At 62.0% G+C, this 113,949-nt stretch carries 96 protein-coding genes, 7 tRNA genes and 1 pseudogene (2 of these 104 only partly in view); 67 read left to right on the forward strand and 37 right to left on the reverse strand.

From position 1 onward, the window contains the following. Positions 1-263, forward strand: partial view of a hypothetical protein gene (locus AC2T3R_RS06930; RefSeq protein WP_015269356.1) — the 3' end only. Its footprint begins 268 nt before the window's first position; only the last 263 of its 531 coding nucleotides appear in the window; its start codon lies off the left edge, out of view; the stop codon is at positions 261-263. A 123-nt stretch (positions 264-386) separates the two neighbouring features. On the opposite strand, the gene AC2T3R_RS06935 is transcribed toward AC2T3R_RS06930, so the two are convergent. Beyond that, positions 387-1,325, reverse strand: coding sequence for a ZIP family metal transporter (locus AC2T3R_RS06935; RefSeq protein ID WP_013971514.1), 939 nt, complete (start codon positions 1,323-1,325; stop codon positions 387-389). A 125-nt stretch (positions 1,326-1,450) separates the two neighbouring features. Here AC2T3R_RS06935 and AC2T3R_RS06940 point away from each other — a divergent pair, with 125 nt between their 5' ends. From AC2T3R_RS06940 to AC2T3R_RS06955, 4 genes are all read left to right on the forward strand, one after another. Further along, entirely contained in the window at positions 1,451-1,642 is a 192-nt protein-coding gene (locus AC2T3R_RS06940; RefSeq protein WP_012271091.1) for a PLDc N-terminal domain-containing protein, read from the forward strand. A 241-nt stretch (positions 1,643-1,883) separates the two neighbouring features. Continuing rightward, positions 1,884-3,959, forward strand: coding sequence for an LTA synthase family protein (locus tag AC2T3R_RS06945; RefSeq protein ID WP_410951959.1), 2,076 nt, complete (start codon positions 1,884-1,886; stop codon positions 3,957-3,959). A 207-nt stretch (positions 3,960-4,166) separates the two neighbouring features. Further along, the gene (locus AC2T3R_RS06950; protein ID WP_015269359.1) at positions 4,167-4,403 is read left to right on the forward strand and encodes a hypothetical protein; all 237 of its coding nucleotides are present in this window, start codon (positions 4,167-4,169) and stop codon (positions 4,401-4,403) included. A gap of 176 nt (positions 4,404-4,579) precedes the next feature. Beyond that, on the forward strand, positions 4,580-4,912 hold the full coding sequence (locus tag AC2T3R_RS06955; RefSeq protein WP_003260395.1) for a ribonuclease E inhibitor RraB: 333 nt from the start codon (positions 4,580-4,582) through the stop codon (positions 4,910-4,912). Between the two features lie 115 nt (positions 4,913-5,027). Here the strand turns inward: AC2T3R_RS06955 and AC2T3R_RS06960 are convergent, their stop codons facing one another. After that, complete coding sequence (locus tag AC2T3R_RS06960; RefSeq protein ID WP_410951958.1) at positions 5,028-5,828, reverse strand: c-type cytochrome; 801 nt, start codon at positions 5,826-5,828, stop codon at positions 5,028-5,030. 528 nt (positions 5,829-6,356) lie between these two features. Here AC2T3R_RS06960 and AC2T3R_RS06965 point away from each other — a divergent pair. Beyond that, positions 6,357-7,088: an amidotransferase gene (locus tag AC2T3R_RS06965; RefSeq protein WP_015269362.1), complete on the forward strand. Its 732-nt coding sequence runs from the start codon at positions 6,357-6,359 to the stop codon at positions 7,086-7,088. Between the two features lie 132 nt (positions 7,089-7,220). Here the strand turns inward: AC2T3R_RS06965 and AC2T3R_RS06970 are convergent, their stop codons facing one another. The 3 genes from AC2T3R_RS06970 to AC2T3R_RS06980 form a co-directional block, all read right to left on the reverse strand. Beyond that, positions 7,221-8,192, reverse strand: coding sequence for a magnesium and cobalt transport protein CorA (locus tag AC2T3R_RS06970; protein ID WP_015269363.1), 972 nt, complete (start codon positions 8,190-8,192; stop codon positions 7,221-7,223). A gap of 64 nt (positions 8,193-8,256) precedes the next feature. After that, positions 8,257-8,976 (reverse strand): lysophospholipid acyltransferase family protein, encoded by a 720-nt coding sequence (locus tag AC2T3R_RS06975; protein ID WP_003260398.1) that lies wholly within the window; start codon positions 8,974-8,976, stop codon positions 8,257-8,259. A gap of 179 nt (positions 8,977-9,155) precedes the next feature. Continuing rightward, positions 9,156-9,845 carry a crotonase/enoyl-CoA hydratase family protein gene (locus AC2T3R_RS06980; protein ID WP_410951957.1) on the reverse strand — a complete coding sequence of 230 codons (690 nt, stop codon included), beginning with the start codon at positions 9,843-9,845 and terminating at the stop codon, positions 9,156-9,158. A 198-nt stretch (positions 9,846-10,043) separates the two neighbouring features. On the opposite strand from AC2T3R_RS06980, the gene AC2T3R_RS06985 reads away from it, so the two are divergent. Next, positions 10,044-10,133, forward strand: a tRNA-Ser gene (locus AC2T3R_RS06985). Positions 10,134-10,317: 184 nt separating this feature from the next. On the opposite strand, the gene AC2T3R_RS06990 is transcribed toward AC2T3R_RS06985, so the two are convergent. From AC2T3R_RS06990 to AC2T3R_RS07005, 4 genes are all read right to left on the reverse strand, one after another. After that, positions 10,318-12,450: a TonB-dependent siderophore receptor gene (locus AC2T3R_RS06990; protein ID WP_486744828.1), complete on the reverse strand. Its 2,133-nt coding sequence runs from the start codon at positions 12,448-12,450 to the stop codon at positions 10,318-10,320. A gap of 203 nt (positions 12,451-12,653) precedes the next feature. Then, the gene (locus tag AC2T3R_RS06995; RefSeq protein WP_410951955.1) at positions 12,654-13,034 is read right to left on the reverse strand and encodes a hypothetical protein; all 381 of its coding nucleotides are present in this window, start codon (positions 13,032-13,034) and stop codon (positions 12,654-12,656) included. A gap of 120 nt (positions 13,035-13,154) precedes the next feature. Next, positions 13,155-14,342 carry an MFS transporter gene (locus tag AC2T3R_RS07000; RefSeq protein WP_486744829.1) on the reverse strand — a complete coding sequence of 396 codons (1,188 nt, stop codon included), beginning with the start codon at positions 14,340-14,342 and terminating at the stop codon, positions 13,155-13,157. A 182-nt stretch (positions 14,343-14,524) separates the two neighbouring features. Further along, positions 14,525-15,274 (reverse strand): 3-oxoacyl-ACP reductase family protein, encoded by a 750-nt coding sequence (locus AC2T3R_RS07005; RefSeq protein WP_410953658.1) that lies wholly within the window; start codon positions 15,272-15,274, stop codon positions 14,525-14,527. 118 nt (positions 15,275-15,392) lie between these two features. On the opposite strand from AC2T3R_RS07005, the gene AC2T3R_RS07010 reads away from it, so the two are divergent. Then, positions 15,393-16,331 carry a LysR family transcriptional regulator gene (locus AC2T3R_RS07010; RefSeq protein ID WP_486744830.1) on the forward strand — a complete coding sequence of 313 codons (939 nt, stop codon included), beginning with the start codon at positions 15,393-15,395 and terminating at the stop codon, positions 16,329-16,331. Between the two features lie 114 nt (positions 16,332-16,445). Here AC2T3R_RS07010 and AC2T3R_RS07015 read toward each other — a convergent pair whose 3' ends face one another. Together AC2T3R_RS07015 and AC2T3R_RS07020 are read right to left on the reverse strand one after the other, a co-directional pair. Beyond that, on the reverse strand, positions 16,446-16,916 hold the full coding sequence (locus AC2T3R_RS07015; protein WP_410953657.1) for a GreA/GreB family elongation factor: 471 nt from the start codon (positions 16,914-16,916) through the stop codon (positions 16,446-16,448). A 2-nt stretch (positions 16,917-16,918) separates the two neighbouring features. Continuing rightward, positions 16,919-17,317: a hypothetical protein gene (locus AC2T3R_RS07020; RefSeq protein WP_410953656.1), complete on the reverse strand. Its 399-nt coding sequence runs from the start codon at positions 17,315-17,317 to the stop codon at positions 16,919-16,921. 130 nt (positions 17,318-17,447) lie between these two features. Between AC2T3R_RS07020 and earP the strand changes: the two genes are divergently transcribed. Together earP and efp are read left to right on the forward strand one after the other, a co-directional pair. Next, the gene (earP, locus tag AC2T3R_RS07025) at positions 17,448-18,575 is read left to right on the forward strand and encodes an elongation factor P maturation arginine rhamnosyltransferase EarP (protein WP_486744831.1); all 1,128 of its coding nucleotides are present in this window, start codon (positions 17,448-17,450) and stop codon (positions 18,573-18,575) included. A gap of 48 nt (positions 18,576-18,623) precedes the next feature. After that, positions 18,624-19,193 (forward strand): elongation factor P, encoded by a 570-nt coding sequence (gene efp, locus AC2T3R_RS07030; protein ID WP_013971530.1) that lies wholly within the window; start codon positions 18,624-18,626, stop codon positions 19,191-19,193. A 102-nt stretch (positions 19,194-19,295) separates the two neighbouring features. On the opposite strand, the gene AC2T3R_RS07035 is transcribed toward efp, so the two are convergent. The 3 genes from AC2T3R_RS07035 to AC2T3R_RS07045 form a co-directional block, all read right to left on the reverse strand. Further along, positions 19,296-19,724, reverse strand: a complete 429-nt coding sequence (locus AC2T3R_RS07035) for an organic hydroperoxide resistance protein (protein ID WP_013971531.1) — start codon at positions 19,722-19,724, stop codon at positions 19,296-19,298. Positions 19,725-19,865: 141 nt separating this feature from the next. Beyond that, positions 19,866-20,321: a MarR family winged helix-turn-helix transcriptional regulator gene (locus AC2T3R_RS07040; protein ID WP_003260416.1), complete on the reverse strand. Its 456-nt coding sequence runs from the start codon at positions 20,319-20,321 to the stop codon at positions 19,866-19,868. A gap of 58 nt (positions 20,322-20,379) precedes the next feature. After that, positions 20,380-21,333, reverse strand: a complete 954-nt coding sequence (locus AC2T3R_RS07045) for a LysR family transcriptional regulator (RefSeq protein WP_486744832.1) — start codon at positions 21,331-21,333, stop codon at positions 20,380-20,382. A gap of 115 nt (positions 21,334-21,448) precedes the next feature. On the opposite strand from AC2T3R_RS07045, the gene AC2T3R_RS07050 reads away from it, so the two are divergent. Beyond that, complete coding sequence (locus tag AC2T3R_RS07050) at positions 21,449-22,198, forward strand: sulfite exporter TauE/SafE family protein (RefSeq protein ID WP_285690187.1); 750 nt, start codon at positions 21,449-21,451, stop codon at positions 22,196-22,198. A 111-nt stretch (positions 22,199-22,309) separates the two neighbouring features. Here AC2T3R_RS07050 and AC2T3R_RS07055 read toward each other — a convergent pair whose 3' ends face one another. Then, positions 22,310-23,161 (reverse strand): LysR substrate-binding domain-containing protein, encoded by an 852-nt coding sequence (locus AC2T3R_RS07055; RefSeq protein ID WP_015269374.1) that lies wholly within the window; start codon positions 23,159-23,161, stop codon positions 22,310-22,312. A 96-nt stretch (positions 23,162-23,257) separates the two neighbouring features. On the opposite strand from AC2T3R_RS07055, the gene AC2T3R_RS07060 reads away from it, so the two are divergent. Together AC2T3R_RS07060 and AC2T3R_RS07065 are read left to right on the forward strand one after the other, a co-directional pair. After that, on the forward strand, positions 23,258-23,476 hold the full coding sequence (locus AC2T3R_RS07060) for a DUF1127 domain-containing protein (protein ID WP_013971536.1): 219 nt from the start codon (positions 23,258-23,260) through the stop codon (positions 23,474-23,476). Between the two features lie 124 nt (positions 23,477-23,600). Beyond that, entirely contained in the window at positions 23,601-24,821 is a 1,221-nt protein-coding gene (locus tag AC2T3R_RS07065) for a winged helix-turn-helix domain-containing protein (RefSeq protein WP_410953654.1), read from the forward strand. Here the strand turns inward: AC2T3R_RS07065 and AC2T3R_RS07070 are convergent. Then, positions 24,802-26,148 carry a class II 3-deoxy-7-phosphoheptulonate synthase gene (locus AC2T3R_RS07070; protein ID WP_003247094.1) on the reverse strand — a complete coding sequence of 449 codons (1,347 nt, stop codon included), beginning with the start codon at positions 26,146-26,148 and terminating at the stop codon, positions 24,802-24,804. The genes AC2T3R_RS07065 and AC2T3R_RS07070 overlap by 20 nt on opposite strands. A 116-nt stretch (positions 26,149-26,264) precedes the next feature. Here AC2T3R_RS07070 and AC2T3R_RS07075 point away from each other — a divergent pair, with 116 nt between their 5' ends. Together AC2T3R_RS07075 and AC2T3R_RS07080 are read left to right on the forward strand one after the other, a co-directional pair. Then, on the forward strand, positions 26,265-27,020 hold the full coding sequence (locus AC2T3R_RS07075) for a spermidine synthase (RefSeq protein WP_015269377.1): 756 nt from the start codon (positions 26,265-26,267) through the stop codon (positions 27,018-27,020). A 440-nt stretch (positions 27,021-27,460) separates the two neighbouring features. Next, positions 27,461-29,140 carry a DEAD/DEAH box helicase gene (locus tag AC2T3R_RS07080; protein ID WP_025338184.1) on the forward strand — a complete coding sequence of 560 codons (1,680 nt, stop codon included), beginning with the start codon at positions 27,461-27,463 and terminating at the stop codon, positions 29,138-29,140. Between the two features lie 151 nt (positions 29,141-29,291). Here AC2T3R_RS07080 and AC2T3R_RS07085 read toward each other — a convergent pair whose 3' ends face one another. Further along, on the reverse strand, positions 29,292-30,059 hold the full coding sequence (locus tag AC2T3R_RS07085) for a DODA-type extradiol aromatic ring-opening family dioxygenase (protein ID WP_410953653.1): 768 nt from the start codon (positions 30,057-30,059) through the stop codon (positions 29,292-29,294). Between the two features lie 101 nt (positions 30,060-30,160). Between AC2T3R_RS07085 and AC2T3R_RS07090 the strand changes: the two genes are divergently transcribed. Continuing rightward, a complete protein-coding gene (locus AC2T3R_RS07090) occupies positions 30,161-30,811 on the forward strand; it encodes a thiopurine S-methyltransferase (RefSeq protein ID WP_410953652.1) in 651 nt (216 codons plus the stop codon). 171 nt (positions 30,812-30,982) lie between these two features. Here the strand turns inward: AC2T3R_RS07090 and htpX are convergent, their stop codons facing one another. Together htpX and AC2T3R_RS07100 are read right to left on the reverse strand one after the other, a co-directional pair. Continuing rightward, positions 30,983-31,870 carry a protease HtpX gene (gene htpX, locus AC2T3R_RS07095; protein WP_023661073.1) on the reverse strand — a complete coding sequence of 296 codons (888 nt, stop codon included), beginning with the start codon at positions 31,868-31,870 and terminating at the stop codon, positions 30,983-30,985. Positions 31,871-32,145: 275 nt separating this feature from the next. Continuing rightward, positions 32,146-33,357, reverse strand: coding sequence for a pyridoxal phosphate-dependent aminotransferase (locus tag AC2T3R_RS07100; protein ID WP_013971543.1), 1,212 nt, complete (start codon positions 33,355-33,357; stop codon positions 32,146-32,148). 167 nt (positions 33,358-33,524) lie between these two features. Between AC2T3R_RS07100 and msrB the strand changes: the two genes are divergently transcribed. After that, a complete protein-coding gene (gene msrB / locus AC2T3R_RS07105) occupies positions 33,525-33,920 on the forward strand; it encodes a peptide-methionine (R)-S-oxide reductase MsrB (protein WP_486744833.1) in 396 nt (131 codons plus the stop codon). Positions 33,921-33,933: 13 nt separating this feature from the next. Continuing rightward, positions 33,934-34,422, forward strand: coding sequence for a glutathione peroxidase (locus AC2T3R_RS07110; RefSeq protein ID WP_015269382.1), 489 nt, complete (start codon positions 33,934-33,936; stop codon positions 34,420-34,422). Here AC2T3R_RS07110 and AC2T3R_RS07115 read toward each other — a convergent pair. Continuing rightward, complete coding sequence (locus tag AC2T3R_RS07115) at positions 34,412-36,769, reverse strand: hybrid sensor histidine kinase/response regulator (protein ID WP_410953650.1); 2,358 nt, start codon at positions 36,767-36,769, stop codon at positions 34,412-34,414. The genes AC2T3R_RS07110 and AC2T3R_RS07115 overlap by 11 nt on opposite strands. Before the next feature lie 204 nt (positions 36,770-36,973). On the opposite strand from AC2T3R_RS07115, the gene AC2T3R_RS07120 reads away from it, so the two are divergent. Next, a complete protein-coding gene (locus AC2T3R_RS07120) occupies positions 36,974-37,861 on the forward strand; it encodes an ATP-binding protein (RefSeq protein WP_015269384.1) in 888 nt (295 codons plus the stop codon). Beyond that, on the forward strand, positions 37,862-38,344 hold the full coding sequence (locus AC2T3R_RS07125; protein ID WP_003260813.1) for a GAF domain-containing protein: 483 nt from the start codon (positions 37,862-37,864) through the stop codon (positions 38,342-38,344). Between the two features lie 127 nt (positions 38,345-38,471). Here AC2T3R_RS07125 and AC2T3R_RS07130 read toward each other — a convergent pair whose 3' ends face one another. Next, positions 38,472-39,239, reverse strand: a complete 768-nt coding sequence (locus AC2T3R_RS07130) for a hypothetical protein (protein ID WP_410953377.1) — start codon at positions 39,237-39,239, stop codon at positions 38,472-38,474. Between the two features lie 376 nt (positions 39,240-39,615). On the opposite strand from AC2T3R_RS07130, the gene AC2T3R_RS07135 reads away from it, so the two are divergent. From AC2T3R_RS07135 to AC2T3R_RS07155, 5 genes are all read left to right on the forward strand, one after another. After that, positions 39,616-39,691 (forward strand) — tRNA-Glu (locus AC2T3R_RS07135). Between the two features lie 4 nt (positions 39,692-39,695). Continuing rightward, positions 39,696-39,771: transfer RNA gene (locus AC2T3R_RS07140), tRNA-Gly, on the forward strand. A 91-nt stretch (positions 39,772-39,862) separates the two neighbouring features. After that, a tRNA-Glu gene (locus AC2T3R_RS07145) sits at positions 39,863-39,938 on the forward strand. A gap of 3 nt (positions 39,939-39,941) precedes the next feature. After that, positions 39,942-40,017, forward strand: a tRNA-Gly gene (locus AC2T3R_RS07150). 85 nt (positions 40,018-40,102) lie between these two features. Continuing rightward, positions 40,103-40,178, forward strand: a tRNA-Gly gene (locus AC2T3R_RS07155). 240 nt (positions 40,179-40,418) lie between these two features. Here AC2T3R_RS07155 and AC2T3R_RS07160 read toward each other — a convergent pair. The 4 genes from AC2T3R_RS07160 to AC2T3R_RS07175 form a co-directional block, all read right to left on the reverse strand. Beyond that, the gene (locus tag AC2T3R_RS07160; protein WP_486744834.1) at positions 40,419-41,507 is read right to left on the reverse strand and encodes a fimbrial protein; all 1,089 of its coding nucleotides are present in this window, start codon (positions 41,505-41,507) and stop codon (positions 40,419-40,421) included. A 4-nt stretch (positions 41,508-41,511) separates the two neighbouring features. Continuing rightward, a complete protein-coding gene (locus AC2T3R_RS07165) occupies positions 41,512-44,037 on the reverse strand; it encodes a fimbria/pilus outer membrane usher protein (RefSeq protein ID WP_486744835.1) in 2,526 nt (841 codons plus the stop codon). 229 nt (positions 44,038-44,266) lie between these two features. Next, positions 44,267-49,408 (reverse strand): RHS repeat domain-containing protein, encoded by a 5,142-nt coding sequence (locus tag AC2T3R_RS07170; protein ID WP_486744836.1) that lies wholly within the window; start codon positions 49,406-49,408, stop codon positions 44,267-44,269. 14 nt (positions 49,409-49,422) lie between these two features. After that, on the reverse strand, positions 49,423-50,478 hold the full coding sequence (locus AC2T3R_RS07175; protein WP_486744837.1) for a hypothetical protein: 1,056 nt from the start codon (positions 50,476-50,478) through the stop codon (positions 49,423-49,425). Between the two features lie 243 nt (positions 50,479-50,721). Between AC2T3R_RS07175 and AC2T3R_RS07180 the strand changes: the two genes are divergently transcribed. The 9 genes from AC2T3R_RS07180 to AC2T3R_RS07220 all read left to right on the forward strand — a co-directional run bounded on the left by AC2T3R_RS07180 (position 50,722) and on the right by AC2T3R_RS07220 (position 67,879). Then, positions 50,722-52,539, forward strand: a complete 1,818-nt coding sequence (locus AC2T3R_RS07180; RefSeq protein WP_486744839.1) for a hypothetical protein — start codon at positions 50,722-50,724, stop codon at positions 52,537-52,539. Between the two features lie 32 nt (positions 52,540-52,571). After that, positions 52,572-55,013, forward strand: coding sequence for a hypothetical protein (locus tag AC2T3R_RS07185; RefSeq protein ID WP_486744840.1), 2,442 nt, complete (start codon positions 52,572-52,574; stop codon positions 55,011-55,013). Further along, the gene (locus AC2T3R_RS07190; protein WP_486744841.1) at positions 55,010-56,242 is read left to right on the forward strand and encodes a hypothetical protein; all 1,233 of its coding nucleotides are present in this window, start codon (positions 55,010-55,012) and stop codon (positions 56,240-56,242) included. Before AC2T3R_RS07185 ends, AC2T3R_RS07190 begins: the two co-directional genes overlap by 4 nt. Further along, positions 56,188-57,894, forward strand: a complete 1,707-nt coding sequence (locus tag AC2T3R_RS07195; RefSeq protein WP_486744842.1) for a hypothetical protein — start codon at positions 56,188-56,190, stop codon at positions 57,892-57,894. Before AC2T3R_RS07190 ends, AC2T3R_RS07195 begins: the two co-directional genes overlap by 55 nt. Then, on the forward strand, positions 57,884-61,846 hold the full coding sequence (locus tag AC2T3R_RS07200) for an RHS repeat domain-containing protein (RefSeq protein WP_486744844.1): 3,963 nt from the start codon (positions 57,884-57,886) through the stop codon (positions 61,844-61,846). Before AC2T3R_RS07195 ends, AC2T3R_RS07200 begins: the two co-directional genes overlap by 11 nt. A 238-nt stretch (positions 61,847-62,084) precedes the next feature. Then, positions 62,085-64,067: a hypothetical protein gene (locus AC2T3R_RS07205; protein WP_486744845.1), complete on the forward strand. Its 1,983-nt coding sequence runs from the start codon at positions 62,085-62,087 to the stop codon at positions 64,065-64,067. A 114-nt stretch (positions 64,068-64,181) separates the two neighbouring features. Next, positions 64,182-66,362, forward strand: a complete 2,181-nt coding sequence (locus tag AC2T3R_RS07210) for an autotransporter outer membrane beta-barrel domain-containing protein (protein ID WP_486744846.1) — start codon at positions 64,182-64,184, stop codon at positions 66,360-66,362. 60 nt (positions 66,363-66,422) lie between these two features. Then, a complete protein-coding gene (locus tag AC2T3R_RS07215; protein WP_486744847.1) occupies positions 66,423-67,397 on the forward strand; it encodes a hypothetical protein in 975 nt (324 codons plus the stop codon). Positions 67,398-67,402: 5 nt separating this feature from the next. Continuing rightward, on the forward strand, positions 67,403-67,879 hold the full coding sequence (locus AC2T3R_RS07220) for a hypothetical protein (protein ID WP_486744848.1): 477 nt from the start codon (positions 67,403-67,405) through the stop codon (positions 67,877-67,879). On the opposite strand, the gene AC2T3R_RS07225 is transcribed toward AC2T3R_RS07220, so the two are convergent. From AC2T3R_RS07225 to AC2T3R_RS07240, 4 genes are all read right to left on the reverse strand, one after another. Continuing rightward, positions 67,863-68,606, reverse strand: coding sequence for a fimbrial biogenesis chaperone (locus AC2T3R_RS07225; protein ID WP_410953363.1), 744 nt, complete (start codon positions 68,604-68,606; stop codon positions 67,863-67,865). The two genes, AC2T3R_RS07220 and AC2T3R_RS07225, sit on opposite strands and share 17 nt — an antisense overlap. A 57-nt stretch (positions 68,607-68,663) precedes the next feature. Continuing rightward, on the reverse strand, positions 68,664-69,209 hold the full coding sequence (locus AC2T3R_RS07230) for a fimbrial protein (protein WP_486744849.1): 546 nt from the start codon (positions 69,207-69,209) through the stop codon (positions 68,664-68,666). Between the two features lie 180 nt (positions 69,210-69,389). After that, entirely contained in the window at positions 69,390-69,800 is a 411-nt protein-coding gene (locus AC2T3R_RS07235; RefSeq protein WP_013971557.1) for a PA2817 family protein, read from the reverse strand. A 78-nt stretch (positions 69,801-69,878) separates the two neighbouring features. Further along, on the reverse strand, positions 69,879-72,326 hold the full coding sequence (locus AC2T3R_RS07240) for an acyl-CoA dehydrogenase (protein ID WP_486744850.1): 2,448 nt from the start codon (positions 72,324-72,326) through the stop codon (positions 69,879-69,881). A gap of 281 nt (positions 72,327-72,607) precedes the next feature. On the opposite strand from AC2T3R_RS07240, the gene AC2T3R_RS07245 reads away from it, so the two are divergent. The 3 genes from AC2T3R_RS07245 to AC2T3R_RS07255 all read left to right on the forward strand — a co-directional run bounded on the left by AC2T3R_RS07245 (position 72,608) and on the right by AC2T3R_RS07255 (position 75,084). After that, on the forward strand, positions 72,608-73,231 hold the full coding sequence (locus AC2T3R_RS07245; protein ID WP_024086519.1) for a glutathione S-transferase: 624 nt from the start codon (positions 72,608-72,610) through the stop codon (positions 73,229-73,231). 144 nt (positions 73,232-73,375) lie between these two features. Beyond that, complete coding sequence (locus tag AC2T3R_RS07250) at positions 73,376-74,308, forward strand: ABC transporter ATP-binding protein (RefSeq protein WP_013971560.1); 933 nt, start codon at positions 73,376-73,378, stop codon at positions 74,306-74,308. Further along, positions 74,305-75,084, forward strand: a complete 780-nt coding sequence (locus tag AC2T3R_RS07255; RefSeq protein WP_003260104.1) for an ABC transporter permease — start codon at positions 74,305-74,307, stop codon at positions 75,082-75,084. Before AC2T3R_RS07250 ends, AC2T3R_RS07255 begins: the two co-directional genes overlap by 4 nt. Before the next feature lie 9 nt (positions 75,085-75,093). Here AC2T3R_RS07255 and AC2T3R_RS07260 read toward each other — a convergent pair. After that, positions 75,094-75,600 (reverse strand): annotated as a pseudogene (locus tag AC2T3R_RS07260) (DUF2062 domain-containing protein); the annotation flags it as partial. A 142-nt stretch (positions 75,601-75,742) separates the two neighbouring features. Here AC2T3R_RS07260 and AC2T3R_RS07265 point away from each other — a divergent pair. From AC2T3R_RS07265 to murB, 8 genes are all read left to right on the forward strand, one after another. Further along, positions 75,743-77,956, forward strand: a complete 2,214-nt coding sequence (locus tag AC2T3R_RS07265) for a DNA internalization-related competence protein ComEC/Rec2 (RefSeq protein WP_486744852.1) — start codon at positions 75,743-75,745, stop codon at positions 77,954-77,956. A 330-nt stretch (positions 77,957-78,286) separates the two neighbouring features. Then, the gene (locus AC2T3R_RS07270) at positions 78,287-78,922 is read left to right on the forward strand and encodes a MotA/TolQ/ExbB proton channel family protein (protein WP_003259970.1); all 636 of its coding nucleotides are present in this window, start codon (positions 78,287-78,289) and stop codon (positions 78,920-78,922) included. Then, entirely contained in the window at positions 78,919-79,353 is a 435-nt protein-coding gene (locus AC2T3R_RS07275; protein ID WP_013971564.1) for an ExbD/TolR family protein, read from the forward strand. Before AC2T3R_RS07270 ends, AC2T3R_RS07275 begins: the two co-directional genes overlap by 4 nt. Beyond that, positions 79,353-80,354: a tetraacyldisaccharide 4'-kinase gene (gene lpxK / locus AC2T3R_RS07280; RefSeq protein WP_410953358.1), complete on the forward strand. Its 1,002-nt coding sequence runs from the start codon at positions 79,353-79,355 to the stop codon at positions 80,352-80,354. Before AC2T3R_RS07275 ends, lpxK begins: the two co-directional genes overlap by 1 nt. Before the next feature lie 44 nt (positions 80,355-80,398). After that, positions 80,399-80,584 carry a Trm112 family protein gene (locus tag AC2T3R_RS07285; protein ID WP_011532874.1) on the forward strand — a complete coding sequence of 62 codons (186 nt, stop codon included), beginning with the start codon at positions 80,399-80,401 and terminating at the stop codon, positions 80,582-80,584. Beyond that, on the forward strand, positions 80,581-81,345 hold the full coding sequence (gene kdsB / locus AC2T3R_RS07290; RefSeq protein WP_169774973.1) for a 3-deoxy-manno-octulosonate cytidylyltransferase: 765 nt from the start codon (positions 80,581-80,583) through the stop codon (positions 81,343-81,345). The genes AC2T3R_RS07285 and kdsB overlap by 4 nt, the downstream gene beginning before the upstream one ends. After that, a complete protein-coding gene (locus AC2T3R_RS07295; protein ID WP_003259973.1) occupies positions 81,345-81,809 on the forward strand; it encodes a low molecular weight protein-tyrosine-phosphatase in 465 nt (154 codons plus the stop codon). The genes kdsB and AC2T3R_RS07295 overlap by 1 nt, the downstream gene beginning before the upstream one ends. Next, positions 81,806-82,825, forward strand: coding sequence for a UDP-N-acetylmuramate dehydrogenase (gene murB / locus AC2T3R_RS07300; protein ID WP_410953357.1), 1,020 nt, complete (start codon positions 81,806-81,808; stop codon positions 82,823-82,825). The genes AC2T3R_RS07295 and murB overlap by 4 nt, the downstream gene beginning before the upstream one ends. Before the next feature lie 260 nt (positions 82,826-83,085). Here murB and rne read toward each other — a convergent pair whose 3' ends face one another. Then, complete coding sequence (gene rne, locus AC2T3R_RS07305; RefSeq protein ID WP_486744853.1) at positions 83,086-86,319, reverse strand: ribonuclease E; 3,234 nt, start codon at positions 86,317-86,319, stop codon at positions 83,086-83,088. A gap of 799 nt (positions 86,320-87,118) precedes the next feature. Here rne and rluC point away from each other — a divergent pair. From rluC to sppA, 3 genes are read left to right on the forward strand one after another with little or no spacing between them, the layout of a single operon-like run. After that, complete coding sequence (gene rluC, locus AC2T3R_RS07310) at positions 87,119-88,075, forward strand: 23S rRNA pseudouridine(955/2504/2580) synthase RluC (protein WP_013971570.1); 957 nt, start codon at positions 87,119-87,121, stop codon at positions 88,073-88,075. Positions 88,076-88,078: 3 nt separating this feature from the next. Continuing rightward, a complete protein-coding gene (locus AC2T3R_RS07315; RefSeq protein ID WP_039614721.1) occupies positions 88,079-88,753 on the forward strand; it encodes an HAD family hydrolase in 675 nt (224 codons plus the stop codon). A gap of 6 nt (positions 88,754-88,759) precedes the next feature. Next, the gene (gene sppA, locus AC2T3R_RS07320) at positions 88,760-89,749 is read left to right on the forward strand and encodes a signal peptide peptidase SppA (protein WP_322491854.1); all 990 of its coding nucleotides are present in this window, start codon (positions 88,760-88,762) and stop codon (positions 89,747-89,749) included. Between the two features lie 121 nt (positions 89,750-89,870). Here the strand turns inward: sppA and AC2T3R_RS07325 are convergent, their stop codons facing one another. Next, positions 89,871-90,449, reverse strand: a complete 579-nt coding sequence (locus AC2T3R_RS07325; RefSeq protein ID WP_486744854.1) for a Maf family protein — start codon at positions 90,447-90,449, stop codon at positions 89,871-89,873. Between the two features lie 96 nt (positions 90,450-90,545). Between AC2T3R_RS07325 and AC2T3R_RS07330 the strand changes: the two genes are divergently transcribed. The 17 genes from AC2T3R_RS07330 to AC2T3R_RS07410 all read left to right on the forward strand — a co-directional run bounded on the left by AC2T3R_RS07330 (position 90,546) and on the right by AC2T3R_RS07410 (position 104,661). After that, positions 90,546-91,073 carry a YceD family protein gene (locus AC2T3R_RS07330; protein ID WP_012313431.1) on the forward strand — a complete coding sequence of 176 codons (528 nt, stop codon included), beginning with the start codon at positions 90,546-90,548 and terminating at the stop codon, positions 91,071-91,073. 13 nt (positions 91,074-91,086) lie between these two features. After that, positions 91,087-91,269, forward strand: coding sequence for a 50S ribosomal protein L32 (gene rpmF / locus AC2T3R_RS07335; RefSeq protein ID WP_003247154.1), 183 nt, complete (start codon positions 91,087-91,089; stop codon positions 91,267-91,269). 3 nt (positions 91,270-91,272) lie between these two features. Beyond that, positions 91,273-92,283 (forward strand): phosphate acyltransferase PlsX, encoded by a 1,011-nt coding sequence (plsX, locus tag AC2T3R_RS07340; RefSeq protein WP_075044133.1) that lies wholly within the window; start codon positions 91,273-91,275, stop codon positions 92,281-92,283. Positions 92,284-92,534: 251 nt separating this feature from the next. After that, a complete protein-coding gene (gene fabD / locus AC2T3R_RS07345) occupies positions 92,535-93,473 on the forward strand; it encodes an ACP S-malonyltransferase (protein ID WP_082810642.1) in 939 nt (312 codons plus the stop codon). A gap of 15 nt (positions 93,474-93,488) precedes the next feature. After that, positions 93,489-94,229, forward strand: coding sequence for a 3-oxoacyl-ACP reductase FabG (fabG, locus tag AC2T3R_RS07350; RefSeq protein WP_003247160.1), 741 nt, complete (start codon positions 93,489-93,491; stop codon positions 94,227-94,229). 202 nt (positions 94,230-94,431) lie between these two features. Continuing rightward, positions 94,432-94,668, forward strand: coding sequence for an acyl carrier protein (gene acpP / locus AC2T3R_RS07355; RefSeq protein ID WP_016715141.1), 237 nt, complete (start codon positions 94,432-94,434; stop codon positions 94,666-94,668). A 188-nt stretch (positions 94,669-94,856) separates the two neighbouring features. Beyond that, positions 94,857-96,101, forward strand: a complete 1,245-nt coding sequence (gene fabF, locus AC2T3R_RS07360; protein ID WP_015269411.1) for a beta-ketoacyl-ACP synthase II — start codon at positions 94,857-94,859, stop codon at positions 96,099-96,101. Beyond that, on the forward strand, positions 96,101-96,916 hold the full coding sequence (gene pabC, locus AC2T3R_RS07365; RefSeq protein WP_486744855.1) for an aminodeoxychorismate lyase: 816 nt from the start codon (positions 96,101-96,103) through the stop codon (positions 96,914-96,916). Before fabF ends, pabC begins: the two co-directional genes overlap by 1 nt. 4 nt (positions 96,917-96,920) lie before the next feature. Next, positions 96,921-98,123 (forward strand): endolytic transglycosylase MltG, encoded by a 1,203-nt coding sequence (gene mltG, locus AC2T3R_RS07370; protein ID WP_015269413.1) that lies wholly within the window; start codon positions 96,921-96,923, stop codon positions 98,121-98,123. 9 nt (positions 98,124-98,132) lie between these two features. After that, positions 98,133-98,765, forward strand: a complete 633-nt coding sequence (gene tmk, locus AC2T3R_RS07375; RefSeq protein WP_486744856.1) for a dTMP kinase — start codon at positions 98,133-98,135, stop codon at positions 98,763-98,765. Beyond that, the gene (locus tag AC2T3R_RS07380) at positions 98,758-99,744 is read left to right on the forward strand and encodes a DNA polymerase III subunit delta' (protein ID WP_015269415.1); all 987 of its coding nucleotides are present in this window, start codon (positions 98,758-98,760) and stop codon (positions 99,742-99,744) included. Before tmk ends, AC2T3R_RS07380 begins: the two co-directional genes overlap by 8 nt. Before the next feature lie 30 nt (positions 99,745-99,774). After that, a complete protein-coding gene (locus AC2T3R_RS07385; RefSeq protein ID WP_486744857.1) occupies positions 99,775-100,557 on the forward strand; it encodes a TatD family hydrolase in 783 nt (260 codons plus the stop codon). Positions 100,558-100,969: 412 nt separating this feature from the next. Then, positions 100,970-101,605 carry a TetR/AcrR family transcriptional regulator gene (locus AC2T3R_RS07390; RefSeq protein WP_003260720.1) on the forward strand — a complete coding sequence of 212 codons (636 nt, stop codon included), beginning with the start codon at positions 100,970-100,972 and terminating at the stop codon, positions 101,603-101,605. 209 nt (positions 101,606-101,814) lie between these two features. Further along, complete coding sequence (locus tag AC2T3R_RS07395) at positions 101,815-102,783, forward strand: GTP 3',8-cyclase MoaA (protein WP_015269416.1); 969 nt, start codon at positions 101,815-101,817, stop codon at positions 102,781-102,783. 66 nt (positions 102,784-102,849) lie between these two features. Continuing rightward, positions 102,850-103,455 (forward strand): DUF4823 domain-containing protein, encoded by a 606-nt coding sequence (locus AC2T3R_RS07400; RefSeq protein ID WP_013971585.1) that lies wholly within the window; start codon positions 102,850-102,852, stop codon positions 103,453-103,455. 10 nt (positions 103,456-103,465) lie between these two features. Next, entirely contained in the window at positions 103,466-104,026 is a 561-nt protein-coding gene (locus AC2T3R_RS07405) for a DUF1285 domain-containing protein (RefSeq protein WP_486744858.1), read from the forward strand. A gap of 218 nt (positions 104,027-104,244) precedes the next feature. Next, entirely contained in the window at positions 104,245-104,661 is a 417-nt protein-coding gene (locus AC2T3R_RS07410) for a cupin domain-containing protein (protein WP_039615452.1), read from the forward strand. Here the strand turns inward: AC2T3R_RS07410 and AC2T3R_RS07415 are convergent. The 3 genes from AC2T3R_RS07415 to AC2T3R_RS07425 form a co-directional block, all read right to left on the reverse strand. Then, positions 104,634-105,920 (reverse strand): cytidine/deoxycytidylate deaminase family protein, encoded by a 1,287-nt coding sequence (locus AC2T3R_RS07415; RefSeq protein ID WP_486744859.1) that lies wholly within the window; start codon positions 105,918-105,920, stop codon positions 104,634-104,636. The two genes, AC2T3R_RS07410 and AC2T3R_RS07415, sit on opposite strands and share 28 nt — an antisense overlap. Positions 105,921-106,034: 114 nt before the next feature. After that, positions 106,035-106,110 (reverse strand) — tRNA-Asn (locus AC2T3R_RS07420). Positions 106,111-106,172: 62 nt separating this feature from the next. Next, a complete protein-coding gene (locus AC2T3R_RS07425) occupies positions 106,173-107,369 on the reverse strand; it encodes an amino acid aminotransferase (RefSeq protein ID WP_075044142.1) in 1,197 nt (398 codons plus the stop codon). A 288-nt stretch (positions 107,370-107,657) separates the two neighbouring features. Between AC2T3R_RS07425 and uvrB the strand changes: the two genes are divergently transcribed. Continuing rightward, positions 107,658-109,673 carry an excinuclease ABC subunit UvrB gene (gene uvrB / locus AC2T3R_RS07430; RefSeq protein WP_039615454.1) on the forward strand — a complete coding sequence of 672 codons (2,016 nt, stop codon included), beginning with the start codon at positions 107,658-107,660 and terminating at the stop codon, positions 109,671-109,673. A 127-nt stretch (positions 109,674-109,800) separates the two neighbouring features. On the opposite strand, the gene AC2T3R_RS07435 is transcribed toward uvrB, so the two are convergent. Next, positions 109,801-111,351 carry an MDR family MFS transporter gene (locus tag AC2T3R_RS07435; RefSeq protein WP_486744861.1) on the reverse strand — a complete coding sequence of 517 codons (1,551 nt, stop codon included), beginning with the start codon at positions 111,349-111,351 and terminating at the stop codon, positions 109,801-109,803. Then, positions 111,341-112,396: an HlyD family secretion protein gene (locus AC2T3R_RS07440; protein ID WP_486744862.1), complete on the reverse strand. Its 1,056-nt coding sequence runs from the start codon at positions 112,394-112,396 to the stop codon at positions 111,341-111,343. The genes AC2T3R_RS07435 and AC2T3R_RS07440 overlap by 11 nt, the downstream gene beginning before the upstream one ends. Positions 112,397-112,539: 143 nt before the next feature. Here AC2T3R_RS07440 and gltX point away from each other — a divergent pair, with 143 nt between their 5' ends. Further along, positions 112,540-113,949 carry the 5' portion of a glutamate--tRNA ligase gene (gltX, locus tag AC2T3R_RS07445; protein WP_025338230.1) on the forward strand. The gene runs 72 nt beyond the window's last position, so only the first 1,410 of its 1,482 coding nucleotides appear in the window; it begins with the start codon at positions 112,540-112,542; its stop codon lies off the right edge, out of view.

The raw sequence follows: 113,949 nt of genomic DNA on the forward strand, positions 1-113,949 counted from the left end.
GCGTGCCGTTCACCCTCAAGCCCAAACAACTGGCCCGCACCGAGCCGCTGACCGCGCTCAATCGCATTCAGGTGCAGATGGGGGCGCTGAACAAAGAGGCGGGCGGGTATGTGCTGCTCAACTTCAGCCAGTTGCTGGATGACGAGCTGCAGATGGTGATGGTAGGGCAGAACGACCTGGCGCGGGTGCTGGAGCTGGGGGCTGAGGTGGGGATCAAGGTCGAGCCGGCCCTGGAGGCCCTGAAGGTCGCCGTGCACATCTGATTTCAGCGTTTGCTTCTTCGCGGGCATGCCCGCTCCCACAGGATAATCACTGGGCCCGAGGGCAGTGGAGTCCTGTGGGAGCGGGCAAGCCCGCGAAGAGGCCGGTTCAGGCAACCTGAATAATCAGCCCAATGCGGTATCGAGGAACATCATTACCGCAAACCCACCCATCAACCCCAGGGTCGCCGCCGTCTGGTGCCCATTGCGGTGGGTTTCGGGTATCACCTCGTGGCTCACCACGAAGATCATCGCCCCCGCCGCCAGCCCCATGCTGACCGGGTAGGCCAAGGCAAAGCCGGTCGAAATCCCCAGGCCGATCACCGCACCCAGCGGCTCCATCAGCCCAGACCCGATCGCCACCAGTGCAGCCTTCAGGTTCGACAACCCGGTAGCGCGCAATGCCAGCGCCACGGCCAGCCCCTCGGGGATGTCCTGGATGGCGATGGCGCTGGTCAGTGGCAGGCCGATGTTCATGTCGCCATTGGCAAAGCTCACGCCAATGGCCATGCCCTCAGGCAGGTTGTGCAGGGTAATCGCCAGCACGAACAACCACACCCGGCTGATGCGCTCGGCCTCCGGGCCGCAAGGGCCGGTGCTTTCGTGTTCATGCGGGGTGAAGCGGTCCAGGCCCAGCATCAGCAGCACGCCCAGGCCCATGCCCAGCACCACGGTAAAGGCCGCGGCCGGGCCGTTGCCGGTAATTTCGCGGGCGGCATCCAGGCCCGGCAGAATCAGCGAAAACGAACTGGCCGCCAGCATCATGCCGGCGGCAAAACCCAGCATCACATCCTGGGTGCGGGCCCTGACATCGCGCAGCACCACTGCCAGCACTGCGCCCAGCGCCGTGGCGCCAAAGCCGGACAACCCGCCCAGTGCGGCCAGGTGAAGGTTTTCGGCGTGGTCGCCGTTCACTGCGTTCCACAGGCTGGCGGCCAGCAGTAGCAACACCGCCAGCAGGCTCAACCCCAGGCCGGCGCTGAGCCACGGGGTGTTCACGGCCTGCTGGCGCCAGGCGTTCAGCAGCGAGGTCGGGGCGGCGCTTTGAGTGTGGGCGGGGGGCATGTGAACCTCGAATCAGTGAATAACGGCAGTCTACTCAGGGACCTGCGGCAATCGCCAAGGATTCCCTTCTATCGCCTTGATAGCTGACTATGCTGTGCAGCAAAGCCTTTGACAGGAGTTTTGGCATGGGGTCGACGTTCAACAGCCTGGTCGGGCTGATCATCCTGGCCCTGGATATCTGGGCCATCCTGAATGTGATCAAGAGTGGCAGCGAAGTGGGCATCAAGGTGTTGTGGATCCTGCTCATCGCCTTGCTGCCGGTGGTGGGGCTGGTGATCTGGGCGATCGCCGGGCCGCGGGGGAATGTGCGGATCTGAATGGCTGTGCTGGCCTCTTCGCGGGCACGCCCGCTCCCACAGGGATATCACCGGCCCCGAGGGCAGTGATCTTCCTGTGGGAGCGGGCGCGCCCGCGAAGAGGCCGTAACAGACAAAAGCGGCAACACCCCCGTGACAAAATTTTCACATTGGTTTAAACAGAATCCGCACCCGCACAATGCTGCGTTGGTATACACCTGCGCCATCTCCGCAAACCCGCAATCCTAGGACTTTCCCATTCATGGCTAACCCGGACGCCTTGAAGCAACGGGGCGCGCGAGCGTCGTTCTCGCCCACCCTGAAAACCCACCTGGCCTACACGCTGCTCAGCGGCCTGGTGATCATGCTGATGCTCAGCCTCGTGCGCCTGGCGCTGCTGGTCTACAACAGCGACATGATCGGCGATACCCCCAGCGCGACCGTCGCAGAAGGCTTTCTCAATGGCTTGCGCTTCGACCTGCGGGTAGTGGTGTACATCAGCATTCCGCTGCTGCTGGCCATCCTCAGCCCCTGGGCCATGGCCCGGCGTGGCCTGTTCCGTTTCTGGCTGACCATCACCTCGAGCGTGGTGATGTTCCTCGGCCTGATGGAAATGGACTTCTATCGCGAGTTCCACCAGCGCCTCAACGGTTTGGTGTTCCAGTACATCAAGGAAGACCCGAAGACCGTGCTGAGCATGCTCTGGTACGGCTTCCCGGTGGTGCGCTACCTGCTGGCCTGGCTGTTCGGCACCTGGCTGCTGAGCCTGCTGTTCAAGGGCATCGACCGCATGACCCGTGGCAACGGTGCCGGCGAGGTCACCCTGCAGCGCCGTGCAGCGCCGTGGTACAACCGCCTGGCGGTGTTCATGGTGATCCTGCTGGTGGCCGTGGTCGCCGCCCGTGGCACCCTGCGCCAGGGCCCGCCGATGCGCTGGGGTGATGCCTTCACCACCGATTCCAACTTCGTCAACCAGCTGGGCCTGAACGGCACCCTGACCCTGATCGATGCTGCCAAGAGCCGCTTCGGCGAAGACCGCGCCAACATCTGGAAGCCGGTGCTGGAGCAGGACGTGGCCACGCAGAGCGTGCGCGAGCAGCTGCTGACCGCCCACGACACCCTGGTCGATGCCGACGAGGCTGCCATCCGCCGCGACTTCGTGCCGCCGGCCGAGCGCACCCTGCCGATCAAGAACGTGGTGGTGATCCTGATGGAAAGCTTCGCCGGCCACTCGGTGGGCGCGCTGGGCAGCCCCAACAACATCACCCCGTACTTCGACAAGCTGGCCAAAGAGGGCCTGCTGTTCGACCGCTTCTTCTCCAACGGCACCCATACCCACCAGGGCATGTTCGCCACCATGGCCTGCTTCCCCAACCTGCCAGGCTTCGAGTACCTGATGCAGACCCCGGAAGGCGGCCACAAGCTCTCCGGCCTGCCAGCCTTGCTCAGCGCCCGCGATTATGACGACGTTTACGTCTACAACGGCGACTTTGCCTGGGACAACCAGTCCGGGTTCTTCGGCAACCAGGGCATGACCACCTTCATTGGCCGTAACGACTTCGTCAACCCGGTGTTCTCCGACCCGACCTGGGGCGTGTCCGATCAGGACATGTTCGACCGCGGCGCCGAAGAGCTGGCCAAGCACGATGGCAAGAAGCCGATCTACGCGCTGCTGCAGACCCTGTCCAACCACACCCCCTACGCGCTGCCCAAAGACCTGCCGGTAGAGCCGGTAACCGGCCAGGGCCGCCTGGACGAGCACCTCACTGCCATGCGCTATTCGGACTGGGCGCTGGGGCAGTTCTTCGAGAAGGCGCGCAAGGAGCCGTACTTCAAGGAAACCCTGTTCGTCATCGTTGGCGACCATGGCTTTGGCAACCACCAGCAGGTCACCGAGCTGGACCTGGGCCGCTTCAACGTGCCGCTGCTGCTGATTGCCCCAGGCATCCAGGAGAAGTTCGGTGCGGTCAACCACACCGTGGGCACCCAGGTCGACATCGTGCCGACCATCATGGGCCGCCTGGGTGGCCAGGCCCGTCACCAGTGCTGGGGCCGCGACCTGCTCAACCTGCCTGAGGGCGACCAGGGCGTGGGCATGATCAAGCCATCGGGTAGCGAGCAGATCGTCGGCCTGGTACAGGGCGACCGTATCCTGATCGAGTCCAAGGACATGACCCCGCGCATGTACCGCTACCAGCTGGGCAGCGAGTTCAAGGCCGAGCTGATCGAAAGCCCGGACCAGCCGGAAATGCTGAAGAAGCTGGAAGCGTATATCCAGACTGCGACCAAGAGCTTGCTGGATAACACTGCCGGTGTAGTGCACGGCACGCCGAAGTAGGTCGGGGCCGTTTCACGGCCCATTCGCGGGCACGCCCGCTCCCACAGGTACAGCACAGGTTTCGGACCTTGTGTTGGCCTGTGGGAGCGGGCGTGCCCGCGAATAGGCCCAACACAAATCCCTCCGACTGAACATTCTCCCCACCTCAAGGTCACTTGTTTCAGGCATCACACACCTTGGTGTTCGTTGACTGAGAGGGTTCGTTCAATGAAAGAGTGGGAAGTCATCTTTGCCGACCAGAAAGGCGTGCTCACCACCCTGACGCTGCGCGGCGACCAGTGCCCCAGCGAAGAGGACGCCGCGCGGGCCATCCGTTCGCACCTGTTCCCGGTGATGGACGAGCTGGACCTCAACGACTTCCAGGACCGCACCATTTCCCCCACCGCACGCTGGCTGAAGGAGCAGAGTGGCGTGACCATCACCAGCATCCACGAAACGCCCTGAACCACACGTTTGCGTGGTGCCCTGGCAGGCACTACGCTGCATGAAGGTGCCGGCCTATTCTGCGGGTCGGCACCGCATCCCTTCGCGTCTTGCATCAGCTCGAACTGCCCGGCCGCTGCCGGCAGGTGCGTAGTGCACGGAAAGTCTATCCATCGCATTATTCAGGAGGACGTTTCATGAGCAGCCAGAACGACGATATCAGCAGCAACGTCCTGCGCCAGATGAAGGCAGGCGGTTTCGACTTCACCCAGATCCACCCCATCGAGTTCTACGCCATATTCCCCGACGAAGCAGGGGCCCGCCGTGCGGCCGGGCAGTTTCGCGGTGAATCGCTGAATGCCCAGGTCAAGGAACTGGGCGACGGTGCATGGCATCTGGAACTGAGCAAGGTCATGTATGCCACCCATGGCGGGATTGGCGACTTTGAAGAGGCCTTCGAGCAGCTGGTGACACCTTATGGCGGTGAGGTGGAAGGGTGGGGGGTCAAGCAGGAGCGGCCCATAGCCTGAGAGTTTTGTGTTGCCTTCTTCGCGGGCTTGCCCGCTCCCACAGGTATCCCACGGCCTTCAAGCCTGTGGTGATCCTGTGGGAGCGGGCAAGCCCGCGAAGAAGCACACACGGCCCTCAAGGCCTGCGCCCAGCCATATGCCTCAAATACGCCAGCAAGTCTTCCAGCTCCGTTTCACTCAACACATTCTCTGCAAACCCTGGCATCTTTGCCTGCGGCCACTGCCGCAGGCTCTGTGGGTCACGAATCAGCTGGCGTAGATATTCCGGCCGAAAGTACTCGGTCGGGTTATGCGGCACATTCAGGTCCGGCCCCACCTGTGCATCTCCCGCGCCGTTCAGCCGGTGACACGCCAGGCAGTTCTGCTGGAACAAGGCAAAGCCCCGGCGCACCGGGCTGTCGGCCGGCAACTTCGGGTCGGGCAGCAGCGCCGGAAAACGCGCTTCGACGGAGGCCTGCTTGCGAATCGTGGAAATCTGGAACGGCCACTGCTCCGGGCGGATACCGCTGGCCTGCGGTGCAGTCCACACCAGGTAGAACGGTCCCGCACTCGGCTTGCCTTGGCCCAGTGGTGGCCATGGCCGGTCAGGTTCCTCCACCGCCAGCCAGGCCTGTGCCGGCCCCTGCTGCAACAGTGGCGCCGCGGGCATTTCGGCGGCAAAACCGTCCAGCGCAACTGCCTGCAGGTGGTCGCTGGCGCTCACGCCGTCCAGCAGCGCGGCCAGCGGCACAGCCCGATAACGCATGGGCTGCTTGTAGGAAACGTCCTGGTCGATGCTGATGTCCCGGGCCTGCGGGTGGTCGAGCAGTTCTTCACTGCTCCATTGGCGCGTCGTGGCGCCCAGTTCAAGGTGCAGTTGCGCCGCCGACAGCGGCAGGCTCAGGAGCAACACTAACAGTGCAAGGCAGTGGCGCATGGGTAATCTCCGACCATCAAGGCCAGCAGGTTACCTGTGCGTTGCCTGTTGGCGCCACAGCGGCAGTCAGCCGAACAAACGTGTAAGGTTCGGCAGGATCAGCAGCAAAGTCGTGGCGAAGAGAATGAGCCCAGCTTGGCGAATTTTCGATTGTCTGAACATGGCGGACCGCCTTCTTGTTGTTATTCCTGAATACCCGTTGGCTTCCCTGTCGCGCTTCGGGTCGATCGCAGTGGCGTTGCGTGACGCCTGAACTGCCTGCCTCTTGAAAGTGGATATACAACCAACAGTAGGGTGTGCGTCATCCATGTTTGAGAACCCTTTGTTCTAATGTTGTCGGTCATTAATTTCTTCGGGCTATGAGGCCAAGTGCCAGCCGGCTGGCATGCTCTCGCTAGACGGTGGCGCAAGTGCCAGCAGGGCACCGATGAAATGTGACCGTTCGTCAGTGCGGCCTACTTGCTTGTACGTGCCTTTCGCGTCAGTCTCTACAGCAGATTCCCACCCATGTCGTTCAGGACTATCCCTATGTCGTTACGCATCTGCATCCTTGAAACCGATGTCCTGCGACCGGAGTTGACCGCGCAGTACCAGGGCTACGGCAGGATGTTCGAGCAGCTCTTCTCGCGTCAGCCGATCGCCGCCGAATTTCGTGTGTACAACGTGATGAACGGCGATTACCCCGCCGACAACGAAGTGTTCGATGCCTATCTGGTGACGGGCAGCAAGGCCGACTCGTTTGGTACCGACCCGTGGATCCAGACCCTCAAGGCCTACCTGCTGAAGCTGTACGAGCGTGGCGAGAAGTTGCTGGGTGTATGTTTCGGCCACCAGTTGCTGGCGTTGACCCTGGGTGGCAAGGCCGAGCGTGCCGAGCAGGGCTGGGGCGTGGGTATCCACCGCTATTCGCTGGCGGCCCATGCGCCGTGGATGGACCCGGAGGTGTCGGAGCTGACCTTGCTGATCAGCCACCAGGACCAGGTGACCGAGCTGCCGGAAGGCGCCACGGTGATCGCCTCCAGCGATTTCTGCCCGAACGCTGCGTACCACATTCGTGACCAGGTGCTGTGCTTCCAGGGGCACCCCGAGTTCGTCCACGACTACTCTCGCGCGCTGCTCGATGCGCGCCAGGAGTATCTGGGTGATGAGGTGTACCACAAGGCCGTGGCCAGCCTGGCCACCGAGCACCAGGGCGACCTGGTGGGGGAGTGGATGTTGCGGTTTATCCAGCAGCCGGTGAGCAAAGATACCGCAGCGTGATGGCTGGGGGCTGCTGTGCAGCCCAATCGCCGGCAAGCCAGCTCCCACAGGGTCATCACAGGCCTGAGACTTGTGCGGCCCTTGTGGGAGCTGGCTTGCCGGCGAAAGGGCCGCACAGCGGCCCCGACAATCTCAGAGCCAGCCAGACTTCTTGAAGCTGGCATACAACGCGGTACAGCCCAACCCGATTACCCCCAGTACCCCGAAGTACCCATAGTGCCACCCCAACTCCGGCATGTTCTGGAAGTTCATCCCGTAAACCCCGGCAATTGCCGTGGGGAACGCCAGGATCGCCGCCCAGGCTGCAAACTTGCGCTGCACGATGCTCTGCCGTGACGACTCCAGCAGCATGCCGATCTCGATGGTCTGGCTGGCGATGTCACGGATACCGGCCAGGTCTTCCATCTGCCGCGTCACGTGGATTTGCACGTCACGGAAGTACGGGCGCATGTTCTTGTCGATGAACGGGAAGCTCAAGCGCTGCAGTTCCTCGCTCACTTCCACCATCGGTGCCACGTAGCGGCGCAGGCGCAGGATGTCGCGGCGCAGGCTGTGCAAGCGGCGGATATCGTCTTCTTGCAGCGAACCGCCAAGCACGCTCTGCTCCAGCTCTTCGATCTCGCCATGAATGGCCTCGCTGACCGGCTGGTAGTTCTCGGTGACGAAGTCGAGCAGGGCGTACAGCACGAAGTCTTCGCCGTGCTCCAGCAGCAACGGCCGCGCCTCGCAGCGTTGGCGCACCAGGGCATAGGATTTGGAGTGGCCGTTGCGGCAGGTGATGATGTAGCCGTTGCCGGCGAAGATGTGGGTTTCGATGAACTCCAGCTTGCCTTCGTGGCGCACCGGCGAATAGGTGACGATGAACAGGGCGTCGCCGAAAGTTTCCAGCTTGGGCCGGCTGTGCTTTTCCAGGGCGTCTTCGATGGCCAGTTCGTGCAAATTGAACTGGCATTGCAGGTTGGCCAGCTCCTCAGCGTTGGGCTCTTCCAGGCCAATCCACACAAAATGCCCTGGCTTGCGTGCCCATTCGCTGCCTTCGTCGATGCTGATGTTGGTGACCTTTCTGCCGGCGCTGTATACCGCCGATGCCACGACTCGACCCATGGTTGTTCGCTTATTCCGGTTGGACACGGGTTACAGCTTGGGCTGTAGTGGGCTCAAGAGCAACCTAGCTCTTGGCCAGTTCCCCTTCCATGCGGTCAATGCATTGCTGCATCTGCCCGCGGCACTGTTCGATCAGCGCCGGCAGGTCCTGCAGGGTCATGCCCGCCGTGGCGATCGGTGGCAGCGAGCGCACGATCACCGTGCGCTGGCGCCAGCTGTTCAGGCTGAGGCGCCCGGCATAGCGGCTGACGCATACCGGCACGATCGGCACTCCGGCCTCGATGGCCATGTGAAACGCGCCCTTCTTGAAGGCCAGCAGGTGCTCGCCGGGATTGCGCGTGCCTTCGGGGAAAATCCAGATCGAGGTGTCGTCCTGCAGTACCCGGGTGGTCTTCTGCATGGCCTTGCGTGCCTGGTAGGCATTCTTGCGGTCGACCAGCACGTTGCCACCCAGCCAGAACAGCTGGCCGAACAGCGGGATCCAGCCCAGGCTTTTCTTGCCGATGGCGACGGTGCGCTGCGGCACCACCTGGCCCAGCACGAACAGGTCGAAGTTGGACTGGTGGTTGGCGACGATCACGCAGCCTGGCGGCTGGTCCCACAGCGGGCCGACTTCGGCCTTGACCCTGATGCGCATCAGCCAGGTGGCCGGCAGGCTGTAGAGGCGGGCGAACACGCGGCTGTTGTCGGGGTTGAAGGGGCGGCACAGGCCAATGACCAGGCCCAGGGCCCCAACCACAAGGAAATGCAGCGCCAGCAGGAACATGCGCAATGAATAAAGCATGGTACGACTCACACCAGACAGTCGCCGGGCAGTGTACGGATGTGCACTGGTCGGGGCAAACCCTGGTGCAAGCCTGTTGCAGCCTCTTCGCGGGCTTGCCCGCACACAGGTACTGCGTTGCCCTCGGCTCTGGCGCTGTCCCTGTGGGAGCGGGCAAGCCCGCGAAGAGGCCGGCCCGGCTAGCCCATATGCTGCTGGTCCAGCTCGATCGCCCTGTCCAACGCTTCCAGCAGCCCTTTGCGCACCTTCAGCTTGGTGTTCTTGTGCGCCAGCATGTTCAGCTTCTTCAGCTCCCGCGCTTTCTCCAGTGCTGCATCCTGCAACTGCTCGGCCGGCACCACCTTGTCGAGGAAGCCGGCATCCACCGCGCCCTGCGGGTCAAACACCTCGGCATTGATCACCGAGCGGTGGAAGGCCGAGCGGCGCAGGCGGTCGCGGGCCAGTTCGATACCGGCATGGTGCATGGTCATGCCGATCTGCACTTCGTTCAGGCACACCTTGTACGGCCCTTCGACGCCAATGCGATAGTCCCCCGACAGCAGCAGGAAGGCGCCCTTGGCCACGGCGTTGCCCGGGCAGGCGACCACTACCGGGAACGGGTGCGACAGCAGGCGGCGGGCGAGGGTGGAGCCGGCGGTGACCAGGCTGATCGCCTCCTTGGGGCCGCTGGTCATCACCTTGAGGTCGTAGCCGCCAGACAGGATGCCGGGCTGCCCGGTGATGATCACAACCGCGCGCTCTTCGGTGGCGCGGTCGAGCGCGGCGTTGAAGGCGGCAATGACGTCTGGCGAGATGGCGTTGACCTTGCCGTTGTTCAGGGTCAGGGTGACGATGCCGTCTTCGGCGTGGTAGGTAATCAGCTCGCTCATGGCAGAGTCCTTTTGTTGGCGTGGCGACGACGTTACCCAGCGCCAGGGGCGAGGTAAAGCAGTAAGGCTGACTGGTCGGTCAGCGTTCGCCGGGGCTCAAGTGCAAATGCATGAAAAAATTGAAAAAAATGCTTGCCAAAGGGAAAGTCTTTCACTAAATTAGCGCACCTCGACAGGCTGCAAGGCTTGAAGAGAAACGGTGAAGTGTCCGAGTGGTCGAAGGAGCACGCCTGGAAAGTGTGTATACGAGAAATCGTATCAAGGGTTCAAATCCCTTCTTCACCGCCACATTCTGCGAAGAGCCCCCGAGCTGAAAAGCCGGGGGCTTTTTGTTTTCACGCCATTTGGGGCCGCTTTGCGGCCCAATCGCCGGCAAGCCAGCTCCCACAGGGGTTGCGCATGGCTTAAGGTCAATGCGGTCGAGGTGGGAGCTGGCTTGCCGGCGAAAGGGGTGCAAAGCACCCCCAAAATTCTAGAAGGTGACCGAAGCCGAAAGCCGAGCCGTCCGCGGCGCCCCCTGGAACAGGTAGTTATCCCCCAGGTAATCCCCCACATCACGCCAATAACGCTTGTCGAACACGTTATCCACAGTCAGCCGCAGCACCGTGTCATACCCCCCGATGCGCGTACGGTAGCGGCTACCCACATCGAACACCGTATACCCACCAACTTCCACATTCCCCGCCTGGCTCGCATATTTGCTGGCGCTGTAGCGCGCCCCGCCCAGCAGTGCCAACCCCGGTACCGGCAGGGTGTATTCCGCCTGCAACGCCGCCCGGAACCTGGGCACGTTGATCGCCTGGTGGCCCTCATAGGCATCGGTATCGCTGTTCTGCACCCGCGCCCGAATCGCCGCAGCGCTGGCCTGTACCTGCAGGTTCGAGGTCACCCAGCCGCTGGCGCCCAGTTCCAGGCCGGTGTTCTTCTGCTGGCCTTGTTGCACATAGGTAAAAGTGCCGGCTCCGTCCGGGCGCGCGTATTGGTATGCCTGGCGTATCTGGAACAGTGCGGCGCTGAAGCTCAGGCCTTGCCAGTCGTGCTTTAGGCCCAGTTCCAGCTGGTGCGAGGTCGTTGGCGCGAGGATTTCGAAGCTGTTCTCGGCGAACCAGGGTGCAGTACCGCCTGCCGACAGGCCTTTGGAATAGCTGGCATATACCGTGGTATCCGGCTGCGGCTTGTAGATGAGCGCGGCGTTGGGCAGCAGTTCGTACTGCCGGGTATGGCGGCCGGCAACGCCGTCCTCATTCCAGGTTTTCTCGTCCAGGCGTACTTCCCGGGCACCCAGTACGGTCTGCCATTGCTCGTTGAAGCTGATGCGATCGCTCACGAACAACCCGTACTGGCGGCTGTCCAGGCGACGTTCGCTAGACCTGATGGGCTTGTCGGATGGATCGAAGGCCGGTGCACCGGTGTGGATATTGCCTGTACCTACCCATTCCATATAGCTGGGGCGCTGATCCAGCGTGCGCCGCTGCGCACTCGTGCCCACGGTCAACTCATGCCCCACGCCCAGCGCATCGAAACGCCCGTTGAGCATGGCCTGCGCCTCATCGGTACGGCGGGTGTCGTCCGGGCTGCGGAAGTCGTAGATGTCGTAGTCGCCGTTGCTGCCGAAGAACGCGCCTTCGCTCGAGCCCCAGGCAAACGAGCTGTAGTCATCGATCACCACCTTGCTGCGCGAGGCGCTCAAAGTCCCGGTCCAGGCTTCGTTGAAACGGTACTCGAAGCGCCCGCCCAGGTTCAGCGAATCGTTCTGCACCGGCTTGGCCCAGTGCTGGTAGGCCAGGCGGTCGTCCGGGTCGATGCCATGGGGTACTTCGCTGCCACCGAGCAACTGGTAACCCGGCACCGAGCGTTGTTCACGGTGCTGGTATTCGGCATCCAGCTGCAGGGTGGCATCCGGGTTGATCTGCCAGTCGAAGGCCAGCGAGGCGAAGTCGCGCTTGCCGTCGGCGTGGTCGACGTAGGAGCGGATGTCTTCATGAGCCAGGTTGGCCCGCAGGCCGAACTGCCGCTCGCTGCCGAACCAGCCACCCAGGTCGGTGGCCAGGTAGCGCTCGCCTTGTTCGTTGGTCGACACCGTGACGCTGCGCACGTCTTCGGCGCGCTTGGTCACGTAGTTGATCAGGCCGCCCGGCTCCGATACGCCGCTCTGCAGCCCGGACAGGCCCTTGAGCAACTCCACCTGCTGCTTGTTTTCCAGGGCCACGTTCTGCTCACCGGCGATGGTCTGGCCATTGATTCGGTAGCTGCTGGCGGCATTCAGCTCGAAGCCGCGCACGTTGAAGTTTTCGTAGTAGCCGATGGGGGCGTAGCTTTCGCCCACCGAGGCGTCGCTTTGCAGCACTTCGCTGAGCTGGCGTACCTGGCGGTCTTCCAGCAGTTGCTGGCTGAACACGCTGATCGAGGCCGGGGTGTCGAGCAGGGGCGCGGGCTGGAAGCCGCCTACTGCTGCCTGGCGTGCCTGATAGCCGTCGTTGGTGTAGGTATCGGAGACCTGCAGCGGAGCCAGTAGCACGCTGTCTTCGGCAAGCACATGGGGGCAATGCAGGGCCAGGCCCAGGCTGAGCAGGCTCAGGGGCAGGCGGGGGTGACGCGGGGGCATGCGGTGGGGCTCCTGGATGCGCGACACCTGCGCCGGCCTCTTCGCGGGTGAACCCGCTCCCACAGGGACTGCACCACACTCAAGCGCAGCGCTGTTCCTGTGGGAGCGGGCGAGCCCGCGAAGAGGCCAGTACAGGCCATGAAAAAAGGCGGCATCTTACAGCCGCCTTCAACATAAAACGATCCGGACCCTGCGATATCCCGTCAGCCTTTGCTGGCCGGCCGCCTGTGCCGCTTCCAGTTGTCGTCGATCTTCGACCAGGTCTTGCCATCGGTAATGGCCATGAGCTTGCGCCCGTCCTTGAAAGTGGCCAGGAAGGTGGCTTCCTCTTCCTTGCCACCCAGCCACAGCCCGGCCAGCAACCCCACCGGCCCGGCCACCAGGGCCCCGGCCACGCCCCAGCCCAGGGCACTGCCCAGGCTGCGGCTGGATTCCAGGCTGGCCAGCCGCAGGTCGCTGATGCGTGCCAGGGAAATCCGCTCGCCCGGGGAAGGGCTGCGCGGGGTCTTGAGTGTGAGCGATCCATTGCGATACTCGCCTTCACCTTGCAAGAAATCGCCGGATTGCACCGTGAGTCTTGTCATAACGTCGTCCTGTCAGGGAAAGGGCATTGACCAGCGCCTACTGAGCGCTGCCCGGGCAGGCAAGTCAACGGCCATGCGACGGAGGGTCGTGCGGTGCATTGTCGCTCAGGTCAATGGGCTTCAGGCGATCTGCAAAGCGTTCTTGCGCTTGCGCTCGGCCAAACCCCACGCCAGCAACGCCAGCCCGCCAATCACCAACCCGGCCAGCACAATCCCCATCCAGCCCTGGCGTTGGAACAGCTGCGTGCCCAGCAGCGATCCCAAGGCCCCGCCAATGAAGTAGCAGGTGATATACCCGGCATTCAGCCGCGTGCGCGCCTCGGGTCGCAGGGCAATTACCGCATTCTGGTTGCTCACGTGCACCAGTTGCACTGCCAGGTCGAGCATCAGCACGCCCAGCAGCAAGGCCAGCAACGACTGCTCGGCGAAGCCCAGCGGCACCCACGACAGCAGCAATACCACCAGGCCCACGGTGGTGCCCAGCGAACCCTTGCCACGGTCGGCCAGGCGCCCCGCCCAATTGGCCGACAGTGCACCCGCTGCACCGGCCAGGCCGAACAGGCCTATCACCGCGTCCGAATAGTGATACGGGCCTTTCGCCAGCAGGAACGCCAGTGGCGTCCAGAACAGGGCGAACAGGCTGAATGCCAGCAGGCCGAGCAGAGAACGCAGGCGCAGCACCGGTTCTTCGAGGAACAGGCGGAACACCGAGCCGATCAGCGCTGGGTATTTCAGCCCGGCATGGCTGTGGTGTTGTGGCAGGCTGCGGTACAGCGCCACGGCGGTGATGGCCATCAGCACCGCGGCCAGCACGTAGATGCTGCGCCAGCCACCCAGTTCGGCCATGAACCCGGCGGCGGTGCGCGCCAGCAGGATGCCCAGCAGCAATCCGCTCATCAAGGTGCCGACCGCCCGCCCGCGCTGGTGTGGCTCGCTGAGGGTCGCGGCCATGGGCACGAGGATCTGCGCCACCACCGAGAACAGCCCGGTCAGCGCCGTGCCAAGGATCAGCCAGGGAAGGTTCGGTGCGCAGGCGCTGATGACCAGGCCAAGGGTGGAAATGGCAGTCATCACGGTGATCAGCCGGCGCTGCTCGAACAGGTCGCCCAGCGGCGCCAGCAGCAACAGGCCGGCGCCGTAGCTCAGTTGCGCGGCAATGACGATGCTGCCGGCACTGGCGGTGCTCAGGCCGAACTGCTGGGCGATGCTGTGCAGTAGCGGTTGCGCATAGTAGTTGCTGGCCACGGCCAGGCCGGTGGCGGTGGCCATCAGCAGAATCAGGGCACGGCTGAGAGTGGGGGCGTTCATGCAGTTCTCGTGGCGGGCAGGATCAAAGGGGGATTATCGGAAAGTGTCGGGCCTTACATCAATGCATTGTGCGGCAGAGCCTGTGCCGGCCTCTTCGCGGGCATGCCCGCTCCCACAGGCATCGCGCAGTACCTGTGGGAGCGGGCGCGCCCGCGAAGAGGCCGGCACAGGCAACCCTTCAATCAGGCAGCAAACCCGCCATCGACCGTCAGGCTGGCCCCAGTGACATACCCCGCCTCAGGCCCCGCCAGGTAAGCCACGAAGCTGGCAATCTCATCCGCTTCGCCATAGCGCCCGATCGCCATCAGTGGGATCAGGCTGTCAGCGAACTCGCCGCTGGCCGGGTTCATGTCGGTGTCCACCGGCCCTGGCTGCACGTTGTTCACGGTAATGCCTTTCGGCCCCAGGTCACGGGCCATGCCGCGGGTCAGGCCGACCAGCGCCGATTTGCTCATGGCATAGGGGGCGCCGCCGGCAAACGGCATGCGCTCGGCATTGGTGCTGCCAATGTTGATGATGCGCCCACCGTGGCCCATGTAGCGCGCAGCGGCCTGGCTGGCGACGAATACGCTGCGCACGTTCACCGCCAGCATGTGGTCGAAGTCGGCCAGGTCGAATTCGGTCACCGGTGCTACCGCCAGCACACCGGCGTTGTTGACCAGGATATCCAGCCGGCCGAAGGCCTTCACAGTGTCATCCACGGCCAGTTGCACGGCCGCCGCGTCGGCGCTGTCGGCCCGCAGGGCCAGGGCCTTGCCGCCGTTTTCGGTAATTTCCTCAGCCAGCGCCTGCGCCGGGCCGGCGGAGCTGACATAGGTGAAGGCCACCTGTGCGCCTTCGCGGGCCAGGCGTCGCACGATGGCTGCACCAATGCCGCGGGAACCGCCCTGTACCAGGGCTACTTTGCCTTCGAGGGTATGTTGCTTGGACATGCTGATCTCCTGCTGGAAGCCAGGCCGGAATGCCTTGGATGGGCGCAGTATCGGCGCTTGATTACCTGCTGATAAGATGGCAATCACTATCAGCAGAGTAAACCTTTGGTTGCCAATCATGGCCATGGAATCATTCAACGCGTTGGAATGCTTCATCCGCAGTGCCGAAGTCGGCAGCTTTGCCGAAGCCGCCCGGCGCCTCAGCATTACCCCGGCTGCCGTGGGCAAGCATGTTGCCCAGCTGGAAGCGCGCCTGGGGGTGCGGTTGTTCCAGCGTAGTACCCGCAAGCTGACCCTGACCGAGGCCAGGCAGCGATTTCTGGGGGAGGTCAGTGACAGCTTCCGCACCATCCAGTACGCCGTGGCCAACCTGGCCAGCAGCGAAGGCCAGCCGGCCGGTTTGTTGCGGGTGAGCATGGGTACGGTGTTCGGGCGCTTGTATGTGTTGCCATTGCTGGCCGAGTTCCTGCGTCGCTACCCGGCCATTACCCCGGACTGGCATTTCGACAACCGCCAGGTCGACCTGATCGGCCAGGGCTTCGATGCGGCGATTGGCGGAGGCTTCGATCTGCCGCCAGGGGTGGTGGCGCGCAAGCTGACCCCGGCGCACCGGGTGCTGGTGGCGGCGCCGGCTTACCTGGGCCGGCACGCGCCGATTGACGACCCGCAGGTATTGCAACGGCATGACGGTATCCTGATCCGCTCGCCGCAGACCGGGCGGGTGCGTTCATGGCCGTTGACCAGCCGTTGGCAGGTGCAGCAGCCATTGCAGTTGCGCCAGACGATGACCATGAGCGATTCGGATGCGGCTTGCGCGGTGGCCGAGCAGGGCTTGGGGATTGCCTTGGTGAGCCTGCCGTTTGCAGTGCCGTACCTGGAAGGCGGGCGGCTGCAGCGGGTGCTGCCGGACTGGTATGTGGACGATGGGCATATCAGCCTGTATTTCGCCGAGCACAAGCTGTTGCCGGGCAAGACCCGGGCGTTTATCGATTTTGTGGTGGAACAGTTCGAAGAGCAGGGGTTGGCGCGGCGGTTCGATGCCTTGCAAATCCTTTAGATGTGTATTGCCTGTAGCGGCCCTATCGCCGGCAAGCCAGCTCCCACAGGTACCCCGCAGTATTTGGGCTTGTGGTAATCCTGTGGGAGCTGGCTTGCCGGCGATAGGGCCGGTTCAGACAACATCAACAATGAACAATGCCTGTGCCCCCAGGTTTACCTCATCATCAACCTTCTTGCCGACCAGTTGTTGCCCCAGCGGCGAGCGCGGGGTAATCACCGTCACCAGCCCATCCCCCTCGCCAATCTTCAACCCCGCCGCCTCGGGCCCGAGGAACAGTCGGCGCTGCCCGCCATCTTCATCCTCCAGCGTCACCAGGTTGCTCACCTGCACCCCGCGTGCCGGATCGTAATCGCGCAGCAGCAGTTGCTGGTAGGTCAGCAGCGCCTTGCGGATCTCGGCGCTGCGGCGGGCCTGGCCGGTGGCCAGGTACGAGGCCTCCAGGCCCAGGGTGTCGTACTTGTTCTCGGCGATGTTCTCTTCGGCGGTGGCGGCTTCGTACGCGGTTTGCGCCGCGCGGGTCAGCACATCCTGGTCATGCTCGAGGGTGGCGACGATCTGTGCCAGCAGGCTGGGCTTGTCCATGGTCAGTAACAGAACTCCAGCACGTTGGCCTGGCTTTTGTCGGTGGGCGCGGTGCGGTTCTGCTGCAGCCAGAACTGGCACTTGGGGCTGTTGAGGTTGCGCGGGTTGCCCTGGGCGGCCTCGGCGGCCTGTTGCAGCTCCTGCTTGTGCAGGATGTCCTTGTAGCGTTCGAACATTTCCGCCTGGGCATCCGCCGCAGGGGCTGGCGCTGGCGGCGCGGCAGGCCGGTACGCGGCGGGGGCCACGGCTTGGGCCAGTGGCTGTACCTGCTGTGGCCACAGTTGCAGGGCCAGCCACAGGCTGGCGGCGATCGCCACGGCGCCCAGCCACAGGCCAAGGGCAACGCACACGATCAACGGCAGCGGCTTGAGGGTGATCTTCAGTTCACGGTGGCGCGGCATGGCAGCCTCCTGGCAGGGTGTTCGGGGTGCATTGTCGCATGCGCCTGGGCATTTTTCCGCGCAGGTGCTTTTGTCGGCGACAATTTATGCGCAGAATGCGCGGTTTTTCCGCTGGGCGAGGGCAGGGCACATGAAAGCCACCTGGGACATCTTCTGCAGCGTCGTCGACAACTACGGCGATATAGGCGTGACCTGGCGCCTGGCCCGGCAGCTGGTGGCCGAGCACGGCCTGGCAGTGCGGCTGTGGGTGGATGACCTCAATGCGTTCACGCCCATGTGCCCCGGGGCCGATGCCACCGCCCCGGAGCAGTGGCAACACGGTGTGGAAGTGCGCCAGTGGCCGGTGACCTGGTTGCCGGTGGCGCCGGCTGATGTGGTAATCGGTGCCTTCGCCTGCCAGTTGCCAGCAGCTTATGTAGAGGCAATGCGTGCTCGCGCCGCGCCGCCGCTGTGGTTGAACCTCGAATACCTCAGTGCCGAGGACTGGGTGGAGGGCTGCCATGGCTTGCCTTCGCCGCAGCCCAATGGCTTGCGCAAGGTATTTTTCTTTCCCGGCTTTACCGAAAAGACCGGTGGCTTGCTGCGCGAGGGCTCGCTGCTGGCGCGGCGTGATGCGTTCCAGCAAGGCGCACGTCAGGCCTTCTTGCAGGGGCTTGGCGTAAACCCTGAAGCGGGGGCGTTGCTGATTTCCCTGTTCGCCTACGAAAACCCGCAACTGGGCAACTGGCTTGATGCCTTGGCCTCAGGCGAGCAACCTTGCCACCTGCTGGTGCCGCAAGGGCGCGTTGTCGCGGGGCTCGGCCAGTGGCTTGGCGAGGCGACACTGCAAGTGGGCAGCGTGCGCAAGCGAGGGGCGCTGACCGTGCAGGTGCTACCTTTCGTCAGCCAGGACGACTACGACCGGTTGCTGTGGAGCTGTGATTTCAATGCCGTGCGCGGCGAAGACTCGTTCGTGCGCGCGCAGTGGGCCGGGCAGCCGATGCTGTGGCACATCTACGTGCAGGACGAGAGTGCCCATTGGGAAAAGCTCGAAGCGTTTCTCGCGCATTATCGACACGGGTTGTCAGACGATGCCGATGCCGCCCTGCTTGGCTTGTGGCGTGCCTGGAACATGGACCGCGACATGGGCCAGGCCTGGCAGGCGGCCCGCCAGCACTGGCCGGAACTGCAGCAGCATGCCCGGCTTTGGGCAGCGCGACAGGCCGCTCAGCCGGACCTTGCCACAGCGCTAGTACACTTTTACCGAAATTCGCTATGATACGCGGCCTCGATTTTTATAAATCCATCCAGATTCGGATACTTCGTAATGAAAACTGGTAAAGAACTGAAACCCGGTACCGTCCTGCGGATCGACAACGACCCGTGGCTGGTTCAAAAAGCTGAGTTCACCAAGTCGGGCCGTAACAGCGCGATCATGAAGACCAAGCTGAAGAACCTGCTGACCGGCTACAAGACCGAAACCGTCTACGGTGCAGACGACAAGCTGGACGACGTGATCCTGGATCGCAAAGAAGCGACCCTGTCGTTCATCAACGGTGACGAATACACCTTCATGGACACCACCGACTACACCATGTACGAACTGAACGCCGAGGACATCGAAGCCGTTCTGCCGTACATCGAAGAAGGCATGGAAGACGTCTGCGAAGCCGTGTTCTTCGAAGGCCGCCTGGTATCGGTTGAACTGCCGACCACCATCAGCCGCCAGGTTGTCTACACCGAGAACGCTGCACGTGGCGACACCTCGGGCAAGGTCATGAAGCCTGCCAAGCTGAAGAACGGTACCGAGATCTCGGTTGCCGACTTCATCCAGATCGACGAGTGGATCGATATCGACACTCGCGACAACAGCTTCAAAGGCCGTTCCAAGAAGTAATCCTTCTTGTGAAACGCAAAAAACCCGGCCTAGGCCGGGTTTTTTCTTGCCTGCAAACTTCCAGGCCGCGGCACGCTTCCCTTGTAGGAGCGGCTGCAAGCCTTATACGGTCACGTGCAGGCGCACATCCACATTGCCGCGGGTGGCGTTGGAGTACGGGCACACCTTGTGCGCCTTTTCCACCAGCCCTTCGGCATCGGCCTGGGCCAGGCCCGGCAGGTTGATGTGCAGGTCGATGTCCAGGCCGAAACCACCTGGAATCTGGCCAATGCCCACTTTCGCGGTGATCGAGGCGTCCGCCGGCAGGGCTTTTTTCTCCTGCCCGGCCACGAACTTCAGGGCACCGATGAAGCACGCCGAGTAACCGGCGGCGAACATCTGCTCGGGGTTGGTGCCGTCACCGCCTGCGCCGCCCAGTTCCTTGGGGGTGCTCAGGCTGACTACCAGCTTGCCGTCACTGGAGCGGGATTTGCCGTCGCGCCCACCGGTGGAGGTAGCTTCTGCGATGTACAGCGGAGTGACCTTTTGCATCTTGAGCCTCGCTAATGTGCTGTGCGCTCCCCGTCTGGAGGAGGGCGCGGGTTGGTGTGGGATTTAAATTAGCGCGCAATTAGTTAGTGCGCAAGATAAATCATCACCGTTCATCTGAACGGCCATCGCACAGCATAGCTGTCAGAGGGTTTTCTGCAGGTTCTCGCGCAGCGCCAGCAGGTCGGCCTGCAGTTGTTGCAGCTGTTCCAGGCTGCGCCCGCTGGCCTTGAGGATGCACTGCGGCACTTCTTTGGCCTGCTGCTGCAAGGCGCGGCCCTTGTCGGTCAGCTGCACCAGTACCACCCGTTCGTCCTCGCGGCTGCGGTTGCGCTGCAGCAGGCCTTCGCTCTCCAGACGCTTGAGCAGCGGTGTCAGCGAACCGGGGTCGGTGAGCAGGTGCTGGCTGATCTCGCCTACGGTCAGGCCATCGTGCTCCCAGAGCACGAGCATGGCCAGGTACTGCGGGTAGGTCAGGCCCAGGGCCTGCAGCAGCGGTTTGTAGACCTTGGTCATCAGCAACGAGGTGGAGTGCAGGGCGAAACAGACCTGGTTGTCCAGCAGCAGCTCGTCACAGGAGGCTTGGGTGTCGGCGTTCATGCAGGTCCTTGAAGGTAATCAATGGGAAAGTCTGGCACGCGGATCGTTAGTGCGCGCTTTATTCGCGCAGTTCACTGTGCAAGGCCAGGTCCCAGGGTGGAATCGGGCTGAAGCGGCTCTTGAGAAATTCGAGCAGCAAACGGCTGCGAGAGTTCGTTTCATGTTCCAGGCGAAGTGCGTAAATACCGCTGGTTTCCGCTTTGGGCAAGCCGCCGTCGCAAAACAACGGTATCAACTCGCCGCGCAGCAGGTATTCGCTGATCAGCCAAGTAGGCAGGTGGGCTATGCCTAAGCCTGCGAGCGCACCGAACAGCAGGGTTTCGGCGTTGTTGGCGGCCATGCGCATGCGTGAGGGGCGGTACAGGCGGGTTTGCCCGGCCACGTTGAAACGCCAGGCGAATGGTGGCGCAAGGCCGTCCCAGTCCAGGCCGTCGTGCCCTGGCAGCTCGCTGGGGCAGCTGGGCATGCCGCGGCTGGCCAGGTAGGCCGGGCTGGCGCAGGCGATGCGCACCATGTAGGCCAATGGCGTGGCGACCAGCCGGGTGTCGGCCAGGGGGCCGGCGCGCAGCACCAGGTCGACCTCGCCCAGGTGGCTGCCATGCAGGTCGACGAAGCTGTCGATCAGGCGCAGTTGCACATCCAGGCCCGGGTAGGCGACCAGGAAATCGGCGATGGCCGGGGCCAGGTGACGGCGGCCGAATGCGGCGGGGGCGTCGATGCGGATCAGGCCTTCGGGGGCATTGCTCAGCGACACCGCTTCAGCGCGGGCCAGGCGCAGTTCCTCGATGATGCGCCTGGCCCGTTCGGCAAAGGCGTTGCCGGCAGGCGTGGCACGCACGGCGTGGGTGCTGCGGGTGAACAGGCGGCTGCCCACGGCGCTTTCCAGGTTGTCGATGCGGCGGGCCACGGCGGAAGGCGTCAGCGGGTGGCGGCGGGCGGCGGCAGAAAAACTGCCGGTTTCCAGCACATCGAGGAACAGGCTTAGCTGGTCGGTCAGGGTATCGGGGCTCATGGCTGCCTTGCTTTTGCGAAATACGCATAGCCATTGTGCGCTGCTGTGCGTTTCCCCACCAGCCCGCAATCGATAGCATGCTCGCATTATGTGTACAGGCGGATGAGGCCCCCTGATGATCGAGTGGTTGTTGTATATCGTGTTGGGCGCAGCCCTGGGGACCATGGGTGGCCTGTTCGGCATTGGCGGCGGGCTGATCGCGATTCCGGCGCTGGGCGTGCTGTTCGGCCTGGACCAGCAGTTGGCGCAGGGCACTGCGCTGGTGATGGTAGTGCCCAATGTGCTGCTGGCGCTGTGGCGTTATCACCAGCGTAACCGCATCGAGTTGCGCCATGCGGTACCGCTGTCGCTGTGCAGCTTCGGGTTCGCCTGGCTGGGGTCGATCTGGGCGGTCGGGCTGGATGCGCATTCCATGCGCCTGGGCTTCGTCGGCTTCCTGGTGGCCCTGGCGGTGTGGAACGTTGCGCGGATGTTCATGAAGGTAACGCCGCCCAGCGCCGAGTTGCGCTATGCCTGGCCTTGGCTGGGTGTACTGGGCAGCTTTGCCGGGACCATGGGCGGCTTGTTCGGGGTGGGTGGGGCTGTGGTAGCCACGCCGATTCTGACCAGTGTGTTCGGTACCACCCAGGTGGTGGCGCAGGGGCTGTCGCTGGCGCTGGCGGCGCCGAGTACCTTGGTAACCCTGGTGACCTATGGGGTGCACCACAGTGTTGACTGGGGGGTGGGGGTTCCATTGGCGGTGGGCGGCCTGCTGAGTATCAGTTGGGGTGTGAAATTGGCCCATGCGTTGCCGGAGAAGGTGTTGCGGGCGATGTTCTGTGTGTTTTTGGTGGGGTGTGCGGTGATGCTCGGGTTCGAGCTTTGAGATTTTGGTGCCGCTTTGCGGCCCATCGCGACACAAGGCCGCTCCTACAGGGGATCGCGTGCCCTTGTAGGAGCGGCCTTGTGTCGCGATGGGCTGCGCAGCAGCCCCAAGTTACTTGAACCCTTCGACAATGTAGTCGGCCATGCAATCGGTAATCGGCGAAGGGTTCTGAGTACTGCGCACCAGCATCACATTGGCCACCGGTAACTGCGGCAACCCTTCGTTTTCGCCCAGAATGCGGATATTCCCGCCAATCAGGCTCTGCAACTGTGCGGTCACCGCCAACCCAGCGGTGACGATGGCAAAGATCGCTGCCAGGCTCGGGCTGGTATAGGCGATGCGGTAGTCGATGCCCTGGGCCTCCAGGGCATTGCAGGTCCAGGCCCGGCAGAAGCAGTCGGTGTTGAACAAGGCTACCGGCATGGGGCGTTGCTCCTGCGGGCAGAAGCCTTCCGCGGCGGCCCAGACCAGGCGTTCCTGGCGCAGCAGCTGGCCAATCTCGTTGCCCGGCTCACGCGTGACGATGGTCAGGTCCAGGTCCTGGCGCAGCATCAGTTGTTTGGAGGAGTCGCAATGCACCTCCACCTGCACCAGCGGGTAAGCCTGGGCAAAGCTCGACAGGATGGTCGGCAAAAAGCGCATGGCATAGTCGTCCGGCGTGCCGATGCGTACTACCCCGACCATGTGCGGCATGCGCAGGGTGTTGAACACTTCCCCATGCAACTTGAGGATGCGCCGCGCATAGCCGAGCAGCACCTGGCCCTCGGCGGTCAAGCGCACCTGGCGGCCATCGCGCTCGAACAGCTGGCGCTGGAGGATGTCCTCTTCCAGGCGTTTCATCTGCATGCTCACCGCCGACTGGGTGCGGTTGACCACCTCGCCGGCGCGGGTGAAGCCGCCCTGCTCGGCGATGGCCACGAACGTGCGCAGTACGTCCGCGTCGAGGCTCTGGTACTGGGACATTGCATCAATCTCCGAGATGCATGGCATCAGAAACATTCGTTGGATTGATCTTATGCCTGGCAGGAGACTGGAGCCATCAACACGGAGGGCTTCACGATGAAAGGTCATGTCAGCAGCATCCAGCAACCTGCCTTTTCCCTGAACCACCTGTGGCATGCCGCCCTGCAGCGCCCTGCGCGATGGCTGCAGCTGTACCGCCAGCGCCAGGAACTGGCCAGCCTGAGTGATGCGACCCTGCACGACCTGGGGTTGAGCCGGGCGGATATCCAGCAGGAGGCCGAGCGGCATTTCTGGGATGATCCGTTGCGGAAATAGGCTAAGTTTGTCGGTGGGATTACCGGCCTATTCGCGGGCAAGCCCGCTCCTACAGGTGCTGCACAATTGCGGGAGCGGGCTTGCCCGCGAAAGGGCCGGGTCAAACACTACAAGGAGTTCAGGCTTGTCCCTCAAGCTGTCCATCAACCAGGCCCGCCGCCTGGCCCTTTCTGCCCAAGGTTTCGGCAAACAGCCGGAAACGGCGCCGACCCTGCCGGCACTCAAACGCATGCTGCAACGCCTGGGCGTGTTGCAGATCGATTCGGTCAACGCCCTGGTCCGCTCCCACTACCTGCCGCTGTTCTCCCGCCTGGGCAGCTACTCGCCTGCCGCCCTCGACCAGCTCGCCTGGGGCCGTGGCCGCCAACGTCTGTTGTTCGAGTACTGGGGGCACGAAGCCTCGCTGCTGCCGCTGAGCCTGTACCCACTGCTGCGCTGGCGCATGGCCCAGGCCGCCGATGGTCGTGGCATCTATCGCCAGCTCGCGCAGTTTGGCCGTGAACGCCAGGACGTTATCGCTCGGGTACTGGCAGCGGTCCGCGAACAGGGCGCCCTTGGCGCGGGCAGCCTGTCCACCCGCGAAGAGCGGGCTGGCCCTTGGTGGGACTGGAGCGAGGAAAAGCACGCGCTGGAATGGCTGTTCGCCGCAGGGGAGGTGACGGTCGCTGGGCGGCGCGGCTTCGAGCGGCTCTACGATGTACCGGAAAAGGTCCTGCCGAGGTCGATCCTCGACCAGCCACTGCCCAGCGAGACCGAGGCGCATCAGGGCTTGATGCTACACGCCGCCACCGCCCTGGGCGTAGCCACCGAGCGCGACCTGCGCGACTACTTCCGCCTGGACCCGGGGCAGGGCAAAGCGGCACTGGCCGAACTGGTGGCTGATGGCCGCCTGCAAGCGGTCGAGGTGCAGGGTTGGAAGCAGCTTGCCTACTGCGCCGGCGCGCCGCGCATCCCCCGGCGCATCGAGGCCAGCGCGCTGTTGTCGCCGTTCGATTCACTGGTCTGGGAACGCAGCCGTACCGAGCGCTTGTTCGACTTCCGCTACCGCCTGGAAATCTACACCCCGGCGCACAAGCGGGTGTACGGTTACTACGTGCTGCCGTTCCTGTACCGCGAACGCATCGGCGCGCGCGTGGACCTGCGCGCCGAGCGCGCCCAGGGGCAACTGGCAGTGCACGCCGTGCATGTCGAGGCAGCGGGCCTGGACAAAGAGGGTTACCAGGCCTTGGCTGGCAACCTGCTGCGCCTGGCCAGCTGGCTGGGGCTGGAGAAGGTGCATCTTAACTGCCCGCGTACCGAGGGCAGTCAGTTGCGCCAGGCGTTGCTCAGCGCCGCACCTGCTTGAGGGTTTCGGCAATCAGGAACGCCAACTCCAGCGACTGGTCGGCATTCATCCGCGGGTCGCAGTGGGTGTGGTACCGGTCGGACAGCGCATCCTCGGTGATCGGCCGGGCGCCGCCGATGCATTCGGTGACGTTCTGCCCGGTCATCTCGATGTGGATGCCGCCGGCGTGGCTGCCCTCGGCCTGGTGCACCTGGAAGAACTGCTTCACCTCATCCAGGATCTGTGCAAAATCGCGGGTCTTGTAGCCGCTGCTGGCCTTGATGGTGTTGCCATGCATCGGGTCGGAGCTCCACAGCACCTTGCGCCCTTCGCGTTCGACCGTGCGAATCAGCCCCGGGAGGTGGTCGCCGACCTTGCCGGCACCCATGCGCACGATCAGGTTCAGGCGCCCGGGGTCGTTGGCCGGGTTCAGCGTGTCGATCAGGCGGATCAGTTCTTCGGGGTTCATGCTGGGGCCAACCTTGACCCCGATCGGGTTGTGCACGCCGCGCAGGAACTCCACATGGGCACCGTCCAGCTGGCGGGTGCGGTCGCCGATCCACAGCATGTGCGCCGAGCAGTCGTAGTAGTCGCCGGTCAGGCTGTCCTGGCGCACGAAGGCTTCTTCATAGTTCAGCAGCAGTGCTTCGTGGGCGGTGAAGAAGCTGGTTTCGCGCAGCTGCGGCGCGCTGTCCAGGCCGCAGGCGCGCATGAATGCCAGGGTTTCGTCGATGCGGTTGGCCAGCTGGTGGTACTTGTCGGCCAGCGCCGAGTTGGCGATGAAGTCCAGGTTCCACTTGTGCACCTGGTGCAGGTCGGCGAACCCGCCTTGGGCGAAGGCGCGCAGCAGGTTGAGGCTGGCGGTGGCCTGGTGGTAGGCCTGCAGCAGGCGTTCCGGGTCGGGGATGCGGCTTTTCGCGTCGAAGCCGATGCCGTTGACGATGTCGCCACGGTAGGCGGGCAGGGTGATGTCGCCGATGGTTTCATCGCCCGATGAGCGCGGCTTGGCGAATTGCCCGGCCATGCGCCCGACCTTGACCACCGGGCAGCCGGCGGCGAAGGTCATGACAATGGCCATCTGCAGCAGCACCTTGAAGGTGTCGCGGATTTTCGCCGCCGAGAACTCGGCGAAGCTCTCGGCGCAGTCGCCACCCTGCAGCAGGAAGGCGCGGCCTTCGGTGACCTCGGCGAACTGCCGGCGCAGCTCGCGCGCCTCGCCCGCGAACACCAGCGGCGGGTAGCTGGCCAGGGTCTGTTCGACCTTCAGCAGGTGCGCGGCATCGGGGTAGGTCGGTTGCTGCTGGATCGGCAGGGCGCGCCAGCTGTCGGGGCTCCACGGTTGGTTCATCTCGGGCTCGGTCTTGTCGGTTGTAGGCTATGGGCCATGGTAACAGTTGGCGCTGCGCTTGTTGCATCGAGGGTGTTGGCGGACAATGCGCGTTTTTGTGCGGGTAGGTGGTGAGCATGGCGGCGGAACGGGAAGAGCGGCTACTGGCACGGGTGCAGGACGCCTTTGGCGTCATCAGCGTGTATGAAGTCGACGACTACCGCTTTCTGGAATTCGGCGATGCGATCGAGCAGAGCTGCGTGTTCACGGCCGACCCCAGCTGGCTTGAGTACGACTATACCCGCGCCATGCTGGTGGGGGCGCTGTGCCACGAGCAGCCGGAGAGCGCGCTGTTTCTCGGCCTGGGTGCCGGCACGCTGACCCAGGCCTGCATGAAGTTCCTGCCGCTGGACGACATCGAGGCCATCGAACTGCGCCCGGACGTACCGCGCCTGGCCATGGAGTACCTGGGCCTTGACGACGACCCGCGGCTGTATGTACGCATCGGCGATGCGCTGGAGCTGTTGCCCACGGCGGAGAAGGCCGACCTGCTGTTCGTCGACCTGTACACCGACCATGGGCCGGGGGTGGGCCACCTGGCGTGGAACTTCCTGGAGAACTGCCAGCAGCAACTGAACCCGGGTGGTTGGCTGGTGATCAACCAGTGGGCCACCGACGACGGCAAGCCGCTGGGCGCGGCGTTGCTGCGCGGGTTGTACCACCGGCATTACTGGGAGCTGCCGGTGAAGGAGGGCAATGTGATCCTGCTGGTGCCGGCGGACCTGGAGCAGACGCTGGACCTGGATGGGCTGAAAGCCCGGGCCCAGGCGCTGGCGCCGCGCCTGGGGTACAGCCTCGAGGGGCTGATCCGCGAGATTCGGCCGGCTACCTGATGAATCTGTGGCGAGGCTGCTGGCCCTATCGCCGGCAAGCCAGCTCCCACACCGACCGCGTTGGCCTCGAGCCATGCGCTGTCCCTGTGGGAGCTGGCTTGCCGGCGATGAGGCCGGTACAGGCAATAAAGAATTATCGATTCAGCTCCAGGTGATTGATGGCCCGACACTGGCCAGGCACCCTGAAAATATTCCTCACGTCTGCGCACGATTTCGGGTATAGTACGCGCCGGTCTTTTAGCGGACCGCAAAATCAGGTGGTGCAAACCCTCCGAGTCCAGCTTCGGCTGCACGTCCGCTAGGCGGACTTTCCCACGTTTTCTTTTTCAATCGTTTTCGCAAATCCCCGCCGCCAAAGCTGCCTGGGTGACCTGTCGGTCTTTCATGGCTTGTGCAGCTTTGGAGCATGGGTCTTTGCGGATGCACCTAGAGGCAGACCCATGACCCAGGAAACCGGCGGCTTCGCCGCTCTCGATCTCAATCCGAATATTGTTGCTGCCGTTCTGGCGACCGGCTACGAAGAGCCGTCCGCCATTCAGCAACAATCGATCCCGATCATCCTCGCCGGTCACGACATGATCGGCCAGGCGCAGACTGGCACCGGCAAGACCGCTGCCTTCGCCCTGCCGATCCTCAACAAGATCGATGTGAGCAAGCGCGAACCGCAAGCCCTGATCCTGGCGCCAACCCGTGAGTTGGCGCTGCAAGTTGCTACCGCTTTCGAAACCTACGCCAAGCAGATGCCGGGCGTGAACGTGGTCGCCGTCTACGGTGGTGCCCCGATGGGCCCACAGTTGCGTGCGATCCGCAACGGCGCGCAAATCGTCGTGGCCACCCCTGGCCGTCTGTGCGACCACCTGCGTCGTGACGAAAAAGTCCTGTCGACCGTGCAGTACCTGGTACTGGACGAGGCCGACGAGATGCTCAAGCTGGGCTTCATGGACGACCTCGAAGTGATCTTCGATGCCATCCCGGCCAGCCGCCAGACCGTGCTGTTCTCCGCCACCCTGCCGTCGTCGATCCGTTCGATCGCCGAACGCCACCTGCGCGAGCCCAAGCACGTCAAGATCCAGAGCAAGACCCAGACCGTTACCGCGATCGAGCAGGCTCACCTGATGGTCCACGCCGACCAGAAGATCCCGGCTGTGCTGCGTCTGCTGGAAGTGGAAGAGTTCGACGCGCTGATCGCCTTCGTGCGTACCAAGCAAGCCACCCTGGACCTGGCCTCCGCGCTGGAAGCCAAGGGTTACAAGGCTGCCGCGCTGAACGGCGACATCGCCCAGAACCAGCGTGAGCGCGTGATCGACTCGCTCAAGGATGGCCGCCTGGACATCGTTGTCGCTACCGACGTCGCTGCCCGTGGCCTGGACGTACCGCGCATCACTCACGTGTTCAACGTCGACATGCCGTACGACCCGGAGTCCTACGTACACCGTATCGGCCGTACCGGCCGTGCCGGTCGCGATGGCCGTGCACTGCTGCTGGTCACCCCGCGTGAGCGCCGCATGCTGCAGGTGATCGAGCGTGTAACCGGGCAAAAAGTTGCCGAAGCCCGCCTGCCGAATGCCCAGGCCGTGCTGGATGCCCGCATCAAGAAGCTGACCTCGAGCCTGGCGCCACTGGTTGCCGAAGCAGAAGCCACCCACGGCGAGCTGTTCGACCGCCTGACCGCCGACCTGGGTTGCAGCGCGCGTGCCCTGGCTGCTGCCCTGCTGCGCAAGGCCACCAATGGCCAGGCGCTGGACCTGGCTGCGGTAGAGCGTGAGCAGCCGCTGGTGCCGAGCTTCGCCCCGCGTGGTGAGCGTACCGAACGTGGTGAGCGTGGCGAGCGTCCGGAGCGTGGTGACCGCGAGCGCCGTGCGCCGATGCCGCTGGCCGAAGGCCGTGTGCGTTGCCGTACTGCCCTGGGTGCCCGTGACGGCATCGCTGCCAAGAACCTGCTGGGCGCGATCCTCAACGAAGGTGGCCTGGCTCGTGACGCCATCGGCCGCATCCAGGTGCGCGACAGCTTCAGCCTGGTCGAGCTGCCGGAAGATGGCCTGGAGAAGCTGCTGTCCAAGCTCAAGGACACCCGCGTGGCCGGCAAGCAGCTGAAGCTGCGTCGCTACCGCGAGGATTGATCCTGGCGCAATAAAAAATCCCCGGCTTTGGCTGGGGATTTTTTTTGCCTGTGCCGGCCTCTTCGCGGGCTTGCCCGCTCCCCCAGGTGCATCACAGCTCTCAAGGCCTGTGGAGGACCTGTGGGAGCGGGCAAGCCCGCGAAGAGGCCCTTCAGTCGAACCGATAAATGTCCATCCCCAACGCCCCCAGGGTAAACCCTTGGTGCACCATACCGAACTTGCCGCCAGCCCCCAGGGCAAAGAACAGCGGCAGGAAATGCTCATCACTGGGATGGTTACGCACCGCAAACGGCGCCTGTTGCCGATAACCCAGCAACGCTTCCTGGTCATTCGCCCGAAGCTTTTCCACCACCCAATCCCTGAACGCCAGTGCCCATGGCTCGATCACATCCGGCCCGGCATGCCAGTCCAGTTCGCCCAGGTTGTGGGTAATGCTGCCCGAACCGATCAACAGCACGCCCTGATCGCGCAAACCCGCCAGCGTCTGGCCTACCTTGACCTGCAGCGCCGGCCCCATATGGCTGGGCAGTGAAACCTGCACCACCGGAACACCCGCATCCGGGTACATCAGCGACAGCGGCACCCAGGCACCATGGTCGAACGGCCGCTGCGCGTCCAGCCGGGCTGTCAGCCCGGCAGCCTGCAGCAATTCGCTGACCTGGCCGGCAAGGGTGGGGTTACCCGGTGCCGGGTACTGCACCGCATACAGCGCCGGTGGGAAGCCGTAGAAGTCATGCCAGGTCTCTGGTTGTGCGCTGCCGGTAACCAGCAGTTCGCGGCTTTCCCAGTGCGCCGACACCACCACGATCGCTTTCGGCCGGGGCAGGGCGTTGGCAAGCCCTGCCAGCGCAGGCCCGCTGGCGCCGGGTTGCAGGGCAAGCATGGGAGAACCATGGGAAATGAACAGGCTGGGCAGCATGGCGGGGTCCTGACGGTTAAGATGCAATCATCTTCGATCAACTACAGATCGAAATCCAAACCAACTTTTACCGACAAACCATCTAAAAATCAGGAGTGATCATGGAGCCAGCGTTCTGGCAGCAGCGGTGGGCCGACAACCAGATCGGCTTTCACCAGGCACAGGTGAATCCCTATCTGCAGAGGTACTGGCCAACGCTTGGCCTGGCGCCGGGCAGCCGCGTGCTGGTGCCGTTGTGCGGCAAGAGCCTGGATCTGGCCTGGTTGGCCGGGCAGGGGTATCGCGTGTTGGGCGTAGAGTTGTCGCGGCAAGCGGTGGAGGCATTCTTCCGTGAGCATGGGCTTGAAGCCGAGGTGCAACAGCGCGGGGTTTTCGAAGTTTGGCGCAGTGGTAACGTGGAGCTCTGGTGTGGGGATTTCTTTGCGTTGGAGGCAGAGGATATCGGCGACTGCGCGGGGCTGTATGACCGGGCGGCGCTGATTGCCTTGCCGCCGCAGATGCGTGTGGCTTACATGCAGTTGTTGTCGGGCTTGCTGCCGGCGGGTTGCCAGGGGGTGGTGGTGACTCTGGATTATGACCAGGCTTTGCTGGGCGGGCCGCCGTTTTCGGTCGGGGATGAAGAGCTGCGGCAGGGGTTTACCGGGTGGCAGGTGGATGAGCTGGAGGCTGTGGAGGTGATTGAGGAAAGCCCGAAGTTCCTGCAGGCCGGAGCTTCCAGTTTGTTGGAGCGGGTGTACCGGGTTAGCCGATGACAGGTGTGTAGCCTGTTCCGGCCCTTTCGCGGGCTTGCCCGCTCCCACAGCTACCCCACAGTTTTCAAGGCCTGTGGAGGACCTGTGGGAGCGGGCAAGCCCGCGAAGGGGCCGGTGCAGGCAAGCACAAAAAAGGGCGACCGAAGTCGCCCTTTGTTTTTACCGGTTGGATCAACCGCGACGGCGCAGGGCCTCGATACGGTCTTCCAGCGGCGGGTGGCTCATCAGCAGCCCGGCCAGGCCGTGCTTCAGGCCACCATTGATGCCGAAGGCCTTCAGGGTGTCGGGCATGTGCACCGGCAGGCCTTGCTCCACGCGCAGGCGCTGCAGGGCGCCGATCATTGCTGCGGTACCGGCCAGCTGTGCACCGGCTTCGTCGGCGCGGTATTCGCGGCGGCGCGAGAACCACATCACGATCATGCTGGCCAGAATGCCCAGGATCAGCTCGGCAACGATGGTCGCCACGTAGTAGGCAATGCCCTGGCCTTCTTCGTTCTTGAAGATCACCTTGTCGACGAAGTTGCCGATGATGCGCGCGAAGAACATCACGAAGGTGTTCACCACGCCTTGCACCAGCGCCAGGGTGACCATGTCGCCGTTGGCCACGTGGCCGATCTCGTGGGCCAGCACTGCGCGCACTTCATCGGGCGAGAAACGCTCCAGCAGGCCCTGGGACACGGCTACCAGTGCGTCGTTGCGGTTCCAGCCAGTGGCGAAGGCGTTGGCCTCGTACGCCGGGAAGATACCCACCTCGGGCATCTTGATGCCCGCTTCACGGGACAGCTCTTCGACCGTTTGCAGCAGCCACTGCTCGTGGCGGGTGCGCGGCTGGCTGATGATCTGGGTACCGGTGGTCATCTTCGCCATCCACTTGGAGATGAACAGCGAAACGAGGGAGCCGGCAAAGCCGAACACGGCGCAGAACACCAGCAGGCTGCTGAGGTTCAGGTCGACCCCGTTGGCGGCCATGAACCCGTTGAAACCGAACAGGCTCAGGGTAATGCTTGCAACCAGCACCACCGCGAGGTTGGTGGCTACAAACAACAGAATGCGCATCATGGTTGTTACGTTCTCCTGACGGATGAGTTGTCGCTTACTGCGGGGTATATAAGGGGCCGGCCGTGCCGATTCAATCGGGCGACTATTTCAAACTGTGTACGGCGGAGTATGGCAGAGGATGGCGCGGGGGCTGTGGGATAGAGCGTTGCAGGATGTAAGAAACATCCTGTGGGGTTTTGGGGGCTTCTTTGCAGCCCATTCGCAGCACAAGGCTGCTCCTACAGGGGCATGCGTTCTCCTGTAGGAGCAGCCTTGCGCTGCGAAGAGGCCATCACTTACTGCGAATAACCCTTCAGGAAATTCCCGATCCGGCCAATCGCCGCCTCCAGGTCATCCACCCGCGGCAAGGTGACCACGCGGAAGTGGTCCGGCCACGGCCAGTTGAACGCCGTACCTTGAACGATCAGCAGCTTCTCCGACAGCAGCAGGTCGAGCACGAACTTCTCGTCGTTGTGGATCGGGCAAACCTTCGGGTCGATCTTCGGGAATGCATACAGCGCACCCATCGGTTTCACGCAGCTAACGCCCGGGATGTCGTTCAGCAACTCGTAGGTGCGGTTGCGCTGCTCCAGCAGGCGGCCGGGTGGCAGCACCAGGTCGTTGATGCTCTGGTAGCCGCCCAGCGCGGTCTGGATGGCATGCTGGGCCGGCACGTTGGCGCACAGGCGCATGTTGGCCAGCATGTCGATGCCTTCGATGTAGCTTTGCGCGTGGTGCTTGGGCCCGGAGATGATCAGCCAGCCGGAACGGAAGCCCGCCACCCGGTACGACTTGGACAGGCCGTTGAAGGTCAGGCACAGCAGGTCGGGGGCCAGCGAGGCGGTGCTGATGTGCACGGCTTCGTCGTACAGGATCTTGTCGTAGATCTCGTCGGAGAACACCACCAGGTTGTGCTGGCGGGCCAGTTCCAGCATGCCCAGCAGCAGCTCTTTGGAGTACACCGCGCCGGTCGGGTTGTTCGGGTTGATGATCACCAGGGCCTTGGTGTTCGGGGTGATCTTGGCCTTGATGTCCTCAAGGTCGGGGAACCAGTCGGCCTGCTCGTCGCACAGATAGTGCACCGGCTTGCCGCCGGCCAGGCTCACGGCGGCGGTCCACAGCGGGTAGTCGGGGGCAGGGATCAGCACTTCGTCGCCGTTGTTGAGCAGCGCCTGCATCGACATCACAATCAGCTCGGACACACCATTACCCAGGTAAATGTCCTCGATGCCGACGCCTTCGATCTGCTTCTGCTGGCAGTACTGCATCACCGCCTTGCGGGCGCTGAACAGGCCCTTGGAGTCGCTGTAGCCCTGCGCGGTGGGCAGGTTGCGGATCACATCCTGGAGGATTTCGTCAGGCGCCTCGAAGCCAAACGGCGCCGGGTTGCCGATGTTCAGCTTGAGGATGCGGTGGCCTTCCTCTTCCAGGCGCTTGGCGTGCTTGAGCACTGGGCCGCGAATGTCGTAGCAGACATTGGCGAGCTTGTTCGATTTGCTGAACTGCATGATGGGATCCCGATTGAGAAAACGCGCTACGCCCCGCCGAAAGGTTTGAAAGGGCAGGAAGCGGGTGCCAGACTGAACGCCTGGCACACGAAGCCAACTAATATACGTGCCACCCGCGCCCCGGAAAAGACGGTGCGCAGTGAAATTCAGCCTGCCGAGGTCCCTACATGCAAAAGATCGTGAAAACCCTGGAACAATGGCAGTCGATGCTCGACCCCGAGCAGTATCAGGTATGCCGCCTCAAGGGTACCGAGCGGCCGTTCAGCGGCAAGTACAACAGCGAGCGCCGCGACGGCATCTACCATTGCATCTGCTGCGGCCTGGCACTGTTCGATGCGCAGACCAAGTTCGATTCCGGCTGCGGCTGGCCGAGCTTCTACGCCCCCATCGAGGAGAGCGCGATGATCGAGATCCGCGACACCTCCCACGGCATGATCCGCACCGAAGTCACCTGTGCCCGCTGCGATGCGCACCTGGGCCACGTGTTCCCCGATGGCCCGCCACCGACCGGCCTGCGCTACTGCATCAACTCGGTGTGCATCGACCTGCGCCCGCGCGACTGACCGGAGCCCGACCATGGCTGGATCGATACTGGACATCCCCTGCGTGACCCTGGGCGGCGAGCACAAGAAGCTCGGCGACTTCCCCGGCAAGGCGCTGCTGGTGGTCAATACCGCCAGCCAGTGCGGCTTTACCCCGCAGTACAAGGGCCTGGAGCAACTGTGGCAGGCCTATCGCGCGCGCGGGCTGGTGGTGCTGGGCTTCCCCTGCAACCAGTTCGGCAAGCAGGAGCCGGGCGATGCACGGGAAATTGCCCAGTTCTGCGAGCGCAATTTCGGTGTGAGCTTCCCGCTGTTCCGCAAGGTCGAGGTCAACGGCCCCGGCAGCCACCCGCTGTTCGTCGAACTCAAGCAGCGCGCCCCGGGCATTCTGGGCAGCCAGAAGATCAAGTGGAACTTCACCAAGTTCCTGGTCGACCCGGCCTCTGGCCAGGTAACGCGCTACGCCCCCACCACCAAGCCGCAGGCCCTGGAAGCGGACATCGAGCGCCTGCTCAGCCGTTAACCGGCACCCAGTGGTCGACCAGCGCCAGCAGCTCTTCACGGCGGAACGGCTTGGCCAGGTAGTCGTTCATGCCGGCTGCCCGGCAGCGCTCGCGCTCTTCGGGCATGGCGTTGGCGGTGAGGGCGACGATTGGCAGGTCGGGCCAGCGACCGCTTTGGCGGATACGCCGGCTGGCCTCGTAGCCGTCCATCACCGGCATGTTGCAGTCCATCAGGACCAGATCGAATTCGTCCTGTTCCAGTAGCTCCAGGGCCTCGGCGCCTTGGGTGGCCAGCTGTACCTGGCAGCCGAGCTTGGCCAGCATGCCCTTGGCCACCAGCTGGTTCACCGGGTTGTCCTCCACCAGCAGGATGCGCGCGCGGCCTTGTTCCAGGATGATGGCCGGGGTCGCCAGCGGGTGTTCGGGCTCATGGCCCTGCAAGGTGCGGCGCAAGGTCTGGTACAGGGCGTTGCGCGCCAGCGGCCGGGCCAGTTGGTGCAGGGGGGCGAGGGCGACCGACTGTTCGCTGGGCAGGAAGTTGCCGTAGGCGGTCACCAGCAAGATCGGTGTTTTCAATGCCGGGCGCAGTTCGAACAGGTGGTCCAGGCTGTCGGTGATCAGCAGGTCGATGGCCGTGGCGTCGAGCCCCGCGCAGCTGTCATGGTGCTGGTAGGCAAGGCCCCAGGCAGGCAGCAGGTCCTGCAATAGTTCATCGAGCCCGCTGCCGGCCGTGCTCAGCGCCGCCACGCGCCCGTGCAACGGTGCTGGCGCAATGGCCTCGGTGTGTACGGCCAGTGGCAGTTCGGCGGTGAAGCGGCTGCCGAAGCCAGGGTCGGACTTGATGTGCAGGTGGCCCTGCATGGCCTTGCACAGGTTGCGTGTCAGCGCCAGGCCCAGGCCGGTGCCACCGTACTGGCGTGTGATGCCGGCGCCGGCCTGGGTGAATGGCTGGAAGATCCGTGCCTGGGCTTCTTCGGGGATGCCGATGCCGGTGTCGCGCACTTCCAGGCGCACACCGCCGACGATGGTCGACAGGCGCACATCCACGCGGCCGAAGCGGGTGAACTTGAGGGCGTTGGACAGCAGGTTGCTGACGATCTGCCGTACCCGCGTGGGGTCGCCAAGCACGCTGCTGGGGAAGTCGCGGGCGATCAGGCAGGTCAGCTCCACGCTTTGCGCGGTGTTCTGCGACAGCAGGTTGGCAGTGTCCTCGACCATCGAGCCCATGTCGAACGGAATGCGCTCCAGCTCCAGCTGGCCGGCATCGAACTTGGACAGGTCGAGAATATCGTTGAGCAACTCCACCAGCACCTTGCCCGAGTCATGGGCTATCGCCAGCTGCTGGCGTTGCTCGCTGGGCAGCGGGCTGTCCAGGGCAAGGGCGATCATGCCGAGCATGCCGTTGAGCGGGGTACGGATTTCGTGGCTCATGTTGGCGAGGAAGGCGGCGCGCGCCTGGGCCATGTCCAGCGCCCGGCGGCGGGCTTCTTCCAACTCCTGGTTGGACAGGCTCAGGCTGCTGTTGCTGGCCTTCAGCTCGTTGGTGCGTGCCGAGACGATATCCTCCAGCTCGTTGAGGTACTGGGTCAGGCGGTTTTCTGCGGTGCGCCGCTGATCGATCTCGGTGGCCATGCTGACGAACTGCTGGTTGGCGACCCTTACCAGTACGCCGATTTCGTCATGTTCATGTCCGGGTGGGCATTGCAGGCGGGTTTGCGTGGGTTTGCGCGGGTCGCTGCCGCTGAGCGCACCAATTACCGTCACCAGCGGCTTGGTCAGCATCATGTAGAACAGCGCCAGGAGGATGCCGGTCAGCACCAGGCTACGGGCGAAGCCGTTGAGCAGGGTGATCCCGGCACGGTCGAGAAAGCGGCTGCCGAAGGCGTAGGTGTCCACCTCCAGGTAGAGGGTGCCGAGGTTTTCCTCGGGCATGTGGGTCAGATACAGCCGTTCCTTGAACTGGCGCTGATCGCCGAACAGGAAGTCGCTGAGTGGCCGGTAGCGGTCCTCCAGGCGCGGCCGTTCGACGTCGGCCAGTACCGTTTCGTTGTTGTCGATCAGCCGCGCACGGATGATGGCCGGCGACTCCAGCAGGCCGCGAGTCAGCTCCAGCGCCAGCTCCGAGTCGATGTTGTAGGCAATGCGCGAGGCCGGGTTGTGGCTGATTTGCAGCAGGGCGCGCACTTCACGGTTGATGGACGCGTCTTCGCTGGCATAATCGATGCCGATCTGGATGAGACTGAGCAATGTTCCCAGGATGAAGCCGACCAGGACTGTCAACCGGGCTTGCTTGTATGACAGGCGATTGGTGAACTTGATATCCATGTGTCCCGAGCCGGTTTCACGTCCCTTGCGCTGCGCAAGCATAGCCGAATAGCCCCGGCTGCTGGTGGGTCTGTCTGTTCATTTCAGTTGATTGCCAAGCGGGGGCCGCTTTGCGTCCCTTCGCGGGCTTGCCCGCTCCCACAGGTATATCACTGCCCTCGAGATTTGCAGTGTACCTGTGGGAGCGGGCAAGCCCGCGAAGGGGCGCGCAGCGGCCCCAAAAAACTGAAATTCGTAGGAGTCGTCATGGACGCTCGCTTGATTGCTTTCCTGGACCGCGCCGAATCGGTACTGGCCCGCCTCGAACCCCTGTTGCCGGCCCAGCGCCCGAACATCGACTGGGCCACCACCCTGGCCGCGCGCTGGCAGCGCGATGGCCGCAGCGGCTACCTGCTGCCGCTGGAGGTCAGCCTGGACATTCGCCTCAGCGACCTGATCGGCGTCGACCTGCAGCGTGACCAGCTGGGCCGCAACACCCATCAGTTCATCAACGGCATGCCAGCCAACCATGCACTGCTGTGGGGCTCGCGCGGCACCGGCAAGTCGTCGCTGGTACGTGCCTTGCTGGCCGAGCATGCCGGTGCCGGCCTGCGCCTGATCGAAATCGAACGTGATCACCTGGCCGACCTGCCGCGTGTAGTCGAGCAGCTGCAGAAGCTGCCGCAACGCTTCATCCTGTTCTGCGACGACCTGTCGTTCGAAGCCGGGGAGGGCGACTACCGGGTGCTCAAGAGCGTGCTCGACGGCTCGCTCGAGCAGGCCCCCGACAATGTGCTGCTGTACGCCACCTCCAACCGCCGCCACCTGGTGCCGGAAAAGGAGAGCGACAACGAGAACTGGAAGCGCGTGGACGGCGAGCTGCACCCCAGTGAAGCGGTGGAAGACAAGATTGCCCTGTCCGACCGTTTTGGCCTGTGGCTGTCGTTCTACCCCTTCACCCAGGAACACTTCCTGAACGTGGTCGAGCACTGGATCGGCCAGCTCGCGCAAACTGCCGGCCTGGCCTGGCAGCGCAGCGAAGAACTCGACATCCTCGCCGTGCGCTGGGCCACCGGCCGCGGTAACCGTAATGGCCGTTGTGCCTATCAGTTCGCCCGCTACTGGGTCGGGCTGCAATTGCTGGAGCAAAAGTAAATGATCGACCTCAATGCCAGTGGCGCCGGCCTCGACGGCTACAACCTGCTGGCGGCGCAAGTGCAGGCGCTGTTTGCCGACGAGCGTGACTTCATCGCCAATGCCGCGCAGTTTTCGGCGTTCCTCTATAACCAGGTGGACGACCTGAACTGGGCGGGGTTCTACCTCAACCGCAACGAAGAACTGGTGCTGGGCCCGTTCCAGGGCCAGGTGGCGTGCGTGCGCATCCCATTCAGCAAAGGCGTGTGCGGGGCGGCAGCGGCCACCCGGCAGACCCAGCGGGTAGAGGATGTGCATGCGTTCCCGGGGCACATTGCCTGTGACAGCGCGTCCAACAGCGAGCTGGTGATCCCGCTGGTGAAGGAGGGCAGGTTGATTGGTGTGCTGGACCTGGACAGCCCGAAGCTTGGGCGCTTCAGTGAGGCGGATCAGGTGGGGCTGGAGCGGTTGGCGGCGATTTTTCTGGAGTTGACCGACTGCTGATATTTGTTGCCTGTACCGGCCTCTTCGCGGCTAAAGCCGCTCCTACAAGGATCGCACCAAGCCTGAGGGCGATGCGGTCCCTGTGGGAGCGGCTTTAGCCGCGAAGAGGCCGGTACAGGTTGAAGCATCAGTCGTACATCACCTTCTTCTTCCAGGTCTCTTCCTCATCGGTCTTGAGCCCCTGGGTCAGTTCATTCTGCTCGTCCTCCGCCGGGGCCATGCGGTCCAGCACTTGGGCATTGGCCCGAGCCAGCAGCTTCTCCAGGTACGTCAGCTGCTCTTCATACACCTTCGGTTCCGGCTGCTTGCGCAGGTACTGCACGCCGCGCTCGAAGGCCAGGCGCGCCTGGCCCGGCTGGTTCTGCTGCAGGGCTTGCTGGCCGAGGTTGTTGAAGAACTCGATATGCAGCAGCACCAGGATATGGCGGATTTCCTTGATCCATTGCTTGGCCTCGGGCGTGGGCAGGAAGCCCTCCTGGGCGGCGCGGGTCACCTGGTTGTGCAACGCCTCCAGCAGGAAGCGCACATCCTTGGCCTTGATCTCGGTCTGGATCGGGTTGGGCGGGTTGTTCACCGGGATCTGCGCACCCTGGGCAATCAGGTTTTCCAGTTCGGCGATGCGCGCCTTGATCTCGGCATTGTGCTTGTCCATCGCCAATTGACGCTGGTTGAGGTTGAGCTCCAGGCGGGTCAGCAGCAACTTCAGCGCGGGGGTCATGAACTGGCCGGGGAAGGTCTCGGTGATTTCGCCACAGCGGCGCAGGCGGTCGGCCAGCTCGATCTTCATCCGGGCGCGTTCGAGCTTGCCGTTCTCGACCACATTGTTTAGGTAGCCGATCACGATCAGCAGCGCGATACCCGCCACGATGAGCAGGGTGATCAGAAGTGGTGTCACCGTTAATGCCTCATTGAAGAAGAATTACAGCTTGAGTGTAGTGAGTTCGGTGTGGGACGAACAGCTGCTAAATCCCTGTGCCGGCCCTTTCGCGGGCTTGCCCGCTCCCACAGGTGCAACACAGGCCTGAGGGTTGGCGACAACCCTGTGGGAGCGGGCAAGCCCGCGAAAGGGCCGGCACAGGATTGCTTCTCTCTATATCGGCATCCCATCCCGCATCTGCACCCCAACTCACCCGGAAGTCATTGATTTAAATAAATTTCTACAAAGGGGTTGACGCCTGTCCGAACCATCCATAGAATGCGCGCCACTTGCAGCGTAAAGCACACAGCGAAACGCGGCAGGGAGTGAAAGCAGGCAGTAATGCCAGCAGCGTGTCCCCTTCGTCTAGTGGCCTAGGACACCGCCCTTTCACGGCGGTAACAGGGGTTCGAGTCCCCTAGGGGACGCCAAATTGCGGGAATAGCTCAGTTGGTAGAGCACGACCTTGCCAAGGTCGGGGTCGCGAGTTCGAGTCTCGTTTCCCGCTCCAGTTTCTCCGGCAACGCTTAACTGCGGGGCAGGAAAAGAAAATCCAGGCTGAATCGTGAGGTTCAAACCTGGTGCACTGAAAAGTGTCGTGTGTCCCCTTCGTCTAGTGGCCTAGGACACCGCCCTTTCACGGCGGTAACAGGGGTTCGAGTCCCCTAGGGGACGCCATTTGCGGGAATAGCTCAGTTGGTAGAGCACGACCTTGCCAAGGTCGGGGTCGCGAGTTCGAGTCTCGTTTCCCGCTCCAGTTTAAATACTGTGGCGTCTATGCGGTGCAGTGGTGGTGAAGGTCTTCAAGGCGCTTCACGCCGATAGTGGTAAAGCTTCAAAATGCGGGAATAGCTCAGTTGGTAGAGCACGACCTTGCCAAGGTCGGGGTCGCGAGTTCGAGTCTCGTTTCCCGCTCCAAACATGTAACCAGACGCCCCGACTTGTTCGGGGCGTTTGCTTTTGTACTGAAAAAAGCTCTCCAGCCTCTCATGGCTTCATTTTCCTGGCTCACAGGACACGGATTGCCCGCTTGGGCTGTACGTGGTGGGCGCACCCTATAACGAGAAATGCTCCCCATCTTTCGATGCGGAGCATTTTTGCGTTTTTGCTTTTCCCAAACCAACAACCTGGCAAGCAAGTTGCCAGGCCGGGTGCAAATCAGCGATAAGTGACGGTGAAATTGAGTGCCCCATTGGCCTCGCCCGGGGTTACGGTGGGCGCGGTCTGGTAATAGCGGGCCTGGAAATTCAGGGTGAGGTCGCCGGGGCTCAGCGGCATCACGGCAACTTCTTCTTCCAGCCGAAAGGGGCTGCCGTCTGCGTGCAGCACCTGGATACCGATGCCAGTAGCCCCCGAACCGCTGGACAGGCTGAATACACCCTTGTCGACGTCTATCGGTTTCGACCCATTGGCTCCGTCGAGCCGTATATAGGCCTGGGTGCCGCCTGATGCGTCGCTTTCGCAGTCGTTGAGTGTGATCCTGAAGGGGACTGCTTTCGTGAAGTCATCAGGTTTGCCGAAGTCCTTCACGTCGTGGGTGCCCAGATCTACCGGGGCCGGGCTGACGGCGTTGGCCTTCAGCGTGCATTGCGCGGTGGTCACTGTGCCATGCAAGTGCGCACGCATCACGGTGCCGACATCGCTGTAGGTGCCACTGAACAGTTGAATACCGTTGAACGACTGGGGGCCGGGGGCAATCGGGCCGGTCTTGATCAGCGTGATGTATGCACGCAGGTTGTTCAGTTGGATGCCGGTGGGGCCAGGGTCGTGATCGGCGTAGCCTTGCCAGGGGACCGACGTCCAGTTGATGTAAGTCCAGGCATTGCTGGGGCTGCCACCTTTGCCGTGATATGGTGCGGCCAGGCGCACATGAATGCCGATACCATCCACGCCGGTCTGGATCACGCGGCCGGTGAGGTCTTCGCCGTTGATCGGCGGCAGCGAACCAGTGAACAGTGGCTGGGTGTTGTTCACGTTGGCCGTAAGGGTTGGGCCTTCGGCCATGAAATTGCTACAGATTACCTGGAGGCCAGCTTCGTTGGGCCGGTTGTAGTAAGTTTCGGCCTGGCCAATGACCGACCCGATTGGCGCATCGCGGCCTACCCATTGGTGTTTGAGATCGATGTTGTGCTCCAGTTCGCCGCTGATGCCGCCGCTCCAGTCGCAGGCCGATCGTGCAAAGACCTCGCCGCTGGCCAGCAGTGCCAGGCACAGGGAAGTCAACGAGACGCGGGTGGATGGTTTCATGGGTTCAGGTCCGGGGGCTGTCTGTCGAGGATTGCGGGCATTGCAGGGTCTGAAGGCGGTAGCCTTGTTCCTCGCGCATGCTTCGAGGGGCGATGGCCAGCTGGCAGGTCTGGCCGCCCCACTGCACGTGCAATGACTGTGGTTTGTCGTCGGTGGCCACTAGCGCCTGGCCGGCCTGGCCGACCACCGCCAATACCTGGCCATGCTCATCACTGACCTGGGCGCCAAAGGGCAGCGGCTTGCCGTTGGCCTGTAGCAAGGTCAGGATCAAGCGGCTGACATTGCGTGCGGCAAAGGTTGCTTTGACGATTGCGCCGCGGCGAGGGACAACCTGGGTGCTGCCGTTGTCTATCTGTACCTGTGGCGCCAGGTCGGCGGTGTCCAGGTGCAGCGGGTTGCTGCGATAGGGGCGCAGGTGTGGTGCGATCAGGTAGCCGGCGCTGTCGGTCCTTCCGCCAGGGGTGCTCTGCACACCGAGGCCTGGTGTGCCAGGGACCTCGACAAGGGCGTTGGTTTCGCCGAGTTGGCTGCCCATGGTCAGGCCGCCCGCGTGCAGCACCATGGCGCCACTGGCGTTGGCCGAGAATGACTGATAGTCGTTACCCTGGGTGTAGCCGGCACCGACGTTGGCCCAGGCCCCTTGATAGCCGACCGACAATGCGCCGGATGTCTGTTGCTGAATATCGCGGGTGGTCGAGGCGGTATACCTTAAACGATTGTCCAGCGCGCCGCCGCTGAGGCTGGCGCGCTGGCTCTGGCGCCCGTTGCTGGCCTGGGTGCCGATCGTGGCACTGGCACCGTTGAACCAGTCCAGGGGCAAGGTAATGTTCAGGCCGATCAGGCGGTCCTGGTGGTTGTTGCGGGTCAGCGATTGCGAGGCGAACAGGTTGAAGTTGATGTTGCGGTACTGGGTGTTGTACTGCAGCTGGTACTGTCTGCGTTGCAGGTTGTTGCGCCAGTAGTCGTCCTGGGACAGCGTCAGGCTCAGCGAGCCGTAATTGCCCAGGCTCTGGTATACCGACGCTTCGAGGCGGCTGCGGCGGTTGCCGAGGTAGCCGCTGTAGGCATTGCGTTCGCGTACGGCCTCGTCATAGTCGCGGTAACCTTCGCTGGAGTAGCGGTAGCCGGCGAATCGCAGATTGGTACCGGTGGTGAACGCCTTGCCGTAGCGGGCGGAATAACTCTGGCCCTGCACTTGGCCGAGGCGCTGGCCCAGGTCGGCGCTGGCCTGGGTGACATCCAGCGACACCGCGCCCAGGTGCCCCAGGTCGCGAGCCATGCCGAGCAGTGCGGCGCGGTAGTAATCGCCGCCCTGCACGCCGCCATACAAGGTGCTCCAGCTGCCGCCGCGGGCCAGGGTCGCCTGCCACAGCAATGGATTGTCGAGGTGTTCGGCGCCATTGTAGCGGCCCAGGGTGGCGCTGTAGCGCCATACGCCCTGGCGCAGCAGGTTGGTCAGGCTGGAATACGGCTGGAGGAAGCGCCGTACCTGGCCGTCGGCCTCGGTCAGCACCACTTCCAGCTCACCGCTGCCGCCGCCCACACCAAGGTCATCGATCACATAGGGCCCAGGGGCGACGAAGGTGGTGTAGATCGGGTAGCCGTTGAGCAGCACCTCCAGTTTCGCCCGGGTCTGGGCGACGCCACGGATGACCGGTGCATAGCTTTGCATCACATCAGGCAGCATGCCCATGTCAGAGGCCACCTGCATGCCCTTGAACGGCAGGCTGCGGAAGACTTCGCCGTGGCTGAAGGTTTCGCCGAGGGTGAAGTTGCCGCGGTTGTCGGGCAGGTCGCGTTGCACATAGGTATTGCTGCGGGTCCAGCTGCGTTCCCCTTGGCCATCGTCGCGTAGCGCCTGGCTGCTGCGCAGGCGCCAGCCGCCCAGGTTGACGCCGCTGTTGAGCAGCAGGTCGTGGCTGGCTTGGCTGCCGTCCCGGCGGTTGAGGGCCTGGGTGGCGACCTGGTAGTTGAGGAAGGCGGCGTTGATGCCGGCGTCCCAGCGCTCGGCCGGTACCGCACCGGCAATGTCGCGGCGCAAGGCGAATTGCGGGATCGACACGGCCAGTTGCAGCTTGCCGGGGTCCAGTTCGGCACGGGCGTCAGGCAGCAGTTTGACCAGGTCCTGACAGGGCATGCTGTCATCCAGCGGCTGCTCCAGGGCCTCTTCGCGCAGCCCGAATTCGCGCAGCAGGTCTGCCGAGAGGCAGGCTTGCAGGCCTTGTTGGTCCAGGCTGGGCAGGAAATCCAGCTCGTGCTCGCCGAGCAGAGCCAGGTTCAGGGTAATGCTCACACGGTAACGGCCGGGTGCCAAGGCTGCACTGGCAGCGAGTGATTGTAGTGCCAGTTGTGCGGCGTCGGCCGACTCGCCGGGCGCCTGACGCATGAAGCTGGCGTTGAACACCGGTGATGGCGGGCTGGCCTGTACCGGCCGGTAGGCACACAGCAGCAGGCTGGTGCCACCCAGCGCCAGCAACGGCGCAAGGCGCAGGCGGGATGGCATGCGTGAGCGTTGGGGGAGGGGGGGCATGGGCGGTTACCTATCGGGGGCGACGGGCCTGGCCTTTGTGCAGGTTGGCCGTGGCAGCGAGAACGAAGGACCGCACGATAGGAATTAATGGAGATTCAGGATGTAGGTGATTTCTGTTTGAGGAGGGGAATAGTTTGCAGTGGGATGGAGTGAAAAATCAGGGCCCCGAAGGGCCCTGAAGAAGAGAGGTATCTTGCATTGGTAATGAATGTAGGTGTGAACTAATTAATTAGTCCGTAAGAATAGGGAATGCACCGCGGAACTCTCTCCTATCGATGTTCGAGTGTCGTACTGTCTGTATGTCGACATGGTTTTTGAACTTATATTTACGCATTTGATTCATAAGTTTTGAGAGGTCGTCAGTAGAAGCAGCCCGTTGTATAGGAGGGGCAGGCGGTTGGCTTCCACTAGTTTCAGAACCTGCTAGGGACGTTTGTTGGACTGGTTCCTGGGTAGTTGCAGTTTCGATTATCTCTGGTGCGCTATGTCTGCGTAGGCTGCCGGTTTGGGTACTCTGAGTGACTTGAGGAATGCCTTGAGAAGTTACTAGGGAAGTGTCATCGCGGTCACCAGTTGTAGCACCCGCTGCCGAGATCGAGTTACTCCTGCTCCCGCCACCTGTTGCTGGTACGTTTGTTTTCGGTGGTTTAAAAAATCGGCTAATTCTCGTACCAACTGCAGCCACGGACATCAAAGCGCCACCGCCAAACGTCATTACGTTGCCAATCATGTTCGCCACATCGTTTTTCTCCGCTATACCGTACGCCATTACACCCACGCCAGCAACCGCAATCGCAACACCGGCCACGGCTAATACAATGCCGAAGCCTGCAGGCGGGAAGGCAAATAGTAAGGCCACGCTGGTAGCAGCGCTCACTATGGCGAATCCCACTGACAGCCACTTCTCCAGGAAACTTTTCTTCGGTTCCTTGATGGGGTCGTTGAAGGGCGGTAGCGGATCGTTGTTGCCCTCGGCGTAATGCCCGGTGGGGTCGCGCCACTTGACAGGATTACCCAGCGCGTACAGGTAAGGGTTGATCCCGGATTGCTCCGGTGCGAACGAGTCCGGGCTGTTGAAGCACATCAGCCCTGGGCTGTAGGCGCGGTAGCCGCGGCCCATCAAATACCAGCCAAAGACGGGTTCGCGTACCTCGCCTCTGAACGCCGCCAGGCTTGCCAGGTACTTCTCTTCCTCGTCGTTCTTGTCCAGCGGGCGCTCTCCGTAAACACTGTAGCGGGTGTCGTGCAGGCCACTTTCGGCATACTCCCCGATCACGCTGTAGGCCGCATCGGTAAGTAGCAGGCGGTTATCGTGCGGCTGCCCGTCCACTTGCATGGCCAGTGCTGCTTCACCGTCGTACAGATAGCGGGTCAGCACGCCTTGGTCGAGGGTGGCACTGAGGCGATAGCCCTGGTAGCGGCGTTGCACCTCGGCGGCTTCGCCGTACTTGGCTCCGACCAAGTGATCATGGCCGTCGTAACGGTACCTGGCCAACACTTCTATATCGTTGCTGGCGCGAACTTCGGTGAGCCGGCTGCGGTCATCGTAGTGCAGCTTCCGACCCCATTCATCGTTGCGCATGTTGCCGTCCTTGTCGTACTCGAAGACCTGGTCGGCGGGGTAGTCGGGCTGCAGGGTGTGGGTCACGCGTTGAAGCTGGCAACTGCCATCGGTTTTGTAGGTAAAGCGGGCGCTGTCCGTTTCGCCATCTGCGAAGCTGGTAGAGCAGCGGGTCAGTTGGTCCCTTTCATTGAAGCGCATTACCTGAGAGGTCATGGCACGCCCGGCCGTGTTGCGGGGCAGTTGCGAGCCGTTGTACTCGACACTTTCCAGGCGGTCCAGATCGTCATAGGCGAAGATTTCCTCGAGCAGCAGCACGCCGGACTGATGGCGGGTCCGGATGTGCAGCTGGTCATCGTCACGCCATTTCTGCTCCAGCACCTCTACCGTTCCGTTGTCCAGGGTCAGAGTGCGTTGCACCTCGCGACCGAAGCAGTCGTACTGCTGTTCGCAGGTGACCTTGCGTTTGCTGTACTGGTCCACGGTTTCGGTTTTTTTCACTCGGCCATCTTCGTCGTATTCAAAGCTGGCTTCCAGCGTACCCTGCAGGATTTTTACCAGGCGCCCCTGCGGGTCATAGCGGTAAATGGTGTTCTCGGTGTTGTCGCTACTGCGCTCCAAGGAGCGGCCTTGCAGCGAGTGGCGGTAACGGATGGTATGGTCGTCGTTGATACGGTTGTTCGCCGTTTCGCCTGTCCAGCTTTCCTGTAGCAGGTATCCCTGGTCCGTGTAGCGGTAGGTGCGTTTGCCCTCGGGGTTGCTGGCCGAGGTAATGGAGGCATCCGGGCGCTCGAATTCAAAGCTTGGGTTGTCGAGGCTTGTCGTCAGCTGCCCTTGCTCCCCGGTGACGGTGGTGCTGATCCGGGTGGGCAAGGTCGTTACTTCTGGTTGATAGCTGTAGGTATGGGTGCGCTTGCTGGTGCGGTGATGCTGGTGTACCAGCGTGCGTCCTTCCTGGTAGTCATAGCGTTCGATCCGTGGCCCGACGGTCAGCGTGCTCATGCGGCCGAGGCCATCGAAGGTGCGTGTGCAGATTGGGGTTGCATCGCCTTCGAGTTCCAGGCTGGTGGTGAGGGTGTCGCTGGAGAAATCGATGAAGCGGCGTATCAGCGCGCTCTGGTCGGGGCGTTCGTTGCGCATCATGCGGCCCCAGACATCGTAGCTGAACTTCCAGGCATGGCGCAGGGCCGGTTTCGGGGCCGCAGGCGTGCTCAACGGGTCGCGCTGGGTGCGAGTCTCCTTTACGCAGCGGCCGAGGCCTTCGTAGAGGTAGTCGCGCCTGCCTACCTCTTGCCCGTCCAGGTCGATGCGCTGTTCATATACGGGTTTGCCAAAGCGGTTGAGCTCGACCTTTTGCAACTGGCGTCTCAATGGCTGCTTCAGGGCCGCTTCATCGGCTCGTTCCTGCCAGGTTTCGATGATGTCTCCGTCTTTGCCAAACGGCGAGCGTTGCTGGCAATGGATGACGCCATTGGGGCCGATGGTCTTGCTCAGGTTGCCCCAGTCGTCGTACTCGAACCGGCTGGTCAGTGCGAGGCTTTCGTTGTTGTCGAGATAGTCATGGACGGTTTCGGCGCATTGGCGCCCAAGACTGTCGTATTGCTTCGTGGCCACGGTGAAGGTCTTGCGTACCGGATTGTCCGGGTCATTGGCCGTATCGATTTCGCGCTTCTCGCCTACGCTGCGGTTAAGTCCATCGAGTAACAGGGTGCTCACGACTTTTTGCACATTGGTTGTCACCTGGGTTGGCTGGGAAGCTTCCACGCTAAGGTGATAGTCGTAGGTGCACGACGCCGCGAAGCTGGTGCCGGGTGCGACGGTTTCGCGAACCTTGCGGCGCACTGCATCGTAGTAGAAGTGTGTGTACACACCATTGGTGTCCTGCTGGCGCATTATCTGGCCGGTGTAGCGTGATACGGCACTGTGCAGGGTGCGTTGCCTGAGGTCGTGGCCCTGTACGGTGTGGCGGATCTGGAGCAAGCTCTGCTTGCCGTCATCGCCGTTGATCAGGCTGTAGAACGATGTGCTGGTGGTGGTCCTGTCCTTGATCGGGTCGTCGCCATGCTTCATGGTCTGGCGCACGACATCCGGGCGCATGTGCAGCAGGGGGGTATCCGGTTTTTCCAGGTAGGTGAGTTCGGTGTGCTGCAGCAAGGTCGCGGCTGCGTTCGCATCGGTGCTGGCCAGTTGCAAGGTGCGCTGCTCCTTGATCACTGTCTCACCGAAGGTCTTGCGTGCGCCGTCGAGCGGGGCGATTGCCTTGTAGCGATAATGGCTGCGCAGGATTGCCGACTGACCATCATCGGGGGTGGGGTAGGTGGTCTTGTACTTGATCCGGCGCTTGAAGTGCTGCGGGTCGGCTGGGCAGGCAACCTGTTCCTTGCCATCGACGATTTCTGTTTCGCCCGTGATGGGGTAGTAGGTGTATACCGTGCGGATGCCGGAGTACTCGACCTCTTCGAGCATGTTGCAATGTTCGTCGAAGGTCGTCGTCTTGAATTCCTCGCGCGGCCAGATGTTTTCGTTCTCGAGCCTCCAGCGTTGGGTCACTTTATACGGAAGCTGGAAGTAAGCCGGTTGGTCCTTGAATGCCACCCCCTCTTGCTCGTGGTATTCGGTGTAGATTTCCTGCACGCAACCGTTCTGTACTTCGGTTTCGCGGGTCATCAGGTGGAAGCGGTTATAGCGACTGGTAACGGTACGTATTACCTTGCCGTCACCCGGTGAATCGTCATCGGCTGCCTTGAGCCAATGACTGGCGGTCGAGCCATATTCGAAGTCACTGCCAGTGAACTGATACAAATTGTCCAAGCCATCATCACGCCAGGTGATGCCACCTGCACCTCGGCCAAGATAGTTGTTATCGGTGTATTCGTAGGTGGTGACCATCTCCGGCTGACCGAAGCGTGGGTCGACTGCGTGGCGCTTGACCCGGGGAAGAGGCGGGCGGGCGTCGTTCGGGAACCGATGCCCGTTCTCTTTGGTCCAGTATTCGAGTGTTTCAACCGCACCGAAAGGTGTGGTGATCTCCTTCAGCAGTGCCATGTACTGTTGCAGGTCCTCGTCATACTCGATGTGGTAGTAATCAAAGGTCCAGCCAGCGCCTTTGCCGCTTGGTAGCAGCACCTGGGTAGGTACCCTTTGCGTCGGGGATCCGCGGTTTTCGAGTTTGATTTCATATCGGGCCGAGGGCTGGGTATCGCTGTCGACGTCGGGATACAGGTCGAACTTCACGCTACCGCTGTCATAGTGAACCTTCAGCAATGTCACGCCGTTGCCGTCAACGATGCTCGTCAGGCAAGGTGTCTCATTGAAGTCCTCGTAGTCCAGAGTGATCCAATGCCCGGATGCTGCTTCGATGCGGACCGGCAAAGCGATGCGTCGGTCGCTGGGGCCTTTGAGTTGCAGAAATTCTACCAGGCCGGTCTTGTATTCCAGGCGCCAGTTCTCTGCATCTTCCTGGTGCAGGTGGAAACTCTCCATTTTGCGCTCATCGAATACCAGCCCGGTACCATCCTCCATGTCGCTGCCGGTAACTTTCAGCGTCTCGCCGGTTTGCATGGTCAACATGTTGGTGGCGGGCACATATTGGCTGGAGTTCAGTCCCCAGCCGGTGCCGAAGCCCGCATCCAACTGGTTCATCGGATTGAAACCAAGGCGCGGAGTCAACGCCGGGCCCATCTGATCGTTACCCACCAGCTCTGGCAGTACGATAGCCAAGGTGTACTGCCCGGTGCGCGGGTCTACGCTGTTCTGCACAAAACTGCTGAAGTTGTAGGCATTGGATTGTGCTGTCGAGATGGCGGACATATCCGTGTGCTCCTCTATTGTGCGGCCGGACGGAGAGTTGCGCAGAAGAAGCGGGTTTCACCGTTCTCATCGTTCTTGTGGGCGCGACCGATCATGACTTCGTGCGCTGGGCATGTTTCTTGGGTGCTGCTGTCTTCGGCATGCTCTGGTGACCACTTGGTTGGCTCGACCAGAACCTTTCGGCCATCAATGCTGCTGACGAGTTCGCCACATTGATATTTGGTATCCCCGTTCTCATCACCCTTGTGATAACGGCCGGTCATGACGGTGTTGATCGGGCAGGTGAAATAGATATAACGTTTATTGTTTGCGAACTGGCTTGCGCTTGTGTCTTCCGGGTCCAGCCCGGACTCCCGAAAGGCTATAGACCATTTTCGGTTTTTGATTTCATAACCTACAGCAAGGCGGCAATCATAACGGGTCGGTTCCTCTTCGTCGCCCGAATGATCTCGTTGAAAGATCATCGACGATCCGGGGCAAATGCGCTCTCCGCTTTCGTGCTCATTAACGGGGGGGAGTTGGTCGCCGTCTATCAATGTCAGTGCATCCAGGGGTTTAGGTGTGTCGATATCGGGGGATGCAATGAATTTCACGCAACTGGTCGCATCGCGCATTGTCTCGCCATTCACCGTTTTTTTGTCCACGAGTTTCAGGCCGCGAAAGATGGTTTGGCCTTTTGAGTAGGACTGAAGTTCTTCAAAAGAATAAATATTTGGCGAGCCGGTGTTGGTAGCGATGGTTTTGAATTTTAACCAGTACTCATTGTCCTCCGCAGCTTCAGTATTACAGTCGGGTCGCGAAGAGAAGATGATTTCCATGGCTGAAGGAAGCCTGTCAAAACGAACGCTTCGAGTGGTCTCGGGGTAACATTCGTAACTGGGGCTGTTGGTCGCATAATTAATTGTCAGCCCCGAACCTTCGGCGGGTGGAGAAAATCCGCAAGGCGCATTGTTCTTGCTGATTAATGTAACACCGCCGAGTGGTTCGTTAGCGAGCGCCTGTAGGTTCATCGTCGCACTAAGCAGGAAGATAGTTGCGGGTAGCAGGATGTTACGTCTTGAAATTTCCATGGTTAATCCCTGGTCTGGACCGCGGATGGCTGGTGCGGAGTTGTGGAGTCGCGCCATTAGCCTAAAAGCTTGCGTAGCTGGAGGCACCTGGCAGAAATGATAGGAAAGCACCTGTCAGAATTGTCAGGTGCGTCTCTGTTAACGGTGTGATAGGCCAACGGCAACCTAGTATTTTTGCCAGTTGGTGCGCGTGCCGATTGGACTTATAACTCATCGCCAGTCCATCTGATTAAGGCGATTCTCATGCGACATCCCCCTGCAACCAGGCGCGAAGCACTGCTGCCTGCGCCCATCATTGAAGTCCGTAATGCGTACGATGAAATCGACCTGCAGGAATTGGGCGATGAAGACTTGGTGACTTACATCCACTACGAAGACATTGCCGAGGGCGACAGGCTCAGGATTCTCTGGCGGGGTGCCACGGCGCTGGGAGAAGAGCTGGACTCGGTGGATGTCGAGATAGAGGTTGAATCACCGAATTTTGACCCAGTCACAAAACGGATGCGTGTAGATATCGCTAATCGCTTTTTGAAGAGTGGCGATCAAGGCTATGCCTTTTATTCCTATGAGCGTTTGACCGGTACAACTGGCGAGTCGCTGCGCACGTTCAGCTTCGTCGGGGTACGGCCTCATCGCATGGAGCACATGCCAGTGGCGCAGGCCATCGAGTCCCATGCCCTGCATATCGACCCCAACGCTTTGGGTAGTGGCGGCGTTAACTTTGTGGCGCCGCCTTATGCGGCGATGCGCAAGGGCGACACTGTGAAATTGATTTTTCGCGGATATGAAGAAAACGGAGATTTTGACCAGGAGAAAACGTATTCAGTTGTAGTTGGAGATGACCAGGTTGGCCGCAGCCTGACCTGGCGGGTGCCCAAAGGTGAGTTCGGGTTTATCCGGAAGGGGCGTGCGGAAGTTCATTACCAGATTGATTTTGTCGATCACGAAGATCCGCTTGATGGGCCAGTCCAAACCTACCGGATTGATTCGATACCTGCAGACCCGGCGCTTCTGCCTCCTTTGGAAATCGTGAATTACACCGGGGGGCCGCTCGATCCGGAAAAGTTTCTCGATGGCCTGATGGTACATGTGCCCCACTACCCGGAGTTGCATACCGCCGACTGGACATTGCTGCATGTCAACGATGAGCCGGGAGTTACTGCGTTGCGTGCCGACCTGAGTACGCTGGCCAGTGGGGTGCAGGGTATACATCTGGACGCACAGGTGCTCGAGGGCGTTGAGCGGTTGAAGCTCGGTTATCACGTTGCGCGCGAAGGGGTGGGCCTTGCCGGGAAGTTGCTGGACATTGAAGTGTTGAAGCGGCGCAACTTCCTGCAAGTGGAGATAGAGGATGGGGTCACTGAGAATCCCATGCCGAATATGCGGCTGGACGCTCAAGTGGCAATACCCGGGGCTCTTGTCAAGGTACCCGACCCTGGCCTGCGTCCGGGCGAACGCTTGCAGTTGCTATGGCAAGGCCGTTCTACGGCCGGGAAATACGAAGAGACACTGGTGGAAGGAAGTGCGCCACCGTACCACTTCACTATTCCGCCTACCGTCGTTGCCGCCAACATGGAGGCGACTGCATCTGCAGCGGAGAAGCGCTTCCCTGTTTTTTATCGCTTGTTGCGCGAGGACTTACCCACGCTGGAATCACCGCCAGTGCAATTACGGGTCCTGCCGTTAACGCGGGAGAGATATCCGATTATTCAATGTGAAGGAACGTCTGGCACGGACTTGCCGCTTGAAAGCGTACCTGAGACAGGAGCCAAGTTGACCCTGGGACAATGGGCTTTCATGGGGGTGGGGCAGCAGCTCAACGTCGTCTATGACGGTGTGAAAAAAGATGGTAGTGGCCTTGTGCACGTATTACGCAGCAGACCTGTCAGCGAGCAGGAAGTACGTGATCGCGAGGTCGTGGTGATACTCGATAAACGCATTCTGAATGAACAGAAGATTGGCCAAACGTTTGATTTGAAAGTGAGCATTAACTTCGAGAATGAGGGGGCGGACGATACCTGGTTCGATTTTCCGCTATTGACTTTGAAGTTGATTTCTTGAAATTTAAAAAAACGTTCTAGTGAGAATTTATCATGAAGAAGAATACTGAAGCTGTGCCTGGCGAGCGTTTGTCGAAGGAGGCATATCTTGAGCTCATGGCGAGCGAACTCGAAGATTTTAACTGGGATGCAATTCTCGTTTATGACAGGGCCAAGACGAACGTAATTTTCAGGCAGGAGTATATCAAACGGTTCAGCGGGAAGTCGTGGCTTCCACCTGTGACTTTCGACGGTGACTCTACGGCTACCACGATTGAGCGTGTCATCGACTATCGGCTTGACAAGCCACGCGTGTCGTTTGAAAAGGCAGACCTCGAATCATCGCGGCTCGACTTGCACATGAGAGTTGTCGGCGGTAAGCAGTTGACGATCGAAAATCCTAATAACAAAAAGCTGAGGCAGGTGACCCGGTTAAAGATGGCGGATGCTTTGAATGGTCCAAGCTTGCATGCGCGCGTCAGTCTTGATGAAGTCAATGTAGATTTGAGTTATGGGCGAATTGGTATCGATCTGAGTAAAGGGACACAATACTACCTGACGTATGCTGACACCCCCGCAGAAGACGCGATCGGGGGTGAGAAAATGAAATGGATATTTGAAAGTTGGTTGGGTGAACAGAAAATCTTTGAACTCAGCCGGATGCCGCGCACGGACAATATAATGAAGCCCGAGTCCATAGCGATGCGGACACAGGCTGCCGCAGACAGCAACGTGTTGGGTACGGCCAGCGAGGGTGATGGTGCTGTATTGGTTTTTGTCAAGATGGAGGGCAATGAATCAAAACAGAAGTTCCCCGCGAACAATTACAGCTACTTTCTGCCGGGCAGCCAGGATGAGTTCTCGGCCGTCATGCTTTTTGCGAAAAACAAGTTATTTGACAGGGTGGAACCCATCCTCATGGAAATCATGAAGAAGGAGGGGATCAGTTTTGATGCAAAGTACGAGAACGGTGTGATCACTGCCACGAACGGGGGGCGACTGCAAAATCCGGGGAATCGGCAAATTCCCGGCGGGAGCGTCGGGGCAGGAGCGATAGGTGCGGTTTATTCGGATCAGCGTTCGACTAATAATCATTTTGGAGATTTGACTTTACGGTTGGTTAATGGAGATGTTCAACTTAGGTGGAATGGTGGTGGCTATACGGGAGCAGATATTCGCGATAATGATTCAAAGATATTGGATAGAGGTAAATACGTAAATAAGTTTAGCTATGGGTGTAATTATAGCTTGTTGCCCGATGAAAATGGAGTTATCAGTTTCAGGGCTGAAAACAAGCACTACAGCTCCGAGATGTGGGCGGAAGATTGGGCCGACAACCAGTTTGCGCAAACAGTGCTTGAGTCTGTGGGCTATAAAAAGGAACTGGACGAAATCCGCATGCCGGAGTTGGTGAAAGGCTTTGGTGATCTGGACCCGCAAATCAACCTTTTCCTTCTGCACAACCTGCTGTTTGAAGGCGACCAGGTGTTTCGCACGGATAGCATTGAAGTGCCCGGCCCGGTGGCCATCCTCGGACAATTGAGCCCGGAACTGACGTCCTTCCAGGTCGACCCTGTCGAAACCATAGTGAAAGAAAACGGCAAGTGTTTCTTCAAGATTACCGGTGCAGATGTTCCGGTTACCTGGTCGGTCGCCAATCTTCCAAATGAAACTGGTAATCCCGGTACAATCATCGCAACCACAGGGGAGTATACCGCTCCCCCTCGAGCAGAGCTTCCCGACAACCATAAGCGGGTGATCGTCACTGCGACTGCAAAATCGGGTAGTGCAGTGAGTCGGGCATTGGTTGGCATCGTAAGCCGGACAATTGGCCTGGATCCGATCGTAATGTCGGCCAAATATGGTTCATATAAATACAAGGTCCGTGCCTCACCTTTGGATCCCGACGAAAAGATTACCATCCGTATGTCAGACGGCGCACTGGGCCATCTTGAGGAGGACCCGGAAGCAGACCCAGACGCACTGTATTCCAAACTTTACGTAACTCCTGCTGCACGAGCGGGCATTGCTCCGGGGCCGGAACCCGTTCCGGCGCAATGGTTGGAATATCGCAAGTCCGCAGCATGGACACCTGAAGAAGAGCTATCCCAATACCTGCATATCGAACAGGTGATTGCAGAAGGCTCCAATGGGAGCAAGCAGGAAGTCGAAGTGCTATTGCTCAAGAAGAACGTCACCAACTGGTTCGAGTTCAAGCAGTCAGGCGACGGCATCCAGTTGGAGCATTGGAAGGAACATAAATCCCTGGGTGATCAAATCGTGCCCCCTGAAAAGACGCACTGGTTCAAGGTCAAGGGCGCTGGAACGCTGGTTGATGGCTTGTACACGCCAGATCCCTCCGCTGACGAAACCTACGCGGTCATCGTGGCAATCGAGGAACACGATTCTGACTACAAATGGGTCCTGACGATACTGCCAATCCCGTTCGTTGGTGTTGAACGCTACCTCGATATGCTGAATGAGGATCTGAAATGAGCATTTATTCCAAAGACGCACTGCTCGAACGCTTGCGCCAAGGTGATGTGATGCATGATTGGGGCGCGATCGTGGCGATCAATGGTGCGCAAATCAATCACATGCTGGAGCAACAGTTTCTCGCCACGTTCGACGACCAACGTTTCATCATGCCCTTTGACGATACCTTCGCACTGGATGAAACCCAGACCGAATTCCTCACACTTTCCAATGTGGTGCTTGGGCCACCGCGTCTGTCGTTTGAAAACTCCTACATGAGCAATGCCAAGGCAACGGTCACGCTGCCCATCCTAACCGGTAGCGTCGTTTCCAAGCTGCATTTCACTGGTCGGCCGCCGCGTCTGAACTACAGCATGAACCTGCATGAGTACATGGGGTATGAGCTGAAGATGACAACCATGTTGCAAGTCAAGGCGACCGGGGTGAGCAACCAGGGCCGTTTGACGCTTGACCTGGCGACGGGCGATAGGCCGAGCTGCAACCTTGGGTTGACCGAACAGGCAGCTCAGATCATTGGTGATCGCATGACCAGGCAAATCATGGCGCATCCCTCGTATCGACAGACCACGGTTGCCGTGACACTGGACTTCAGTGATTTCGGGCCGATGTCTCCTATGGACTTCACCGTGCGCACCCAGCCCCATCCGGAAGGCCTGCTGAAAGATTCGCCACATGCTGGAGAGGGGGCGCTGGTGCTGTTTTGCCGGCTCACGGTCGGGGCGCGGAACGGCACACTTCCGGCGGACCCGGCCACCTTCCCCTACCTGATTCCGGATGATGCCGGCGTCGATGGGGCGCCAAAGTTCAATACCACCGTGTTGTTGAACCAGGACCTCAAAGGCCTGTTCAAGAACTATCAGGCAGGCATGCTGGATCAATTGCGTATGCCCAACGCACAGGCAGTGGGCGTTCTGGAGCAGCATGACCCTTTGGACCGCGTGCTGTTCGGCAGCATCGGCCCCACCCCCGATACCTACAATGTCGAGCCGCTGCGCTCGCAGATGCAGGTTGGTCAGCAGCGTCAGTTCAGCTTGAGCGGGGGGGCGGCGATCAAAGCCGACCAGCAGCTGTGGGGGGCCGAGCTCATGCAATTTCCACAGGCGCCGCGGATATTACCCAAGCCGGGAATTACTCTTCAAAACCCGAAACCTTCAGGCAGGCGCAGCAGGTGGTGGTGGTTTCCAACCACTTCCAGGCACAACAGGGCACACAAGTGCGCAATGCCCTGATCGTCGAGTCGGTCAAGGCCCTGGAAGTTTCACCGCGGGTGGTCACCTGGTCGGAGGGCGAGCGGGCTATCACGCTTTTCAGCTCGGATAAATCGGCAACCTTCACGATAGCGGAGGGTGAGGACAAGCTTGGTGAACTGAACAACCTGGGGGGTGGGTTGGCAACGTTCCAGCCATTCCCGCCTGAACAGAATATCCCGGAAGTGCTGATGCAACGCATTCAGGCAACTGCCAGCAACGGGGAAAAAGCCGAAGCGCTGGTGGTCATCTATGCCTTCACCGGGACGCTTACACTGAAGCCAGATTATGTGCCCCAGATCGATGCCGCAAAACCCATCCAGTTCGACCTGGCCAAACAGCAGGTAACCTTGGAAAGTGGCCAGTCCTTGAGCTTGCCTGACCCGACTGTGGCTACTCGCTGGGTAGTGTTCGGGGAGGGTGACATCACCCCGGACGGGCTCTACACCCCGCCGTCCAAGCGTTCATCGATTGCAGCTGTGGTAATGGCAGAAGTTGGCGGAGACCCCAGCGGTTATGCAGTTGTCGAACTGGCCGAGCTGTCGACGGCACCGCCGGTCTGGCGCAGCTTGCTTCGTTTCTCGCTGGACGTTCGAGGCTCGCGAGAATGTCTGGCCAACGGCATGCAACAGATAGAAGTGCTGGTCACTATCGAGACCGATAAAGTGGGCGAACTGGAAATCCCGTTGAGCCCGACCGAGATGTCGACGCTGAGGTTCTATGACAACATAGGCAACGCGCAACTGCCGTTCGTGGATGCCGATGCCGATGGGGTTCTTCCTGGGCCAGGCGTTGCGCCCTGGTATGTCAACCTGGCTGAAAACCCGTTCAAGTCCCGCGGAGCCCCGACCGAGCGCGCTGAAGTTCGCGGAGAGGGCGCGACCAGGCGCAAGCAGTTCTACTTCCAAAGCACCCAGGCCGGCCACCCGGAGTTCTACGCCAAGTTCACCAAGGACGGCGGCGGTGAATGGGACTCCCGCGACAAGAACGGCACCTGCAAGTTGGATAGCCTCGCTGCCCCCACCTTTCCGCAATCGGACTACACCTTCGAGCGTCGCCGAGTGTTCAACCATCCCGCCCCTCCGGCTGGTAGCTCGGATGAATTCAGCTTCAGCGACGAAACCATCGACTACTGGACTTTGTCGTGTCACCACCTGGGTGTCCCGGTGCCTTTCCTGAAATGCAAGCTGAATGCGGCATCCGCTGTTCGTTGGGAAAGCGAGCAAGTCAAGGAAACCTACTTCAGCTATCTGTCTTATGCCTTCCATCCATTGCGAGGACCCGCACCGACGCAACTGACGATCGACGGTCGCCTCGAGGCAATGGCTGAGGAGTTGAAGTACGAAGGACTGAGAACCGACTTTGTGGACAATCAGGTACCCAACAGAGGTGTTCTCATGGTCTGCCTGCATCGCGTGCCTGACATGCCGTACTGGCACGACAAGATGGCCGACGGCAGCATCCAGAAGATGTACCGTTCCGCCTTGGACAAGCCGCTCCAGGCACAACTGTTCGATGAAGAAGGCAACCTTCATGAAGTGCGAATCGACTTCCTGAGCCGTACGTTGTTGGACAACCGCAACCTTCTGGCAATAAACATTGGCACAAAGGGGGACAGTGGCTATGACCAGTAAAAACTGGCTGCATTCCAATGCGTTCAATTTCATGAGTTTCATGCAGAACAGTGTCGACCCGCGTACCGCGCAGTACGCCCTGTTCATCGCCTTGCCGGAGTTGATAGGCAATTATCTCATGGGGCCATCGCTGCCACTGCGCCTGGGGTTCAACCCGATGAGCAGCCAGGATGCAGGCTTTGGTCATGGCTGGAGTTTGAACCTTACGCAGTACACGCCTGCCAGCAACATGCTGGAATTACACACCGGGGAACGTTACAAGATCACAGGCTCCGACATTGGCGATGGGACCGGGCTTGGGATTGACGAGCGCACGGTGGAAACCTTCCACATGCATCAAGACACGCAGGGGACCCATTGGCGGGTGGTACACAAGTCGGGCTTGGTGGAGTTTCTTGAGCTCAAGGGCAGCCAAAATAAGGTTGCACTACCAGTACGCGTCGAAGGCCCCTTGGGGCACTGGATCACCCTGGCGTACAACGACAGTTACAATGGCATTCCCTGCCTGACCAGCATTGAAGATGGCACCGGGCTCAAGTTGCTGGGGCTGACCTACAGCAGCGGGGAAGTAATCATCGATCTGCATCCAGAGTCCGGCAGCCAAGGCCGCGCATTGGCAACCTATACCATTAACCTGAGTACCGAAGGTTCACCGGCACTGCGCTTGCCCCAGTCGGTGCAATTACCCTTTGATCATGATGATCCCTTTGCGAACAGGGGCAGTTGGCGCCTGAAATACCGACATTTCAAATACGAAAGCGACCGCAACCTGGCTGTTTTGAGCAAGGTGGAAAACCCGGTGGGCGGCAGTGAAACCATCGATTACGAGTTCGGTGACAAAATCGGTCATCGCTTCCCGGGTGATGCGCATCCGGCGTTGCCGAGGGTGACGCGCCATCTCATCGAACCTGGTGCCGGGCAGCCAGCCATGCTGACCACCTACGCGTACTCGGACAACAACTTCCTGGGATGGGGGGCTTCCGGCGTCAGTTGGGTTGACAACGGCCTTGACAACCTCTACCAGTTCACGGGTTCGGACTTCGAGTATTCCACGGAGATCACTCACTATCTACACGCTGACAAGCCGAAGGACGCACCCGATCAGGTCTTGAAAACGGTTACTCAATACTACAACCGTTTCCACCTCATGACCCGCCAGGTCAACGCGCAGAACGAGCACGTGCACGAAGTGGTCACGCAGTACCACGAGCAACCTGGCTTGTCCTTCAAGCATCAGCCGAAGTTCTTCCAGATGCCCCATGTCGTGACGCGCCGCTGGAAAGAAGGCAGCGGCTGGGCACGGGAGGAGTGTGACACGACCCTATACGATGATTACGGCAACCTGCTCGACGAACTGCTGGCCAACGGTGTGCGCACCCGCTACGCGTATTACCCCAAGGAGGGGGCGGGTACCGACTGCCCACCGGATCCTCATGACTTTGTGCGCAACGTGCGCGACACGGTCGTGATACCTGGCGCCGGCGCGCCGGGGCAACCGGTGGCGCCTATCCGCTGCACTCGCCTTACCTATGAGCGCGTGGCTGCCAAGGTGGGCGCCCATGATCGGGCGGGTGCGCTACTGGTCAAGAATGAGACCCTGCTGAAACTTGCCAGTGAAAGCGACCAGATCGGCCAACCCTACAGTTCGACGGATTATACGTACTACCGGATGCACCGCGTCGGGCTGGAATATGGCCGTATCCGATCCCAGGTCACCACACTCGACAATAAAGCCACGAAGAATGCCTACACGTACGAGATGTCGGAGGCAATCGGCGCCAATGTGCTGCAGACGGTGCAGACCCATACCGGTTTCGACCATGGTTCGGAGCAGGCGTACGGTAGCCCCCATCATGCTCAGAAGCGCACTACCCTGCGTCAGGATGTGTTGACCAACCTGCCAGTGCTCAACCGTGACGACAATGATGTAGAGATTGCGTATGTATACGATTCGTTGCGGCGGGTGATCGAGGAGATTGTCACACCCAACCACCCCGAATTCAGGGCTTCGCGTCGTTACAGTTACAGCTTGGTTACCTTGACCGGTCAGCAGGCCGAGGAGACCAGTGAGAATGTCAAGGGAGTGGTCACCCGCACCTGGGTCGATGGCCTGAACCGCGCGGTGGCGCAGGAACGTCAGGATGCGGACAACCCCGATACCTTGCGTGCCGAGGCATTGCGTGCCAGTTACAAGATGACCTACGACGGCTTCGGCAACCTTGCCGAGGAAACCGAATACGATTGGCTGGACTATGAACCTGAAAAGGTCGATGCCCGGGCCGCGCAACAGGTTGACAAGCCGGTTGTGGCGACCGCGGCGGAAACCGCCTATATGACGCGCTACCTCTACGATGATTGGGGCCAGCAGTATTGCCAGATTGGCCCCGACAACGTCAGGCATTTCGAGCAGACCGACCCGCAGGGCAGCGACCAGTGGAAGGATGGCCCGGTACAGACCAGCTGGCGCGAATCGGAGGATGGCGAACTGCGTGATGCCAGCACGGGTGAACTGCTGCTTCCCGATGGCGCCGGTCGAACCGGCAAGACCGTCAGTTGGCTCAACCGGTTCGAAACGCCTGTGCGGGTGGAGCGCTTTACCATCGACAGGCCGGGCATGCCCGCCAAGTCCTACAGTGTGCAGCAGAACCACTACGATGGCCTCGGGCGCCTGACGCAAGAGATAGATGCTCGCAGGGCCGACAAACGTTTTGTCTACGATGTGTTTGATCGGCTGGTGGACGAAACCTTGGCAGACGGTAGCGTGGTGCACCGCGACTATGCTACGCACAGCGGTGAAGATTTGCCGGTGCTTATCAGGGTCGGTGACAAGGTGCTCGGTGAACAAGTGTTCGATGGCCTGGATCGCATGGTCGTGTCGATTACCGGTGGGCGCAGGCGACAGATGTTCTACCTGCCCGGCCAGCGCAATCCAGACAGGGTGATCACGCCAGCGGGTGAGAGCATTTACTACGAGTACAACCCTCAATTGAATGAGGAGCCTATCAGCCGCAAGGTCGTCGACCCGACAACCAAGGTGGCTGCACAGAACTTCGAAGCCACGTATGAATACGATCCGAAGGACGCGCACCTGACCACTGCCGTGGAGCAAGGTGAACTGCTCAAACGCACCTACTTCAGCACCGGGGCGGTCAAGTCTGAAGTGCGTAACGATTACACCATGTATTACCAGATGAGCCTGCGTGAACGTGCATTGACTTACACCGATGTGCTCGGTGCGATTCAGCGCTATGACTACAACGCCGCAGGCCAGTTGGAACTGACAACGTTAGGGGGCGTAGAGGCACGCTTTACCTATGACACGCTTGGCCGACAGATCAAGATTGCTACCCGAGAAGGGGGGCAGTTCCTGATCACGACGTTGAGCTACGATGAGTTCGATCGAGAAGTATTGCGCACGTTCACCATGAACAACGCGGTGCAAAGCCTGGCGCAGGATTACGATGTACGTGATGCCTTGACCTTGCGAACGCTGCACGAGGGTGAGCACTTACTGCGCAAGGAGACTTATGACTACGATGATCGCGCGCGGTTGGAGCGTTATACCAGTGAAGGTGAACTTTCACCAGTTGATCCATTTGGCAAGGTCATCCGTGAGCAGAAGTTCCGCCTGGACGAAATCGACAATATCATCCTGGTTGAAACGGTGTTTCCTGGTGGCAGCAACAAGGCATCCTACCGATTCGAGAATCCACAGGATCCGGCACAGTTGACCAGTATCAGTAATAATCACCCTGATTACTCGAGTGGTAATGTAACGCTTGAGTATGACCATAATGGGTGCATGACCAAGGATGATGCCGGGCGTAATCTGACCTATGACGGTTTGAACCGTCTGATCGAAGTGATCGTGCCTGCAAACGGCGATGTTCCCGAGCAAACAAGTCATTATGGCTATGACCCAGTGGATCGTTTGGCCAGTCAGGATAGCTAGAGTCGAGTGATTCGATCGTGAATGAACAGGCCCGTGCTTGCATGGGCCTTTTTTTTGCCTGTCAAGGACGGATGGGTTTCAGGTACCTGATAAAAATGCCAGTTGTGATGCGGGGTGATTGAGTACAGGCTTCAGTCAGGAAGGAGCTGAAGTTGTATTCGAAGTTTCGGGCTGCTGACACTGGTCAAGTGTCTGGGTAGCTGAAACATACCTGCGCCGATTAACGGGAGATCTCGGAATGAGTCAGTCAGTTGGTAAGCGGTTTTTAGTGGAAAAGGGGCAGCCGACACTACACCCGATTCGCATTCGTCATGCTCAGCCTCAAGCGTTGAGCGCCCCGGGAATAGCTCCGGATCTTATTGCAGATCCCAAGGACAATACGGTCAAGGTTGAGTACTTGGAAGATGACGGCAAAGTGCTCCAGATTACTATTCCTAATTGGCCAGTAATGGCGCCGGTTGGCAGGTATGACCTTCTGACAGTTACACATGACCAAACTGGCAAGACGCTTCTGGAAGAGCAGTTTGATATTGATGATGCCGGCCGTTTCCCGCTTCCGATCCCGTTTGATCGTTTGCAGTTGGCGCAGTGGGCGGATGGCGATCACAGTTTTAGTTACGAGGTAAAACAGTACACAGGTTCCACAACGGGATCGGATAAACTGACATTAAGATTTGACCGGAAACCCCCGTACGATAAAGCGACGCCCGATGCATTTCCGGTGATTGCCGATATTACTGATGCGACTATTACAACAGTAAAACTTTCATTGCCCGCTTATCCGGATCGGGCCGACGGCGACAAAGTGTTCTGGTTCTGGCTCAACAAAGTACCGGGTGAAGGTGAAGTAGTCGACCCCGATGGGGCCGTCGACGTGGGTGCATTGCCGCAGGATATCGCCGTGCCTGCCGAAACCATCCGAGAGTTGGGAGATGGCGGTGTATACGCGCTGTACGTGCTGAAGGACAAGGCGGGTAATCTCAGCCGGCTTTCGGCTCCTCGAGCTGTGGGGGTGGCCATCGGCCCCCCGCCTGGCAGTTTCCAAGCCCCCCTCGTGGCGGCTGCCGATGATGGCGTGATCGACCAACAGGATGTCTTCGACGGTATCGTCGTGCAAGTGCTGGCCTTCGCTAACGCCAAGCCTACCGACGAGGTGCGGGTGATTTGGGGTAGCGATACGTCCGAGTGGCGCGAAGTGGGTAGCCTCAACGCCTTTCCGATGGATTTTCGGATAACACCAACCGTCGTTTGGGGCAGCTACGGCGCCGGCAGCACGGGCGCGGTTGCGGTGAAGGTGGCGTACGAAGTGCGCAGGGGCACCGTGCCGCAAGGTGGTCGGGACATCGATGTCATGGTCAATCTCGAGCGGGTTGGCCCAGTCGGCCCTGATCCAGATCCGGAGTGGCCGAAGCCGGTGAACCCGCGGTTGCCGCTTCCTGCTGTTTACGGCAAGAGCTCCAACACCGAGAACGCATTGCGTCCTGATGATGAGTTCGAGGATGCACAGTTATTTCTGCAAATTGATGCTTCGTTGCAGGAGGGCGACGTACTCACGTTCTACTGGGACGACACCCATCTCGACACATTGGACTATCCATTGGCAAAAGAGGATATCGGTGAAGAGCTGGAATTCGCGGTGCCATGGGCGGCCATTGCTGCGAGGGGCAACGATATCGTTCCAGTCCACTACAAGGTCAGGCGACCGGGCAACCCGAACGTTGTATGGTCCGATACCGTCGATGTAGACGTGACTGCCATCGGCATCCATCCGGAGCAACCAAAGTTCCTGGGCGGCAATACCAGTGACCCTATCGGCTGGCTGACCTGCGATGCGCTTTACGATGACGATGATCCAGGTCACCCGCTTGACCCTGCGATCCGTGTCCAGGTACCGGATCTGGCGCAGTATGGGCTCCAAGTGGGTGACAAGGTGACGCTGAAATGGACTGCCGTTCAAGGATTTGTAGGCGAAACACCAGTACCTGGTGTAGATTTGGACGAAACAATCGACCTCACAGCGACCAACATCAATGGTTTCGTCTGGCGTGTCCAGCCTTATGCAAAACATATTCTGCCCATCTTCAATCCTCCTACCAACAATGATGGGCGAGGACGGGTCCACTACGAGTTTGAGTTGGCAGGGCGTACCTATGAATCGGACATCGAAGAGCAGGTTGTTGCCGTGCACGACGCTGCGGGCTCCTGCCCATTGAGACCCTGAGGATGTGAGGAAAGGCCGTCCATTCGGCATTTGTCGGCTTTTCCTACATATCGTGGCGGTTTTTCTTTGTAGCTTTGTAAGTCTTCGACGCATTTCTTACAGGCGAGCTTTCTTATGAAGTCTATTAAGTGTTTCGGTTTGAATGTGGTAACCCGCAGCCTCAGAGCATCCTTGCTGCTGCTTTGGGCGGCTCCGGTTTGGGCGCAAACCATTGTCGATGGCAAGTTGAACATCGATGCTTCGACCGCACCCGACAGTTACCTGGTCAGAGCCGGGGGGCAATTGAATGCCACTGGCGCCACCACCCAGCGCATCAGGGCAAACGCAGGCAGTGAGTTGAACTTGCAAGGCACCACGGTTGATGGGGGAACATTGGAAGGCGTGACGCTCATTTCGGCAAACGGGACTATCAGCGGTAACAGTTCCATACGCGCCGACCTGTTCGGGTTGAGCCTTGCTCGTCAAGGGGTGGTGGGCTCAACGGTGACAGTCAGTGACAGCCATATTGAAGGGGGACAGGGGGGGGCGTCACTGAGTGCCGGCTCTGCACTGGTGCTGGAAAACAGCTCGCTGGTCAGCAATGGCAACTCGGGGGCGGCGCAATTGTTCGGTAACGCCAGCCTGATTGCCAGCGGCAGCACCATCAGTGGGGCACGCATCGGTCTGGATATTCTGGGCGACCCAGATTTTGCCGATGCGGCCAATGTAAGCCTGGTCGGGTCTCATGTCGAAGGGCTGGACGGTTCTGCCATCGTCGTAGGCGATGCCTTCCTGGGGCCAGCGAGTGCCAATATCCTGGTCGGAGCGGGTTCGACCCTCAAGGGCAGCAATGGCACCCTGCTGGAGGTGGTGGGCAACTCCACTGCGAACCTGAGCGTCGACAACGCTCAACTGGTAGGGGATGTACGTTCCGAAGAAGGCTCGACCGCGAATGTGAGCCTGGATAACCATGCCAGTCTGACCGGCCGCCTGGAAAATGTGGCAAGCCTGACGCTGGCCAATCAGGGGCGTTGGACCATGGTCGAGGACAGTCAGGTCGACAACCTGCAGATGAACGGCGGGGAGGTACGCTTCGGTGAAGCCAATCAGTACCAGCGTTTGACCCTGGGTAGTTTGTCGGGGAGCGGCACGCTCATCATGGACGCCAATTTCGCCAACGGGCAGACCGACTTCCTGGAAGTGACCGGGAATGCCAGCGGTAATCATAGCTTGCTGGTCGGTAGCAGCGGCGCCGAGCCGACCGCGCCGAATTCATTGCACCTGGTTCACATCGGGAGTGGCGATGCTTCGTTTTCGTTGCTCAACGGTCCGGTGGACCTGGGTGCGTTTTCCTATGCCTTGGCGCAGCGTGGCAACGATTGGTTCCTTGATGGCTCGAGCAAGGTCATCAGCCCTGGCACTGCATCGGTGCTGGCGTTGTTCAATACTGCGCCGACGGTCTGGTACGGTGAGTTGACCAGCTTGCGTGGGCGCATGGGTGAATTGCGACTGGACGAGCGCAAGGCAGGGGCCTGGGCCAGAGCTTATGGCAACCAGTACAACGTCGGCGAGCAGGCAGGTTACAAGCAGACGCAACAAGGGTTTTCCCTGGGGGCGGACACGCCGTTGCCTTGGGGCGACGGGCAGTGGTTGGCGGGTGTCATGGCCGGGCACAGTTCGTCCGATCTCAACCTGACCCGTGGCGGTTCTGCCGAAGTCAAAAGCTACTACTTCGGCCTGTATGCCACTTGGCTCGATGCAGGTAGCGGCTATTACTTCGATGGCGTGGTCAAACTCAACCGCTTCGACAACGATTCAAAGGTGACTCTGAGCGATGGCGAACGTGCCAAGGGCAGCTATGACAATCTGGGCGTCGGTGGGTCTGTAGAGTTCGGCCGTCATATCGCCTTGGGCGACGGTTACTTCGTCGAGCCATATACACAGTGGTCGGCAGTGAGCATCGCGGGCAAGGACTACAGCCTGGACAATGGTCTCAAGGCACAAGGTGACGACACCCGATCGCTGCTGGGCAAGGCCGGTGCCACCCTGGGGCGCACGTTCGTCCTGGGTGAGGGGCGTTTCGCCCAGCCCTATGTTCGCGTCGCGTATGCCCATGAGTTCGTGAGCGATAATCAGGTGAAGGTCAATGACCATCGTTTCGACAATGACCTGGCCGGTTCGCGTGGTGAACTGGGGGTCGGAATAGCGGTGGCGCTGGACGAGCGCCTGCAAATGCATGCCGATTTCGATTACAGCAATGGTGAGCGGATCGAGCAACCGTGGGGTGCGAATATCGGCGTGAGCTATCGCTGGTAACGTTGGCCAAGGGCGAGCGAGTGCTCGCCCTTGGCGTTTTGGGTTTTGGAGGAAGGCATCATGCCTATGGATTCGTCACGCGGCGTTAATTTACTCGAACCTCCTTCGACACCAACGGCGCTGGAGGACATCCCGGATGGCGCGCCTGGGTTGTTGCCGGTTGCAACACTGGGCCTTCCCTTGCGGATCGAGGTTCCAATGTGGCCGATTTCCAATCCTGGGCCGGGTGGTAACCGGGAAACTCTCTCTCTTTTCTGGAATGGCGATTTTATTGGTGACAAGACCTGGTACGCCGAGATCGATCCTGCCGAGTTGTTCATCGATGTACCGGCCGACTACTTGCTCAAGGAAGGTGAGTTTCTGGTTACCTATCGCGTTCGGGGCTATAACGGATACAACACTGAATCCAGGGCTTTGACCTTGACCATCGATCGCACTGCACCGATTCTGGGAGGAGACAGAGGACGGCTTGAATTCCCTGACCTGGGCTCACAGCCGGTAACTGACAAGTTTCTCAAGGACCATGGCGAAGTGTTGCGGGCGAGCGTGCCGGACTATCAGGGATTCATGCCGGGCGACACGATCGTCTACTACTGGGATGACGAGCCGCTGGACAACACCCAGGTAGGCGAACGCACCTTGACCGCTGCGGATGCCGGCCAGCCGGTGCTCATTGAATATGACGGCAAGATGATCCGGGAGCGCGGTGATGGTGGCCGCTATGCGCAGTATCTGCTGCGTGATCGTGCGGGAAACACCAGCATGACGTCTGTGCCCAAGGCCGTCACCGTCGATGCCAAACCTGTACCTCGTGTATTGCCCTGGCCTGAAGTGCCGCTGGCGGCTGGCAGTCAGGAGCAGGTGGTCCTGCAATTGAGCGACATGTATGGGCCACTGGAAATACGGATACCCGATTCGGCTGTCATTCATCCGGGCGAGCCGTTCTCGGTGGAATGGGCTCCTGGATTTTTCGGTGAGCAGTTGCTGCCGGGTGTGGAGGGGGGCGTCGCTACTGCGTTGGCGAGCGTCATGTAGTCGCCATGAGCGGCAAGACAGTACCGCTGCGTTACACGGTAGACGCAAGCGACGGCTCCTGGGTATCGGCGGTCAGGCAAGTCATGGTAAAGCCGTTTCCACGCAACATGATGACTATCCCACAGCTATCGGGTACCAAAGGTAATATTTTCTCATTGAAGGAGCAGACGCAGAATCCTGCGATTACCCTGGCGCCCTGGAAACTGATCGGTCTGGACCAGAGGGTTCGCATCGATGTCATTGGGGTATCCGCTGAGGGAGCCGCTAGCGCTCTGCCAGTCATGCACGATCATGCGATCACCGACGCGGAGGTGACCTCAGGGATCGGTGCAAATGGTGATGTAACGGTGCCGCTCACCTTCTTGGGCAGTTTGCAGCTGGGGCAGCAATTCTCGGTGGAGGTGAGGGTCAGTTTCGACGCCGGCCAAACCTGGCCGGACTTGCCGAATTTCGAGCCGCTACATATCACCTTGCAGCCTTGAGAGTCAGTGGCTGCTGGATGACGGCAGTAGAGGCCCCATAGTCGTTGAGGGTATTGAAAGTTACCTGTAGCCCTTGCAGCCTGCGGATTTTCGTCAGGCGGTAGGACTGTTGGGCGAAAGGAAGTGCCATGGCCATGGCGCTGGGTTTTTCCGATTGCCCGGCACCACTGACTTCCAGTTGGTCGAAAGTGAAGTGAAATGGTGTCGGGTTGTCGACCACCAGATACAGGGCGTCATCGCGTTGCTGCAGAAACCAGTTCAGTTGCTTGACGTTATCCTGCGGCAAGCCCTTGAGTTGGGTGGGGCGATAGAACAGCTTGATGCGGGTACGCATGGCGACGTTCAACTGGTTCTGGCCAGACGTTTCCTGCTGCGGAATTTCCTGGACATTGAAGAAGAACAGCGACTCACGGTCTTGCGGAAGGTCGTTGGGCAGACGGTTGATCTGCACCAGCTGGTCTTTGCCAGGGTCCAGGCGGAACAGCACCGGGGTTGGCACCAACGGTACGGCGGTGAGTGTATCGTCCGCCTGGGTATTGACCCACGTCTGCACGGCGAAAGGCCTGTTGGTCGGGTTGGCGACCACGACCGAAGAGCTGCGAGCGTCGCTGGCGTGAATCACCCGGGTGGCGTTGATGGTCAGCGCGGCTTCGGCGGCTGGCAGTGAAAGGGCCAGGCACAGAGGGAGCAGGGCGCGTCGAAGGCGTTGGTATCCAGTGTTAGACATTATTTGCACAGAGCGTTGTGAAGTAGGGGCCGCGCCGCGCTCGGCGCGGCCAGGGGGCTATTTCAGGTCGAACACGAAAGGAATCGTGGCGTTGACTGGCCCGGCGGTGACAACGGCTGCGGTCGAGCGCAGGTTGGCGTAGAACAGCATGGTGCTTTCGCCGGTGGCGTTCAGGTCATATTCCTTGGATTCGGCTCCCCAGGGGATGATTGTGCGGGTGTTGTCCTTGATTGCCAGAGCTACGCCAGCGGCGCTGCCAGGGTGCAGTGCATGCAGAGCGTCGCCCGTGCCTGCTGGGCCGTCTTTGCCAGCGAAGGATACGACACCTTTCTTGCTGGTCGGGTCGCAACCGGTTCCGGCAGTGATGCTAATGCCAAAGCCCACAGGAGTAGACTCTTTGTCAATGGCGCCCGAGAGCTTGGAAGCTTCAGCCTCAGGCAACACGATTGGGTTCAGTGTCGCACCGTTATAAGGGTCGACAATCTCGATGGAGCAGGTGTTGCCGTTGACTTTGCCGGTGAAGAGGATGGTGTCGGTGTCTGGCACGGCATGGGCCGTACTGGCGGCCACGGCCAAGCCGAGGGCGGTCAAGGTCTTTTTCATTGGAAATACCCGTTGGTCAGTTTTTGAGTCCTGGTCAGCGCTGGTCAGCAATTGCAGGGCCGCATGCAGGTTAAGCAGGCCGGCACCGAGCGTCTGTAAGGCGAATCAACATGAGCGCGGGGGATTGCGGTTGGCTACAGCGTCAAGTCGCGCCTCGATCAGGCGCGACTGTTTAGATGGTCAGTGGCTGGCAGAGTCGCCTGGTAACGAGAGCAGTTGCTTTTCCTGGTGCCAGTCGAACGGCTCGTCGTTCTGCTCCGCTTCGTAGCGGCGCTCTTCAAGGCGCTGGTACAGGTCCAGCTCCTCGTCAGGCATGTAGTGCAGGCAGTCTCCACCGAAGAACCACAGCAGGTCGCGTGGTACCAGGTGCGCGATTTGCGGGTAGCGCTGGATCACCTGGCAGATCAGGTCCTGGCCCAGATATTGGCTTTCCAGCGGATTCTGCGGCAGCAGGCTCAGCAGTTCGTCGAAGCGCTCGAGGAACAGGGCGTGGCTTTCCTCCGGTACCTGCTCGGCGTCACCCAGGGCCACCAGGATGGTACGCAGGTGGTTAAGCAGTTGCAGGTGGTATTCCAGGTGGGGATTGGCCATGGGGCGGTCCTCGGGTAGGTTGAAACGGGGGCGGAGTATACGCGGGTTACAGAAGGGGCCGCAAAACGGCCCCCTGGCTCAGCGTACCTTGCCTGGTTCGGGTAGCAACTGTGTCTTGTCGAAGGCATCCACATCGATCACCGCCCGGCGGGCGTGCTCTGCCTCCTGCAGTCGTTGCCCCTCACCAGGCTGTAGCGCACCGCTTTCCACTGCCGCATCGATTATCGACTGCCCCGTTGCAGGCTGAATCTTGCCTTCCTTGATAGCCTGGTGCAGTGCCTTGTGCAGTGGGGCCACCCCATCCAGCAAGTCGGCGGCCCGCTGTAGTGCAGCTACCGGGTCGCCATCGGCCTGCGGGCGGAAGCAACCTGCAAGCAGTTCCTCCAGGGCTGGGTCGCCCTTGCTGCGACCGATCAACGCCGCTACTTCGGCATCCAGTTCATCGCTTGGGCCGGTGTGGCGGCGGCCGAAGGGGAACACCAGCACGCGCAACGCACAGCCGACAAAGCGGTTGGGGAAGTTGTCGAGCAACCGATCCAGGGCTGTTTCTGCCTGGCCCAGGCTTTCTTCCATCGCCCAGCGCAGCAAGGGTTGCATGTGTTCCGGTGAGCCCAGGTCGTGATAACGCTTGAGCGCAGCGCTGGCCAGGTACAGGTAACTCAGCACATCCCCCAGCCTTGCGCTCAGCCGTTCGCGGCGTTTCAGCGCACCGCCCAGCAGCATCATCGACAGGTCAGCCAGCAGGGCGAAGGCCGCTGCCTGGCGGTTGAGTGCACGGAAGTAGCTTTGGCTCAGGGTATCGCCGGGCACGGTTTCCAGTCGCCCCAGCCCCAGGCTGAGTATCAGTGTGCTGGCCGCATTGCCGGCGGCGAACATGATGTGTTTCATCAGCAGGTCATCGAATTCCCTCAACGCCTGGTCACGGTCCTCGCGCCCGGCCAAAGCCATTTCCTTGAGCACGAACGGATGGCAGCGGATGGCGCCCTGGCCGAAGATCATCAGGTTGCGCGAAAGAATGTTGGCGCCTTCGACGGTGATGAAGATCGGCGCGCCTTGCCAGTTGCGCCCCAGGTAGTTGTTCGGGCCCATGATGATGCCCTTGCCGCCATGCACATCCATGGCGTGCTGGATGCACTCGCGGCCACGCTCGGTGAGGTGGTACTTGAGGATCGCCGACAGCACCGAAGGTTTTTCGCCCAGGTCCACGGCCTTGGCGGTCAGCAGCCGCGCGCTGTCCATCAGCCAGGCATTGCCGCCGATGCGTGCCAGCGACTCCTGGATGCCTTCAAAGGCGGCCAAAGGAACATTGAACTGTTCGCGGATATTGGCATATTGGCCGGTGACCAGGCTGGTGTATTTGGCAGCGCCAGTGCCTACGGCCGGCAGGGAGATGGAGCGGCCTACCGACAGGCAGTTCATCAGCATCATCCAGCCCTTGCCGAGCATGGCCTGGCCACCGATGAGGAAATCCAGCGGCACGAATACGTCCTTGCCGCTGTTGGGGCCGTTCATGAACGCGGCGCCCAGTGGCAGGTGGCGTTTGCCGATTTCGACGCCGGGCGTGTCGGTAGGGATCAGCGCCAGGCTGATACCCAGATCTTCCTGCTCGCCGAGCAGGTGGTCCGGGTCGTAGGCCTTGAACGCCAGGCCCAGCAGGGTGGCGACGGGCCCGAGGGTGATATAGCGCTTTTCCCAGTTCAGGCGCAGGCCGATGACCTCTTCGCCGTTCCATTGCCCCTTGCAGACCACGCCGGTGTCAGGCATGGCGCCTGCGTCGGAGCCGGCCAGCGGGCCGGTGAGGGCGAAGCAGGGGATTTCATCGCCACGCGCCAGGCGTGGCAGGTAATGGTTGCGTTGTTCGTCGGTGCCGTAATGCAGCAGCAGCTCGGCCGGGCCGAGCGAGTTGGGCACCATCACGGTAGAAGCCAGGTCGCCGCTGCGGGTGGCCAGTTTCATCGCCACCTGGGAGTGGGCGTAGGCTGAAAAGCCCTTGCCGCCATATTCCTTGGGGATGATCAGGGCGAAGAAGCCATTCTGCTTGATATGTGCCCAGGCTTCGGCCGGCAGGTCCATGTCCTGGCCGATCTGCCAGTCGCTGACCATGGCGCACAGTTGTTCCGTCGGGCCGTCGATGAAGGCCTGTTCTTCTTCGGTCAGCTGCGGAGCCGGGTAGGCGAGCAGGGTGCGCCAATCGGGACGGCCGCTGAACAGTTCGCCGTCCCACCATACGGTGCCTGCGTCGATCGCCTCGCGCTCGGTCTGCGACATAGGAGGCAGGGTGCGCTGGAACCAGTTGAACACGGGGCCTGTGAATACCTTGCGGCGCCATTCCGGCAGCGCCACCAGGGCGACTTTCAGGGCCAGGACTATCCAGATCAGGGTCAGCAGCCAGCCGGGAGCACTGCTGAAAATGCCCATCAGCAGTACATAAGCCGCCATGATGCCAAGAATCTGCAAGGGCGCCAGGCGCCGGTGCGTGAGGTACGCCGCGCCGATCACCAGCACTACCAACCACAACAGCAACATAATCGGTCCTCCTTGGAACCAGGGGGGTAAGCCGTCCCAGACAGCTTAGACGCAACGCTGAGAATGGCCGGGTCAGAACAGTGACAGGGTATGGCGGCGGGAGTTTCAGTCCGGTGTTTGCCTGTACCGGCCTCTTCGCGGGTGAACCCGCTCCCACAGGTACTGCATCACTCTCAGGTCTGGCGCAGAACCCTGTAGCGGGTTTACCCGCGAAGAGGCCGGTACAGGCGACGAAAGTCTGGAGTAGACTGCACCACCTCCGCATTCATAAGGACGTTGCCATGCTGAAGATCTGGGGCCGCAAGAATTCGAGCAATGTGCGCAAGGCGCTATGGATCGCCCACGAACTGGGCCTGGATTTCGAGTCGATCGACGCCGGCGGCGCCTTCGGCGTGGTCAACGAGCCGCACTACCGTGCCCGCAACCCCAACGGCCTGGTGCCGATGCTGGAAGACGGCGACCTGACCCTGTGGGAGTCCAATACCATCGTCCGCTACCTGTGCGCCGAGTACGGTGCGGAGCAGGGCTGGTACCTGGACGACCCGCGTCAGCGCGCCCTGGCGGACAAGTGGATGGACTGGACCACCTCGTCCTTCGCCACGCCGTTCCGCCCACTGTTCTGGGGCCTGTTGCGCACCCCGGAAGACCAGCGCGACTGGGTGGCGATCAACGCTGCGCACAAGCAATGCGCCCAGCTGCTGGCCATTGCCGACGAGGCCCTTGCCAAACAGCCGTACCTTTCCGGTGACCAGATCGGCATGGGCGACATCCCACTGGGCAGCTTCATCTATGCCTGGTTCGAAATGCCCATCGAGCGCCCGGCCATGCGTCACCTGGAGGCCTGGTACGAGCGCCTCAAGGCCCGCCCTGCGTACCAGGCAGCGGTAATGACTGCGCTGACCTGATCGAACACCACGGCTACTTCGATAGTCATTATCAATACACATGACTGTACTTGTGCGGCCAGGCCAAGCACCATTGGCCGCACTCACTGCGCCAGTGCCTTTACCTGGCGTGTCCTGCACCTTTTTCTCGGTAAGTGACCCGCTATGAGTTCCGCCCTGTCCATCCGACAGCTGACCAAGACCTACGGCAACGGCTTCCAGGCCCTCAAGGGCATCGATCTGGATGTTGCCGAAGGCGACTTCTTCGCCTTGCTCGGCCCCAACGGCGCGGGCAAGTCCACCACCATCGGCATCCTCTCCACCCTGGTCAACAAGACCAGCGGCACGGTCAACGTGTTCGGCCACGACCTGGACCGCGAGCCGTCGGCGCTCAAACGCTGCCTGGGCGTGGTGCCGCAGGAGTTCAACTTCAACCAGTTCGAGAAAACCTTCGACATCGTCGTGACCCAGGCCGGTTACTACGGCATCCCGCCCAAGGTTGCCAAGGAGCGTGCCGAACAGTACCTGACCCAGCTCGGCCTGTGGGACAAGCGTGACGTACAGTCGCGTTCGCTGTCGGGGGGCATGAAGCGCCGCCTGATGATTGCCCGTGCGCTGATCCACGAGCCGCGCCTGCTGATTCTCGACGAGCCCACCGCCGGTGTGGACATCGAACTGCGCCGTTCGATGTGGAGCTTCCTCACCGAGCTGAACCAGAAGGGCATCACCATCATCCTCACCACCCACTACCTGGAAGAGGCCGAGCAGCTGTGCCGTAACATCGGCATCATCGACCACGGCACCATCGTCGAGAACACCAGCATGCGCCAGTTGCTGGGCAAGCTGCATGTCGAAACCTTCGTCCTCGACCTCAGGCAGGACCTGGCCACTGCACCGGTGCTGCAGGGCTACCCGTGCCGGCTGCTGACCCCGCACACCCTGGAAGTGCAGGTGGACAAGGACATCGGCATCACTGCGCTGTTCGGCCAGCTGGCGCTGCAGAACATCGAGGTACAGAGCCTGCGCAACAAGACCAACCGACTCGAGGAGCTGTTCGTGTCCCTGGTGGAAAAAAACCTGTCGAAGGTGGCCGTATGAGTGTGGAACTGCGCACCAACTGGGTCGCCCTGAACACCATCGTCTACCGCGAAGTGCGGCGCTTCCTGCGTATCTGGCCGCAGACCCTGCTGCCGCCAGCGATCACCATGGTCCTGTACTTCGTCATCTTCGGTAACCTGATCGGCCGGCAGATCGGCGACATGGGTGGCTTCACCTACATGGAGTACATCGTGCCGGGGCTGATCATGATGTCGGTGATCACCAACTCCTACGGCAACGTGGTGTCGAGCTTCTTCGGCAGCAAGTTCCAGCGCTCCATCGAAGAGTTGATGGTGTCGCCGGTTTCGCCACACACGATCCTCGTCGGTTACGTGCTGGGTGGCGTGCTGCGCGGCCTGGCGGTGGGCGTGATCGTGACCTTCCTGTCGCTGTTCTTCACCCACCTGCAGGTGCACCACCTGGGTGTGACTGTGGTCGTGGTGCTGCTGACCGCCACCATCTTCTCGCTGCTGGGCTTCGTCAACGCGGTGTTCGCGCGCAATTTCGACGACATCTCGATCATCCCGACCTTCGTGCTGACGCCGCTGACCTACCTGGGCGGGGTGTTCTACTCGATCAACCTGTTGCCGCCGTTCTGGCAGACCGTGTCGTTGGCCAACCCGGTGCTGCACATGGTCAACTCGTTCCGCTACGGCATTCTAGGGGTGTCGGATATCAGCATTGGTACGGCGATTACCTTCATGCTGGTCGCCACCGCGGTGCTCTACCTGGTGTGCGTTCGCCTGCTGGTCAGCGGCCGCGGCATGCGTGCCTGAAGCCTTGCACCGGCATTGGCGCAGACGCCACTGCCGGCCCACCCACCAGCGCCAGTAGAGCATGGTGGTGAAGTAGCCAAGGATGCCCAGCACCACACCGCACACTACCGAGCCGAGCAGGAAGGGTTGCCACAGCGTCGACAACTGGTCGGTGATCCACTGGAAAGTCAGTTCGTCGGGCAGGGTGCGCGGCGGTACCTGCATCAGCCAGGCACCGGTCATGTAGGTGACGAAGAATACCGGTGGCATGGTCAGCGGGTTGGTCAGCCATACCAGGCTGACCGCGATCGGCAGGTTGCCGCGCAGCGGAATGGCCAGCGCGGCAGCCAACAGCATTTGCGCCGGCATCGGGATCAGCGCCGCGAACAGGCCAACGCCCATGGCCCTCGCCACCGAATGGCGGTTCAGGTGCCAGAGGTTCGGGTCATGCAGCAACTTGCCGAAAAAGCGTAAGGACTTGTGTTCCCGAATACTGGTCGGGTCCGGCATGTAGCGTTTGAAAAGTCGGCGCGGCATGTAGGCTCCCGGAGCGTTGATCCGGGCAGTATGCCCTGATTCCCGCTCAGCCTCGTTTAGAGTTTGTGACAATTGTTGAGCAAGCGCTGCCGGCAATTGGGCTATGCCTCAGAAGGTGATTTCGCTTCTGGAGCTCTACTTCATGCGCACAGGGATGTTTGCGCTCGCGCTCGGGCTGTTGTGCCTGGGCTTTCTCCCCGCATTGCCATCGGTCGGATGGCTGGTGCTGCTGGCTGTAGCCGGTGGCCTCGGCCTGTTTACCCGGCTGTGGCCGCTGGGCTGTTTTCTGTTGGGCCTGTGTTGGGCCTGCTGGTCTGCGCAGCAGGCCCTGGATGACCGCCTGGCCCCAGGGCTGGATGGCCGCACCTTGTGGCTTGAGGGCCAGGTGGTCGGCCTGCCGACCCGGACTGCGCAGGGTGTGCGCTTCGAGCTGGACGCGGCCCGCTCGCGGCGGGCAGAGCTGCCGCAGCGCCTGCAACTGAGCTGGTTCGACGGCCCGCCGCTGCGCGCGGGCGAGCAGTGGCGGCTGGCGGTGACCTTGCAGCGCCCGGCCGGGCTGCTCAACCCGCATGGGCCGGACCGTGAGGCGCAATTGCTGGCGCGGCGGGTCGGTGCGACCGGTACGGTCAAGGCCGGGCAGTTGCTGGCGCCGGTTGCCGGCGGCTGGCGCGACACGCTGCGCCAGCGCCTGCTGGCAGTCGAGGCCAATGGCCGGCAGGCAGCGATGGTGGCGCTGGTGCTTGGCGACGGGGCGGGCCTGGCCCGGGAGGACTGGCAAACGTTGCAGGCCACCGGCACGGTGCACTTGCTGGTGATCTCTGGCCAGCACATCGGCCTGGTTGCCGGCTTGCTGTATGGCCTGGTTGCCGGGCTGGCGCGTTGGGGGCTGTGGCCCGCTCGTCTGCCGTGGCTGCCCTGGGCGTGTGGCTTGGCCATGGCTGCGGCACTGGCCTACGGTTGGTTGGCTGGTGGCGGTGTACCGGTGCAGCGTGCCTGCCTGATGCTGGCCGTGGTGTTGCTCTGGCGCCTGCGTTTTCGCCAACTGGGTGCGACCTTGCCGTTGTTGCTGGCGCTGGTTGCCGTACTGTTGCTGGAACCGTTGGCCGCGCTGCTGCCCGGGTTCTGGCTGTCGTTCGCAGCCGTGGCCACGCTTGTCTATTGCTTCAGTGCCCGCCTGGGCAGCTGGCGGCCCTGGCAGGCCTGGACGCGGGCGCAATGGGTGATTGCGATCGGCTTGCTGCCGGTACTGCTGGCTACGGGCTTGCCGGTGAGCTTGAGTGCGCCGCTGGCCAACCTTGTTGCGGTGCCGTGGGTCAGCTTGGCAGTGCTGCCATTGGCGTTGCTGGGCACTTTGCTGCTGCCGTTGGGCGGGGTAGGGGAGGCGCTGCTCTGGCTGGCGGGTGGTTTGCTTGATGTGCTTTTCCGGCTGCTGGCGCTGGCGGCGCAGCAGCCGGCGTGGCTGCCACCAGCCCTGCCGTTGTGGGCCTGGCTGCTGGTGTGCCTGGGCGCGCTGCTGGTTTTGATGCCCCTTGGCGTACCACTGCGCGGGTTGGGTGGTGTAATGCTGCTGGCGCTGTGGGTACCCCGGGAGACGGTGCCGTTCGGCCAGGTCGAGGTCTGGCAGCTGGACGTCGGCCAGGGGCTGGCGGTGCTGTTGCGCACTCGGCATCACAACCTGCTGTACGACGCCGGGCCGGCCAGGGGCGAGAGCGACCTGGGCGAGCGGGTGGTGTTGCCGACCTTGCGCAAGCTGGGGGTGGGCAGCCTGGACCTGATGCTGGTCAGCCACGCCCATGCCGACCACGCCGGTGGTGCTGGCGCAATCATACGTGGCCTGCCGGTCGAACGGGTGATCGGCGGCGAAGTGCTGGATGACATGCAACTGCAACCTTGTGCCAGTGGCGAGCAATGGACGTGGGATGGCGTGCGCTTTTCGCTGTGGCGCTGGGCTGATGGACAGAGCAGCAATGACCGCTCCTGTGCGTTGCTGGTCGAGGCGCAGGGTGAGCGGTTGTTGCTGGCGGGAGATATGGAAGCCGGTGCCGAACGGGCCTGGCTGGCGGCCACAGAAGCGCCGCGGATCGACTGGCTGCAGTCGCCGCACCATGGCAGCCGCAGTTCGTCCAGCGAGGCCTTCATCCGCGCCACGGCGCCGCGCGGGGTACTGATTTCGCGCGGGCGCAACAACAGCTTCGGGCACCCGCACTCGCAGGTGGTCGAACGTTATCGGCGGCATGGGGTGGTGATGCATGACACAGCGGAGCAGGGGGCGTTGCGGTTGGTGCTGGGGAGGCTGGGGGAGGTCGAGAGTGTGCGCCGACAGCGGCGTTTCTGGAGGGATGCGGGCGGTGGCTGAGCAGGCCCTTTCGCGGGTAAACCCACACAGGGACGGCGTCGCACTTGAGATCACGCGGTACCTGTGGGAGCGGGCATGCCCGCGAACACCGGCAAAGCCGGTGCCATCCACCGCGTCGTCTTTTTCGCGGGCGCGCCCGCTCCCACAGCTACTGCGCTGGCTTCGAATTGACGCTGAACCTGTGGGAGCGGGTTCACCCGCGAAAGGGCCAGTTCAGCCACCCGACATCTCAAGGTAGAAACCGGGTAGGCCAATTCCCTGACCTCCGGCAGATGAGCCCCCGGCGCGCCTATGGTAGAGTGGCGGCCTTTTTCCGAAGGGGCGTTTACTGTGTGGGAATTGGTCAAGTCCGGTGGTTGGATGATGCTGCCGATCATTCTGAGCTCCATCGCTGCCATGGCTATCGTCGTCGAGCGCCTGTGGACGCTGCGCGTCAGTCGCGTCACCCCGCCGCACCTGCTCGGCCAGGTGTGGATATGGATCAAGGACAAGCAACTGACCAGTGACAAGCTCAAGGCCCTGCGCGCTGATTCGCCATTGGGCGAAATCCTCGCCGCCGGCCTGGCCAACTCGCGCCATGGTCGCGAAATCATGAAGGAATGCATCGAGGAGGCCGCCTCGCGCGTCATCCACGAACTGGAACGCTACATCAGCACCCTCGGCACCATCGCCGCCATGGCCCCGCTGTTGGGCCTGCTGGGCACCGTGCTGGGCATGATCGACATCTTCAGCGCCTTCATGGGCTCGCAGATGACCGCCAACGCCGCAGTGCTGGCCGGTGGTATCTCCAAGGCCCTGGTCACCACCGCGGCCGGCCTGATGGTCGGTATCCCGGCGGTATTCTTCCACCGCTTCCTGCTGCGCCGTATCGATGAGTTGGTGGTGGGCATGGAGCAGGAAGCTATCAAGTTGGTGGAAGTGATCCAGGGCGACCGCGAAGTGGAAGTGGCCGGAGGCAAGGCGTGAAGTTCCGGCGCAATCGCCAGCGGGAGAACGTCGACATCAACCTGGCGTCGCTGATCGACGTGGTGTTCGTCCTGCTGCTGTTCTTCGTGGTCACCACCACCTTCACCCGCGAGACCCAGCTACGCGTCGAGCTGCCCGAAGCCGCCAGCGCCGAGCCGGCGGCGCCCGACCAGGGCAAGCTCGTGGAAATCACCATCAGCGCCGAAGGCGTGTACTCGGTGAACAACCACCTGCTGCCCAAAAGCGACCTGGCCACCCTGAGCGAAGCGATCGAGCGTGAGTCGGGCGGCGACAACAAGCTGCCGCTGGCCATCAGCGCCGACGGCAAGACCCCGCACCAGGCCGTGGTCACTGCGATGGATGCCGCCGGCAAGCTCGGTTTCAGCCAGTTGCGCATGACCACTGTCGAGGCGGCCCAGGGCACACCTTGATGGCCTTCGCCGACCGTCTGCTCGCCGCCTGGTACGCCGGGCACCCGGCCCTGGCGCTGCTGCGCCCGCTGGAGGCGCTGTATCGCCGCGTGGTCACGCGCAAGCGGGCGCGTTTTCTCAGTGGCGAAAGTGCCAGCTACCGGGCCCCGGTGCCGGTCATTGTGGTGGGTAACATTACCGTGGGTGGTACCGGCAAGACGCCGATGATCCTCTGGCTGATCGAGCACTGCCGCAAGCAGGGGTTGAAGGTGGGCGTGGTCAGCCGTGGCTATGGCGCCAAGCCGCCGCAGCTACCCTGGCGCGTGCACGCCGACCAGGCTGCCGGGCAGGCCGGCGATGAACCGCTGCTGATCGTGCAGCGCACCGGCGTGCCGCTGATGATCGACCCCGACCGCTCCCGGGCCGTGCAGGCATTGCTGGCCAGCGAACCCCTCGAGCTGATCCTGTGTGACGACGGCATGCAGCACTATCGCCTGGCGCGCGACCTGGAGCTGGTGCTGATCGATGCCGCACGCGGCCTGGGCAATGGCCGCTGCCTGCCGGCGGGGCCACTGCGTGAGCCCGCCGAGCGCCTGCACGAGGCTGACGCAGTGCTGTTCAACGGCGCCAGCGCAGACCGCGCCGATGGTTTCGGCTTCCGCCTGCAGCCGTCCGCCCTGGTGAACCTGCGCAGTGGCGAGCGCCGCGCGCTTGACCATTTCCCCGCAGGCCAGCGCCTGCACGCGGTGGCCGGTATCGGCAACCCGCAACGTTTCTTCAATACCCTGCTGGGGCTAAACTGGCAGCCGGTGCCGCATCCCTTTGCCGACCATGCGCAGTTCAGCGCCCAGAGCCTGGCCTTCAGCCCGCCGCTGCCGCTGGTCATGACCGAGAAGGATGCGGTGAAATGCCGGGCCTTCGCCGCTGACGACTGGTGGTACCTGGCCGTCGAGGCGCAGCCCACGCCGGCTTTCAGCGCCTGGTTCGACAACCAGTTGCAACGCTTGCTGCGCAAGCCCTGAGCCCTTTTTCAATTCCCGGCCACCTGGCCTAAAGGAAGCCTCAAATGGACACCAAACTGCTCGATATCCTGGCCTGCCCGATCACCAAGGGCCCGCTCAAGCTCAGTGCCGACAAGACCGAGCTGATCAGCAAGGGCGCCGGCCTGGCCTACCCGATCCGCGACGGCATCCCGGTCATGCTGGAAAGCGAGGCGCGCACCCTGACTGATGAAGAGCGTCTGGACAAATGAGCCTGGATTTCACCGTGGTGATCCCCGCCCGTCTGCGCTCCACACGACTGCCGGGCAAGCCATTGCTGCTGATCGCTGGCAAGCCGATGGTGCAGCACGTGTGGGAACAGGCCCGCAAGAGCGGCGCGGGCCGCGTAGTCATCGCCACCGATGACGCCAGCATTCTGGAGGTCTGTCAGGCCTTCGGAGCTGAAGTGCTGATGACCCGTGCTGACCATGAGTCCGGCACCGATCGCCTGGCCGAAGTGGTCGCACACCTGGGGCTGCCGGCCGATGCCATCGTGGTCAACGTACAGGGCGACGAGCCGCTGATCCCGCCGGTGATCATCGACCAGGTAGCAGCCAACCTGGCGGCGCATCCGGAAGCCGGCATCTCCACTCTGGCCGAACCGATCCATGAGCCGGAAACCGTGTTCAACCCCAATGCGGTCAAGGTGGTCAGCGACAAGAACGGCCTCGCCCTGGCCTTCAGCCGTGCGCCGCTGCCCTGGGCCCGCGATGCTTTTGCCAAGGATCGCAACCTGTTGCCAGAAGGCGTGCCATATCGCCGCCACATCGGCATGTACGCCTACCGCGTCGGCTTCCTGCAGGACTTCGTCAGTTGGGGCCCATGCTGGCTCGAGCAGACCGAAGCGCTGGAGCAGCTGCGTGCCCTGTGGCATGGCGTGCGCATCCACGTCGAAGACGCCATCGAGGCGCCTGCCGTGGGCGTGGATACCCCTGAAGACCTGGAGCGCGTACGGCGCTTGCTGGAGGCCTGATGCGCGTCCTGTTCGTCTGCCTCGGCAATATCTGTCGCTCGCCCACCGCCGAAGGCGTGCTGCGCCATCAATTGCAGGCTGCCGGGCTTGCCGACCGGGTGCATGTAGCCTCGGCCGGCACCGGCGACTGGCACGTCGGCAAGGCGCCCGACAGCCGCACCTGCAAGGCAGCGCTGGCGCGTGGCTATGACCTCTCGCAGCAACGCGCCCAGCAGGTCAAGGCGGCGCACTTTGCCGAATATGACCTGATCCTGGCCATGGACGAGAGCAACCTCGGCCACTTGCGTGCGATGCGCCCGCACACGGCAGTGGGGGAGCTCGACCTGTTCCTGCGCCGTTATGGCGCAGCGCTGGATGAAGTGCCGGACCCGTACTACGGTGGCGCCGACGGCTTCGAGCAGGTGCTCGACCTGGTTGAAGCGGCGTGCCAGGCACTGGTCCTGGAAATCAAGGGGCGGCTATGACAGTGCAGTGGCAGGAGCAGGTATCGCTCAAGCCGTACAACACCTTTGGCATCGACGTGAAGGCGCGGTATTTCACCCAGGCACATGATGACCAGGAGGTGCGCCTGGCGCTGGCCCAGGCGCAGCAAGGCGGCGTGCCGGTGCTGGTGATTGGCGGTGGCAGCAACTTGCTGCTCACCCGCGATATCGATGCGCTGGTGCTGCATATGGCCAGCCGTGGTCGGCGCGTGCTCGGCGACGATGGCGAACGTATCGTGGTCGAGGCCGAGGCCGGTGAGCCGTGGCACCCGTTCGTGCAGTGGACACTGGCGCAGGGCTATTGCGGGCTGGAGAACCTCAGCCTGATCCCCGGCACCGTGGGCGCCGCGCCGATGCAGAACGTGGGCGCCTATGGCGTGGAGATCAAGGACGTATTTGTCGGCTTGACCGCCCTGGACCGCGAGACCGGCGAGTTGCGTGACTTCGGCCTGGCTGAATGTGCCTTCGGGTATCGCGACAGCCTGTTCAAGCGCAACCCTGGGCGTTGGTTGATCCTGCGTGTGCGCTTTGCCTTGAGCCGTACGCTACAGGCTCACCTGGACTACGGCCCGGTGCGCCAGCGCCTGGCGGAGCAGGGCGTGACCGAGCCGACCGCGCAGGCGATCAGCGAGGCGATCTGCAGCATTCGCCGCGAGAAGCTCCCAGACCCGGCAGAGCTGGGTAATGCCGGGAGCTTCTTCAAGAACCCGGTGGTCCCGGCGGAACTGGTCGAGCGTATTCGTGCGCAGTACCCGGGGGTAGTGGCTTATCCCCAAGCCGATGGCCAGGTGAAGCTGGCGGCAGGCTGGTTGATTGAGCAGGCAGGCTGGAAGGGCCACCGCGAGGGGGATGCCGGGGTGCATCGTTTGCAGTCGCTGGTGCTGGTCAACTACGGCCAGGCGAGCGGGGCGCAGATGCATGCACTGGCGCGCCGGATCCAGGCCGATATCCTCGAGCGGTTCGGGGTCGAGCTGGAGATGGAGCCTAACCTCTACTGATTCAGTGCCTGGGCTGGCCCTTTCGCGGCTAATACCCTAAAGGTGCAGCACAGATTTCGGGCTCACTTGGGTCCTGTGGGAGCGGGCGCGCCCGCGAAGAATTCAACGCGGTGGCTGGCACCGGCTGCGCCGGTGTTCGCGGGCACGCCCGCTCCCACAGTGAGTTCGCAGGGCTTGAAGGTAGTGAAGTCCAAAACGTCCAGCCAAGAAAAAGCCCCGCCAGTGTGAACTGGCGGGGCTTTTTCATTCAGCCTTGGCTATCAACCGTGATGAGGCTTTTGCTCATCGCTGGCTTCCAGGGCTGGCTCCTCGGCAGCAGCAGCTTCCTGCGCGGCCTTGGCTGCAGCCTCGGCCTCACGCTTGCGGCGACGCACTTCACGCGGGTCGTTCGGCGCACGGCCGTTGGCCAGCATGACAGTGGCAGGTTCCACCGCCGCAGGGGCTTCGACCGGTGCAGGCTCGACGGCCACTGGGGCAGGCTCGGCCACCACTTCTGGCTGGGCTTCGACAACCGGGGCAGGTTGCTCGGCAACCGGAGCGGCTTCCACCGCGGCCGGGGCGGGCTCGATTTCACCGGCCTCGACGGCAGGCGCTTCTTCCGGTGCTTCAGCAACCACTACCGGTTCGGCAGCAGGTGCTTCCTCGGCCGCTGGCTGCGGAGCGATTTCGACCACTGGTTCGGCAGTTGCCTCGACCACGGCTACAGGCTCGCTGACCGGCTGCTCGACCACTGGGGCCTCGGCCACTTCTTCAGCCTTGGTGGCAGCTTCGACCTGCTCGAACTTCTCAGCCTGCTCGACCGGCTGGGCGACTTCGGCGGTGGCAAGCTCGGCCTGCTGGTTGGCCTGGGCTTCGGCGTCGGCACTGATGTTGGTGGTGGCGACAGCGGCAGTCACGGCCAGGCCGGCGGCCAGTTCGGCACCCAGCTCGGTGGCCTGGTGCTGTTGTGGCTGCTCTTCGCTGCCTTCTTCCTCGCTGCCATCGATCAGCTCGCCGTTGGCGTTGCGCTGACGCTCACGACGGTTGCTGCGACGACGCTGGCCACGGGAGCGGCGGCGCGGGCGCTCGCCATCGGTGCCTTCCTGTTCGTCCTGCAGCAGCTCTTCGTTCGGCAGTTGCTCTTCGGCCAGCTCGGCAGCCTGCTCGGCCGCTTCTTCGGCTACGCGTGGCTGACGTTCTTCGCGTGGTGGGCGAGGGGCGCGTTCTTCGCGTGGAGCACGTTCTTCACGAGGTGCGCGCTCTTCACGAGGAGCACGTTCTTCGCGAGGTGCGCGTTCTTCACGTGGAGCACGTTCTTCGCGAGGTGCGCGCTCTTCACGTGGTGCGCGTTCCTCGCGAGGTGCACGCTCTTCACGCGGGGCACGTTCTTCACGGGCTACACGTTCCTCGCGCGGCTGACGTTCTTCACGCTCGGCAGGGGTGGCGTCCAGTGGCTCACGCAGTTCGCGCACACGCTCTTCGCCACGATTGCCACGGCGGTCTTCGCGTGGCTGGCGTGGTGCACGTTCTTCACGCGGTGCACGCTCTTCGCGTGGGGCGCGTTCTTCACGAGGTGCGCGTTCTTCGCGCGGGGCACGTTCTTCACGAGGAGCACGTTCTTCACGAGGTGCGCGCTCGGCACGTTCTTCACGCGGCTTGCGTTCTTCGTCGCGACGGCCGTTGCGGTTGCGGCTCTGCTGACGGCCGTTGCGGCGTTCTTCGTTGCGTGGGCTGCGCTCGGCGGCCGGCTTCTCGGTGGCAGTGACAACCGGCGCTGCGGCAGGCTCTTCCTTGCCGGCGAACAGGCTTACCAGCGACTTCACCAGGCCCTTGAACAGGCTTGGCTCCGGAGCGGCCGGGGCAGGGGCGACCGGTGCGGCAGGCTGCGGCTCTTCGACAGTGGCCGGTACCGGCGCGTTGGCGCGGGCCGGGGCGGTCTTGACTGCGGCTTCCTGGCGAACCAGGGTGCGGGTGGCGGTCGGCTGCGGCGCTTCTTCGGCTTCGGCGGCGGCGATCTCGTAGCTGGACTGGTTGCTCAGCACTTCCGGGTTGTCGTCGCGCAGGCGCTGGACTTCGAAGTGAGGGGTTTCCAGGTGATCGTTCGGCAGGATGATGATGCGCGCACGGGTGCGCAGTTCGATCTTGGTGATCGAGTTGCGCTTCTCGTTGAGCAGGAAGGCAGCCACCGGGATCGGCACCTGGGCGCGAACTTCGGCGGTGCGGTCCTTCAGGGCTTCCTCTTCGATCAGGCGCAGGATGGCCAGCGACAGCGATTCGACGTCACGGATGATGCCGGTGCCGGAGCAGCGTGGGCAGACGATGCCGCTGCTTTCGCCCAGCGAAGGGCGCAGGCGCTGACGGGACATTTCCAGCAGGCCGAAGCGCGAGATGCGGCCGACCTGGACGCGGGCGCGGTCGGCTTCCAGGCACTCGCGAACACGTTCTTCGACGGCGCGCTGGTTTTTCGCCGGGGTCATGTCGATGAAGTCGATGACGATCAGGCCACCGATGTCACGCAGGCGCAGCTGGCGGGCGATTTCCTCGGCCGCTTCCAGGTTGGTCTGCAGGGCGGTTTCTTCGATGTCGCTGCCTTTGGTGGCACGCGCCGAGTTGATGTCGATCGACACCAGGGCTTCGGTCGGGTCGATCACGATCGAACCGCCGGACGGCAGGTCGACCACGCGCTGGAAGGCGGTCTCGATCTGGCTTTCGATCTGGAAGCGGTTGAACAGCGGCACGCTGTCTTCGTACAGCTTGACCTTGCTGGCGTACTGCGGCATGACCTGGCGGATGAAGGTCAGGGCTTCTTCCTGGGCATCGATGCTGTCGATCAGCACTTCGCCGATGTCCTGGCGCAGGTAGTCGCGGATGGCGCGGATGATGACGTTGCTTTCCTGGTAGATCAGGAATGGCGCGGCGCGGTCCTGGGACGCTTCCTTGATGGCGGTCCACAGTTGCAGCAGGTAGTCGAGGTCCCACTGCATTTCTTCGCTGCTGCGGCCAAGGCCGGCAGTGCGCACGATCAAGCCCATGTCGCCCGGCACGGTCAGGCCGTTCAGGGCTTCACGCAGTTCGTTGCGCTCTTCGCCTTCGATGCGGCGGGAAATGCCACCGGCACGCGGGTTGTTCGGCATCAGCACCAGGTAGCGGCCGGCCAGGCTGATGAAGGTGGTGAGGGCGGCGCCTTTGTTGCCACGCTCTTCCTTCTCGACCTGGACGATGACTTCCTGGCCTTCGCTCAGTACTTCCTTGATGTTGACCCGCCCTTCGGGGGCTTTCTTGAAGTATTCGCGGGAGATTTCTTTCAGCGGCAGGAAGCCGTGACGTTCGGAGCCGAAGTCGACGAAGGCGGCTTCGAGGCTGGGTTCGATGCGGGTGATCTTGCCTTTGTAGATGTTGGCCTTTTTCTGCTCGCGCGCGCCGGACTCGATGTCCAGGTCGTAGAGACGTTGGCCGTCCACCAGGGCTACACGCAACTCTTCGGGTTGAGTCGCGTTAATCAGCATTCTTTTCATGTTGTACCGTCGGTTTCCGGGCTGCCGGAAACGGCGTTCGGCACACACGACGTCTCATGGTCGGTGCCAAGGTGCGCAAAGGGTGGCCGGGCCACCCCCGTGTCGAGCAACGTTCGGCACCAGCCGGTTGCCCAGCCTGCCGTTGTCGCGACGACGCGTCCTGTTTGCTGCGGTGCCAACAAGGCCCCGGTGGCTTCGAATTGGAATCCGAATCAACCAAGCGGGCCTTGTGCACTCAGTCAGGAGGAGGAATCAACCGTCAGCCGTGGACGCCCGGGGGCATCTGTTCAGGACCTTATCCGCTCGCCAGCCGCTCAGTGGGCTGGTGGGCCGGACGCGGTGCTACACGGTCCGAGGGCTGTGCATCTCCACCCTGCACGTATCCCTGATAATTCGGGTGCTGCCGCGCGCTGAATCCGCAACGGGTTGCATTTTTCGCCAGCGCAGGTACTGCGCTGGCGCCATTCATGTCCAAGGCAGGTATTTCCGAAGCATTCGCCGGGCGTTGCGTGGAAGCGACGGGGCGGGCAGAGGTGCAGCGAAAAGAATCGGGTAAGCAGGTGAAACACCGCACTTGTCGTTTTTTTTCGGTCTTCTCTACACAGCGCTGGTGGCGATTCCAGGCAATTCGGTAAACTGGCGAAAACCCCGTAGGACGGCCTCGCGTCCTGGAGAATTGCGTTGGTCAGGGACCGGCTAGGAGCCTGGTGCCGCTGGCCTGCCGCTTTTGGCGGCGTTCGCGACTATAGCAGCAATGATTAAGTGCTTCAATTCCATAAAAAATTGTTATGATCCCGCCATGACGACCAATACCCCTCCGACTTCCGGCGTTCAGCTGATCGAAGTCGCGCCGGAGCTTGCCGGCCAACGCATCGACAATTTCCTCATCACGGCCCTCAAGGGCGTGCCCAAGACCTTGGTGTACCGCATCCTGCGCAAGGGTGAAGTACGGGTCAACAAGGGCCGCGTCAAGCCGGAGTACAAGATCCAGGCCGGTGACATCGTGCGGGTACCGCCCGTCCGCCTGCCGGAACGTGACGAGCCGGCACCGGTAGCCCAGGGCTTGTTGCAGCGCCTGGAAGCGGCCATCGTCTACGAAGACAAGGCGCTGATCGTGATGAACAAGCCGGCCGGCATCGCCGTGCATGGCGGCAGCGGCCTGAGCTTCGGCGTGATCGAGGCGCTGCGCCAGTTGCGCCCGGACGCCAAGGAGCTGGAGCTGGTGCACCGCCTGGACCGCGACACCTCCGGCCTGTTGATGATCGCGAAGAAGCGCAGCATGCTGCGGCACCTGCACGCCGCATTGCGTGGCGATGGTGTCGACAAGCGCTACATGGCGCTGGTGCGCGGCCACTGGCCGACCTCGAAGAAGCAGGTCAGCGCGCCGTTGCTCAAGAGCAACCTGCGCTCCGGCGAGCGCATGGTCGAGGTGAACGACGAGGGCAAGGAGGCGCTGACCCTGTTCCGCGTGCTGCGCCGCTTCGGCGAGTTCGCCACCATTGTCGAGGCGCGCCCGATCACTGGCCGTACCCACCAGATCCGTGTGCACACCCTGCATGCCGGGCATATGATCGCTGGCGACAGCAAGTACGGTGACGAAGACTTCAGTCGTGAAATTCGCGACTTGGGCGGCAAGCGCCTGTTCCTGCATGCCTATGCGCTCACTGTGCCGCTGCCGGACGGAGGCGAGCTGAAGCTCGAGGCGCCGGTGGATGAAGTCTGGGCGAAAACCGTTGAGCGTCTGAGTGCGTCCTGATCTATGAAAAAAGGCTATGAGCTACTGATCTTCGACTGGGACGGCACCCTGGCCGACTCGATCGGGCGTATCGTCGAGGCCATGAACGCCGCCGCCGAGCGTGCCGGTGAGGCGCAAAGCAGCGAGGATGCGGTCAAGGGCATCATCGGCCTGGCCCTGGGCGAGGCGATCCACACTCTGTACCCGCATCTGGCGCCTGCTCAGGTCGAAAGCTTTCGTCAGCACTATGCCGATATCTACATGGCCCTGGACCAGCAGCCCTCGCCGCTGTTCGAGGGCGTGGTCGAGTCGCTGGATGCCTTCCGTGCCGAGGGTTACCGCCTGGCGGTGGCCACCGGCAAGGCGCGTCGCGGGCTGGACCGGGTGCTCAAGGCCAATGGCTGGGAGCAGTTCTTCGACATCACTCGCGCCGCCGACGAGACCCGCGGCAAGCCGCACCCGCTGATGCTCGAGGAAATTCTCGGGCATTGCGGTGTCGAAGCAGGGCGTGCGCTGATGGTTGGCGATTCGGCATTCGATCTGCAGATGGCCAGCAATGCCGGCATGCATTCGGTGGCCGTGGGCTATGGTGCCATGTCGCTGCAGGCACTGGCCGAGTTTGGTCCGCAGGTGTGCATCGATCATTTTTCCCAGTTGCGTGAGTGGCTGGGTGGTTCCGCAATTCCATTTCCAAGGTAGGTAAGCATGGCAGACGAATGGAAAGCCCCCGAGGCCGAACCCGAGGAGCGCGAAGAGCGCAAGAGCTGGAAGCTGCTGGAAAAGACCCTGCTGGCGGGCGTTCAGGAGCAGCGCCGGGCGCGACGCTGGGGGATCTTCTTCAAGTTGCTGACCTTCGTCTACCTGTTCGGCATCCTGATCCTGTTCACGCCGTTGATGGACATGGACAATGCAGCGTCGCGCAGTGCCAGCCATACCGCGCTGGTCGAGGTGCGCGGGGTGATTGCCGACCAGGAGCCAGCCAGCGCCGACAATATCGTCAAGAGCCTGCGCGAGGCGTTCAAGGACAGCAAGACCAAGGCTGTGGTGATGCGCATCAACAGCCCGGGAGGCAGCCCGGTGCAGTCGGGTTACGTGTATGACGAAATCCGTCGTCTGCGGGCTGAATATCCGGCCATCAAGCTGTATGCGGTCATCGCCGACCTTGGCGCTTCCGGTGCCTACTACATCGCCAGTGCGGCGGACGAGATCTATGCCGACAAGGCCAGCCTGGTGGGCTCGATTGGTGTGACGGCGGCCGGTTACGGCTTTGTTGGCACCATGGAGAAGCTGGGTGTGGAGCGGCGTACCTATACTGCAGGCGAACACAAGGCCTTTCTCGATCCGTTCTCGCCGCAGAAGCCGGAAGAGACCGAGTTCTGGCAGGGCGTACTGAATACCACGCACCAGCAGTTCATTGCCATGGTCAAGCAGGGGCGGGGTGAGCGCCTGAAGGACAAGGAGCATCCGGAGCTCTTCAGTGGCCTGGTCTGGTCGGGCGAGCAGGCCAAGGAGCTGGGCCTGGTGGATGGGCTGGGCAGTGCCAGCTATGTGGCGCGCGAGATTGTGGGTGAGAAGGAGTTGGTGGACTTCACCGTGCAGGAATCGGCGCTCGATCGCTTCTCCAAGCGCGTTGGCGCCAGCGTGGCTGAACGCTTGGCGATGTGGATGGGCTTCCAGGGGCCGCAGTTGCGCTGATCCGGGATTGTCGGGGGGGCGCTTTGCGCCCTTTCGCGGGCGCGTCCGCTCCCACAGCAGGTTGCGACACGCCTGTGGGAGCGGGCGTGCCCGCGAAGGGGCGCGGCGCGGCCCCAAAACCTCAGGGAATCACCACCCCTTCCCTGGTCAACATGTCCACCAATCTAATCAGCGGCAGCCCGATCAGGCTGGTCGCATCGCACCCGTGCGTGCTCTGGAACAGGCTCACTCCCAGCCCCTCCGCCTTGAAACTGCCGGCGCAGTCCAGCGGCTGTTCCGCCGCCACATAGCGCTCCACTCGCTCCCGGTCCAGTTCGCGCAGGGTCACGGTAAACGGCACGCAGTCCACCTGGCAGCGCCCGGTGGCGCTGTTCAGCAACGCCAGCCCGGTCAGGAAGCTCACCTGCTGCCCGCTGCACTCCAGCAGCTGCTCGCAGGCCCGCTCGAAGGTATGCGGCTTGCCCAGTACCTGCTCGCCCAGCACCGCAACCTGGTCCGAACCAATGATCAGGTGGCCGGGGTGGCTGCCTGCCAGGGCCTCGGCTTTTTGCCTGGCCAGCCGCTGCACCAGCTCCACCGCCGGTTCGTCATCCAGGCGTCGCTCGTCTATATCGGGGCTTGCCCAGGTGAAGGGCAGGCGCAGGCGTGCAAGCAGTTCGCGGCGGTAGGCAGAGCTGGAAGCCAGTAACAGAGGAAGCATGGTAGACTCCTGAATCGGTTGAACAAATTCTATCACGCACGATGCCGCCGAATTTCCTTTGACAGGGGCGGGGGGCATCCCTAGAATGCTGCGCCTATGTTGAATGACCCGATTCCACCTCACGTTGACCCGCGCAAATTAGCCGATCGTGGCGTAACCCTTAACGGTTCGCTGCAGCTCGCTGATTTGGAAAGACTCTGCGACCCGCTTTCCGACAATGTCGGTACGGTGCAGGCGAAGTTCGATTTTGAACGAGATGAACAGCACGTGGTGGTTATCCACAGCGAGCTGGACGTCGAGGTCAAGATGGTTTGCCAGCGTTGTCTTGAGCTGGTCACCCTGCCGATCCACAGCGAATGTACATACGCCGTGGTGAAGGAGGGTGCGAATACCCAGTCGTTGCCGAAAGGCTATGACGTGCTGGAACTGGGCGAAGATCCTTTGGATCTGCAGGCATTGATCGAGGAGGAGCTTCTGCTCGCCTTGCCAATCGTGCCTGCTCATCATCCGGAAGAATGCCAGCAGCCGGCGGGCGCAGACGAGCCCGAATCGAGCAAGGACGAGGTATCGCGGTCCAACCCGTTCAGTGTTTTGGCGCAGTTAAAGCGTGACCCAAACGTTTAGGAGTTAATCAATTATGGCTGTTCAGCAGAACAAAAAATCCCGCTCTGCCCGTGACATGCGCCGTTCGCACGACGCCCTGTCGGAAAACGCGCTGTCGGTAGAGAAAACCACCGGTGAAGTACACCTGCGTCACCACGTTTCGCCAGAAGGCGTATACCGTGGTCGCAAAGTGGTCGACAAGGGCGCTGACGAGTAATCCTTGTCCGCTCAGATCATCGCGATCGACGCAATGGGCGGGGACTTCGGTCCCCGCAGCATTGTCCAGGCTAGCATTGCCTGCCTTTCGGCTACCCCCTCGCTGCACCTGACCCTCGTCGGTCAACCCTCCCTCCTCGAAGATCTTGTCAGCGGCCTTGCGGCTGCGGATCGCGCGCGCCTGCAAATCGTGGCCGCCAGCGAGGTGGTCGGCATGGACGAGCGGCCATCCCAGGCGCTGCGCGGCAAGCCGGACTCGTCGATGCGCATCGCCCTCGAACTGGTGCGCGACGGCAAGGCTCAGGCCTGCGTCAGCGCCGGCAATACCGGGGCGCTGATGGCGCTCTCGCGTTTTGTGCTCAAGACACTGCCAGGTATCGATCGGCCGGCCATGGTGGCGGCGATCCCGACCCAGACCGGTTACTGCCAGTTGCTCGACCTTGGCGCCAACGTCGACTGCAGCGCCGAGAACCTCTACCAGTTCGCCGTGATGGGCTCGGTGGCCGCCCAGGCGCTGGGTGTGCAGCGGCCGCGCGTGGCGCTGCTTAACATCGGTACCGAGGACATCAAGGGCAACCAGCAGGTCAAGCTGGCGGCCAGCCTGTTGCAGAACGCCCGCGGGCTCAACTACATAGGCTTCGTCGAGGGTGACGGGTTGTATCGCGGCGAAGCCGATGTGGTGGTGTGCGACGGGTTCGTCGGCAACATCCTGCTCAAGTCGAGCGAGGGGCTGGCGACGATGATCGGTGCGCGCATAGAGCAGTTGTTCAAGGGTGGCGTGTTGTCGCGGGCAGCCGGGGCCGTGGCCATGCCGCTGCTCAAACGCCTGCAGGCCGACCTGGCGCCGGCGCGGCACAATGGTGCGAGTTTCCTGGGGTTGCAGGGCATCGTCATCAAGAGCCATGGCTCGGCGGGGGTGCAGGGCTTCCAGAGTGCCATCCAGCGAGCGTTGATCGAGATCCAGGAAAACCTGCCGCAGCGCTTGCATGGGCGGCTCGAGGACCTGCTGTTGTAGCCTGTTCCGGCCCCTTCGTGGGCTTGCCCGCTCCCACAGGATTGCCACAGGGCTGAAGATTGTGGGGTATCTGTGGGAGCGGGCAAGCCCGCGAAAGGGCCGGTACAGGTAAACAAAGACCTTAGGCATATCGCCGCTGAAGTGCTTAAATGTGACCGCTTGGTCCGCGTCTCCATCCAAGTTTTCAGATTCCGCGTCTGGCTAATGTCCGGCGCACCCTATCCGACGACAAGATCATAAGGGCTTGTTCAATGTCTGCATCTCTCGCATTCGTCTTTCCCGGTCAAGGTTCCCAGTCGCTGGGCATGCTCGCCGAGCTCGGCGCCGAGAAGCCAGTGATCATCGAAACCTTCAAGGAAGCGTCCGAGGCACTCGGTTACGACCTGTGGAAGCTGGTCCAGGAAGGCCCGGAAGAGCAACTCAACCAGACCGACAAGACCCAGCCGGCCATCCTCACTGCGTCCATCGCGCTGTGGCGCCTGTGGCTGGAAGAGGGCGGTGCCAGGCCGGCCTTCGTCTCCGGTCACAGCCTGGGTGAATACAGCGCCCTGGTTGCCGCCGGCAGCCTGAGCCTGAAAGATGCCGTGCGCCTGGTCGAGCGCCGGGGCCAGCTGATGCAGGAAGCCGTGCCGGCCGGTCATGGCGCCATGGCCGCCATTCTCGGCCTGGATGACGCCGTGGTCGTGGAAATCTGCGCCGAAGCGGCCGAAGACCAGGTGGTCAGCGCGGTCAACTTCAACTCGCCAGGCCAGGTGGTCATCGCCGGCAACAAGGCCGCCGTCGATCGCGCCATCGAGCTGTGCAAGGCCAAGGGTGCCAAGCGCGCCCTGCCGCTGGCGGTCAGCGTGCCGTCGCACTGCGCGCTGATGAAGCCGGCTGCCGAGCGCTTTGCCGAGTCGGTCAACGCCATCGAGTGGCACGCCCCGCAAATTCCCGTGGTGCAGAACGTAACCGCTGCCGTTGCCGCTGACCTTAATGCCCTCAAGCACGACCTGCTGGCGCAGCTGTACCAGCCAGTGCGCTGGGTCGAATGCGTGCAGACCCTGGCCGCTAACGGTGCGGTCAATCTGGTCGAGTGCGGCCCGGGCAAGGTCCTGGCCGGCCTGAACAAGCGTTGCGCCGATGGCGTGACCACCTACAACCTCAATACCCCTGACGCCGTCGCCGCCACCCGCGCGGCACTGGCCTGATTTGGAGAAGCTTGCATGAGCCTGCAAGGTAAAGTTGCACTGGTCACCGGCGCCAGCCGTGGCATTGGCCAGGCCATCGCCCTCGAGCTGGGCCGCCAGGGCGCGACCGTGATCGGCACCGCCACTTCGGCCTCCGGCGCCGAGCGCATTGCTGCCACGCTGAAAGAACACGGCATCACCGGTACCGGCATGGAGCTGAACGTGACAAGCGCCGAATCGGTTGAAGCTGTGCTGGCCGCCATCGGCGAGCAATTCGGCGCACCGGCCATCCTGGTCAACAACGCCGGTATCACCCGTGACAACCTCATGCTGCGCATGAAGGACGACGAGTGGTTCGACGTGATCGATACCAACCTGAACAGCCTCTACCGTCTGTCCAAGGGCGTGCTGCGTGGCATGACCAAGGCACGTTGGGGCCGTATCATCAGCATCGGCTCGGTCGTCGGTGCCATGGGTAACGCCGGCCAGGCCAACTACGCGGCCGCCAAGGCCGGCCTGGAAGGCTTCAGCCGCGCCCTGGCGCGTGAAGTGGGCTCGCGTGGCATCACCGTCAACTCGGTGACCCCGGGCTTCATCGACACCGACATGACCCGCGAGCTGCCAGAAGCGCAGCGCGAAGCCCTGCAGACCCAGATCCCGCTGGGCCGCTTGGGCCAGGCCGACGAAATTGCCAAGGTTGTTTCGTTCCTGGCATCTGACGGCGCAGCCTACGTAACCGGCGCTACCGTGCCGGTCAACGGCGGGATGTACATGTAACACTGCAACTCAATGTGACGGATTTCGTAAAAAAAGAGTCATACTGCGAGCCTAAAATCCGTTATAAAGCTGCAACCAGATTCCAGGCAGCGGGTGTGGTGACTGGTGTGAAGGTGCGTTGAGCTTGAAAAGCGAACGTCTTTCTATAAAATTAGCCACCGGCCAGCTGCCTGACATATATCCATTAGGAGTAAACCTAGGTATGAGCAACATCGAAGAACGCGTCAAGAAAATCGTCGCCGAGCAACTGGGCGTCAAGGAAGAGGAAGTGACTCTCGAGAAGTCCTTCGTCGATGACCTGGGTGCCGATTCGCTTGACACCGTTGAGCTGGTGATGGCTCTGGAAGAGGAATTCGAGACCGAAATCCCTGACGAAGAAGCCGAGAAGATCACTACCGTTCAAGCTGCTGTAGACTACGTCAAAGCCCACCAGGCCTAAGACGCTGTAGTCGACGCTTCTTGTCGGGAAAAACCGCACTGCCTTTGCCGGCGTGCGGTTTTTTCTTTGCGAGCACCCTGCGTTTTGCAGATCGGGCTCGTTCACCGGGTACCAAGAGCTTGTTGCCATTTCATTCCATTGCTTGAATGCAATGGCAAGAAACTCTGTCATTAGAAAAGGAGAGTACTGTGTCGCGTAGACGCGTCGTGGTCACCGGTATGGGTATGCTGTCGCCACTGGGTACTGATGTACCGAGCACCTGGCAGGGCATTCTGGCTGGCCGCAGTGGCATCGGTCCGATCGAACACACGGACCTGTCTGCCTACTCCACCCGTTTTGGCGGCTCGGTGAAAGGCTTCGAGGTCGAGCAATACCTGTCGGCCAAAGAGGCCCGCAAGCTCGACCTGTTCATCCAGTACGGCCTGGCGGCCGGGTTCCAGGCAGTGCGTAATGCCGGCCTGGAAGTCACCGACGCCAACCGCCAGCGTATTGGCGTGGCCATGGGCTCGGGTATCGGCGGCCTGACCAACATCGAAGAAACCAGCCGCACCCTGCACGATTCGGGGCCGCGTCGCATTTCGCCGTTCTTCGTGCCTGGCTCGATCATCAACATGATCTCCGGCTTCCTGTCGATCCACCTGGGGCTGCAAGGGCCGAACTACGCCATCGCCACCGCGTGCACCACTGGTACCCACTGCATCGGCATGGCTGCGCGCAACATCGCCTACGGTGAAGCCGACGTGATGATCGCCGGCGGCGCCGAAATGGCTGCCTGCGGCCTGGGCATGGGCGGCTTCGGCGCCTCCCGCGCACTGTCCACTCGCAACGATGAGCCGACCCGGGCCAGCCGCCCGTGGGACAAGGGCCGTGACGGCTTCGTGCTGTCCGACGGTGCTGGTGCCCTGGTACTCGAAGAACTGGAGCATGCCAAGGCCCGCGGCGCGACCATCTATGCCGAACTGGTCGGGTTCGGCATGAGCGGTGACGCTTACCACATGACTTCGCCACCCGACACCGGTGAAGGCGCTGCCCGTTGCATGGCCAACGCCTTGCGCGATGCCGGCATCCAGCCGGAAGAGGTCAGCTACATCAACGCCCATGGCACCTCGACCCCTGCTGGCGACGTGGCCGAAGTGGCGGCGATCAAGCGCGTCTTCGGTGAGCATGCCTACAAGCTGGCGGTCAGCTCGACCAAGTCGATGACCGGCCACCTGCTGGGCGCCGCCGGTGCCGTAGAAGCGATCTTCAGCGTACTGGCAATCAACAGCCAGATGGCTCCGCCCACCATCAACCTGGACGAGCCGGACGAAGGCTGCGACCTCGACTTCGTGCCGCACCAGGCGCGCAGCATGCCGATCGATGTGGTGCTGTCCAACTCGTTCGGCTTTGGCGGTACCAACGGTTCGCTGGTATTCCGCCGGTTCGCCGGTTGATGCAAAGCTGGATCGATGGCCAGCCGGCGGCTGCAGTCAACCTGCAGAACCGCGGCCTGGCCTACGGCGATGGGCTATTCGAGACCATCGCCGTGCGCGACGGCCGGCCCAGCTTGCTGGACGGCCACCTCGCACGCCTGGCGCTGGGTTGCCAGCGCCTGGCGATCAGTACCGACCTGGCGCTGGTACGCGACGAACTCCTGCGCTATGCCAGCCAGCTCGGTGATGGCGTAGCCAAACTCATCCTTACTCGTGGTGACAGCCAGCGCGGTTACGCACCGGTTGCCGGTGCCGCGCCGCGGCGTATTCTGCAGGGCAGCCCGTTGCCCAGCTATCCTGTCGAAAATGCCGAGCAGGGCGTGCGACTGTTTCCGTGCCAGACCCGGCTTGGGGAACAACCGCTGCTGGCCGGCCTCAAACACCTCAACCGCCTGGAGCAGGTGCTGGCCCGTGCCGAATGGCAGGACAGCGAACATGCCGAAGGCCTGATGCGTGATGGGCAGGGCAGGGTGATCGAAGGTGTGTACAGCAATCTGTTCCTGGTGCGCGATGGCGTGCTGTTCACGGCTGACCTCAGCCGCTGTGGCGTCGCTGGCGTGATGCGGGGCGCGTTGCTGGAACAGGCAGCGCTGCAGGGCATCCCGGTGCAGGTCTGCGATCTGCCGTTCGGCGCTCTGGAGCAGGCAGATGAAGTATTTGTCTGCAACAGCGTCTACGGTGTCTGGCCCGTGCGAGGCGTTGCCGAGCTAAACTGGTCGCCGGGCCCGCTCACCCGTAAACTGCAGGCCGTTGCCCGTACGTTACTGGAAACCTGAATTCGTGAGACGTAAATTCCTGCTGCTGCTGGAAATGGGCTTGATCCTCGCCGGCCTTGCCGTGGGCTGGTCGGCCTGGAAGGTCAACTCGGTCCTGGAGCAGCCTCTGCACGTGACGCAGGAGCGCCTGCTGGACGTGCCCAATGGCACCACCCCCAACCGCATGTTCTATCGCATGCAGAACGAAGGGTTGCTCGACGACGCCGTCTGGTTGCGCCTGTACTGGCGTTTCAACATGGCCGGCACCCCTCTGCACACCGGTGAGTATCGCCTGACCCCCGGCATGACCGTGGAGCAGCTGTTCGATGCCTGGCGTCGGGCCGACGTGGTGCAGTACAACCTCACCCTGGTCGAAGGCTGGACCTTCCGCCAGGTGCGCGCGGCCGTGGCCAAGCATGAAAAGATCAAGCACACCCTGGACGGGCTGTCCGATTCGGAAGTGATGGACAAGCTCGGCCATACCGGGGTGTTCCCTGAAGGGCGCTTCTTCCCGGACACCTATCGCTTCGTGCGCGGCATGACCGACGTCGAGTTGCTGCAGCAGGCCTATATGCGCCTGGACGAAGTGTTGGCCAAGGAGTGGGCCGAGCGCACCACCGACCTGCCATACCGCGACCCGTACCAGGCGCTGATCATGGCTTCGCTGGTGGAGAAGGAAACCGGCATTCCCCAGGAGCGCGGGCAGATCGCCGGCGTTTTCGTGCGGCGCCTGCGCCTGGGCATGATGCTGCAGACCGACCCTACGGTGATCTACGGCATGGGTGAGCGCTACAACGGCAAGATCACCCGCGCCGACCTGCGCGAGCCGACGCCCTACAACACCTACACCATCACCGGCCTGCCGCCGACCCCGATCGCCATGGTCGGTCGCGAAGCGATTCACGCGGCGCTCAACCCGTCCGATGGCACCAGCCTGTACTTCGTCGCCCGTGGCGATGGCAGCCATGTGTTTTCCGACGACCTCGACGACCACAACTCGGCGGTGCGCGAGTTCCAGCTCAAGCGCCGTGCGGACTACCGCTCCAGCCCCGCGCCGCAATCGCAGCCAGAGCAACAGACGCAACCAGGTGCCGACGAGGCCGAACAACCCGAAGCCCCTGCCGACGAGTCTACCGTGCAGCCAGCGCCCGACCAGCCGCCTGTGCAGGACGCCCCAGCCGGCGGCGCGCAAGCGGCCGAACGGCCGATGTCTGACGAACAACATTAAGGACTGCCTGTGAGCGGCTTGTTTATTACTTTGGAAGGCCCCGAAGGCGCGGGCAAGAGCACCAACCGCGACTACCTGGCTGCGCGCCTGTGCGAGCAGGGCCTGGACGTAGTGCTGACCCGTGAGCCCGGCGGCACGCCGCTGGCCGAAAAGGTGCGCGAGCTGCTGTTGGCGCCCAGCGATGAAAGCATGGCGGTCGACACCGAACTGTTGCTGGTGTTCGCTGCGCGGGCCCAGCACCTGGCGCAGGTGATCCGGCCGGCGCTGGCCCGCGGGGCCGTAGTCTTGTGTGACAGGTTTACCGATGCGACATACGCCTACCAGGGCGGCGGGCGTGGTTTGCCAGTCGAGCGGATCGCCACCCTGGAGCAATTCGTCCAGGGCGACCTGCGCCCGGACCTGACTCTGGTCTTCGATCTGCCGGTCGAAGTGGGCCTGGCCCGCGCCGCCGCCCGCGGCCGCCTGGACCGTTTCGAGCAGGAAGGCCAGGCGTTCTTCGAAGCAGTGCGCCAGGCCTACCTGCAGCGCGCCGGCCGCGAACCACAGCGCTATACCCTGCTTGATGCCGCCCAGCCCCTGGAGGCCGTGCAGCGCTCCATCGATGCGTTGCTACCAGGCATCGTGGAGCGTTGCCGTGGCTGAGGCCTACCCCTGGCAGCAGGCCCTCTGGCAGCAACTGGCCGGCCGCAGCCAGCACGCTCACGCCTACCTGCTGCATGGGCCGCAGGGTATCGGCAAGCGGGCCTTGGCCGAGCGCCTGATGGCCCGCCTGCTGTGCCAGCAGCCCCAGGGCCTGGAGGCCTGTGGCGCGTGCAAGTCCTGTCTGCTGCTCAAGGCCGGCAGCCACCCGGACAACTTCGTACTCGAGCCCGAAGAAGCTGACAAGCCTATCAAGGTAGATCAGGTACGCGAGCTGGTGGCCTTCGTGGTGCAGACCGCGCAGCTGGGTGGGCGCAAGGTGGTACTGATCGAGCCAGTGGAGGCGATGAACGTCAACGCCTCCAACGCCCTGCTCAAGAGCCTCGAAGAGCCCTCCGGTGATACCGTGTTGCTGCTGGTCACCCACCAGCCCAGCCGCCTGTTGCCGACCATCAAGAGCCGTTGCCAGCAGGTCGCCTGCCCGCAGCCCAGCCTGGCCCAGAGCCAAGCCTGGCTGGCCGGCGCGCTGCCCGACAGTGATGAGACCGAGCGCGACGAGTTGCTGACCCTGGCTGCCGGTTCGCCGCTGATGGCGGTCAGCTTGCAGGCGCAAGGCGTGCGAGAGCAGCGTGCACTGGTCACCGACGGGGTGAAGAAGCTGCTCAAGCAGCAGCAGTCGCCCAGCCAGCTGGCCGATGCCTGGAACGGTGTACCGCTGTTGCTGCTGTTCGACTGGTTCTGCGATTGGGCGCACTTGATCCTGCGCTACCAATTGACCCAGGACGAGGAGGGGCTAGGCTTGGCCGATATGCGCAAGGTGGTGCAGTACCTGGCGCAGAAGAGCCGCCAGGCCAAGGTGCTGGAGGTGCAGGCATGGATCCTGGAACAGCGCCAGAAGGTGCTGGGCAAGGCCAACCTCAACCGCGCCCTGCTGCTTGAATCGCTGCTGGCCCACTGGCTGCAGTTGCCGGGCGCCCGCTGATTTTCATTTTTTCATGTGTGTCGTTATCCCATGCTCGTAGATTCCCATTGCCACCTTGACCGTCTTGACCTGAGCGCCCACCAGGGCTCCCTCGATGCTGCCCTGCAGGCGGCGCGTGAGCGCGGGGTCGGGCATTTCCTGTGTATTGGCGTCAGTGCCGAGAATGCTGGTGCGGTGAAGGCGCTGAGCGAGCGTTACGTCGATGTCGATTGCTCGGTGGGCGTGCACCCGCTGGACCTGGCGCCGGGCGAAACGCCGGCGCTGGAATGGCTGCTGCGCGAGCTGGCTCACCCGCATGTGGTGGCGATTGGTGAAACCGGGCTGGATTACCACTACGAGCCGGAAGCAGCCGAGTTGCAGCGAGCCTCGTTCCGCCTGCACCTGGAGGCCTCGCGGCAGACCGGCAAACCGGTGATCGTGCATACCCGTGCGGCGCGTGCCGATACCCTGGCGCTGCTGCGCGAGGCCAACCTGCCGCAGGCCGGCGTACTGCACTGCTTCACCGAAGACTGGGACATGGCCAAGGCGGCGCTGGACCTGGGGTATTACATTTCGTTGTCTGGCATCGTTACCTTCCGCAATGCCGATGCCCTGCGTGAAGTGGCGCGGCAGGTGCCGGTCGATCGTTTGCTGGTGGAAACGGATTCGCCGTACCTGGCGCCGATTCCGTATCGCGGCAAGCCGAATCTGCCGCAGTATGTGCGTGAGGTGGCCGAGTACGTGGCTTCGTTGCGCGGGGCCAGTTATGAGCAGTTGGCCGAACAGACCACTGCCAACTTCAAGCGCTTGTTCCCGTTGGCGCGGGTGGCCTGACTCGAAGGGTTGGCGGGCGCCTGGTGTTCCTCATGCAATCCCCACCAACCCCAAACCTGAACCCCCGGCTTCATTTCCCCTCGAAACACCCAAAAAAAACCCGGGTTCTGGGGGGGGAATCCGGGTTAAGACCATTAGGAGTAAAACAAAGGTACGCGGTCCCTGAGCACCTTTATCGGCGCGCCACTTGGGGGGGGATGCGCCGCGCCAACACTTCAAGTATTAGTCAGCTTTGGCGCAGTGCCAGTGCATATTGATCGATTTTTAAACAAATTTGGAATACGCCCACGTTTCATTCCTCCCGCAGCGCATGGCCATAAGCATCGTGAAACACAGACATGCTTGGATGATCCGTGCAATTTCTTGCAAGTTAGGCATAATAAACCGCTTCGATTGTCATCCAGTCCTTCCTATGCAGAAAGAACCTCGTAAGGTCCGTGAGTTTCGCCGTCGCGAACAGGAAATCCTCGACACCGCGCTCAAGCTTTTTCTCGAACAGGGAGAAGACAGCGTCACCGTCGAGATGATCGCCGACGCCGTGGGCATCGGCAAAGGCACGATCTACAAGCACTTCAAGTCCAAGGCGGAGATCTACCTGCGCCTGATGCTCGACTACGAGCGCGACCTGAACGCGCTGTTGCATTCGGCCGACGTCGATCGCGACAAGGAAGCCCTGTCGCGAGCCTACTTCGAGTTCCGCATGCGCGATCCGCAGCGTTACCGGCTGTTCGACCGCCTGGAAGAAAAGGTGGTCAAGGGCAACCAGGTACCGGAAATGGTCGAACAGCTGCACAGCATACGTGCCTCCAACTTCGACCGCCTGACCCAGCTGATCAAGGGCCGTATCAGCGAAGGCAAGCTCGAAGACGTGCCGCCGTATTTCCACTATTGCGCCGCCTGGGCGCTGGTGCACGGCGCCGTGGCGCTTTACCACTCGCCGTTCTGGAGCAATGTGCTGGAGGACCAGGAAGGCTTCTTCCAGTTCCTGATGGACATTGGCGTGCGCATGGGCAACAAGCGCAAGCGCGACCCGGAACCTTCGAACTGAAGCATCCGCGTTCAGGTAATACGCAGTACCTGTAGGAGCAGCCTTGTGCTGCGAAAGGGCCGGTACAGCCAGCACACATCTGCATGGCTGTACCGGCCCTTTCGCAGCACAAGGCTGCTCCTACCTATTTCGGCGATGTGCAGGGCTTGCAAAAACCTGATTTATGAGTCAGGTTTTGCCAGCCCCCATCATCCATGCCGGAGTCATTCATGATCGTCGATCGTCAAGGCAGGCGTTTTCGCAACCTGCGCGTCAGCCTGACGGCTGCCTGTAACTATGCCTGCACCTACTGCGTGCCAGACGGCAAGCGCCTGGTGGCAGCACAGGACGAACTGTCGGCGGAGGCACTGGCTCGTGGCGTGGCCTACCTGATCGAAGCCGCCGGCATCGAACGCTTGCGCATCACCGGCGGTGAGCCATTGGTCAGTCCGCGCCTGGATGCTTTCCTGGCCGCCGTGGCCAAGCTCGACCTTGACGATATCTCGATGACTACCAATGGCCAGTTGCTGGCGCGCAAGTTGCCCCAGTTGCAGGCGGCAGGTATCCGCCGATTGAACGTTTCCCTCGACACCCTCGACCCTCAGGCGTTCCGCCGTATTGCCCGGGGCGGCGACCTGGCCAGCGTGCTGGCGGGGATGGAGCGGGCCAGCGCCATGGGCATGCAGATCAAGGTGAACATGGTGCCGATGCGCGGGCACAACCTCGATCAGGTGCTGCCGCTGCTGGATTATTGCCTTGAGCGCGGCTTCGAACTGCGCTTCATCGAGCTCATGCGCATGGGCCACCTGGCGCGTGACCAAAACGTCTTTCTGCAGCAGTTCGTCGGCCTTGACCAACTGCTCGCACTGATTGCTGGCAAGCATGCCTACGTTCAGGTCGATGCTCCGCTGGACGCCACTGCCTTGCGTTATCAGGTGCCCGGCAGAGGCCACTTCGGCGTGATCGCCAACGAAAGCGTACCGTTCTGCCGCACCTGCTCGCGGCTGCGCCTGTCTTCCACGGGCTGGCTGCATGGCTGCCTGTCGTCGGGCAATCGCCATTTCGTCGGCGACCTTCTGGAAAAACCGCGCCATCAGGCGCTGCCGGCGCTGCAGCGCTTGCTGGTCAAGGCCTTGGCAGACAAGCAGGACCTGGCGTTCTCCGGCGATGTGATGGTGATGAAGGTGATTGGCGGCTGAAGCTGGCGCAAAAGCTGCATCCGCCAGCTATTCGCCGGTTTTTCGTCGCCGGCCACTGGAGGAAAGATGCGTAGCCTGGTTTTGCTGCTGGCGCTGATGGCGTTGGGCGGTTGCATGAATGTCAGCGATATGGGCGAGGGCGTCCGTTACCACATGAGCGATGCCGGTCTGCTGGACCACAGCGATACCCGTCGCACCCTGTCGATCCGCCTGCAGCCCGATTCGTTCATCTTCATCGGCCAGGGCGCGTTCGTGCCTCCGGGCAAGGGACCGGTGCCGCGGCAGAACGCGGTGGCCGAGCAGGCTTACAAGAGCTTCGTCGAATATTTCCCGCTGGTACGTCGCGCCCAAGGGCCACTGGGCCTGGAAGAGGCCATTGCCCAGGCGCGTTCGGTGGGTGCCGACTACGTGCTGTACACCCGCTTCGCGCGCACCGACGACCGTATCGGCAATGGCGACGAGTGGTATGACGAACAAGCGGTCGACCGCCTGGGCTGGGACACCGGCGTGGTGCAGATGATGCTCATCGAAACCAGCACCCGCTACCTGATCGACACTGCACGTATCAAGAGCCGTGGCGGTTTGTTGACGTTCCACGATAAAACCCCGGAGGATTTGCTAGGCGCGCCGATGCGCGAGTACGCTCGTAGCCTTCTGGGTGTGAGTGAATGAGGCAAGCGTGATGAGCGATTCCGGCAAGGCCAATGATCTTCTGGCGCAGATTCCCAAGGCCAAGGGCCTGCCGCCGGTACATCTGTGGAACCCGGACTTCTGCGGCGACATCGACATGCGCATCGCCCGTGATGGCACCTGGTATTACCTGGGAACGCCGATCGGTCGCAAGCCGATGGTGCGGCTGTTTTCCTCCATCATCCGCCGCGATGGCGATGACTACTTCCTGATTACCCCGGTAGAGAAGGTGGGCATCCGCGTCGACGATGCGCCGTTCGTGGCTGTGGCGTTGGATGTGGAAGGTGAGGGTGAGCAGCAGGTGCTGCGCTTCACCAGCAATGTCGAGGACCAGGTCGAAGCCGGGCCGGCCAACCCGCTGCGCGTGGTGATCGACCCGGTCACGCAGGAGCCATCGCCGTATGTGCTGATGCGCAACAACCTCGAGGCGCTGATTCATCGCAATGTGTTCTACCAGTTGGTAGAGCTGGCGGTGCCGCGTGAGATCGACGGGGAAGAGTGGCTTGGGGTCTGGAGCCACGGTGAGTTTTATCCGATCGGGCGTAGCAGCTGAGATATCTGGTGCCTGCACCGGCCTTTTCGCGGGATCGCCCGATCCCACAGGGTTTTCTGGAGGCTTCAGGGACTGCGCCGTACCTGTGGGAGCGGGCTTGCCCGCGAAGAGGACGGCACAGGCAATGATCGGCCTCTTGGTTTTTCCCCGAATTGGTCATTTGTCTCTCTGCCCCACAGGCCTAACCTGCAGGCAATTGCCATCCAGGAGAAGCCCCCATGAAACCCTTTAGCATCATCCTTCTCGCCCTGTTCGCCGCTCAAACCCCTGCCTGGGCGCACGGCGACGCTGCCGACCAGGTCAAGGTCCTGCAGCAGCAACAACCCTCGAACGCCCCCGGCAAGAGCGCCGTGATGCTCACCGTCAGCTACGCCCCCGGCCAGGCATCACCTGCGCATCAGCACCCGGGCGCAGTGATGGCCTACGTGCTGGAAGGGGCAGTGGTATCGAAGCTCGATAACGAGCCGGAGAAAACCTACAAGGCCGGTGAATACTGGTACGAAGCCCCGGGTACCGTGCACAGCGTGTCGCGCAACGCCAGTCAGAAGCAGTCAGCCAAGTTGCTGGTCTGGAGCCTGGTGGATGAAGGCAGTGCGGTCACATTGCCCTATCCGGCAGCAGGCTCGGAGCGCTGAGCCTGCCCCAGCCGGGTTGTAACTTCCTGCATCAGGTTCGGGTCCAGTACCTGGCAAGGCGCGACCTGCACGTTGCTCGTGTAGAACGGCGGCAGATTTTGCGCCAGTCGAGCAACATCCTTGGCAGTGCAGCCTGTTGGCAGCAACACATATTGCAGGCTTGAGGGGAAGGACGGCGCGGTGTGCCGTTCCATGGTGGAGCCATACGCTCCAAGGGTCATGACCGCCTCGCTGTCGGCCGGGTCCGGAAAACGGAGCAGGACGAATGTGCAGTAACGGGGGTGGGTCAGATGCTGTTGTGCTTCCTCACGGACCTGTGGATCGTCATGGTTCATCAGGTTCCAGCGCAACGCGGCGTAGCTGCGAGTGGTCTCCATGAATGCAGTGCGAATGGGAGAGCGCGTTTCGTCACCGCCCAGGCAAGCCAGCAGATTGCCGAATGGGTCCAGCAAGGCTACGGCATTGCATGTATCTGCCGCGAGAGCTGTGTCGACCAACGGCTCGGCAAGTTCGATGCCGGGCAGGCGAGGGTCTGCACTTTTGCTGCGCAGGCTCCATGGGCTCAAGCCCGCCAGGGCCTGGCGTACCAGGCTTCGGCTGGGTAGGGCGATCGGGTCTTTCAGGGCAGATGGCGGCAGGCCGGCGTTGCTGCTTTCGTCGTGCACGTGGTTCACGCTGGCCTCGAACAACGAACGGGTAAGGCACATCGTTGCGGCGTCGATGCGTTCGCCAGCGTAGACCGGCCCTTGCGCCGGCCCGACATAGTCGCGATCAAAAGGGCTGCCGACAGCATAGTAGCCCCACGTGGCTTGCGCGCGCAGACGAAGTGCGGCCGGCAGGCCGGGGAATTCGAAACGGCCGTCATGATTGACGCCGGCAAAGGTGTCGAGCGCACTTACGGCAACATTGAAGCCGGCAGTCAGCAAGGCGCCTGCGCACATGGCGCAGGGGTCGAGCGTGGTGATGACGGTCAGTTCATGCGTGGGGGGGAGGGCAAGGCGCTGCTGGTTGTCGAAATACCAGTCGACCAGCCGGCGCTCACCATGCCCCGTTGGGTCGCGGAGCCTGAATGCGGGTTGCGCCTGGCTGGCAGAGGGCTCCAGCACGCGGTTGTGCAGGGCGACCAGTACCTTGCCAGTGGCATTTTCAATGATGCAGCCACCCACGGCGAACGTTGCTTGTCGGCTTGCCAGGAGGGCCTGGTTGGCGGCGATTGCTACCGCTTGCTGAGCGTTCTGGGTGAAATCGTTGGCTTTCATGCTTGCCTGTGCTCGTCGAGGGATCTCGGACGATACAGCAGCCGTGCGCTGGCATGAGGGGATAAGTGCAACAAAAAACCTCCAGTGCTTGCGCATCTGGAGGTTTTCAATGTTTGGCTCCGCGACCTGGACTCGAACCAGGGACCCAATGATTAACAGTCATTTGCTCTACCGACTGAGCTATCGCGGAATCTGTGCGTATCTTACTGATTGCCCAGGGGAAGTCAAGCCACCCCTAGGCAAAACAATGAGTTACAGCACCTGCACGATAGCTTTGGTCACTACGTGGATGTTGCTCTGGTTCAGCGCGGCCACGGCGATGCGGCCGGTGTCCAGCGCATAGATGCCGAACTCGTTCTTCAGGCGGGCGACCTGTTCGACGGTCAGGCCCGAGTACGAGAACATGCCAACCTGGCGGCCAACGAAGCTGAAGTCGCGGTTGGCGCCATATTCGGCCAGCAGCGAAACCATCTGCTTGCGCATGCCGTGGATGCGCTCGCGCATTTCGGCCAGCTCGGTTTCCCACATCTGGCGCAGTTCGGCGCTGTTCAGCACGGTGGCAACGATGGTTGCACCGTGGGTCGGCGGGTTGGAGTAGGTGGTGCGGATCACGCGCTTGACCTGCGACAGCACGCGGGTGCTCTCGTCCTTGGAGGCGGTGACGATCGACAGCGCACCGACGCGCTCGCCGTACAGCGAGAACGACTTGGAGAACGAGCTGGACACGAAGAACTCCAGGCCCGACTCGGCGAACAGGCGCACGGCGAAGGCGTCTTCGGCGATGCCGTCACCGAAGCCCTGGTAGGCCATGTCGAGGAACGGCACGTGGCCCTTGGCCTTGACCACTTCCAGGACGTTCTTCCAGTCGTCCAGGCTCAGGTCGACGCCAGTCGGGTTGTGGCAGCAGGCGTGCAGCACCACGATCGAGCCGGACGGCAGGTTGTTCAGGTCTTCGAGCATGCCGGCGCGGTTGACGTCGTTGGTCGGCGCGTCGTAGTAGCGGTAGTTCTGCACCGGGAAGCCGGCCGATTCGAACAGCGCACGGTGGTTTTCCCAGCTCGGGTCGCTGATGGCAACCACGGCGTTCGGCGACACACGCTTGAGGAAGTCGGCGCCAATCTTCAGTGCGCCGGTACCGCCGACGGCCTGCACGGTAACCACGCGGCCGGCGGCCAGCAGTGGCGACTCGGCGCCGAACAGCAGCTTTTGTACAGCCTGGTCGTAGGTGGCGATACCGTCGATCGGCAGGTAGCCGCGCGAGGCGTGCTGGGCGGCACGCTGGGTCTCGGCTTCGATCACGGCGCGCAGCAGCGGAATGCGGCCTTCCTCATTGCAGTACACGCCCACGCCCAGGTTGACCTTGTCGGTACGTGGGTCGGCGTTGAATGCTTCGTTGAGGCCCAGAATAGGGTCGCGGGGTGCCAGCTCGACAGCGGAAAACAGGCTCATTGTTACCTTGGCTCTGATTGGAGTGTGATAGGACGTACACGCTCCAGCCCGAATGCACTGAAGCGGTGCACAAACGGGGAGTCAGTATAGTGATACCGACCGGTCACCGCGACAGTCCGGCATCGCTTTTCAGGTCATTTGCGCAAATATTTTTCGACCATTGGTCTAATTGCCGGGTCCACCGCAACAAGCGCTCACAGCTGTGCCTTGAAAGCGCCCCCCGGCGGGCGCATTTGGGTATAGACTACTGGCTAAATTTACAGTTGCTGCAACACCGCGAGGTCCGTCATGTCCGAGTTCCAGCTCGTCACCCGTTTCCAGCCGGCCGGCGACCAGCCCGAGGCCATCCGCCAGATGGTCGAAGGTATCGAGGCGGGGCTGTCGCACCAGACGCTGCTCGGGGTGACTGGCTCGGGCAAGACCTTCAGCATCGCCAACGTCATTCAGCAGGTGCAGCGGCCTACCCTGGTGCTTGCGCCGAACAAGACCCTGGCCGCGCAGCTTTATGGCGAATTCAAGGCGTTCTTCCCCAACAATGCGGTGGAGTACTTCGTTTCCTACTACGACTACTACCAGCCTGAAGCCTACGTACCGTCGTCCGACACCTTCATCGAGAAGGACGCTTCGATCAACGACCACATCGAGCAGATGCGCCTGTCGGCGACCAAGGCGCTGCTGGAGCGGCGTGACGCGATCATCGTCACCACCGTGTCGTGCATCTACGGCCTTGGCAGCCCCGAGACCTACCTGAAAATGGTCCTGCACGTGGACCGCGGCGACAAGCTCGACCAGCGCGCGCTGCTGCGCCGCCTGGCCGACCTGCAATACACCCGCAACGAGATGGACTTCGCCCGCGCCACCTTCCGCGTGCGCGGCGATGTTATCGACATCTTCCCGGCCGAATCGGACCTCGAGGCCATCCGCATCGAACTGTTCGATGACGAGGTGGAGAACATCGCCGCCTTCGACCCGCTGACCGGCGAGGTCTTCCGCAAGCTGCCGCGTTTCACCTTCTACCCCAAGAGCCACTACGTCACCCCGCGGGAAACCCTGCTGGAGGCGGTGGAGGGCATCAAGGAAGAGCTCAAGGACCGCCTGGAATACCTGCAGAAGGCCAACAAGCTGGTCGAGGCCCAGCGCCTGGAGCAACGCACCCGCTTCGATCTGGAGATGATCCTGGAGCTGGGCTACTGCAACGGCATCGAGAACTACTCGCGCTACCTGTCCGGGCGCCCGGCCGGGGCGCCGCCGCCCACCCTGTACGACTACCTGCCGCCCGATGCGCTGCTGGTGATCGACGAATCCCACGTCAGCGTTCCGCAGGTCGGCGCCATGTACAAGGGCGACCGCTCGCGCAAGGAAACCCTGGTCGAGTACGGCTTCCGCCTGCCTTCGGCGCTGGACAACCGGCCGATGCGTTTCGACGAGTGGGAGGACGTCAGCCCGCAGACCATCTTCGTATCCGCCACCCCGGGCCCCTATGAGGCCGAGCACGCCGGGCGCGTGGTAGAGCAGGTGGTGCGCCCCACCGGCCTGGTCGACCCACAGGTGGAAGTACGCCCGGCGCTTACCCAGGTGGATGACCTGCTGTCGGAAATCCGCAAGCGCGTGGCACAGGGCGAGCGGGTGCTGGCCACCACGCTGACCAAGCGCATGGCCGAAGACCTCACCGACTACCTGGCCGACCACGACGTGCGGGTGCGTTACCTGCACTCGGACATCGACACCGTCGAGCGGGTGGAGATCATCCGCGACCTGCGCCTGGGTACCTTCGACGTGCTGGTGGGCATCAACCTGCTGCGTGAGGGCCTGGACATGCCCGAGGTGTCGCTGGTGGCGATCCTCGATGCCGACAAGGAAGGTTTCCTGCGCTCCGAGCGCTCACTGATCCAGACCATCGGCCGTGCTGCGCGTAACCTCAATGGCCGGGCCATCCTGTATGCCGACAACATCACCGGTTCCATGCAGCGCGCCATCGACGAAACCGAGCGTCGTCGCGAGAAGCAGATCGCATTCAACCTGGCCAATGGCATCGTGCCCAAAGGTGTGGTCAAGGACATCACCGATATCATGGAAGGCGCCACCGTGCCCGGCGCGCGCAGCAAGAAGCGCAAGGGCATGGCCAAGGCAGCGGAGGAGAGCGCCCGTTACGAGGCCGAGCTGCGCACGCCGGGCGAGATCACCAAGCGCATCAAGCAACTGGAAGAGAAGATGATGCAGTTCGCCCGCGATCTGGAGTTCGAGGCCGCGGCGCAATTGCGCGACGAGATTGCCCAGCTGCGCGAGCGGTTGATTACCAGCTGAAGCCTTGCGCGGGCCTTGTGGGAGCGGGCGTGCCCGCGAAGAATTCAACGCGGTGGCTGGCACCGGCTGCGCCGGTGTTCGCGGGCACGCCCGCTCCCACAGGGACCGCATACAGTCTGAAATAGCCTCAATGTGCTTCTCCCGCTTTCAGCCCCTCTGGCAACTTCCGCGTCAACAACACCGCCACCATGCTCACCGCTAACCCAATCCCCACAAAGTGGAACGCATCGTTATAGGCCATGATCAACGCCTGCTGGTGAGTGATCTCGCTCAACTTGCCCAGCGCCGCATTGTCATTGCCCAGCCGCTCTGCCAGTTGCGCCAACCGTTCCGCCACCTGCGGGTTGCTCGGCACCACCGCCTCCCTCAGGTAATCGAAATACACCTTGGTCCGTGCATCCAGCAGGGTGGCCAGCAGCGCAATGCCGATCGCACCGCCCAGGTTACGCAGGATATTGAACAGGCTCGACGCCGACCCCGCATCCTGCGGCTGTATATACGCCGTGGCGATCAGCGAAATGGTCACCATGATCATGGGCTGGCCGATGGCACGGATGATCTGGATATGGTTGAACTGCGGCCCTGCAAAATCCGGGTTGAGCACCCCCGAGCCGAAACTGGCGGCGCCGAACAGGCAGAACCCCAGGGCACACAACACCTTGGGCGACACCACTTTCATCAGTTGCGGCACCAACGGGATCAGGAACAGCTGCGGGATACCCATCCACATGATCACCTCGCCGATCTGCAAGGCGTTGTAGTCCTGCACCTGCGCCAGGTACAGCGGCAGCAGGTAGATCGACCCGTACAAGCCCACCCCCATGCCAAGGCTGGCGATGCTCGAAAGGCCGAAATTGCGGTTGCCGAGGATGCGCAGGTTGATCAGCGGGTGTGGCTTGGAAAACTGCAGGATGACGAAGGTGATCAGGCTGACCAGGGCGATGCTGCCCAGGCCGACGATCAGCTGCGATTCCAGCCAGTCCTTGCGGTGGCCTTCCTCCAGGAACACCTGCAGGCAACCAAGCCCCAGGCCCAGGGTGACGATGCCGGCGTAATCGGTGCTTTTCAGCAGTTCCCAGTGCGCGTCCTTTTTTTCCAGCCCGTACAGCAGGCCGGCGATCATCACAAGGCCCGGTGGGATATTGATGTAGAAAATGTACTCCCAGCCCCAGTTCTCGGTCAGCCAGCCGCCCAAGGTGGGGCCGATGGAGGGGGCGAAGGTGGCGGTCATGGCGAACATGGCCATGCCCTTGGCGCGGTGGTGTTCGGGCAGCTTGATCAGGGTCAGGGTGAAGGCCAGCGGGATCAGCGCACCGCCGGTAAAACCTTGCAGGGCGCGGAACAGGATCATGCTCTCCAGGTTCCAGGCCATCGAACATAACAGTGACGACAACAGGAAGCCGCTGGACACCCACACGGCCAGGCGCCGCGCCGACAGCAGCTGCACCAGCCAGGCGGTGAGCGGGATCATGATGATTTCCGCGACCAGGTAAGAGGTGGAAATCCACGAGCCTTCCTCCAGCGTCGCCGACAGTGCGCCCTGGATGTCCTTGAGCGACGAGTTGGTGATCTGGATGTCCAGCACCGCCATGAAGGCGCCGAGCATCACGCTCATTACCGCGATCCAGTCCCGCCTGGTCGGCTCCGCGGTTGGCCTGAGCAGCTGGTCACCGGCCATTGTGACCTTCGTCTTCGCTGCGCAGGTCGACGGTGGCGGTCACCGACATGCCAGGGCGGATGCGCCCGTGCAGCGGGTTGTCAGCGCGGAAGGTCAGCTTGACCGGAATACGCTGCACCACCTTGGTGAAGTTGCCGGTGGCGTTGTCGGGCGGCAGCAGGCTGAACTGCGCGCCGGAGGCGGCGAAAAGGCTGTCGACCCGGCCTTCTATCGGTGTGTCGGGGTAGCTGTCGAACAGCAGCTCGGCACGCTGGCCGGGCTGCATGCGGCCGATCTGGGTCTCCTTGAAATTGGCCTGCACCCAGATGTCTTCATCCGGCACGATCGACAGCAGGTAGGCACCGGCCTGTACCACCTGGCCATTGCGCGCGTTGCGCTGGCCGATGCTGCCGCTGATCGGTGCGCGGATTTCACAGCGGGTCAGGTTCAGTTCGGCTTGTGCCAGGTCGGCGCGGGCGTTGGCGATCTGCGCGTCGAGGCGCTTGAGTTCGGCGGTCAATGCGTTGACTTGCTGGCGCTGGCTTTGCAGGTCGGCACGGGCCTTGTCGACCTGCGAGCCGGCGACATGGCTGTCCGCGGACAGGGTGGTGACCCGTTCTTCCGATACGAAACCTGGTTTGCGCAGCTTCTCGGCACGGCTCAGGTCCAGGCGCGAGCGGTCAAATGTAGCCTGGTTGGCCGCCACCTGGGCCTGGCCGGCGGCGATCAGGCTGGCTTGCTGGGTCAGGCGGCTTTGCGCCTGCACCTGCTCGGCTTCGCGGGTGGCCAGGGCGGCGCGGGCGCGTTGCACGGCCAGTTCGAAGTCGGCGGACTCCAGGCGCACCAGCAGGTCGCCTTTTTTGACGTGCTGGTTGTCCTCGACCCGCACCTCGTCGATGCGTGCGCCCAACTGGCTGGAAATGCGGGTGATCTCGCCCTGTACGTAGGCGTTGTCGGTGCTTTCGTAGAAGCGGCCCTTGAAGTACCAGTGGCCCAGGAAGGCGAGGGAGATGACGGCCACCAAGGTGAAGAAGACCAGCAGGCGGCGTTTGAGTTGGGCAGGCATGAGGACTATCGTTCCAGAAATGTAAATAAATTTAACAGCGGCACATGGCCGGTCGACAAGTGACGTTCGCGCCATTGCTGGAGCCAGGTGCCTGCCTCCTGCTAACATCCCGCCTTTGTTTCATCTTTCGTTCGAGACTCTCCATGACCACCGTACGCACGCGTATCGCGCCATCGCCTACCGGCGACCCCCATGTCGGCACTGCCTACATCGCCCTGTTCAACTACTGCTTTGCCAAGCAGCACGGCGGTGAGTTCATCCTGCGCATCGAAGACACCGACCAGCTGCGCTCCACGCGCGAGTCGGAGCAGCAGATCTTCGATGCCCTGCGCTGGCTCGGCATCGAATGGAACGAAGGTCCGGACGTCGGCGGCCCGCACGGCCCTTACCGGCAGAGCGAGCGTGGCGAAATCTACGCCAGGTACGCCAAGGAGCTGGTTGACGCCGGCCATGCCTTCTACTGCTTCTGCACCGCCGAAGAGCTGGAGCAGATGCGCGCAGAACAGCAAGCCCGTGGCGAAACCCCGCGCTACGACGGCCGCGCGCTGCTGCTGAGCGCCGAGGAAGTGCAGCGCCGCCTGGACGCTGGCGAGCCGCACGTGATCCGCATGAAAGTGCCGAGCGAAGGCGTGTGCGTGGTACCAGACATGCTGCGTGGCGATGTCGAGATCCCGTGGGACCGCATGGACATGCAGGTGCTGATGAAGAACGACGGCCTGCCGACGTACTTCCTGGCCAACGTGGTCGACGACCATCTGATGGGCATCACCCACGTGCTGCGCGGCGAAGAGTGGCTGCCATCGGCACCCAAGCTGATCAAGCTGTACGAATACTTCGGCTGGGAACAGCCCAAGCTGTGCTACATGCCGCTGCTGCGTAACCCGGACAAGTCCAAGCTGTCCAAGCGCAAGAACCCGACCTCGGTGACTTTCTACGAGCGCATGGGCTTCATGCCCGAGGCGATGCTCAACTACCTGGGCCGCATGGGCTGGTCGATGCCGGACGAGCGCGAGAAGTTCTCGCTGGCCGAGATGGTCGAGCACTTCGACCTGTCGCGTATCTCGCTGGGCGGCCCGATCTTCGACATCGAGAAGCTGTCCTGGCTGAACGGCCAGTGGCTGCGCGAACTGCCGGTCGAGGAGTTCGCCGCGCGCCTGCAGAAGTGGGCGTTCAACAGCGACTACATGATGAAGATCGCCCCACACGTGCAAGGCCGGGTGGAAACCTTCAGCCAGGTTGCCCCGCTGGGCGGGTTCTTCTTCGAAGGCGCGCTGAAGCTGGACGCCAAGCTGTTCGAAAGCAAGAAGCTGTCGGCCGACCAGGTACGCCAGGTGATCCAGCTGATCCTGTGGAAGCTCGAAAGCCTGCGTCAGTGGGAAAAAGAGCGCATCACCGGTTGCATCCAGGCGGTGGTCGAGGCGCTGGAGCTGAAGCTGCGTGATGCCATGCCGCTGATGTTTGCCGCCATTACCGGCCAGGCCAGCTCGGTTTCGGTGCTGGACGCGATGGAAATCCTTGGCCCGGACCTGACCCGCTACCGCCTGCGCCAGGCC

This window comes from Pseudomonas sp. PVC-5-1 (assembly GCF_057444345.1).

Bases quoted from the DNA above. Each gene is read 5' to 3' on its own strand.
- fabD (WP_082810642.1), top strand. From the start codon at position 92,535: ATGTCTGCATCTCTCGCATTCGTCTTTCCCGGTCAAGGTTCCCAGTCG.
- AC2T3R_RS07055 (WP_015269374.1), bottom strand. From the start codon at position 23,161: ATGTCCCAGTACCAGAGCCTCGACGCGGACGTACTGCGCACGTTCGTG.
- AC2T3R_RS07190 (WP_486744841.1), top strand. From the start codon at position 55,010: ATGAGCATTTATTCCAAAGACGCACTGCTCGAACGCTTGCGCCAAGGT.
- AC2T3R_RS07160 (WP_486744834.1), bottom strand. From the start codon at position 41,507: ATGAAACCATCCACCCGCGTCTCGTTGACTTCCCTGTGCCTGGCACTG.
- AC2T3R_RS07085 (WP_410953653.1), bottom strand. From the start codon at position 30,059: ATGCTGCCCAGCCTGTTCATTTCCCATGGTTCTCCCATGCTTGCCCTG.
- AC2T3R_RS07115 (WP_410953650.1), bottom strand. From the start codon at position 36,769: ATGCTTGCGCAGCGCAAGGGACGTGAAACCGGCTCGGGACACATGGAT.
- rpmF (WP_003247154.1), top strand. From the start codon at position 91,087: ATGGCTGTTCAGCAGAACAAAAAATCCCGCTCTGCCCGTGACATGCGC.
- AC2T3R_RS07200 (WP_486744844.1), top strand. From the start codon at position 57,884: ATGACCAGTAAAAACTGGCTGCATTCCAATGCGTTCAATTTCATGAGT.
- lpxK (WP_410953358.1), top strand. From the start codon at position 79,353: ATGGCCTTCGCCGACCGTCTGCTCGCCGCCTGGTACGCCGGGCACCCG.
- sppA (WP_322491854.1), top strand. From the start codon at position 88,760: ATGGCAGACGAATGGAAAGCCCCCGAGGCCGAACCCGAGGAGCGCGAA.
- AC2T3R_RS07000 (WP_486744829.1), bottom strand. From the start codon at position 14,342: ATGAACGCCCCCACTCTCAGCCGTGCCCTGATTCTGCTGATGGCCACC.
- AC2T3R_RS07185 (WP_486744840.1), top strand. From the start codon at position 52,572: ATGAAGAAGAATACTGAAGCTGTGCCTGGCGAGCGTTTGTCGAAGGAG.
- AC2T3R_RS07015 (WP_410953657.1), bottom strand. From the start codon at position 16,916: ATGGACAAGCCCAGCCTGCTGGCACAGATCGTCGCCACCCTCGAGCAT.
- AC2T3R_RS07330 (WP_012313431.1), top strand. From the start codon at position 90,546: ATGTTGAATGACCCGATTCCACCTCACGTTGACCCGCGCAAATTAGCC.
- efp (WP_013971530.1), top strand. From the start codon at position 18,624: ATGAAAACTGGTAAAGAACTGAAACCCGGTACCGTCCTGCGGATCGAC.
- AC2T3R_RS06960 (WP_410951958.1), bottom strand. From the start codon at position 5,828: ATGCGCCACTGCCTTGCACTGTTAGTGTTGCTCCTGAGCCTGCCGCTG.
- AC2T3R_RS06940 (WP_012271091.1), top strand. From the start codon at position 1,451: ATGGGGTCGACGTTCAACAGCCTGGTCGGGCTGATCATCCTGGCCCTG.
- AC2T3R_RS07100 (WP_013971543.1), bottom strand. From the start codon at position 33,357: ATGCAGTTCAGCAAATCGAACAAGCTCGCCAATGTCTGCTACGACATT.
- AC2T3R_RS07080 (WP_025338184.1), top strand. From the start codon at position 27,461: ATGACCCAGGAAACCGGCGGCTTCGCCGCTCTCGATCTCAATCCGAAT.
- AC2T3R_RS07125 (WP_003260813.1), top strand. From the start codon at position 37,862: ATGATCGACCTCAATGCCAGTGGCGCCGGCCTCGACGGCTACAACCTG.
- AC2T3R_RS07245 (WP_024086519.1), top strand. From the start codon at position 72,608: ATGCTGAAGATCTGGGGCCGCAAGAATTCGAGCAATGTGCGCAAGGCG.
- AC2T3R_RS07255 (WP_003260104.1), top strand. From the start codon at position 74,305: ATGAGTGTGGAACTGCGCACCAACTGGGTCGCCCTGAACACCATCGTC.
- AC2T3R_RS07070 (WP_003247094.1), bottom strand. From the start codon at position 26,148: ATGAACCAACCGTGGAGCCCCGACAGCTGGCGCGCCCTGCCGATCCAG.
- AC2T3R_RS07385 (WP_486744857.1), top strand. From the start codon at position 99,775: ATGCTCGTAGATTCCCATTGCCACCTTGACCGTCTTGACCTGAGCGCC.
- pabC (WP_486744855.1), top strand. From the start codon at position 96,101: ATGCAAAGCTGGATCGATGGCCAGCCGGCGGCTGCAGTCAACCTGCAG.
- AC2T3R_RS06945 (WP_410951959.1), top strand. From the start codon at position 1,884: ATGGCTAACCCGGACGCCTTGAAGCAACGGGGCGCGCGAGCGTCGTTC.
- earP (WP_486744831.1), top strand. From the start codon at position 17,448: ATGAAAGCCACCTGGGACATCTTCTGCAGCGTCGTCGACAACTACGGC.
- AC2T3R_RS07235 (WP_013971557.1), bottom strand. From the start codon at position 69,800: ATGGCCAATCCCCACCTGGAATACCACCTGCAACTGCTTAACCACCTG.
- AC2T3R_RS06955 (WP_003260395.1), top strand. From the start codon at position 4,580: ATGAGCAGCCAGAACGACGATATCAGCAGCAACGTCCTGCGCCAGATG.
- AC2T3R_RS06935 (WP_013971514.1), bottom strand. From the start codon at position 1,325: ATGCCCCCCGCCCACACTCAAAGCGCCGCCCCGACCTCGCTGCTGAAC.
- AC2T3R_RS07010 (WP_486744830.1), top strand. From the start codon at position 15,393: ATGGCCATGGAATCATTCAACGCGTTGGAATGCTTCATCCGCAGTGCC.
- AC2T3R_RS07020 (WP_410953656.1), bottom strand. From the start codon at position 17,317: ATGCCGCGCCACCGTGAACTGAAGATCACCCTCAAGCCGCTGCCGTTG.
- AC2T3R_RS07265 (WP_486744852.1), top strand. From the start codon at position 75,743: ATGCGCACAGGGATGTTTGCGCTCGCGCTCGGGCTGTTGTGCCTGGGC.
- AC2T3R_RS06995 (WP_410951955.1), bottom strand. From the start codon at position 13,034: ATGACAAGACTCACGGTGCAATCCGGCGATTTCTTGCAAGGTGAAGGC.
- AC2T3R_RS07165 (WP_486744835.1), bottom strand. From the start codon at position 44,037: ATGCCCCCCCTCCCCCAACGCTCACGCATGCCATCCCGCCTGCGCCTT.
- AC2T3R_RS07005 (WP_410953658.1), bottom strand. From the start codon at position 15,274: ATGTCCAAGCAACATACCCTCGAAGGCAAAGTAGCCCTGGTACAGGGC.
- AC2T3R_RS07250 (WP_013971560.1), top strand. From the start codon at position 73,376: ATGAGTTCCGCCCTGTCCATCCGACAGCTGACCAAGACCTACGGCAAC.
- AC2T3R_RS07205 (WP_486744845.1), top strand. From the start codon at position 62,085: ATGAGTCAGTCAGTTGGTAAGCGGTTTTTAGTGGAAAAGGGGCAGCCG.
- fabG (WP_003247160.1), top strand. From the start codon at position 93,489: ATGAGCCTGCAAGGTAAAGTTGCACTGGTCACCGGCGCCAGCCGTGGC.
- AC2T3R_RS07315 (WP_039614721.1), top strand. From the start codon at position 88,079: ATGAAAAAAGGCTATGAGCTACTGATCTTCGACTGGGACGGCACCCTG.
- AC2T3R_RS06990 (WP_486744828.1), bottom strand. From the start codon at position 12,450: ATGCCCCCGCGTCACCCCCGCCTGCCCCTGAGCCTGCTCAGCCTGGGC.
- AC2T3R_RS07045 (WP_486744832.1), bottom strand. From the start codon at position 21,333: ATGAGCCCCGATACCCTGACCGACCAGCTAAGCCTGTTCCTCGATGTG.
- AC2T3R_RS07405 (WP_486744858.1), top strand. From the start codon at position 103,466: ATGAGCGATTCCGGCAAGGCCAATGATCTTCTGGCGCAGATTCCCAAG.
- AC2T3R_RS07295 (WP_003259973.1), top strand. From the start codon at position 81,345: ATGCGCGTCCTGTTCGTCTGCCTCGGCAATATCTGTCGCTCGCCCACC.
- AC2T3R_RS07230 (WP_486744849.1), bottom strand. From the start codon at position 69,209: ATGAAAAAGACCTTGACCGCCCTCGGCTTGGCCGTGGCCGCCAGTACG.
- AC2T3R_RS07240 (WP_486744850.1), bottom strand. From the start codon at position 72,326: ATGTTGCTGTTGTGGTTGGTAGTGCTGGTGATCGGCGCGGCGTACCTC.
- AC2T3R_RS07225 (WP_410953363.1), bottom strand. From the start codon at position 68,606: ATGTCTAACACTGGATACCAACGCCTTCGACGCGCCCTGCTCCCTCTG.
- AC2T3R_RS07180 (WP_486744839.1), top strand. From the start codon at position 50,722: ATGCGACATCCCCCTGCAACCAGGCGCGAAGCACTGCTGCCTGCGCCC.
- kdsB (WP_169774973.1), top strand. From the start codon at position 80,581: ATGAGCCTGGATTTCACCGTGGTGATCCCCGCCCGTCTGCGCTCCACA.
- AC2T3R_RS07170 (WP_486744836.1), bottom strand. From the start codon at position 49,408: ATGTCCGCCATCTCGACAGCACAATCCAATGCCTACAACTTCAGCAGT.
- AC2T3R_RS07035 (WP_013971531.1), bottom strand. From the start codon at position 19,724: ATGCAAAAGGTCACTCCGCTGTACATCGCAGAAGCTACCTCCACCGGT.
- rluC (WP_013971570.1), top strand. From the start codon at position 87,119: ATGACGACCAATACCCCTCCGACTTCCGGCGTTCAGCTGATCGAAGTC.
- htpX (WP_023661073.1), bottom strand. From the start codon at position 31,870: ATGATGCGCATTCTGTTGTTTGTAGCCACCAACCTCGCGGTGGTGCTG.
- AC2T3R_RS07435 (WP_486744861.1), bottom strand. From the start codon at position 111,351: ATGGCCGGTGACCAGCTGCTCAGGCCAACCGCGGAGCCGACCAGGCGG.
- AC2T3R_RS07050 (WP_285690187.1), top strand. From the start codon at position 21,449: ATGATCGAGTGGTTGTTGTATATCGTGTTGGGCGCAGCCCTGGGGACC.
- AC2T3R_RS07440 (WP_486744862.1), bottom strand. From the start codon at position 112,396: ATGCCTGCCCAACTCAAACGCCGCCTGCTGGTCTTCTTCACCTTGGTG.
- AC2T3R_RS07410 (WP_039615452.1), top strand. From the start codon at position 104,245: ATGAAACCCTTTAGCATCATCCTTCTCGCCCTGTTCGCCGCTCAAACC.
- AC2T3R_RS07395 (WP_015269416.1), top strand. From the start codon at position 101,815: ATGATCGTCGATCGTCAAGGCAGGCGTTTTCGCAACCTGCGCGTCAGC.
- AC2T3R_RS07110 (WP_015269382.1), top strand. From the start codon at position 33,934: ATGGCTGGATCGATACTGGACATCCCCTGCGTGACCCTGGGCGGCGAG.
- AC2T3R_RS07090 (WP_410953652.1), top strand. From the start codon at position 30,161: ATGGAGCCAGCGTTCTGGCAGCAGCGGTGGGCCGACAACCAGATCGGC.
- AC2T3R_RS07220 (WP_486744848.1), top strand. From the start codon at position 67,403: ATGAGCGGCAAGACAGTACCGCTGCGTTACACGGTAGACGCAAGCGAC.
- AC2T3R_RS07060 (WP_013971536.1), top strand. From the start codon at position 23,258: ATGAAAGGTCATGTCAGCAGCATCCAGCAACCTGCCTTTTCCCTGAAC.
- AC2T3R_RS06980 (WP_410951957.1), bottom strand. From the start codon at position 9,845: ATGAGCGAGCTGATTACCTACCACGCCGAAGACGGCATCGTCACCCTG.
- acpP (WP_016715141.1), top strand. From the start codon at position 94,432: ATGAGCAACATCGAAGAACGCGTCAAGAAAATCGTCGCCGAGCAACTG.
- AC2T3R_RS07215 (WP_486744847.1), top strand. From the start codon at position 66,423: ATGCCTATGGATTCGTCACGCGGCGTTAATTTACTCGAACCTCCTTCG.
- AC2T3R_RS07400 (WP_013971585.1), top strand. From the start codon at position 102,850: ATGCGTAGCCTGGTTTTGCTGCTGGCGCTGATGGCGTTGGGCGGTTGC.
- AC2T3R_RS07210 (WP_486744846.1), top strand. From the start codon at position 64,182: ATGAAGTCTATTAAGTGTTTCGGTTTGAATGTGGTAACCCGCAGCCTC.
- AC2T3R_RS07390 (WP_003260720.1), top strand. From the start codon at position 100,970: ATGCAGAAAGAACCTCGTAAGGTCCGTGAGTTTCGCCGTCGCGAACAG.
- AC2T3R_RS07425 (WP_075044142.1), bottom strand. From the start codon at position 107,369: ATGAGCCTGTTTTCCGCTGTCGAGCTGGCACCCCGCGACCCTATTCTG.
- AC2T3R_RS06975 (WP_003260398.1), bottom strand. From the start codon at position 8,976: ATGCTTTATTCATTGCGCATGTTCCTGCTGGCGCTGCATTTCCTTGTG.
- AC2T3R_RS07285 (WP_011532874.1), top strand. From the start codon at position 80,399: ATGGACACCAAACTGCTCGATATCCTGGCCTGCCCGATCACCAAGGGC.
- AC2T3R_RS07040 (WP_003260416.1), bottom strand. From the start codon at position 20,321: ATGAACGCCGACACCCAAGCCTCCTGTGACGAGCTGCTGCTGGACAAC.
- AC2T3R_RS06965 (WP_015269362.1), top strand. From the start codon at position 6,357: ATGTCGTTACGCATCTGCATCCTTGAAACCGATGTCCTGCGACCGGAG.
- AC2T3R_RS07415 (WP_486744859.1), bottom strand. From the start codon at position 105,920: ATGAAAGCCAACGATTTCACCCAGAACGCTCAGCAAGCGGTAGCAATC.
- AC2T3R_RS07075 (WP_015269377.1), top strand. From the start codon at position 26,265: ATGGCGGCGGAACGGGAAGAGCGGCTACTGGCACGGGTGCAGGACGCC.
- AC2T3R_RS07175 (WP_486744837.1), bottom strand. From the start codon at position 50,478: ATGGAAATTTCAAGACGTAACATCCTGCTACCCGCAACTATCTTCCTG.
- uvrB (WP_039615454.1), top strand. From the start codon at position 107,658: ATGTCCGAGTTCCAGCTCGTCACCCGTTTCCAGCCGGCCGGCGACCAG.
- AC2T3R_RS06950 (WP_015269359.1), top strand. From the start codon at position 4,167: ATGAAAGAGTGGGAAGTCATCTTTGCCGACCAGAAAGGCGTGCTCACC.
- AC2T3R_RS07120 (WP_015269384.1), top strand. From the start codon at position 36,974: ATGGACGCTCGCTTGATTGCTTTCCTGGACCGCGCCGAATCGGTACTG.
- AC2T3R_RS06970 (WP_015269363.1), bottom strand. From the start codon at position 8,192: ATGGGTCGAGTCGTGGCATCGGCGGTATACAGCGCCGGCAGAAAGGTC.
- rne (WP_486744853.1), bottom strand. From the start codon at position 86,319: ATGAAAAGAATGCTGATTAACGCGACTCAACCCGAAGAGTTGCGTGTA.
- msrB (WP_486744833.1), top strand. From the start codon at position 33,525: ATGCAAAAGATCGTGAAAACCCTGGAACAATGGCAGTCGATGCTCGAC.
- murB (WP_410953357.1), top strand. From the start codon at position 81,806: ATGACAGTGCAGTGGCAGGAGCAGGTATCGCTCAAGCCGTACAACACC.
- AC2T3R_RS07325 (WP_486744854.1), bottom strand. From the start codon at position 90,449: ATGCTTCCTCTGTTACTGGCTTCCAGCTCTGCCTACCGCCGCGAACTG.